At 69.0% G+C, this 112,213-nt stretch carries 101 protein-coding genes and 2 pseudogenes (2 of these 103 only partly in view); 49 read left to right on the top strand and 54 right to left on the bottom strand.

The window, feature by feature from the left end; translation table 11 throughout:
* Window positions 1-356 carry the 5' portion of a polymer-forming cytoskeletal protein gene (locus KNN16_RS01880; protein WP_303898380.1) on the bottom strand. The gene continues 115 nt to the left of window position 1, outside the view, so only the first 356 of its 471 coding nucleotides appear in the window; it begins with the start codon at window positions 354-356; the stop codon falls past the left edge of the window.
* Between the two features lie 73 nt (window positions 357-429).
* Here KNN16_RS01880 and KNN16_RS01875 point away from each other — a divergent pair, with 73 nt between their 5' ends.
* On the top strand, window positions 430-1,041 hold the full coding sequence (locus tag KNN16_RS01875; protein ID WP_303898378.1) for a molybdenum cofactor guanylyltransferase: 612 nt from the start codon (window positions 430-432) through the stop codon (window positions 1,039-1,041).
* On the opposite strand, the gene KNN16_RS01870 is transcribed toward KNN16_RS01875, so the two are convergent.
* On the bottom strand, window positions 996-1,952 hold the full coding sequence (locus KNN16_RS01870) for an ROK family protein (protein ID WP_303898376.1): 957 nt from the start codon (window positions 1,950-1,952) through the stop codon (window positions 996-998). The genes KNN16_RS01875 and KNN16_RS01870 overlap by 46 nt on opposite strands.
* 42 nt (window positions 1,953-1,994) lie before the next feature.
* Window positions 1,995-2,945: a patatin-like phospholipase family protein gene (locus KNN16_RS01865; RefSeq protein ID WP_303898374.1), complete on the bottom strand. Its 951-nt coding sequence runs from the start codon at window positions 2,943-2,945 to the stop codon at window positions 1,995-1,997.
* Between the two features lie 262 nt (window positions 2,946-3,207).
* Here KNN16_RS01865 and KNN16_RS01860 point away from each other — a divergent pair, with 262 nt between their 5' ends.
* The 3 genes from KNN16_RS01860 to KNN16_RS01850 are packed head-to-tail and all read left to right on the top strand — an operon-like array spanning window position 3,208 to window position 7,718.
* Window positions 3,208-4,566, top strand: coding sequence for a serine protease (locus KNN16_RS01860; protein WP_303898373.1), 1,359 nt, complete (start codon window positions 3,208-3,210; stop codon window positions 4,564-4,566).
* Window positions 4,563-7,355, top strand: a complete 2,793-nt coding sequence (locus KNN16_RS01855; RefSeq protein ID WP_303898371.1) for an ATP-binding protein — start codon at window positions 4,563-4,565, stop codon at window positions 7,353-7,355. The genes KNN16_RS01860 and KNN16_RS01855 overlap by 4 nt, the downstream gene beginning before the upstream one ends.
* 24 nt (window positions 7,356-7,379) lie before the next feature.
* A complete protein-coding gene (locus KNN16_RS01850) occupies window positions 7,380-7,718 on the top strand; it encodes a CU044_2847 family protein (protein WP_303898369.1) in 339 nt (112 codons plus the stop codon).
* A gap of 124 nt (window positions 7,719-7,842) precedes the next feature.
* On the opposite strand, the gene KNN16_RS01845 is transcribed toward KNN16_RS01850, so the two are convergent.
* A complete protein-coding gene (locus KNN16_RS01845; protein ID WP_303898367.1) occupies window positions 7,843-9,003 on the bottom strand; it encodes a glycosyltransferase family 1 protein in 1,161 nt (386 codons plus the stop codon).
* Between the two features lie 205 nt (window positions 9,004-9,208).
* On the opposite strand from KNN16_RS01845, the gene KNN16_RS01840 reads away from it, so the two are divergent.
* The gene (locus KNN16_RS01840; protein ID WP_303898366.1) at window positions 9,209-13,939 is read left to right on the top strand and encodes a DUF2298 domain-containing protein; all 4,731 of its coding nucleotides are present in this window, start codon (window positions 9,209-9,211) and stop codon (window positions 13,937-13,939) included.
* Between the two features lie 48 nt (window positions 13,940-13,987).
* On the opposite strand, the gene KNN16_RS01835 is transcribed toward KNN16_RS01840, so the two are convergent.
* Together KNN16_RS01835 and rsgA are read right to left on the bottom strand one after the other, a co-directional pair.
* Entirely contained in the window at window positions 13,988-14,548 is a 561-nt protein-coding gene (locus tag KNN16_RS01835) for a Uma2 family endonuclease (protein WP_299288116.1), read from the bottom strand.
* A 474-nt stretch (window positions 14,549-15,022) separates the two neighbouring features.
* Window positions 15,023-15,940, bottom strand: coding sequence for a ribosome small subunit-dependent GTPase A (gene rsgA / locus KNN16_RS01830; RefSeq protein ID WP_299286058.1), 918 nt, complete (start codon window positions 15,938-15,940; stop codon window positions 15,023-15,025).
* A gap of 349 nt (window positions 15,941-16,289) precedes the next feature.
* Here rsgA and KNN16_RS01825 point away from each other — a divergent pair, with 349 nt between their 5' ends.
* The 4 genes from KNN16_RS01825 (at window position 16,290) to KNN16_RS01810 (ending at window position 21,353) form a co-directional block, all read left to right on the top strand.
* Window positions 16,290-18,137, top strand: a complete 1,848-nt coding sequence (locus KNN16_RS01825) for a glucosyl-3-phosphoglycerate synthase (protein ID WP_303898364.1) — start codon at window positions 16,290-16,292, stop codon at window positions 18,135-18,137.
* Window positions 18,138-18,217: 80 nt separating this feature from the next.
* Window positions 18,218-18,619: a hypothetical protein gene (locus KNN16_RS01820; RefSeq protein ID WP_299286053.1), complete on the top strand. Its 402-nt coding sequence runs from the start codon at window positions 18,218-18,220 to the stop codon at window positions 18,617-18,619.
* Entirely contained in the window at window positions 18,616-19,908 is a 1,293-nt protein-coding gene (locus tag KNN16_RS01815) for a KGGVGR-motif variant AAA ATPase (protein ID WP_303898362.1), read from the top strand. The genes KNN16_RS01820 and KNN16_RS01815 overlap by 4 nt, the downstream gene beginning before the upstream one ends.
* The gene (locus KNN16_RS01810) at window positions 19,905-21,353 is read left to right on the top strand and encodes a hypothetical protein (protein WP_303898360.1); all 1,449 of its coding nucleotides are present in this window, start codon (window positions 19,905-19,907) and stop codon (window positions 21,351-21,353) included. Before KNN16_RS01815 ends, KNN16_RS01810 begins: the two co-directional genes overlap by 4 nt.
* 147 nt (window positions 21,354-21,500) lie before the next feature.
* Here KNN16_RS01810 and KNN16_RS01805 read toward each other — a convergent pair whose 3' ends face one another.
* The 3 genes from KNN16_RS01805 to KNN16_RS01795 form a co-directional block, all read right to left on the bottom strand.
* Window positions 21,501-22,409, bottom strand: a complete 909-nt coding sequence (locus KNN16_RS01805) for a thiamine pyrophosphate-dependent enzyme (RefSeq protein ID WP_299286044.1) — start codon at window positions 22,407-22,409, stop codon at window positions 21,501-21,503.
* Window positions 22,394-24,280: a 2-oxoacid:acceptor oxidoreductase subunit alpha gene (locus KNN16_RS01800; protein ID WP_303898357.1), complete on the bottom strand. Its 1,887-nt coding sequence runs from the start codon at window positions 24,278-24,280 to the stop codon at window positions 22,394-22,396. The genes KNN16_RS01805 and KNN16_RS01800 overlap by 16 nt, the downstream gene beginning before the upstream one ends.
* Window positions 24,281-24,469: 189 nt before the next feature.
* The gene (locus KNN16_RS01795) at window positions 24,470-24,988 is read right to left on the bottom strand and encodes a MaoC/PaaZ C-terminal domain-containing protein (protein ID WP_303898355.1); all 519 of its coding nucleotides are present in this window, start codon (window positions 24,986-24,988) and stop codon (window positions 24,470-24,472) included.
* 190 nt (window positions 24,989-25,178) lie between these two features.
* Between KNN16_RS01795 and KNN16_RS01790 the strand changes: the two genes are divergently transcribed.
* From KNN16_RS01790 to rsmB, 6 genes are all read left to right on the top strand, one after another.
* Entirely contained in the window at window positions 25,179-26,210 is a 1,032-nt protein-coding gene (locus KNN16_RS01790) for an SIS domain-containing protein (protein WP_303898353.1), read from the top strand.
* Between the two features lie 22 nt (window positions 26,211-26,232).
* Entirely contained in the window at window positions 26,233-27,468 is a 1,236-nt protein-coding gene (gene xseA / locus KNN16_RS01785) for an exodeoxyribonuclease VII large subunit (protein ID WP_303898351.1), read from the top strand.
* Window positions 27,465-28,367, top strand: coding sequence for a pseudouridine-5'-phosphate glycosidase (locus KNN16_RS01780; RefSeq protein ID WP_303898349.1), 903 nt, complete (start codon window positions 27,465-27,467; stop codon window positions 28,365-28,367). The genes xseA and KNN16_RS01780 overlap by 4 nt, the downstream gene beginning before the upstream one ends.
* A gap of 18 nt (window positions 28,368-28,385) precedes the next feature.
* Window positions 28,386-29,045 (top strand): class I SAM-dependent methyltransferase, encoded by a 660-nt coding sequence (locus KNN16_RS01775; RefSeq protein WP_303898347.1) that lies wholly within the window; start codon window positions 28,386-28,388, stop codon window positions 29,043-29,045.
* Window positions 29,046-29,703: 658 nt separating this feature from the next.
* Window positions 29,704-30,642: a mevalonate kinase gene (gene mvk, locus KNN16_RS01770; protein WP_303898346.1), complete on the top strand. Its 939-nt coding sequence runs from the start codon at window positions 29,704-29,706 to the stop codon at window positions 30,640-30,642.
* Window positions 30,643-30,664: 22 nt separating this feature from the next.
* Complete coding sequence (gene rsmB / locus KNN16_RS01765) at window positions 30,665-32,050, top strand: 16S rRNA (cytosine(967)-C(5))-methyltransferase RsmB (RefSeq protein WP_303898343.1); 1,386 nt, start codon at window positions 30,665-30,667, stop codon at window positions 32,048-32,050.
* Window positions 32,051-32,257: 207 nt separating this feature from the next.
* On the opposite strand, the gene KNN16_RS01760 is transcribed toward rsmB, so the two are convergent.
* Window positions 32,258-32,806, bottom strand: a complete 549-nt coding sequence (locus KNN16_RS01760; protein ID WP_303898341.1) for a hypothetical protein — start codon at window positions 32,804-32,806, stop codon at window positions 32,258-32,260.
* 713 nt (window positions 32,807-33,519) lie between these two features.
* Between KNN16_RS01760 and KNN16_RS01755 the strand changes: the two genes are divergently transcribed.
* Window positions 33,520-34,911 (top strand): aspartate kinase, encoded by a 1,392-nt coding sequence (locus tag KNN16_RS01755; protein WP_303898339.1) that lies wholly within the window; start codon window positions 33,520-33,522, stop codon window positions 34,909-34,911.
* A 52-nt stretch (window positions 34,912-34,963) separates the two neighbouring features.
* Here the strand turns inward: KNN16_RS01755 and KNN16_RS01750 are convergent, their stop codons facing one another.
* The 19 genes from KNN16_RS01750 to ablA all read right to left on the bottom strand — a co-directional run bounded on the left by KNN16_RS01750 (window position 34,964) and on the right by ablA (window position 53,135).
* The gene (locus tag KNN16_RS01750; RefSeq protein WP_303898337.1) at window positions 34,964-35,788 is read right to left on the bottom strand and encodes a hypothetical protein; all 825 of its coding nucleotides are present in this window, start codon (window positions 35,786-35,788) and stop codon (window positions 34,964-34,966) included.
* Between the two features lie 16 nt (window positions 35,789-35,804).
* Complete coding sequence (locus KNN16_RS01745; RefSeq protein WP_303898336.1) at window positions 35,805-36,431, bottom strand: GNAT family N-acetyltransferase; 627 nt, start codon at window positions 36,429-36,431, stop codon at window positions 35,805-35,807.
* A gap of 28 nt (window positions 36,432-36,459) precedes the next feature.
* A complete protein-coding gene (locus KNN16_RS01740) occupies window positions 36,460-37,347 on the bottom strand; it encodes an LLM class F420-dependent oxidoreductase (RefSeq protein ID WP_299285963.1) in 888 nt (295 codons plus the stop codon).
* 44 nt (window positions 37,348-37,391) lie between these two features.
* Entirely contained in the window at window positions 37,392-37,844 is a 453-nt protein-coding gene (locus KNN16_RS01735; RefSeq protein ID WP_366972571.1) for a secondary thiamine-phosphate synthase enzyme YjbQ, read from the bottom strand.
* 101 nt (window positions 37,845-37,945) lie between these two features.
* Window positions 37,946-38,299: a MerR family transcriptional regulator gene (locus KNN16_RS01730; RefSeq protein ID WP_299285923.1), complete on the bottom strand. Its 354-nt coding sequence runs from the start codon at window positions 38,297-38,299 to the stop codon at window positions 37,946-37,948.
* A gap of 28 nt (window positions 38,300-38,327) precedes the next feature.
* On the bottom strand, window positions 38,328-39,515 hold the full coding sequence (locus KNN16_RS01725) for a S1C family serine protease (protein WP_303898333.1): 1,188 nt from the start codon (window positions 39,513-39,515) through the stop codon (window positions 38,328-38,330).
* Window positions 39,516-39,533: 18 nt separating this feature from the next.
* Window positions 39,534-40,706, bottom strand: coding sequence for a S1C family serine protease (locus tag KNN16_RS01720; protein WP_303898331.1), 1,173 nt, complete (start codon window positions 40,704-40,706; stop codon window positions 39,534-39,536).
* Window positions 40,707-40,765: 59 nt separating this feature from the next.
* Window positions 40,766-41,677 (bottom strand): J domain-containing protein, encoded by a 912-nt coding sequence (locus KNN16_RS01715; RefSeq protein WP_303898330.1) that lies wholly within the window; start codon window positions 41,675-41,677, stop codon window positions 40,766-40,768.
* 180 nt (window positions 41,678-41,857) lie between these two features.
* On the bottom strand, window positions 41,858-42,418 hold the full coding sequence (locus tag KNN16_RS01710) for a 2-oxoacid:acceptor oxidoreductase family protein (RefSeq protein WP_299285911.1): 561 nt from the start codon (window positions 42,416-42,418) through the stop codon (window positions 41,858-41,860).
* Between the two features lie 48 nt (window positions 42,419-42,466).
* A complete protein-coding gene (locus KNN16_RS01705; RefSeq protein WP_088570846.1) occupies window positions 42,467-43,255 on the bottom strand; it encodes a thiamine pyrophosphate-dependent enzyme in 789 nt (262 codons plus the stop codon).
* A gap of 21 nt (window positions 43,256-43,276) precedes the next feature.
* Entirely contained in the window at window positions 43,277-44,437 is a 1,161-nt protein-coding gene (locus KNN16_RS01700) for a 3-methyl-2-oxobutanoate dehydrogenase subunit VorB (RefSeq protein ID WP_303898327.1), read from the bottom strand.
* A gap of 10 nt (window positions 44,438-44,447) precedes the next feature.
* A complete protein-coding gene (locus KNN16_RS01695; RefSeq protein WP_303898326.1) occupies window positions 44,448-44,702 on the bottom strand; it encodes a ferredoxin family protein in 255 nt (84 codons plus the stop codon).
* Between the two features lie 344 nt (window positions 44,703-45,046).
* Window positions 45,047-46,630: a glycosyltransferase family 39 protein gene (locus tag KNN16_RS01690; RefSeq protein ID WP_303898323.1), complete on the bottom strand. Its 1,584-nt coding sequence runs from the start codon at window positions 46,628-46,630 to the stop codon at window positions 45,047-45,049.
* A complete protein-coding gene (gene amrB / locus KNN16_RS01685) occupies window positions 46,627-47,844 on the bottom strand; it encodes an AmmeMemoRadiSam system protein B (RefSeq protein ID WP_303898321.1) in 1,218 nt (405 codons plus the stop codon). The genes KNN16_RS01690 and amrB overlap by 4 nt, the downstream gene beginning before the upstream one ends.
* A gap of 129 nt (window positions 47,845-47,973) precedes the next feature.
* Window positions 47,974-49,029: an ATP-grasp domain-containing protein gene (locus KNN16_RS01680; protein WP_303898320.1), complete on the bottom strand. Its 1,056-nt coding sequence runs from the start codon at window positions 49,027-49,029 to the stop codon at window positions 47,974-47,976.
* Window positions 49,005-49,574 carry a GNAT family N-acetyltransferase gene (locus KNN16_RS01675; RefSeq protein ID WP_303898319.1) on the bottom strand — a complete coding sequence of 190 codons (570 nt, stop codon included), beginning with the start codon at window positions 49,572-49,574 and terminating at the stop codon, window positions 49,005-49,007. Before KNN16_RS01675 ends, KNN16_RS01680 begins: the two co-directional genes overlap by 25 nt.
* Entirely contained in the window at window positions 49,543-50,640 is a 1,098-nt protein-coding gene (locus KNN16_RS01670; RefSeq protein ID WP_303898317.1) for an ATP-grasp domain-containing protein, read from the bottom strand. Before KNN16_RS01670 ends, KNN16_RS01675 begins: the two co-directional genes overlap by 32 nt.
* Window positions 50,641-50,664: 24 nt before the next feature.
* Window positions 50,665-51,768, bottom strand: coding sequence for a hypothetical protein (locus tag KNN16_RS01665; RefSeq protein WP_303898314.1), 1,104 nt, complete (start codon window positions 51,766-51,768; stop codon window positions 50,665-50,667).
* Complete coding sequence (ablA, locus tag KNN16_RS01660) at window positions 51,768-53,135, bottom strand: lysine 2,3-aminomutase (protein WP_303898311.1); 1,368 nt, start codon at window positions 53,133-53,135, stop codon at window positions 51,768-51,770. The genes KNN16_RS01665 and ablA overlap by 1 nt, the downstream gene beginning before the upstream one ends.
* 307 nt (window positions 53,136-53,442) lie before the next feature.
* On the opposite strand from ablA, the gene KNN16_RS01655 reads away from it, so the two are divergent.
* On the top strand, window positions 53,443-54,141 hold the full coding sequence (locus tag KNN16_RS01655) for a PIG-L deacetylase family protein (RefSeq protein WP_303898308.1): 699 nt from the start codon (window positions 53,443-53,445) through the stop codon (window positions 54,139-54,141).
* Between the two features lie 24 nt (window positions 54,142-54,165).
* Here KNN16_RS01655 and KNN16_RS01650 read toward each other — a convergent pair whose 3' ends face one another.
* From KNN16_RS01650 to KNN16_RS01620, 7 genes are all read right to left on the bottom strand, one after another.
* Window positions 54,166-54,792: a site-2 protease family protein gene (locus KNN16_RS01650; protein WP_299285216.1), complete on the bottom strand. Its 627-nt coding sequence runs from the start codon at window positions 54,790-54,792 to the stop codon at window positions 54,166-54,168.
* A 586-nt stretch (window positions 54,793-55,378) separates the two neighbouring features.
* Entirely contained in the window at window positions 55,379-56,605 is a 1,227-nt protein-coding gene (locus KNN16_RS01645) for a class I SAM-dependent RNA methyltransferase (protein WP_303898305.1), read from the bottom strand.
* Window positions 56,606-56,673: 68 nt separating this feature from the next.
* The gene (locus KNN16_RS01640) at window positions 56,674-58,473 is read right to left on the bottom strand and encodes an amylo-alpha-1,6-glucosidase (protein WP_303898302.1); all 1,800 of its coding nucleotides are present in this window, start codon (window positions 58,471-58,473) and stop codon (window positions 56,674-56,676) included.
* 414 nt (window positions 58,474-58,887) lie between these two features.
* Window positions 58,888-59,817 carry a type II secretion system F family protein gene (locus tag KNN16_RS01635; protein ID WP_303898300.1) on the bottom strand — a complete coding sequence of 310 codons (930 nt, stop codon included), beginning with the start codon at window positions 59,815-59,817 and terminating at the stop codon, window positions 58,888-58,890.
* A complete protein-coding gene (locus KNN16_RS01630) occupies window positions 59,814-61,082 on the bottom strand; it encodes a pilus assembly protein TadG-related protein (protein ID WP_303898297.1) in 1,269 nt (422 codons plus the stop codon). The genes KNN16_RS01635 and KNN16_RS01630 overlap by 4 nt, the downstream gene beginning before the upstream one ends.
* Before the next feature lie 120 nt (window positions 61,083-61,202).
* Entirely contained in the window at window positions 61,203-61,913 is a 711-nt protein-coding gene (locus KNN16_RS01625) for a nicotinate-nicotinamide nucleotide adenylyltransferase (RefSeq protein ID WP_303898294.1), read from the bottom strand.
* Window positions 61,914-61,941: 28 nt separating this feature from the next.
* Entirely contained in the window at window positions 61,942-63,627 is a 1,686-nt protein-coding gene (locus KNN16_RS01620; RefSeq protein WP_303898292.1) for an NAD(P)H-hydrate dehydratase, read from the bottom strand.
* Window positions 63,628-63,983: 356 nt separating this feature from the next.
* Between KNN16_RS01620 and KNN16_RS01615 the strand changes: the two genes are divergently transcribed.
* From KNN16_RS01615 to KNN16_RS01535, 18 genes and pseudogenes are all read left to right on the top strand, one after another.
* Window positions 63,984-64,370 carry an ASCH domain-containing protein gene (locus KNN16_RS01615; RefSeq protein WP_303898289.1) on the top strand — a complete coding sequence of 129 codons (387 nt, stop codon included), beginning with the start codon at window positions 63,984-63,986 and terminating at the stop codon, window positions 64,368-64,370.
* Window positions 64,371-64,583: 213 nt separating this feature from the next.
* Window positions 64,584-65,003: a cytochrome c maturation protein CcmE gene (locus KNN16_RS01610; RefSeq protein ID WP_299286351.1), complete on the top strand. Its 420-nt coding sequence runs from the start codon at window positions 64,584-64,586 to the stop codon at window positions 65,001-65,003.
* Window positions 65,004-65,013: 10 nt separating this feature from the next.
* Entirely contained in the window at window positions 65,014-65,397 is a 384-nt protein-coding gene (locus KNN16_RS01605) for a nucleotidyltransferase domain-containing protein (protein WP_303898286.1), read from the top strand.
* Window positions 65,357-65,740, top strand: a complete 384-nt coding sequence (locus KNN16_RS15070; RefSeq protein WP_369685868.1) for a HEPN domain-containing protein — start codon at window positions 65,357-65,359, stop codon at window positions 65,738-65,740. Before KNN16_RS01605 ends, KNN16_RS15070 begins: the two co-directional genes overlap by 41 nt.
* Complete coding sequence (locus KNN16_RS01600) at window positions 65,737-67,743, top strand: heme lyase CcmF/NrfE family subunit (RefSeq protein WP_303898284.1); 2,007 nt, start codon at window positions 65,737-65,739, stop codon at window positions 67,741-67,743. The genes KNN16_RS15070 and KNN16_RS01600 overlap by 4 nt, the downstream gene beginning before the upstream one ends.
* Before the next feature lie 9 nt (window positions 67,744-67,752).
* Window positions 67,753-68,259, top strand: a complete 507-nt coding sequence (locus KNN16_RS01595) for a cytochrome c-type biogenesis protein CcmH (protein ID WP_303898282.1) — start codon at window positions 67,753-67,755, stop codon at window positions 68,257-68,259.
* A gap of 9 nt (window positions 68,260-68,268) precedes the next feature.
* Window positions 68,269-68,808, top strand: coding sequence for a TlpA disulfide reductase family protein (locus KNN16_RS01590; protein WP_303898279.1), 540 nt, complete (start codon window positions 68,269-68,271; stop codon window positions 68,806-68,808).
* Window positions 68,809-68,817: 9 nt separating this feature from the next.
* Window positions 68,818-69,168 (top strand): hypothetical protein, encoded by a 351-nt coding sequence (locus KNN16_RS01585; protein ID WP_299287161.1) that lies wholly within the window; start codon window positions 68,818-68,820, stop codon window positions 69,166-69,168.
* Complete coding sequence (locus KNN16_RS01580; RefSeq protein ID WP_303898276.1) at window positions 69,165-70,883, top strand: c-type cytochrome; 1,719 nt, start codon at window positions 69,165-69,167, stop codon at window positions 70,881-70,883. Before KNN16_RS01585 ends, KNN16_RS01580 begins: the two co-directional genes overlap by 4 nt.
* Before the next feature lie 1,580 nt (window positions 70,884-72,463).
* Window positions 72,464-73,972, top strand: coding sequence for a heme ABC exporter ATP-binding protein CcmA (ccmA, locus tag KNN16_RS01575; RefSeq protein WP_303898273.1), 1,509 nt, complete (start codon window positions 72,464-72,466; stop codon window positions 73,970-73,972).
* Window positions 73,973-74,011: 39 nt separating this feature from the next.
* Window positions 74,012-74,704 (top strand): cytochrome c biogenesis protein, encoded by a 693-nt coding sequence (locus KNN16_RS01570; protein WP_299287170.1) that lies wholly within the window; start codon window positions 74,012-74,014, stop codon window positions 74,702-74,704.
* A 24-nt stretch (window positions 74,705-74,728) separates the two neighbouring features.
* Window positions 74,729-74,887 (top strand): CcmD family protein, encoded by a 159-nt coding sequence (locus KNN16_RS01565; RefSeq protein WP_299287173.1) that lies wholly within the window; start codon window positions 74,729-74,731, stop codon window positions 74,885-74,887.
* Window positions 74,874-75,425, top strand: a pseudogene (locus KNN16_RS01560) (cytochrome c biogenesis CcdA family protein); the annotation flags it as partial. The gene KNN16_RS01565 and the pseudogene KNN16_RS01560, both read left to right, overlap by 14 nt.
* 96 nt (window positions 75,426-75,521) lie before the next feature.
* Window positions 75,522-75,653: pseudogene (locus tag KNN16_RS01555) on the top strand (cytochrome c biogenesis protein CcdA); the annotation flags it as partial.
* Between the two features lie 19 nt (window positions 75,654-75,672).
* Complete coding sequence (locus KNN16_RS01550; protein WP_303898269.1) at window positions 75,673-76,218, top strand: TlpA disulfide reductase family protein; 546 nt, start codon at window positions 75,673-75,675, stop codon at window positions 76,216-76,218.
* Window positions 76,219-76,242: 24 nt separating this feature from the next.
* Window positions 76,243-76,614 (top strand): hypothetical protein, encoded by a 372-nt coding sequence (locus KNN16_RS01545; protein WP_299287179.1) that lies wholly within the window; start codon window positions 76,243-76,245, stop codon window positions 76,612-76,614.
* Between the two features lie 9 nt (window positions 76,615-76,623).
* On the top strand, window positions 76,624-77,631 hold the full coding sequence (locus tag KNN16_RS01540; RefSeq protein ID WP_303898265.1) for a response regulator: 1,008 nt from the start codon (window positions 76,624-76,626) through the stop codon (window positions 77,629-77,631).
* Entirely contained in the window at window positions 77,628-78,635 is a 1,008-nt protein-coding gene (locus KNN16_RS01535; protein ID WP_303898262.1) for a BMP family ABC transporter substrate-binding protein, read from the top strand. Before KNN16_RS01540 ends, KNN16_RS01535 begins: the two co-directional genes overlap by 4 nt.
* A 270-nt stretch (window positions 78,636-78,905) precedes the next feature.
* Here KNN16_RS01535 and KNN16_RS01530 read toward each other — a convergent pair whose 3' ends face one another.
* The 4 genes from KNN16_RS01530 to KNN16_RS01515 all read right to left on the bottom strand — a co-directional run bounded on the left by KNN16_RS01530 (window position 78,906) and on the right by KNN16_RS01515 (window position 80,636).
* Window positions 78,906-79,421, bottom strand: a complete 516-nt coding sequence (locus tag KNN16_RS01530) for a type II toxin-antitoxin system VapC family toxin (protein WP_303898260.1) — start codon at window positions 79,419-79,421, stop codon at window positions 78,906-78,908.
* Between the two features lies 1 nt (window position 79,422).
* Window positions 79,423-79,734, bottom strand: coding sequence for a hypothetical protein (locus KNN16_RS01525; protein ID WP_303898257.1), 312 nt, complete (start codon window positions 79,732-79,734; stop codon window positions 79,423-79,425).
* A 66-nt stretch (window positions 79,735-79,800) separates the two neighbouring features.
* The gene (locus tag KNN16_RS01520) at window positions 79,801-80,322 is read right to left on the bottom strand and encodes a type II toxin-antitoxin system VapC family toxin (protein ID WP_303898254.1); all 522 of its coding nucleotides are present in this window, start codon (window positions 80,320-80,322) and stop codon (window positions 79,801-79,803) included.
* 2 nt (window positions 80,323-80,324) lie between these two features.
* Window positions 80,325-80,636: a hypothetical protein gene (locus KNN16_RS01515; RefSeq protein WP_299286844.1), complete on the bottom strand. Its 312-nt coding sequence runs from the start codon at window positions 80,634-80,636 to the stop codon at window positions 80,325-80,327.
* Window positions 80,637-81,316: 680 nt separating this feature from the next.
* Between KNN16_RS01515 and KNN16_RS01510 the strand changes: the two genes are divergently transcribed.
* The 8 genes from KNN16_RS01510 (at window position 81,317) to KNN16_RS01475 (ending at window position 89,396) form a co-directional block, all read left to right on the top strand.
* Entirely contained in the window at window positions 81,317-82,093 is a 777-nt protein-coding gene (locus KNN16_RS01510) for an ABC transporter permease (protein WP_299286846.1), read from the top strand.
* Between the two features lie 51 nt (window positions 82,094-82,144).
* Window positions 82,145-83,155, top strand: a complete 1,011-nt coding sequence (locus KNN16_RS01505) for an ABC transporter substrate-binding protein (RefSeq protein WP_299286848.1) — start codon at window positions 82,145-82,147, stop codon at window positions 83,153-83,155.
* Complete coding sequence (locus KNN16_RS01500) at window positions 83,152-83,979, top strand: ABC transporter ATP-binding protein (RefSeq protein WP_303898251.1); 828 nt, start codon at window positions 83,152-83,154, stop codon at window positions 83,977-83,979. The genes KNN16_RS01505 and KNN16_RS01500 overlap by 4 nt, the downstream gene beginning before the upstream one ends.
* A gap of 452 nt (window positions 83,980-84,431) precedes the next feature.
* A complete protein-coding gene (locus KNN16_RS01495; protein ID WP_303898249.1) occupies window positions 84,432-84,995 on the top strand; it encodes a transposase in 564 nt (187 codons plus the stop codon).
* A gap of 933 nt (window positions 84,996-85,928) precedes the next feature.
* Window positions 85,929-86,762 (top strand): glutamate racemase, encoded by an 834-nt coding sequence (gene murI / locus KNN16_RS01490; protein WP_303898246.1) that lies wholly within the window; start codon window positions 85,929-85,931, stop codon window positions 86,760-86,762.
* Between the two features lie 87 nt (window positions 86,763-86,849).
* Complete coding sequence (locus KNN16_RS01485; RefSeq protein ID WP_303898244.1) at window positions 86,850-88,043, top strand: cation:proton antiporter; 1,194 nt, start codon at window positions 86,850-86,852, stop codon at window positions 88,041-88,043.
* 40 nt (window positions 88,044-88,083) lie between these two features.
* Window positions 88,084-88,440, top strand: a complete 357-nt coding sequence (locus tag KNN16_RS01480; RefSeq protein WP_299286856.1) for a hypothetical protein — start codon at window positions 88,084-88,086, stop codon at window positions 88,438-88,440.
* Entirely contained in the window at window positions 88,437-89,396 is a 960-nt protein-coding gene (locus KNN16_RS01475) for a hypothetical protein (RefSeq protein WP_299286858.1), read from the top strand. Before KNN16_RS01480 ends, KNN16_RS01475 begins: the two co-directional genes overlap by 4 nt.
* 170 nt (window positions 89,397-89,566) lie before the next feature.
* On the opposite strand, the gene cas6 is transcribed toward KNN16_RS01475, so the two are convergent.
* The 5 genes from cas6 to KNN16_RS01450 all read right to left on the bottom strand — a co-directional run bounded on the left by cas6 (window position 89,567) and on the right by KNN16_RS01450 (window position 96,802).
* Window positions 89,567-90,403: a CRISPR system precrRNA processing endoribonuclease RAMP protein Cas6 gene (cas6, locus tag KNN16_RS01470; RefSeq protein ID WP_303898241.1), complete on the bottom strand. Its 837-nt coding sequence runs from the start codon at window positions 90,401-90,403 to the stop codon at window positions 89,567-89,569.
* A gap of 76 nt (window positions 90,404-90,479) precedes the next feature.
* Window positions 90,480-91,895, bottom strand: coding sequence for a DUF512 domain-containing protein (locus tag KNN16_RS01465; RefSeq protein ID WP_303898238.1), 1,416 nt, complete (start codon window positions 91,893-91,895; stop codon window positions 90,480-90,482).
* A 25-nt stretch (window positions 91,896-91,920) separates the two neighbouring features.
* Window positions 91,921-93,042, bottom strand: coding sequence for a DUF711 family protein (locus KNN16_RS01460; protein ID WP_303898236.1), 1,122 nt, complete (start codon window positions 93,040-93,042; stop codon window positions 91,921-91,923).
* A gap of 34 nt (window positions 93,043-93,076) precedes the next feature.
* Window positions 93,077-95,257 carry a type I DNA topoisomerase gene (gene topA / locus KNN16_RS01455; RefSeq protein WP_303898235.1) on the bottom strand — a complete coding sequence of 727 codons (2,181 nt, stop codon included), beginning with the start codon at window positions 95,255-95,257 and terminating at the stop codon, window positions 93,077-93,079.
* A gap of 462 nt (window positions 95,258-95,719) precedes the next feature.
* The gene (locus tag KNN16_RS01450; RefSeq protein ID WP_303898232.1) at window positions 95,720-96,802 is read right to left on the bottom strand and encodes a mannose-1-phosphate guanylyltransferase; all 1,083 of its coding nucleotides are present in this window, start codon (window positions 96,800-96,802) and stop codon (window positions 95,720-95,722) included.
* A gap of 843 nt (window positions 96,803-97,645) precedes the next feature.
* Between KNN16_RS01450 and aroQ the strand changes: the two genes are divergently transcribed.
* From aroQ to KNN16_RS01420, 6 genes are all read left to right on the top strand, one after another.
* Window positions 97,646-98,101 (top strand): type II 3-dehydroquinate dehydratase, encoded by a 456-nt coding sequence (gene aroQ / locus KNN16_RS01445; RefSeq protein ID WP_299288869.1) that lies wholly within the window; start codon window positions 97,646-97,648, stop codon window positions 98,099-98,101.
* Window positions 98,102-98,118: 17 nt separating this feature from the next.
* Entirely contained in the window at window positions 98,119-99,159 is a 1,041-nt protein-coding gene (locus KNN16_RS01440; RefSeq protein ID WP_299288866.1) for a C45 family peptidase, read from the top strand.
* A gap of 165 nt (window positions 99,160-99,324) precedes the next feature.
* Window positions 99,325-102,465 (top strand): BTAD domain-containing putative transcriptional regulator, encoded by a 3,141-nt coding sequence (locus KNN16_RS01435; RefSeq protein ID WP_303898229.1) that lies wholly within the window; start codon window positions 99,325-99,327, stop codon window positions 102,463-102,465.
* 108 nt (window positions 102,466-102,573) lie between these two features.
* Window positions 102,574-103,419, top strand: a complete 846-nt coding sequence (locus KNN16_RS01430) for a hypothetical protein (protein ID WP_303898226.1) — start codon at window positions 102,574-102,576, stop codon at window positions 103,417-103,419.
* A gap of 154 nt (window positions 103,420-103,573) precedes the next feature.
* On the top strand, window positions 103,574-104,548 hold the full coding sequence (locus tag KNN16_RS01425) for a PrsW family glutamic-type intramembrane protease (protein ID WP_303898223.1): 975 nt from the start codon (window positions 103,574-103,576) through the stop codon (window positions 104,546-104,548).
* Window positions 104,549-104,581: 33 nt separating this feature from the next.
* The gene (locus tag KNN16_RS01420; protein ID WP_303898220.1) at window positions 104,582-105,610 is read left to right on the top strand and encodes a PrsW family intramembrane metalloprotease; all 1,029 of its coding nucleotides are present in this window, start codon (window positions 104,582-104,584) and stop codon (window positions 105,608-105,610) included.
* A gap of 126 nt (window positions 105,611-105,736) precedes the next feature.
* Here the strand turns inward: KNN16_RS01420 and KNN16_RS01415 are convergent, their stop codons facing one another.
* The 9 genes from KNN16_RS01415 to KNN16_RS01375 all read right to left on the bottom strand — a co-directional run.
* Window positions 105,737-105,964, bottom strand: a complete 228-nt coding sequence (locus tag KNN16_RS01415) for a type II toxin-antitoxin system HicA family toxin (protein WP_303898217.1) — start codon at window positions 105,962-105,964, stop codon at window positions 105,737-105,739.
* Complete coding sequence (locus KNN16_RS01410; RefSeq protein WP_303898215.1) at window positions 105,961-106,176, bottom strand: type II toxin-antitoxin system HicB family antitoxin; 216 nt, start codon at window positions 106,174-106,176, stop codon at window positions 105,961-105,963. The genes KNN16_RS01415 and KNN16_RS01410 overlap by 4 nt, the downstream gene beginning before the upstream one ends.
* A gap of 232 nt (window positions 106,177-106,408) precedes the next feature.
* The gene (locus tag KNN16_RS01405) at window positions 106,409-106,612 is read right to left on the bottom strand and encodes a hypothetical protein (RefSeq protein ID WP_303898213.1); all 204 of its coding nucleotides are present in this window, start codon (window positions 106,610-106,612) and stop codon (window positions 106,409-106,411) included.
* Window positions 106,613-106,706: 94 nt separating this feature from the next.
* Window positions 106,707-108,575 (bottom strand): hypothetical protein, encoded by a 1,869-nt coding sequence (locus KNN16_RS01400; protein ID WP_303898211.1) that lies wholly within the window; start codon window positions 108,573-108,575, stop codon window positions 106,707-106,709.
* Window positions 108,576-108,590: 15 nt separating this feature from the next.
* Entirely contained in the window at window positions 108,591-109,829 is a 1,239-nt protein-coding gene (locus tag KNN16_RS01395; RefSeq protein WP_303898209.1) for a WD40 repeat domain-containing protein, read from the bottom strand.
* A gap of 35 nt (window positions 109,830-109,864) precedes the next feature.
* Window positions 109,865-110,911 (bottom strand): hypothetical protein, encoded by a 1,047-nt coding sequence (locus KNN16_RS01390; protein WP_303898207.1) that lies wholly within the window; start codon window positions 110,909-110,911, stop codon window positions 109,865-109,867.
* 270 nt (window positions 110,912-111,181) lie between these two features.
* Window positions 111,182-111,667: a zinc ribbon domain-containing protein gene (locus KNN16_RS01385; protein ID WP_303898205.1), complete on the bottom strand. Its 486-nt coding sequence runs from the start codon at window positions 111,665-111,667 to the stop codon at window positions 111,182-111,184.
* A gap of 26 nt (window positions 111,668-111,693) precedes the next feature.
* A complete protein-coding gene (locus KNN16_RS01380; protein WP_303898203.1) occupies window positions 111,694-111,975 on the bottom strand; it encodes a hypothetical protein in 282 nt (93 codons plus the stop codon).
* Window positions 111,976-111,996: 21 nt separating this feature from the next.
* Window positions 111,997-112,213 carry the 3' portion of a zinc ribbon domain-containing protein gene (locus KNN16_RS01375; protein ID WP_303898202.1) on the bottom strand. It continues 380 nt past the right edge of the window, so the window shows 217 of its 597 coding nt (coding positions 381-597); its start codon lies off the right edge, out of view; it ends in the stop codon at window positions 111,997-111,999.

Raw genomic sequence — 112,213 nt, 5'->3', positions numbered from 1 at the left:
CCGCGGAAATATCCGCCTTCATCGATCACCAGGGAGCCCGCCTGGATCTCGCCCCACACCTTCCCGGTGGAGAGGATCTCCACCCGCCCGGTGGCGTGGATCTTGCCGATGACCATCCCGGCCACTGAGACGTTGGTCGCCCGCACCTCCGCGCGCACCCGCGCGTTCTCCCCGATGATGAGGTTCCCGCTGATCTCCATCGTGCCCTCGAAGATCCCCTCCACCCGGATGGTCCCATCCCCCTGCAGCATCCCTTTGAATACGCAGGTGGGCCCCAGCACCGTCTCCGCCGACGCGCTGGGAACCGCCGGCTTGGGAGCCGCCGGCGCCTTCTCCGGCTTGGGTCGCCCGAACATCGCGCTCCTCCTCACAAAACGGGGATATACTCTATCTTAGGGAAGGGTTTCCCGAAGTGTCAAAGGGGGCCGCATGTATAGCGTGATCCTCCTGGCCGGCGGCCGGAGCCGCCGGATGGGTCGGGACAAGGCCTTCCTGGAATGGCACGGGCGCCCCCTCATCGCCGCGCTGGTGGAGCGTCTCCGCGAGGTCTCCGACGATGTGATGGTGGTCGCGCCGCACCCCGAGCGCTTCCATGGCCTGGCGGCCCGCCTCCTCCCGGACCCCTCCCCGCCGGTCGGGCCGCTGGGCGGGCTGTGGGCCGGATTGCTGAGCGCCCGGCACGAATGGGCCTTCGCCCTCGCCTGTGACATGCCCCTGGTGGATTCCGCGGTCATTGACTGGCTGTTCGAGCGCCGCCACGGCGCGGACGCCGTCGTGCCGGTGGACGTTGAGGGTCGCCCGGAGCCGCTCCACGCCTTCTATCGCGTCTCCTGTCTGAACCCCATCGCCGCCGCCCTGGCGTGCGGGCAACGGGCGGTGGTCGCCTTCTACCCGGCGATCCGGGTGCGCTACATCCCGCCGGCCGAATGGCAGGCGGTGGACCCGGAGGGCCGGTCCTGGCGGAACATCAACACGCCGGAGGACTGGGCGCGGCTTCAGCGGGAGGAAGGGAGGATGGAGGCCAGTCGCCAGCGGGCGTAGGCGAGGGCGCCCAGCAGCCCGACGTCCTCCCCCAGGGCCGTTCGGACGATGGGCGTGACGTAGGCGGGGGTCATCGCCCGCTCCCGGGCGTGCTCCCGGATCCTCTCCAGGAACCAGTCGCCCGCCTTCATCACCCCGCCGCCCAGGATCACGAGGGTGGGGTTGAAGATGTGCCAGAAGGTGGCGATGCCCACCCCCAGGTAGAAGGCGGCCCGCTCCATGATGGCCGTGGCCACGGGGTCGCCCCGGGCCGCCGCCCCGGCGACGTCGGCGGCGGTGATGGACTCCGGATCCCGATCCGACCAGGGGACCGGCTTGCCGCGGGCGAGGGCCTCCCGGGCCATGCGGGCGATGGCCGTCCCGGAGGCCAGGGCTTCCAGGCAGCCCCGCTGCCCGCATCCGCATCGGGGCCCCTCCCGGGCCTCCACGACGATGTGGCCCAGCTCCGCCCCCAGGCCGTGGGCGCCTTCCAGCAGCACCCCATGGGTGATCACCCCGCCCCCGATGCCGGTGCTGATGGTGAGATAAACGAGGTGCTCGTGGCCGCGGCCGGCGCCGTATTGCCATTCCCCTAAGGCGGCCAGGTTGGCGTCGTTGCCTACGAAACAGGGGACGCCGAACCGCTCCTGCAGCCGCTCCGCCAGCGGGACGTTCTCCCAGCCCAGGTTGGGGGCGGTGAGCACCACCCCGGTGCGGGGGTCCAGCGGGCCCGGCGCGCCGACGCCGATCGCCTCCACCGGCTCCTCCGCCGGCCAGACGGCCCGGATCGCCCCGACGATCCGGGCGATCACCGCCTCCACCCCTTCCTCCGGCCGGGTGGGCTGTTCCGTTCGGGCCTGCACCCGGCCCGCCGCGTCGCAGCGCGCGGCCCGGATGCGGGTGCCTCCGAGATCCACCGCAATGTAGGCCATCGCGTCCCTCCGGATCGAAGCCGGCCCCGCGGGTCCTGCTTCTTACCCTTTCGGGGGTCCCATCTCCAGCAACCGCCGCCGGCGCGGCGGCGCATAGGCTCGGCCCCCGCCGGGGACCATCTGAGCCGTTCGGGCCCGGCGGGCCTCGGCCGTGATCGCGCAGATCTGATCGGGATGCGGGTCCTCCAGATAACGGCGCATCGCCTCGTAGCCCGCCTCCAGCATCTCGGAGGTCCGGGAGAAATCCAGGAAGGAGATCTCCCGGAAGGCGGGGATGCACACGTGGTGGAGCGTCACCGGCGCCTGCAACGCATCATAGAGGTCGTCCAGGGTCTGCTCGTCCAGGAGGGTCTGATACGCGGTCATGGCGATCTCCACGATGCCCCGGCGGGGCGGCAGGATCTGCGGGCTGAAGCTCAGGTCCACCACGTAGATCTCCTCGGCTCCCTTCTCCAGGGCGATGGAGATCGGGACCACCGCCACGACCCCGCCGTCCACCAGCTGCATCCCGCGGAAGCGCACCGGGGGGTGGATGACCGGGACGCTGGCGCTGGCCAGCACCGGCTCCAGCAGCGGGGTGGAGGGGTCCTCGCCGAAGAGGATGAGGCGCTGGGTGCGCAGGTCCGCCGCCGTCACGTAGCACGGCCGCCGCAGATCCCCGAACGTCCGCACCCCCGGCGGGAGATGGGCCTGCAGCACGCGCCGCAGCCCGGCGCTGTCGAAGAGGCTGTCCTGGCGGGTGAGGATGCGCCGGAGGATGGTGAAGAGGTGGCCGGGGTAGACATCGGCGCGGCGGACGCTCCGCCAGGCCTGGGCCAGGCGCTCCAGGCCCGGGAGGGTGGGGTCGGCGGCGAAGGCCACGGCGTTGATGGCCCCGGCGGAGGTGCCGACGAGGAAGTCCGGCTCGAGCCCCCGCTCCAGCAGCGCCCGCATCGCGCCCACCTGGAGCGGGCCCCGGTTGCCGCCTCCGCTCAACACCCACGCCCGTCGCATCGCATCCGCCTCGCTTCTCTTGTTATAATCGGGACTTAGGGAAAGCGCCCGCGCGCGTGGATTCCTTTCGGATCCGGGCGCGGGGGCCCGAGTTCGGGATGATCGGCCGAGGGCCGGCGACAGGCGACCTCCGCCGAGGCAAAGGATACCGCAAACGCCGGCGCGGTCAAGGGTCCACGCCCGGCTTCGGCGCTCCCATCCTCGCGCCGGCGGTCGTTCCCTTCGTCCTCGCCCGGCGAGGCCGGAGGATCTGGAGGGCAGGATGACACGCCAGGCAGACCCGGTGGATCGGATTCAGGGCGCCCAGGTCCGCATCTATGCCGTTGACGGGAAAGCCGTCATCGGCTCGGGCTTCCTGGTGGGAAGACGGGAGGTGGTTACCTGCGCCCATGTGGTGACCCACGCCCTGGGCCTGTTGGATGACGCGCCGGAACCGCCGCCTGGTCCGATCTTTCTGGATTTCCCCCTTCTGGCGCAGGACCGGTCTTTGACTGCGCGGGTCGCCCGCTGGCATCCTCAGGACGACATCGCCGTTCTGGAGCTGGAATCCGACCCGCCTGAGGGTGCCGAGCCGGCTCCGCTGGTGGAGGGCGGCGACCTCTGGGGCCATTCCATCCGAGCCTTCGGCTTCCCGGACAAGCATCCGGAGGGCGTCTGGGCGAGCGGCATCATCCGGGGCCCCATCGCCCGCGGCTGGCTTCAGATTGAGGGCACCAAGGAGATCAGCTACTGGGTGGAGCCGGGCTTCAGCGGCGCCCCGGTCTGGGACGACGACCTGGGCGGCGTGGTGGGCATGGTCGCCGCCGCCGAGAGCGATCCCTCGGTGAAGGCGGCCTTCATCATCCCCGCGTCTCTCATCGCAAGCCTTGTCCCGATGCCGGTCAAACGTCCCTTGCCTCCCAATCCCTTCACCGATATCCTGGCGATCCGAGACCCCGCCCGTTTCATCGGGCGGGAACGCCTGCTGGAACGAGTGCTCCAGCAGCTTGAGGCGGGCTCCGTCGCCCTCATCGGGGAGCGCAAGATCGGCAAGTCCTCCGTCCTCTGGCAATTGAAACGGCGATTGGATCAAGAGATTCCCACCCTCTTCTGGGATTTCTTTGAACCCATCCCGGCCCGGCAACTCCTCCGGGAGGCCATCGCCCGGCTGGGCGGGAGCGGGGACACCTGGGAAGACTTTCGGGCTGCGCTGCGGGGCCGCCGGATGGTTTTGCTGCTGGACGAGCTGGACCTGGCGCTGGAGCGGGGCTTTGACCTGGACATGCTTCGAGGATGCCGGGCCCTCTGCCAGCGGGAACCGGGCTTCCGCCTGGTCACGGCCAGCCGCGTGCCGCCATGGAACATTTTCCCCCGGCCGGAGAGGGGTTCCACACCGTGGGACTTCCTCCAGCCTCTGGAAGTGGGCCCTTTCACCGAAGGAGAGGCCCAGCGCCTGCTGGACCACCCCTGGGCGCCGGAGGCCCCCCGGTTTGACCCGGCGACCTGCCGGGAGATCATCGCCCTTTCTGGACGGCACCCCTACCGGCTGCAGCGGGCCGCCCACCACCGCTACGAGGCCCTGGCCGACCCCGATTATGACTGGCGAGCCGGGTATGAGAGGGATCTGGAGGCGCTGGAATGAGCGCAAATGTCCCCCGCCTGGATTTGGCTCCCAAGTTGAAACGCCCCCTCCAGCCCTGGAACCCGCTGGACTACCTGCGGCTCCTCTACTGGGTCTTTTTCTTCCCTCAGGCCCTCCGCTGGTATGTGGAGACCTTCGCGGACCCCAGGTATCGGAAGGCCACTGGCCCCGACCTTCTCCCCGCCCTGAGGGAGGACCCAGTTCAGAAGAATATGGCGCTGATGGGGTTGCTTTCGATCCTCCTTGCAGTTCCTTTCTTGATTACCGGATTGCAATGGGTAGGGGTCCCGGTAAATTGGGGCGGTGTAGCACTCATCGTGATGCCCAGCGTATTGGCCAGCGTGACGCTCGGTGTGGAGCTCGGTAAGGAGTTCGGCCTGAGCGGCGTGGCGCTCGGCGTGGCGCTCGGCGTAGCGTCCAGCGTAGCGTTCAGCGTGGCGTATGGCGTGGCGAACAGCGTGAGAAGCGACAAGATGCTCTTCGCACTCTGCGTGATGCTCGGCATGGCGCTCGGCGTGGTGGCCAATGTGGCGTTCGGCGTGGTGAGCGGCGTAAGGTTTGGCGTGGCGCTCGTCGTGGCGGCCGGCGTGGCAGTCGGCGTGATGGTTGGCAGGATGTTCGGCGCCCTCCTCTTAGTGATCGGCTTGGTGATCAGCGTGTGGGCCGGCGTGAGGTCCGGCATGGTGAGCGAAGTGATAACCGGCGTAGTGCTTAGCGTGGTGCTCGGCGTGCTCTCCTGGGTGATCTGGGTGGTGCTTGGCATAATGGCCAGCGTGGCCACTGGCGTGGCGATCTCTCGTTTCCCCGATTACCTTGCAGTGATGCTCCCCACCGCATGGAAATGGTCTCGGGGAGGAGGAAATCTGCACCATGTAACGCTGATTCCTCTCCCCAATGTGCAAAAGCAACTGGAAGCTTGGCTGGAGATAGATTGGGCCGCCGGGGTATACAATGTCAATCAGATTCTGGCCTACACGCTTCAATTCATCCCCGCCGTCCACGCCGTCAACCGGGTGCTGGAGCGGATGCCGGAGGAGCGGATCCTCCCGGCCGTAGCGGAACTGGCCCGGGCTCCCTACGACTGGAACCTGGTTCGCTTTAGCTCCGCCTCATTGCAAGAGGCTCTTTTCCGCGAGCCTAAGAATCCAGAGCCGCGCCTGGATACCCCGGCCCGGGCCGCCTGCGCCGGGTTCTGGTATCTCCACGAAAAGAAACTGGAGGAAGCGGTCCGGGCTTTTGAGGTCGTCCGTCATCTCCCCTATGGGAACGAGATGCTGGAGATCGCCTCCGCGCTGAAGGCCGCGATGGAGGCGGAAAGCGTCCCGGGCATTGCCGCGTGGGCCAACCGCAGCGCAATCTTCAGCTCGCATGAAAAAGGCCCCTCCCTGCGCCCCGGAACGACAGCGGCCCTCCGGCAGCTGGCGGAGGCTGCCGGGGAAATCCGGACCGCCCGGGAGGCGGTGAGCCCTGCGCTCCGCTCCGCCGCCGTCGGCCGGGCCATCGGGATCCTGACCCGCCTGATCGAGACCGCCGGGGAAACGTGCGAGCCCCCGGAGGCGGATTTGATCCGGGAGGTCGCTGTCCGATGGCGGGAGGTCCTAACCCGTTGGATCGGAGAGATCGGAGAGGAGGTCCTGCTACACCCGGTGGAGAACCCCTTCATGGAGGGGGCCAGCGGCCGCCCGGTGCGGAAGACCTTCGTCGGTCGGAGCGGGGTGCTGGAAAGACTGGAGCGCTGGTGGGCCAGCCCCCCGGATACCCCCCTCCCCGTCCTCATCCTCTACGGCCACCGGCGGATGGGCAAGTCCTCCATCCTCCTGCGGTTGCAGGAGAAGCGGCCGCCGAACATCCTGATTGCCTCCACCGATATGCAGGATCTCATCGCCGCCGACCACACCGGCCAACTTCTCCAGAAGTTCGCCGGAGCGATCCACGCGGCGGCCCGAACGGCAGGCCTGGACCCCGGCCCCCCTCCCGACCGCGCAGAATACGCCTCCTTCGGGCAGGCCACGGAGGCCCTCAACCGTCTTCTCGAACGGCTGGACCCGCAGATGGCGGGCCGGCGCTTAGTGCTGACGGTGGACGAGTATGAGCTGATCGAGGAGAAGATCGAGGTCGGGAAATTTGAGCCGGACTTCCTCCGTTACCTGCGGGCCGCGCTGGGGCGGCATCTCTGGCTGAACCTCATCCTGGCGGGGCGTCAGCGGCTGGAGGAGGAGCTGCGCCATTACCACGCCGTCTTCTACGGAAGCGCGGAGCCGGTGAAGGTGACCTTTCTGAGCCGGGACGAGGCCGTCTGGCTCATCCGCCGCCCCACGGATGACTTCGCGCTGGATATGGAGGAACCGCTGGCGGAGGAGATTTACCGCCTGACCGGTGGGCAACCCTACCTGATCCAGCGGCTCTGCTACGAACTGGTGGAGCGCTGGAACGAGCGTTTCCGGCGGGAAGGGCGGAACACCCCCCGCCGGGTGACGGTGGAGGACTTGAGGGCCATGCTCACTCCCGAATTCTTCCGGGAGTTCTTCCTGACTGCCGAATATTACTTCAGCGGCGTCTGGGAGGAGGCCGGCCCCGATGGCCAGCGCATCCTGCAGGCCTTTGCAGGGTCGGAACAGACGGTCCGTTCACGCCAGGACCTGATTCAGGCAGCCGGATTGGACCCGGAGGCCGGAGAGAAGGCCTTCCAGACCCTGATCCACCACGACCTCGTGACGGAGACGGAAGAAGGGATACGGCTTTCCGTCCCCCTGATGGCCCAGTGGCTGCGCATGGCGCTTTACAAGTAAGCAAGCCGGAATCGGAGGCGAACGATGAAGCGCCTGATTGAATTCCCCCTGGAGGACGGTGCCACCATCCTGGTGGAAGCAGAGGTGCCGGAGGAGCCGGGGATGATCCCGGCGGCGCGGGGGGAGCGGGGCGTGCTGAAGGCGCAGCAGACCTTTGAGGCCGCCCTGGACCGGATCCGCCCGGCCGCGCAGGTCCTCATCCAGAAGCTCCGCGCCCTCCACGACCCGCCCGACGAGATCCAGGTGGAGTTCGGCCTGAGCCTGAACGCCCAGGCCGGCGCGTTCATCGCCGCCGCCAGCACCGAGGCTCACTATAAGATCACCCTGACCTGGAGGCGGGAGGAGAGAAAGCCGGGAGCCTGAGGCGCTCAGGCCTGATCCCCTGCACCGTCCGCATCCTGTTCCCCGGCGGCACGACCGGAGCCGGCTTCCTCCTATGTGGGGCAACTGCGGGCAGTTGCCCTACGTATCCTGTGGTCGAAAGGGATCACCGAAGGCCCTGAGTCCCCTTCAGGAGCCGCAAGACGATCTCGTGCCACTGCCGGGCGGCCGCCTCCCAGGTGAAGCGGCGGGCCCGTTCCAGGCCCGCCTCCCGCAACGCCGCCCGCCGCTCGGGATCCTCCAGGGCCGCCCGCAGCCCCCGCGCGATGTCCGCCACGGACTCCGGGTCCACCAGCACCCCCGCCTCCCCCACCACCTCCGGCAGGGAGGAGACCCGCGAGGCCACCACCGGCGTCCCGCAGGCCATCGCCTCCAGCGCCGGCAGGCCGAAGCCCTCATACCGCGAGACCAGCGCGAAAACCGCGGCGGCGGAATACAGCGCCGGCAGATCCGCATCGTCCACAAAGCCCAGCCAGTGGATCCGCTCCGCCATCCCCGAGCGCCGGATCGCCTCAAAGGTCCCCTCCGCCTGCCACCCCTTCTCCCCCACGATGACCAGATGGCCCTCGGGGAAGATCCCTTCCCGCACCAGGGCGGCGAAGGCCTCGATCAGGCGCGGGTAATTCTTGCGCGGCTGCACCGTGCCCACCGTGAGGATGAACGGCCACGGCCCCAGCCCGTAGCGCGCCCGAACCCGCGCGTGAAGCGCCGGGTCCTGAACCGGCCGGAAGCGGGGTTCCACCCCGCTGTAGAGCACGGTGATCTTCTCCGCCGGCACGCCCCACAGCCGGATGAGATCCTGCCGCGTGGCCTCGGAGTCGGCCAGGATGTGGGTCGCCCGCCGGACGGCGCGGGGGACGTTCCGGCGCAGGTAGGCCACCAGGGGCGTGGGGAGGGTCTCGGGCATCACCTCAAAAGAAAGATCGTGGACGGTCAGCAGCGTGCGCCGCCCGGGCAGCGTGGGCGGGAGCAGGAAATCCGGGGAATAGATCAGGTCCGCAACCCCGGTGAAGAGCTCCAGGGGGACCGGGAGGGACAGGCGATGCCAGAGCCAGACCATGCCCTTCTCGGGCAGCGGGGCCGCCCGCAGGCGAAGCCCAGGGGCCTGCGCCCACGTCAGGGGGAAGCGCACCGGGCCGGCGTAGAACAGGGTGTAACGGTGCTCCGGGAACGCCTGCAGGATGGCGCGGGTCAGCTCCCGGGCATAGCGCCCGATCCCCGCGCCCTGCCGCACCGCCGCGGTGACGTCGATCACGATGCGCGCCATGTCTCCGCCGTTCGCGCCCGAAAGGATCCGCAGGGTCGCCTCATCGCCTCCGACGCGAAGGGGCCGCCGCCGGCCCCATTATACCGTGGGGCAACTGCGAGCAGTCGCCCTACATGCCGGGCGGGCTGGCCGGGAACCGAGGCCTGCGACTACAATGGGAAGGACTTGCACAATCCGGTTCAGACGCCACAGACGCATGGGCACGATGCCGCGTGACGAAAAGGGTTGGTGGATCGCTCTGCTCCCCCTCATCATGATCGTCGCCCTGGCCCTTCGCCTGACAGGGCTGAACTGGGACGAGAGCCAGCATCTGCATCCCGACGAGCGCTTCCTCACCATGGTCACGGAGGCCCTGGCCTGGCCCCGGGACCTGGGAGAATACCTGGACTCCGCCCGCTCCCCCCTGAACCCCTATAACCGGGGCTACACCTTCTTCGTCTACGGGGACCTGCCCATCATTCTCACCCGGGGGATCGGCGAGCTGGTCACGGCGATCTGTCAGGCGGAGGCCCGGCTGGAGATGGAGCGTCGGCCCCAGGCGGAGGCGCCATCTCCGGGGAAGGCCCGCATCTGTCCCTTTCCCCGCCGCACGGCCCTCGGCTACGATGAGATCACCCTGCTCGGCCGCGCCCTCTCCGCCCTCCTGGACGCCGGGACGGTCCTGCTGACCTTTTTCATCGGCCGGGCGCTGATGGGGGTCGAAGGGGGGCTGCTGGCCGCCGCCCTCATGGCCTTCAGCGTGATGAACATCCAGCAGGCCCACTTTTACACCACGGACACCTGGGCGACGTTCTTCAGCACCGCCGCGCTCCTGGGGATGATCCGGATGCTCCGCCGCCCCACGCCGGCCGCCGCGGCCCTGACCGGGACGATGGCCGGGGCGGCCCTGGCCTCCCGCATCAACCTCTGGCCGCTGCTCGCCCTGATGGCCCTCGCCGCCCTCCTGTCCCTCCGCGGCCCCGGGAAGACCCTGCGCCTCTGGATCGCCGCCGGGGTCGCCGCCGCCCTCGCCTTCCGCCTGGGGATGCCCTACGCCTTCGCCGGATGGATCCTCCCCGACCCCCGCTGGCTGGCCAATATGCGGGAGATCCAGGCGCTGATCAGCGGGGCCGCCGATTACCCGCCCGGCCATCAATGGACAGATCGGACGCCCATCCTCTTCCCCCTGAAGAACATGGTCCTGTGGGGGATGGGCCTCCCCTTCGGCGCCGCGGCATGGCTCGGATGGCTGGGGCTGGGGCTGGCCCTCCGCCGGCGCCTGCGTGAGGAGGGGATCGGGCTCGATCCCATCCCCATGGGCTGGCTGCTCCTCGCGCTGTGGACCGGCGGGTATTTCCTGTATATGGGGACGCAGTGGGTGAAATCCATGCGCTACTTCCTCCCGATCTATCCGGCCCTGGCCCTGACCGCCGCCTGGGGGCTCCTGCGCCTGCGACGGCTCCCCCAACCGGCCGGACGATGGCTGGCCCTCGCCGGGATCGGGATCGTGGTCGGCGGGACCTTCCTCTGGGCCTGGGCCTTCACCGGGATCTACCGCCAGCCGGTCTCCCGGGTCGCCGCCTCCCGCTGGCTCTACGCCCACGTCCCCACCGCGATCACCCTTTTGCGCGCGGATCCCCCCGGCGCCCGCTATCCCCTGCCGCTGGGCCAAAATCGCCTCCTGGTCCAGGAGGAACTCGTCCTGACGGTCCCGATCACCCCTGCGCAGACGATCTCAGGCCTGGAGATCCCGCATCTGCGCGCCCTCGGGGAAACGCCCGGCCTGCTCCACCTGACCCTGGAAGATCCCGCGGGCGCCGTCCGCCTGCAGCTCCGGATCCCCGCCCCCTCTGTCCCCCGCCATCCGGATGGGGATCCCGTTCGGGCGGGGGGGCCGGAGCCTCTCGTCCTGCCGGCCGGGGATTACCTCCTGCGCCTGCGGGCCGAGGGCGGGCCGCTTCTGCTGGCCTCCTCGGTGATCGCCAACGAGCACTGGGACGACGGCCTGCCCCTGCGGGTGGATGGGAAGGATGGGTTCTCGATCTACCAGGGCCTGGAGATGGCCTGGTATGACGACGATAACGAGGAGAAGCGCCAACGCGCCCTGGAGTGGCTGGAGCGGGCGGACTGGATCGTCCTCTCCAGCCAGCGCCTGGTCTGGTCGATCCCCCGTCTCCCCCTGCGCTACCCGATGACTGTCGCCTACTACCGGGCCCTCTTTGAGGGCCGGCTGGGCTTCGACCTCGTCGCCGTCTTCCACGTGAAGCCGCGCCTGGGGCCGCTGGAGATCGACGACATCGGCGGGCGCATCGGCTTCGATCTTCCCCCGCTGGGGTTCGAGGAGCCCTTGTGGGGCGCCGAGGAGGCCTTCAGCGTCTACGACCATCCGCCGGTCTGGATCTTCCGCAAGCGGCCGGATTTCTCCCTCGAACAAGCCCGCCGGGTGCTGGAATCCGTGGATCTGAGCCAGGTGGTCTGGCAGACGCCGCGCCAGTATACCCAGGCCCGCGGCCTCCTGATGCTGGATCCGGTCGTCTGGGCGCGCCAGCAGGCGGCCTCCACGTATCGGGCGATCTTCCCATCCGAGAGCCCGTTGAATCGGTGGCCGGCCCTCGGGGTGCTGGCCTGGTGGCTCTTCTTCACCCTGCTCGGATGGGGAGCGTGGCCGCTGACGGCCTGGGCCTTCCCCAGCCTGCGGGATCGCGGATACGCGCTCGCGCGCATCCTGGGGCCACTGCTTTTCGCCTTCCTCCCATGGCTGATGGCCAGCCTGGGGATCATGGATTTCAACCGGACGGCCATGGGCCTCACCCTGCTCGCCGGCCTGGTCGTCGACGTCCTCCTGTGGCCTCGAGTGAAGCCGGCCATCCGGGCTGCCCTGCGGGATCCCCTCTGGCGGGTCGAGGAGGCGGTGGCCGTGGGGGCCTTCGCCTTCTGGCTGCTGATCCGCCTGGGCCATCCGGATCTCTGGCATCCGGTGATGGGCGGGGAGAAGCCCATGGACCTCTCGTATCTGCTGGCGACGATCCGCTCGTTGCGCTTCCCGCCCTACGACCCCTGGTTCGCCGGCGGCTATATCAACTACTACTACTTCGGCTACGTGATCGTCGGAGCGCCGATCAAGTTCCTGGGCTTCGAGGTGCGCTACGCCTATAACGCCGCGATCCCCACCCTGGCGGCCCTGACCGCCCTGGGGGCTTTCGCGGCGGGCGCGCACCTTGCGGCGGCCGGATGGCCCCGGGCGCGGGGGAAGCCCATCGCCGCCGGCCTGCTCGCCGCCCTGTTCGCGGTGGGCGTGGGCAACCTGGGGGAGCTGAAGCTGCTTTCCGACCTCTTCCAGGAGGTGGGGGCTCAGGTTACGGAGGCGGAGTCCCCCTCCCTGCGGGAAACCCTCATCGGGATGCGAGAGGTGCTGACCGGCCGCGCGGCGCTGCCCGCCCGCATCGAGTGGTGGTATTGGAATCCCACCCGCCTGATCCCGGATCGCGACGTCACGCCCATCACCGAGTTCCCCTATTTCACGTTCCTGTATGCGGACCTGCACGCGCACATGATGGCGTTCCCCCTGCAGCTGGCCGCTCTGCTGATCGGGCTGGCCTGGCTGCGCCGGGCGCGCTGGGGGGAGCCGTCGGGGATCGCCGCCCTCGCCCTGGGCGCCCTGGTCGTGGGCGCGCTGCGGCCCACCAACACGTGGGATTACCCCACCCACCTCCTCCTGGGGCTGGCCGCCCTCACCCTCAACGCCTGGACCCGCGGGGATCTCCGCACGGGGTCCGGCATCGAGGGATGGCTCGTCCGGTGCGTCGCCTTCGTCGGGGTGGGGGTCCTGCTCTTCTATCCCTATCTGGCGCACTACGCCACCGCATACACGGCGGTTGAACTCTGGAAAGGGGACCGCACCCCGCTGGACATCTACCTGTTGCTCCACGGCCTCTTCCTGGGGCCGATCCTGATGTGGCTGGTGCGGGAGGCCTGGCGGCTGCGCCGCTGGGTCCTCGCGGGCTGGCGGAGCGATCCCCTGGGGACGGTGGGGTGGATCGTGGCGGGGGCGCTCGGCCTGGGCCTGTGGCTGGGAGGCAGCCGGATCGCTCCGGTGGCCGTTCTCGCGATCCCGATCATCCTGCTGAGCGTCGCCCTCGCCCTGCGCCCCTATCAGGCGCCGGAGCGCCGCTTCCTCTGGATCTGGGTCGCGAGCGCGGCGGCCCTGACCCTGGGGGTGGAGCAGGTGGTGCTGAAGGGCGATATCGGGCGGATGAACACCGTCTTCAAGTTCTACCTCCAGGTGTGGTTCCTCTGGGCCCTCGCCGCCGCCGTCGCGGTCCTGACGGTGGAGGAGGCCGCCCGCCGGTGGGCGCCGGCCGGGCGCGTCCTCTGGCGGGGCTTCCTGGGCTTTCTGCTGTTCTCCGCCCTGCTCTACCCCGTCCTGGCCACCCGGGCCCGGCTGTATGACCGCTGGGAGGTCTCCGTGGGCCCCACCCTGGATGGCTTCGTCTTCATGGAGAAAGCCATCGCCGACGAGGCGGGGGTGCGCTACCCGGTGCGGGAGGAGTTCGAGGCCCTTCGCTTCCTGTGGGATCGGGTCGAGGGAACGCCCGTGGTCATCGAGTCGGTTCGCTCGCCGGCGTATCGGGGGCTGCGCAGCCGGGTCGCGATGTTCACCGGGCTGCCGGTGGTCTTCGGGTGGGACTGGCATCAGCGGCAGCAGCGGACGGTGGTGCCGGAATCCATCATTCAACGCCGCGAGGCGGACGTCAACCGGTTTTATGAGACCACCGACCCGGATGAGGCGATGGCCATCCTGCGCCGCTACCGTGTGCGCTACGTGATGGACGGATACGCGGAGCGCCTGTATTACCCGCCTGAGGGGTTCGGGAAGTTCCCCCTCCTGATCGCGCGCGGGGATCTCCGGCTGGCCTTCGCCAACGAGGGAGTGCGGATCTACGAGGTCATCCGTTGAAGCGACGATGGATCGCGCCGGGGCATCGGGGGGAGGAAGAGCTCGCCCTCACGATCCGAAGAGCTCCGCGAGGGGGATGGCCAGGCCGGGCAGCACCTCTTCCCCCTCCAGCACCTCGTGCTCCCGCAGGAACCGCGCCGTCCCGTCCGGCCGATACACCGTCACCGTCCGCGCCTCCGGGGCCACCACCCACACCCGCCGCGCCCCCGCCTCCAGGTAGTCCCGCACTTTCTGCTGCAGATCCACCGCGTTGTCGTTCGGCGACAGCACCTCCACCGCCAGATCCGGCGCCCCCTCGATGAACCCCGCCGGGAGCTTCCCCTCCGGCAACCGCTCCGCCGCAACGAAGGCCACGTCCGGCGCCCGCACCCGCTCCGGATCCCACGGCAGCCTCAGAATAAACCCCACATCGCCCACGACTACCCATCCTCCTCCGTGGGCCTCCAGATAGCGAGAGAGGCGGGAAGTCACGCGGGCCGCTACATGACCGTGCACTCCGCCGACCGGTGACATCTCGATGACCTCCCCGTCCACAAGTTCGCGACGGACATCCCCCTCGCCCATCCGCCACAGATCCGCCGCCGTTAACCGCACCTTCACGCCCATCATCGCCCCCCACCTTTTTTGTTTGTAGGAGCGGCTTCAGCCGCGAATCCCCGTGTCATCGAAAACGCGAGGTTCAAGATTGTAAGTGCAGCCTTCGCCGCGACCCCTGCGATCTCGAAGACAAAGGTTCGGGGCTAAAGCCCCTCCTATCAGAAAGATCATCCTTCGGTAGGAGCGGCTTTAGCCGCGACCCTTGCGCCCCCAAAAACGGAAGACGCGGGATCGTGGGGGCGGCTTCATCCGTAGCCTTCGGGATCTTGAAGACAGGTTCGGGGCGAAAGCCCCTCCTACAGAAAATCGGCATCTTGGTAGGAGCGGCTTTAGCCGCGACCTTTTGCGCCACCGAAGACAGAAGATCTGGGATTGAGGGAAGCGGCTTCATCCGCGACCACCGGGCCATCGAAGGCCGAAAGTTCAGGGCGAAAGCCCCTCCTACAGAAAGCGGCCCTCCCAGGCCCATTTTACGCCTTCCCGGCCTTACGAGGCGCGGGCCGCCTGCTGCTCGATCAGGATCTGCCGGTAGCTCTCGTAGCGGCGCCGGCGGATCTTCCCGCGGGCCACCGCGCGGCGGACGGCGCAGCCGGGCTCCTCCAGATGGAGGCAATCGGAGAACTCACAGCGGCCGATGTAAGGACGCATCTCCGGGAAACACGCCGCCAGGTCCTCCGGCCGGATCCCCCACACACCGATGTCCCGCAAGCCAGGGGTGTCGGCCAGATATCCGCCTTCAAAGGGGATCAGCTCGCTGCGGGTGGTGGTATGACGCCCCATCCCGGTCCGCGGGTTGATGGACCCCACGCGCAACCCCAGGCCGGGCTGGAGGGCGTTCAGCAGGCTGGATTTGCCCACCCCGGAGGGGCCGATGAAGGCGCTGATCTTCCCCCGCACCCGCTCCCGCAGCGCTTCCAGGCCGGCCCCGGTGACCGCGCTGGTATACAGCACCGGATAGCCCAGCTCCTCATACTCCGCGAGGCGCTCCCGGAGCGCAGGGAGATCCTCCGCCAGGTCGATCTTGTTGAGGACCAGGAGAGAGGGAAGGCCGTTCGCCTCGGCCACCGCCAGATAACGGTCGATCTGGAAGAGATCGGGCTCCGGGACGGCGGCGAAGACCGCCACGATCTGATCCAGATTGGCGGCGATGACGTGGGCCTTCTCGGGATCCAGCGGCTCGCGGCGGACCAGGGCGGTGCGCCGGGGGAGGATGGCGATGATGGCCCCCTCCTTCGGGGAGACCCGCTCGAACTGCACGCGGTCCCCGATCACCGGCCGCTGGGGGCCCTCCGTCTGGCGCCGCAGACGCCCCCGCAGCACGCACCGCACCACTCCATCGGGGCCCTGCACATCATACGCCGCGCCCAGCGTCCGGATCACCAATCCCTCTTCCAGACTCCGCATCCGCGCACTCCCTCCCGAACGATGTGGGCTCCTTCGGGCTTCCACAGCGGGCGCCCCTCGGCGCGCCGGCAGGCCTCCGGGCTTTCCCGCACGCTTCCCTTATTTGACTATACACGATCCACGGTCCTCCCCCGGGAGCCCGAAGCGACGGGTGTGTTCCAAGATCGTAGGACAACTGCTCGCAGTTGTCCTACAAGGCGGCCAGGCCCGACAAAATCGGGACACACCCGAAGCGACCGGGCCCGCCTCCGCCGGCCTGCCCGTTCCTGCAATAGAATAAAGGAGGACCCACTGGCCATCGCTCGCGTCCTCCCCGGGTTCGCGTTCAGCTCCTGACGGTCAGGTGGCGATGCCCTTCGATCAGATCCTGATCCCGGTGGAAGATGTCGAGGCCGCGCGGGGGCTGCTCCCGCTGGCCTCGGCGCTGTGTCCGGCGGAGCGGGGGGAGATCACCCTGCTGGGGCTGGTCGCCCTCCCGCCGGAGCGCTCCCTCAGCCATGGGACGGCGGAGGCCCGGACGCTGCGCCAGCGGCTGATGGCGCTGGCCGCGGAGTTCCCGGAGCTGCCCCTCCGGGTCCGTCCTCGCATCCGCGTTTCCCATTGCCCGTGGGAGGAGGTCCTTCACTTCCTCCAGGCGAACCGGGTCTCGCTGATGCTCCTGCCCTGGAACGGCGATCCGGACGGTCCGGTGCTGGGAGCGCCCCTGGCCCGGGTGCTCCAGGAATCCCTCTGCGATCTCCTCCTGGTCCGCGGTCCGATCCGGGAGCCCTGGCGGCGGATCCTGCTGCCGGTGCGGGGCGGGCCGTATACCCAGCTGGCGGTGGAGGTCGCCTTAGCGCTGGCGGAGGCCTGGGATGGGCAGGTGACCTTGCTCCACGCGGCCTCGGAGGCCCGACGGGTGGCGGCCGCCTTCCGACCGCTGGCCCGGCAGTTCCCCCGCATCACCCGCCAGATGGTCCTGCACGGCGAGATCGCCCAGGCCGTGCTGGAGGAGCTGCGCCACCACGACGGGGCGGTCCTGGGTGCCCCCACCCGACCGGGCCGGGAGGAGGCTCAGGGTCTGGGGCCGCTGGCCCGTGCCCTGAGCCAGGGGACGGAGAAGCCGCTGATCCTGGCCCGGGCCGCCCGGGCCTTCCTCCCCGGCCAGCCTCGACCGCGGGGCGCGCCGGCCCAGCTTCCCATCTCCGTGCTGGTGGACAAGTGGTTTGCGGAGAACACCTTCGACGCCGAGGAGTTCTCCAACCTGGAGGAACTGGTGGCCCTCAAGCGGGCTCAGGGGGTGACCATCAGCCTGGGGCTCCCCACCCTCAACGAGGAGGCCACCATCGGCCCCATCCTGGACATCGCCCGCGAGGCCCTGATGGAGCGCTACCCGCTCCTGGATGAGATCGTGGTGATCGACAGCGCCTCCACCGATCGCACCCGGGAGATCGCGCGGGAGAAGGGCGTCCCGGTATACATCCACCCGGAGATCCTCCCGGAGGTGGGCTCTTATCGGGGCAAAGGGGAGGCGCTGTGGAAGAGCCTCTACGTCCTGCGGGGGGATCTCATCGTCTGGACCGATACGGACATCACCAACTACCATCCCCGCTTCATTTATGGGCTGATCGGCCCGTTGCTGCGCTCCCCGCGCATCGGCCTGGTGAAGGGGTTCTACCGGCGTCCCATCCGGGTGGGGGAGCGGCTGCAAGCGGGGGGCGGCGGGCGGGTGACGGAGCTGGTGGCCCGGCCCCTGATCAACCTCTTCTTCCCGGAGCTCTCCGGGCTGATCCAGCCGCTGTCGGGGGAATACGCCGGCCGCCGGGAGATCTTGGAGCAGGTCCCCTTCTTCACTGGCTACGGGGTGGAGATCGGGCTGCTCATCGACATCCTGGAGCGGTTCGGCCTGTGGTCCATCGCCCAGGTGGATCTGCAGGAGCGGATCCACCGGAACCAGGACCTGGAGGCCCTCTCCAAGATGGCCTTCGCCATCATCCAGGTGGTGATCCGGCGCCTGGAGGACCGGCACAAGATCCAGCTGCTGGAGGAAGTCAACCGCTCCATGAAGCTGATCCGCCATGAGCCGGGCCGCTATTACCTGGAGGTGGAGGAGATCGGGGACGCCGAGCGCCCGCCGATGATCACCCTCCCCGCCTACCGGGAGCGGTTTCGGAAACAAGAGCCGGCCCTCCTCGGAGTGCCTCCCGGGCGCGGTTGACGGGTCATCCGGCTCCCGACCACCATGAGGCCGATCAGGCGCGTTCCGCTCGCGAGAACCCGCCGGGGAGAAAAGAGGTGATGAACTGGCCGGAGGATTTCCTGGACGCCCATGAGAGGCACTGGGAAGACGCCGAGCTCCTTTTCGGGAATCGGCGATGGGCCAACGCGGATCACCTCTATGGCCTGGCTGCCGAATGCGGCCTGAAAGCGCTTTGGCCTTTGATAACCGGCAGACCGCCGGGCCGTCACCAGCGCGTCCACGTGGATCGTCTTTGGGATCAGGCGGCGCGGCTTGCCCAAGGAGGAAGGATCGCCCAGCTGGGCACATTGCCCAATCGGAACCCTTTTCATAACTGGTCGGTCGATCAGCGATACGCCTCCCGCCAGCACTTTACGGACCAATTCGTGGAGGAACACCGCAAAGGAGCAGAGGAGATCCGCAACCTCGTCCTGCAGGCCCGACGGGGAGGAATGATATGAACAGGGTGGTCACTTTCGGGGAGACCCGGGATCTCGTGCGAAAAGCGATTCGAGAAGCCGAACTGCCTGTGGGCTTAGAGGTATGGATCCTCCGGGATCTGATCGGCCGGGTTTCCGTGCTTCTTCCGGAGCCTGCCGCCGAACCGCCGGAGCCGATCCGCCGGCTGGTGGAGCGCCTGCATTCCACCCTGGGGGCACACGCTTATCCGCCCGAGCGGGCCATCCTCTACCTGGAGCCGGAGGATCGGGAGGAACTGCGATCGGAAGCTGTGATCTGGGAAGAGGAGGGCGTGACGATCTACTTTCTGGATCGGGAGATCAGCGGGCGACGATGGGTGACCATCGCCGAATCCGAGCTCGCCGGTCCGCCCCGATTCGTGCTCTTCGCCCTGAAGGGCGGGCTGGGACGCAGCACAACGGCCGCCGTCCTGGCCGCCCATCTGGCCCGGAAGGGACAGCGCGTCCTGGTGCTCGATTTCGATCTGGAATCCCCTACCCTATCCTCGATGTTAAGCCCGGAGGAGCATCCGGACTTCGGGCTTGTGGAATGGCTTGTGGAGGATCTCGTCGACCAGGCCGAGGTCCTTGTGCCCGACATGATCGGCCGCCCCGCGTGGAGCATGGATTTCACCGGAGAGGTCATGGTGGTGCCCGCCTACGGGAGGCGATGCCGGGAGCATCTCGCCCAGCTGGGCCGCGCGTATCTGGACAAACCTCCCCGGGAAGTTGGGGGTTCTCCCGAGAAATGGGTGGATCGGGTTCGGCGTCTGGTCCGGAGCCTGGAGGCCCATGCGAGCCCGGACTTAGTGGTCATGGACAGCCGCAGCGGCCTTCACGACATCGCGGCGGCGCTGATCGTCGGCCTGCAGGCGCAGGTTCTGCTCTTCGCCGTCGATTCGGAGCCCACATGGTCGGGATATCGGATCCTCTTCCAGCATTGGGCTCAAAATCAGGCGATTCGACAGGTTCGAGAGCGCCTCTTCCTGGCGGCCGCCCTGGTCCCCCCCACCGCCCAGGAAGAATATCTGCGGCGGTTTCGACAGCACGCGTGGGATCTCTTTCGAGAATGGCTCTACGACGAGGTGCCTCCCGGGGAGCCGGACGGGGAGTGGTTCTCCTTCGATCTGATGGAAGAGGATGCCCCCCACACCCCCCTGCCGATCTATTGGGAGCGCGGCCTGCTGGCCTGGCCGGACTTGCGCTCTCTGGAAAGCGGGCCTGTCCAAAGCGCCTACAGCGAGTTCCTGCAACGGTTTGAGCGGCAATTGCTCCCGGAGGCAGGCTTATGAAGGTCTCGGCGCATGACCTGCGCGCGCTGATCCTTCGGGCGCTCCCCGAAGAGCCCAGCGCCTATGGGGGGCGAATGGAGCCACGCCACGTTTACTTCCCCCCATCGCATATCAAGGCGCTTCGTCCGGATGCCATGGTTGTGATCGGGATCCGCGGGTCCGGGAAGAGCTTCTGGTGGTCCGCGCTCCAGGAGCCCCCCATTCGAACGATGATCGCCCAGATCGACAGGAGCATCCAGATCGAAGAGCGCACCGAGGTGCACATCGGGTTCGGGCAAGTTTCGAGGATCGAGAATTATCCAGATAAGGACACGATCCGCTCGCTGCTAAGGGCCGGGAAATCCCCCCGCATGCTCTGGAAGACGGTGGCAGTCTGGAACCTGCTGTCGGACAGACTCGATCCCATGCGGGGCTGGCAAGCGCGAATCGACTGGGTCGAGGAGCATCCGGAAGAGATCGCCCGGCATCTTGAAGAGAAGGACCGGGAATTGCAGCGAAAGGGCGCGTGGGCCCTGATCCTGTTTGATGCGATGGAGCAGGCTGCGGAGGATCGAGAAACAATGTATGACCTGATCCGCGGGCTGCTGCAGATCGCGCTGGAACTGCGGCCCACCCAGCGCATTCGCCTGAAATGTTTCCTGCGCCCGGATCAGTTCGACGAATCCCGAGTCGCTACGTTCCCGGACGCCTCCAAAGTGATCGCCTCCAGGGTCTCCCTGAACTGGACGCGCCCGGATCTTTACGGCCTCCTCTGGCAGTATCTGGGGAACGAAGAGAACGCCGATGAATTCCGGGAGTGGGCGGAGCAGAAAGCCAAGATCCGATGGGACCTGATTCGAGTGAACGGCCAGATCATCTATCAGTGGCCCCGAAAGATGCGGGAGGAGGAGGAATCCCACCGAAGCCTTTTCCACCAAATCGCTGGCCCGTGGATGGGACGCGACCCAAAGCGGGGTTTCCCTTACACCTGGCTGCCCGGCCACCTCGCCGACGCCCACGGGCGGACCAGTCCTCGCTCGTTCCTGATCGCCCTGCGCGCTGCCGCCGAGGACACAGAAAAACGCTACCCCGATCACCGGTTCGCCTTACATTACGAAAGCATCAAACGGGGGGTTCAGCGAGCCTCCCAGATCCGGGTGGATGAGCTGCGGGAAGACTACCCCTGGCTTGAGGATCTGATGCGCCCCCTTCGCGGCCTGGTGGTGCCCTGCGACTTTCAAGAGATCAAGAGGCGCTGGCGGGAGCAAAACGTCGTGGAAGCCCTAAAACAGAAGAAGATGCTTCCCCCGAGCATCGAAGAAGGAGAAGAAGGGCTTCGGAAGGACCTGGAAGCGATGGGGATCTTCCTCCGCATGGAAGACGGGCGGGTGAACATCCCCGATGTTTTCCGGATCGGATATGGTCTGGGACGGCGAGGGGGCGTGAAGCCGATTCGGGAGGCCTGATCTGAGCCGGAGGAAAACGCGGGCGGGGCGTCTTCGGACGCCCCGCCCCCTTTTGCGCGGGTGTGTCCCAAAATCGTAGGACAACTGCTCGCAGTTGTCCTACGAAGCGGCCAGGCCCGACAAAATCGGGACACACCCCTTTGCGCCTCAGCTCAGCTCGTCCAGCAGCGGGGTGAGATCCCGCCGGTAGATCGGCTCCAGGTCCGCCAGGGCCTTCCCCCAGTGGGGCAGACGGGTGGCCAGCTCGTCCTCCAGGGTCGGCCGCTCCACCCGATAAAAGATCCCGATGGGGATCCGATCCCCGTTCTCATAGGCCTTCAACAGCGCCTGAGCCTTCTTCTCCACGATCTCCTTCTCATCCGCCGGATTATGCACCACCGGGTCGTAGCCCGTTTCCTCCAGTTTGTAGACGCGGGCGTTGTAATACTCCCGCGTGTAGATGTTGTTGTAGGTCGGGCAGGGCTGGAGGACGTCGATGAGGGCGGTGCCCCGGTGCTGGATGGCGGCCACGATCAGGTCCCGCAGATGCCGCACATCGTAGGCGTAGCCGCGGGCGATGAAGGTGTAACCCGCCCCCAGGGCCACGGCGATGGGGTTGAGGGCCTCCATCAGGTTGGGCTCAGGCAGGGACTTGGTCTGCACGCCCTTGGGCAAGGTCGGAGAAGCCTGGCCCTTGGTCAACCCGTAAACCCCGTTGTTGTAGACAATGTAAGTCAGGTCCACGTTGCGCCGCCCGGCGGCCAGGAAATACCCGGCCCCGATCCCATAGCCGTCGCCGTCGCCCCCCACGGCGATCACCGTCATCTCCGGGTTGGCCAGCTTGAAGCCGGTGGCCACCGGCAGCACCCGCCCGTGGAGCGTGTGCACCCCATAGGTCCCGATGTAGTGCGGCGTCTTGCCCGAGCAGCCGATCCCGGAGAAGACCGCCACCCGATGCGGGGGCAGCTGCAGGGCCGCCAGGGCCTGGTGGATGGCGTTCAGGATCCCGAAGTCCCCGCACCCGGGGCACCAGTCCACCCAGACCTCGGTCTTGTAGTCCTTCACCGCGTAGGCCATGGGATCACCTCCCGGGCTTCGCTGGAGATCATCACGATCCGCTCCTCGTTGTCCTGCAGCGCCCGGCGCACCCCCTCGATGATCTCGTTCACCGTGAAGGGGCGGCCGTCATACTTCAGGACCCGATGGGGGATCCGGAAGCCGGTCATCTCCCGGATCAGGTTCCCCAGCTGACCGGAGTAATTGTTCTCGATGAGGATCACCCGACGGGCCCGCCGCAGGATGGCTCCCACCGGCTCCGCCGGGAAGGGCCGCATCATCCGGATCTGAAGGAAGTTGAAGGTCAGCCCGTTGAAGGCCGACAGCTCCTCCAGGGCGTCCAGGATCGCCCCCTTGGTCGTCCCCCACCCCACCAGCGTGACCTGGGCGTCCTCCGGCCCGTGCAGGGTGAACTTCTTGCTGTCGGGGATCTCCCGGGCCGCCAGCTCCAGCTTGCGCATGCGCTTGTCCATCTGCTCCACCCGGTGGAGCACCCCCTCGGAGATGTGCCCCTTCGGGTTGTGTTCATCGCTGGTCGTCCAGAACACCACCCCCTCCGTCCCCGGGACCACCCATGGGGAGATCCCGCTCTCGGTCACCGCGTGGCGCAGGTAGCCGTCCCGCTGGCCATCGGGCCGATAGCGGACCCCGCGGTCGATGACCAGGTTCCGGGTGTTAAAGCGGGGGACGGTGACGTAGCTGCTGGCGAGGTATTTGTCCACCAGCACGATCACCGGCATCTGGTAGCGGTCCGCCCAGTTGAAGGCCTCGAAGCTGTCGTAGAAGGCCTCCACCACGTCCCCCGGGGCGATGACGATGTGAGGGAACTCCCCGTGGGCCGGGTGCAGGGCGAACCCCAGGTCCGCCTGCTCCGTGCGCGTGGGCAGCCCGGTGCTGGGGCCGCCGCGCTGGTAGAGGAACACCACCAGGCCCGGCGCCTCGGTGATGGCGGCGAACCCGATGCCTTCCGGCATCAGGGCGAACCCGGGCCCGGCGGTGGAGGTGGAGGCCCGGGCGCCCGCGTGGGCCGCCCCGACCGCCATGTTGATCGCCGAGATCTCGTCCTCCGTCTGGATCACCACCACGTTGTAGCGGCTCTGGACCGCCTCCAGATACGTGCTCTCGTCGGTGGCCGGGCTGATGGGATAGTAGGTCTGCACCCCCAGCCCCGCCTGGAGCTTGCCCAGGGCCACCGCCTGCACCCCGCGGATCAGGATCTGATCCGGCCGCCGCTCCCGCCGGCGCACCTTCCAGGGGAAGTCGTTCCCGAAGTGCTCATGCACGTAGTCATACGTGACCCGCAGGGCCTGGATGTTGAGATCCGCCAGCCGGGCCCGGCGCCCCTTGAACTGCTCGCGGATGACCTCCGCGACCAGATCGAAATCGTAATCCAGGACGGCCAGGGTCGCCCCCAGGGCCACCGTGTTCCGCATGATGTCATACTGCCGGTATTCCGCTGCCTTGCCGAAGGGCTCCAGCGCCCGGCGGATCATCTCGAAATACGGCACCGGATACAGACGCAGGTCATCCCGCCCCAGCCGCTCCCGGATGTCCCCCAGGTCCGCGTCGTAAATGATCCCCCCGCCCGGGACCACCTCGTGGACATGGCCGTGGTGGGTGGGGAACTCGGGGTTGTGGTGATGATCGCCGAAGAGGGTCTCTTCATCGAGGGCCGCCAGCAGGTGGACCTCATCCACCGGGGCGTGGACGGGCTCCTCCGAGACGCGGACCCGATAGTAGCTATGTTTGCCCATGATGTTGGAGTGGTATTCGATGTTGGCGAAAACGTGAAGGCCTCCTCGGCTGAAGGCCTTGGCCAGGGTCTCCGCCGCCACGTTGATCCCGCTGCCCTGAGGCCCCCCGATCATCCAGGAGACAAACCGTTTGGGCATGGCACACGCCTCCCCCGATCAGATGGGCGGAACGCCAGCCTTCCAGGCCGGCGATGTCTTTTCCTAAGTATATCCTTCAAGGCCCTGCTTGTAAAATTTGTAACAGAATGCGGCCGCTGAGGCGTTTGTTTCCCCCAAACGGGTGAGACGCTCCCCCAAATAGGGGATCCGGCGGTCCGGCGCCTCGCTTCATCCTTCCGAAGGACGCTCCGAGGAAGCCGCCGGAGAGGCCTGAGGCGCCCCGGCGCCCCGGGCGCGCACCAGAAGGGTCCACTGGCCCCGCTGAACCACCTCGCCCCGCTGGTTGCGGACCTGGACGTTGAAGACCACGAAGCCCGCGCGGCCGTCGGGCGTGGGGCGTTTCTGGGCCACCTCGATCTCGGCGTAGATGGTGTCGCCGATGCGGATGGGAGCGCGGAACTTCCACTCCAGGCCGGTGAAGGCCTCCACCGTCTCCTCCAGGAAGCCGAGGCGGGTCGCCAGGCCGGAGGCGATGGCCAGCCCCAGCAGCCCGTGGGCGATCCGTTCCCCAAACATGGTGCCGCGGGCGTATTCCGCGTCGGTGTGCAGCGGCGTGTAATCCCCGGAGAGACCGGCGAACTCCACGATGTCCGCCTCGGTGACCGTGCGGCCGGGCGTGCGGACTTTCCACCCGACCTCCAGGTCCTCAAAGAACAACCCACGCGGTCCTGCACTCCACGTTGTCATCGGTCTCCCTCCTCCGAGCAAGGTGGAACTCAGGATCAAAGGAGAGCCATGCCTTTCCCGCGAAACCTTGAGGATGGCTGAAGTATAATCGGCTCGGGGGAAAGATCCAAAGAGGTGGAAGCCCCTCGCTGTGTCGGACGGCGAGGCCTTTTATGAGTTTCGCGAGATTCCCCAGGAGGTTCGCCAGCGAATGTGGGTGGAAGAGGAGATCCGCCAGCAACCGGAAGTGGCCGACCGCCTGCTCCGGGAAGGATGGCCGGAGGCGGAGCGGATCGCGGCGGAGGCGCGGCGCTTTCAACCGGCCCTCGTGATGCTGGCCGCCCGGGGCAGCTCCGATAACGCCGCCCGCTACGGCCAGTATCTGCTCGGAGCGTTCGCCGGGCTGCCCGCAGCCCTGGCCACCCCCTCCCTGTTCACCTTTTACCGGCGTCCGCCCCGGCTGGACCACGCGTGGGTGATCGGCATCTCCCAATCCGGCCGCTCCCCGGACATCGTAGAGGTGATCCGGGAGGCCCGCCGCCAGGGCGGCCTCACCCTCGCCATCACCAACGACCCAGGTTCCCCGCTGGCGGCCGAGGCCCACGCGGTGCTGCCCCTGCGCGCAGGGGCAGAGCGGGCGGTGGCCGCCACCAAAACCTACACGGCCCAGCTCGTCGCCCTGGCCATGCTGGCCGCCGCCTGGACGGGGGATCGAACGATGCAGGAGGAGCTGCGCCGGCTGCCTGAGGCCATGGCCCGGGCCCTGGAGAGCGAGGGGCCCGCCCGCGAAGCCGCCGCCTCCTGGTGGCGGGCCTCCCACGGCGTGGTGATCGGCCGGGGCTTCAACTACGCCACCGCCTTCGAGATCGCCCTCAAGCTCAAGGAGCTCACCTACATTGTGGCGGAGCCGTATTCCTCGGCAGACTTCCTCCACGGGCCCATCGCCCTCGTGGAGCCGGGCTTCCCGGTCTTCTTGATCGCGCCAGGGCCCACCTTCCACGCGGAGATGCAGGACCTGGCCCGTCTGTTGCGGGAACGGGCGGCCCATCTCACCCTCTGCAGCGAGGATCCCGAGCGGCTCCGCCATGCGGACGTCGGCATCCCGTTGCCTCCCGTCCCGGAGTGGCTCTCCCCGGCGGTGGCGGTGATCCCCGGCCAGTGGTTCGCCGTCTCCCTCGCCCGGCTCCGAGGGCTGGACCCGGATCGACCGCGGGGGTTGCAGAAGGTCACCGAAACCCGGTAGCCTCTGGACCGGGGGGATCGCCATGAACGAGAATTGGGAGGAATTCGAGCTCGCCCCCATCACGGTGCTCACGGTCTCCCAGCTGGCCGCCCATCTGAAAGAGGCCGTGGAGAGCCGGTTCGCATGGGGGGACCTGTGGGTGGAGGGGGAAGTGGGGGATCTGCGCCCGACGGCCCCCGGCCACATCTTTTTCTCCCTGAAAGAAGGACGGGCGCAGATCACCTGCGTGGTGTGGAAGACCCACGCGGCCCGCATGGCGCAACTCCCGGCCAACGGACAGGCGGTTCTGGTGCGGGGGCGCATCGGCTACTATGAAGACCGCGGCGATTGCCGCCTGTATGTGGACCGCTGGCTCCCCCTCGGGCTGGGACAGCGGTTCCTGGCCCTGGAGGCCCTGAAACGGCGTCTGGAGGCGGAAGGGCTGTTCGAGCCTGCCCGCAAACGTCCCCTCCCGCCTTACCCACAACGCATCGGCGTGGTGACCTCCCCGGCGGGGGCCGCCCTGCGGGACATCATCAACGTCCTCCGCCGGCGCTGGCCCCTCGCGGAGCTCATCCTCTCCCCCACCGTGGTCCAGGGAGAGGAGGCCCCGGCGGCCATCGTCGCCGCGCTGGAGGCCCTGCAGGCCCTCCCGGATCTGGACCTCATCATCATCGCCCGGGGAGGGGGTTCCCACGAGGAGCTGTGGGCCTTCAACGACGAGCGGGTGGTGCGCGCGGTGGCGGCCTCCATCCACCCGGTGATCTCCGGCGTGGGCCATGCCATCGACCTCACCCTCACCGACGCCGCGGCGGACGTGCACGCGCCCACCCCCTCCGCCGCCGCCGAGATCGCCACGCCCGATCGAGAGGCGGTGGCCTCGACCCTCGCCGCCTGGCGGGATCGCCTGCGCCAGGCGATGGAGAGCCGGCTGCAGGCGATGACCCAGGCCCTGCAGGCCCTGGAGGCGCGGCTGCGGGTTCACGCCCCGGAACGGGCGCTCCAGGCCCGAGCGGAACGCCTCCACCTGTTGCAGGCCCGGCTGCGGAGCGCCATCCATCAGCAGCTGCTCCGGGCAGGCGCCCGCCTGGCCGATCCTCAGGCCCGGCTGAACGCCCTCAACCCCCTGGCGGTCCTGGCCCGGGGCTACGCCCTGGTGCGCCGGGAGAACGGCCGCCTGGTCACCCGCGCCGACCAGGTTCGGGCCGGCGAGCGCCTGATCCTCCACTGGGCAGATGGCCACGTGACCGTTCGGGTGGAAGGAGAAGCCCCCTCATGAACACCGAGTATTTCCGTCTCGGACCCCACGTGGAAGCCGCCCGAGCGGGCGGCCAGCCCCTGGTGGCCCTGGAGACGGTGGTGGTGTCCTTCGGCCTTCCCTGTCCCATCAACCTCCAGGTGGCCCACGAGATGGAAGACGCCGTCCGGGCCGAGGGCGCCGTCCCGGCCACCATCGGGCTGCTGGAAGGCCGGGTCGTGATCGGGCTGACGCCCGCCGAGCTGGCCGAATTCGCCAGGGGAGAGAACCTCCGCAAGGTCAGCCGACGGGATATCCCGGTGGCCCTGGCCCGAAAGGAGAAAGGGGCGACCACCGTGGCCGCCACCGTCTGGGCCGCCGCCCGCGCGGGGATCCGCGTGGTGGCCACGGGTGGGATCGGCGGGGTGCACCGGGGCGCCCCCTTCGATGTCTCCAATGACCTGCCCACCCTGGCCACCGAGCCGGTGCTGGTGGTCTGCGCCGGCCCCAAGGCCATCCTGGATCTGCGGGCGACGCGGGAGTGGCTGGAAACGCATGGGATCCCGGTCCTGGGGTGGGGGATCGAAACCATGCCCGCTTTCTACAGCGCCTCCAGCGGGCTGCCGGTGGACGCCCGGGTGGATACGGCGGAGGAAGCCGCCGCCATCGCCCGGGTCCACTGGACCCTGGGGGGCAAGGGGATCCTGGTGACGGTCCCGCCCCCGGCGGACTTCGCCCTCCCGATGGAGCGCCTGGAGGCCATCCTGGAGGAGGCGATGGCCGAGGCGGAGCGGGCGGGCGTGCAGGGATGGGCCCTCACGCCTTTCCTGCTGGCCCGGGTGGCCGAACGGACGGGCGGGGAGAGCGTGGCCCTGAACCGGGCGTTGCTGATCGAGAACGCCCGCATCGCCGCCCGCATCGCCCGGGCTCTGGAGGCATAGCGAACGGAGGGCTTCGCGTTGGCGCGCGCTTCGGTGTTCGAACGCTACGCGGCTCGCTACGATGCCTGGTATGAAGGACCGGTGGGGCGGGGAGCCTTTCGGTCCGAAGTCCGGGCGCTGGCGCCATTGCTGGCCCAGTGCCCGCCGCCTTACCTGGAGGTCGGCGTTGGATCGGGACGCTTCGCCCAGGCCCTCGGCATCGGCTTCGGGATCGACCCGGCGTGGGAACCGCTTCGGCTGGCCGCCGCCCGAGGGATCCAGGTGGCCCAGGCAGTGGGAGAACGGCTTCCGTTCCGGAATGAAGCCTTCGGGGGGATCCTCCTGGTGGTCACCCTGTGTTTCGTGGACGACCCTTTATGGGTGCTACGGGAGGCCCGTCGGGTGCTGCGCCCGGACGGAGGGCTGGTGCTGGGGATGATCCTGGCGGAGAGCCCGTGGGCCGCACACTATCGGGAGAAAGGCCGCCAGGGCCATCCCTTTTATTCCATCGCGCGCTTTTACCCCCGAGCCGAGCTGGAGGGCTGGCTGGCGCAAGCGGGCTTCCGGGTCGTGGCCTACCGCTCCACTCTCTTCCAGGACCCCGGGGCTTCGGAGATCCGGGAGGAGGAAGGCCGTCCGGGCTTTTACCCGGAGGCCGGCTTCACCGGAATCCTGGCGCAACCGCATCCATCATTGTAGGAGCGGCTTTCGCCGCGACCAGTCGTGGCGAGAGCGGGAGGGCCGTCCACGAATAGCCGCACGAATCCACGAATGGGGGATCCATTCTGTAGGAGCGGCTTTCGCCGCGACCTTTTGCGCCACCGAAGACGGAAGGCCTGGGATTGGGGGAAGCGGCTTCATCCGCGACCTTTTGCGCCATCGAAGGCCGAAAGTTCGGGGCTGAAGCCCCTCCTACAGAAAGATCGGCATTTGGTAGGAGCGGCTTCAGCCGCGACCCTTGCGCCACTGAAGACGGAAGGCCTGGGATTGGGGGAAGCGGCTTCATCCGCAACCCTTTGCGCCATCGAAGGCAGAAAGTTCCGGGCTGAAGCCCCTTCTACAGAAAGATCGGCATTTGGTAGGAGCGGCTTCATCCGCAACCCTTTGCGCCATCGAAGGCAGAAAGTTCCGGGCTGAAGCCCCTTCTACAGAAAGATCGGCATTTGGTAGGAGCGGCTTCATCCGCGACCCTTGCGCCACCGAAGACGGAAGGCTCAGGATTGTGGGGGGCGGCTTCAGCCGTGGTCCTTGGGATCTTGAAGGCAGGGGTTCGGGGCCAAAGCCCCTCCTACAAAGACCAATGCGTGTGGCCGTGACCCTTTGCGTCCTTGAATCCCGTCGGAGGAAAACAGCGGAGATGCATCTTCCCGTAGAGGCTTCCGCCTGCGGCAAAGTGATCCTGCTGGGGGAGCATGCGGTGGTCTACGGCCGCCCGGCCCTCGCAGCGCCGGTGTGCGGGCGACGGGCCCGGGCGCGGGCGGAGCCCCTTCCACCTGGGACCGGCTGCTGGATCGAAGCGCCGGACACCGGGGAAAGGCTCCGGCTCTCCGAGGCGCCGGATCACCCCCTGGCCCGGACGGTTCGTCTGGCTCTGGAGCATCTCGGACTCCCGGAGCCGGACCTCCGGCTTGTTCTGCGCTCCGAGCTCCCCATCGCCGGAGGGCTCGGCAGCAGCGCGGCGGCCTCCGCCGCGCTGGTGCGGGCCCTTTTCCGCTGGGCCGACCGGACGCCGGAGCCGGAGATCGTGTCCGCCCTGGTCTACGAGATCGAGAAGCTGCACCACGGCACCCCCAGCGGGATCGACAACACGGTGATCGCCTATGAGCGCCCCATCCGCTTCGTTCGAGGCCGGCCTCCCGTGCTCCTGCGGATCGCCCGCCCGTTCACCCTGGTGATCGCCGATTCCGGGGTCCCCAGCCCCACCCGGGAGACCGTGGCCGCGGTCCGCGCGGGCTGGGAGCGGGAACCGGCCCGCTACGAGGCCCTGTTCGACGCCATCGCGGGTTTGGTTCAGGAGGCGGAGGCATGCCTGCAGGCCGGGGCCATCGAAACCCTGGGGCCTCTCCTGGACGCCAACCATCGGATCCTGCAGGAGCTGGGCGTCTCCTCGCCCCTTCTGGATCATCTGGTCGAAGCCGCCCGGATGGCAGGGGCGCTGGGGGCAAAGCTCACCGGCGGGGGACGAGGTGGGAACGTGATCGCCCTGGTGCGTCCGGAAGATGTGGAGGTTGTCGCCCGCGCCCTCCGCGCCGCCGGCGCGCGAGGGGCCTTTGCGACCGAAGTGCGGGCGGATTAACCCGGATCCCGGAGGTCGAGGGGTGCCCTCGAAAACGCCCATCCCATCGCCGGCTCGGTATCACGCCCTGCGGGCCCTCCATCGCATCGAGACGCGGGCCGCCTACGCCGATTACGTGCTCCAGGCGCTCCGCCGGGAGGTGGCGCTCTCCCCCCGGGATCAGGATCTCCTCACCACCCTGGTGGACGGCGTGACGATCTGGCGGAAGACCCTCGACTGGGTGCTGGCCCGCTATGTGCGAGGCGGCCTGGAGCGGCTGGACCCCTGGACGCGGAACGCCCTGCGGATGGGCCTGTATCAGCTGATGTTCCTGGATCGCATCCCGCGCTGGGCGGCGGTCCACGAGACGGTGGAGGTGACCCGGGCCCTGGCCGGGGAAGGGGCCGCCGCCCTGGTGAACGCCGTGCTGCGTCGCATCTCCGCGCGGCTGGAGCAGGGACGGCCTCCCGCTCCCTTCCCTTCCCTGGCGGAGGATCCGGTGGCTCACCTAACGGTGCGCTACTCGTATCCGGAATGGCTGGTGCGCCGGTGGATCGCCCGCTACGGGGTGGAGGGCGCGCGCGCCCTCTGTCGCTTCCACAACACCCCGCGGCCGTTGAGCCTGCGGGTCAACCGCCTGCGGGCCACCCGCGAGGAGATCCTCGCCGACCTGGAGGCGCGGGGCCTCCGGGCCCGGCCGGGAGCCTATCACCCCTACATCGTTCTGGTGGAAGGAGGGCTCGATCTCACGACGTGGCCGCCTTATCAGGAGGGCAAGGTCATCGCCCAGGATGAGTCGGCGGCCATGGTGCCCTACCTGATGGACCTGCGGCCCGGCCTGCGGGTCCTGGACCTCTGCGCGGCCCCTGGGGGGAAAACCACGGCCATCGCGGAAGGCATGGGGGATCACGGCTGGCTGATCGCGGCGGACGCCCACTTCGGCCGTCTGCGGCGGCTGCGGGAGCACGCCCTCCGGATGGGGTTCACCATCATCCGGGTGGTCCAGGCGGACGGGCGGAGGCCCTTCCTCCCGGAATGGGCGGACCGCATCCTGATCGACGCCCCGTGTCTGGGGACCGGCGTGCTGGCCCGGCGCAGCGACGCGCGATGGCACAAACAGGAGTCGGACCTCATCGGCCTGGTGGCGGTGCAGCGGGCCCTGCTGGAGTCGGCCGCCCGGATGCTCCGCCCCGGCGGGCGCATCGTCTACAGCACCTGCTCCCTGGAGCCGGAGGAGAACGAAGAACAAATCCGCGCCTTCCTGCGGGATCATCCGGAGTTCCGCCTCCTCTCCGCCCAGGGGAAGGTCCCCAGCCCCTTCGTGGACGCCGAGGGCTTCTACCGGGTCCTCCCCCATGTCCATCACATGGACGGGGCTTTCGGGGCCATCCTCGAGAAACTCCCCACCCCACCGGCCGGATTCGGATGATCCCCCTCATAGAAAAATTGTGACATTTGTCACTACTTTGGGAAAGGAAGATCGAGGATGATGAAGGCGCAAGCAGCGCCATCGCCGCCCACTCCACTGGCGTTCGCTTGCCCTGGCCCCTCCTTTCCTGCTGCGGCCCGGCTCGGACCCCAGACCGAGACCGGGCCGCATGCATTTGGGGGAGAAGCGGGAGAAACCGACCTGCGCTTATGGCGCAGATCCGTGCGATGCTCCCGGGCGTCGGGCGGCGCGCGCCACGATAAGCCCCATGGTCAAGCCGTAAGCGATATGGGCCAAAGCAAAGGAAGGCCAGTCCACGTAGCGGGCCATGACCGGGTTGAAGATGGGAAGGATCGCGAAGGTAGCCGCCAGCCAGAGGAGAGGCCCGACGATCACCGCCCAGGCCAGAGGGGATCCGGGCAGCGTGGGCAGGATGAGCCCATAGAGCGCTCCCAGCAACGCGGAGAGCAGCCCGTGGATGAGCAGCCCGGCCAGGAGCGCCGGGAGATGAAAGCGGGCCAGGACCTCCGGCGGTGCCCCCTGCAGCTCCCGGATGAGAACCGCGCCGATCAGGTTGACCGGGAACCAGATCCCACGGCCGGAGAGCAGCCCGTAAGCCAGAGCGATCCCCACCATCACGCCGCCCCCCGCCAGCCCGCCCCGGATCCCCGCCCGATAGGGAACGATCTCCGCCGGCCAGGCCGTTCCCACCTCCTCCATCGCTAACGATTGAACCCACCGCATCCACCGACGCATCGCGCCCCCTCCCCTCACCGGGTTCCTCCATCCTCTGATACGCACATCCCACCGGGACGGATGGCGAGCGGAGCGCCCACCGGTTCGCCGGGAATCGCATCCGCGCCCAGCAGGTGAAGCAAAGGCGGGTTTTTCTCGCAGGGAGAAGGCTCTCCCTCAAAGTCACAACCCGTCTTGACGTCCAAGATGAGCTCCGAAAACGCATCGCGAGGGACATCGAAGCCACCCGTGCGCAAGCCACCGCCAGGGGCATCGCGGTCGATGAGCCTGTGGAGCCCACCGGCGAACGAGAGGGTCTCTCCGCATCCGAGCCGTTCCGGATTGGAACCCCTGATCCTGCGCTCACTGTAGAACGGCGGGTTCTGCGCGCAACCGCATGGCGGATACGGGAGGGAGCCACGCCGGGCTCTCGTTCCCGTCCGGGTTGACAGATCGAGCGAGGCGCATACAATAAAAGACAACCCCGCAGGATCGCGGGAGGAGCGACGCGATGTCGAAGCGGACGGGCATCCCCTCGATGGCGATGACCGTGACCGGGATGATGACCACCGGTCTTCCGGGCGGCCGGGGGAATGTCCGGGCTTTCGCAGGATGAACGGCTGACCTCAACTCCGACGCACATCCCAACCCCCCGGCCCGAAGGCAGGCCGGGGGGTTGCTTTTTCCCGGGGCGCAACGGAAGCGGCGCCCTACCCTTCACCGAGGAGGCGACCATGCGGGTGATGAAGTTCGGCGGGACTTCGGTGGGCGATGCGGCGCGCCTGCGCCACGTGGCCGACCTGATCGCGCACCAGCGGGCCGCTCACCCCCAGCTGGTCGTGGTGGTCTCCGCCATGGCCGGGGTGACCGACGCCCTCATCCGGATGAGCCAGCAGGCTCGGGAAGGGAACCCGGAGTGGAGGCAGACCCTGGCGGACCTCCGGGAGCGCCATCGGGAGGCTGTGGATGAGCTGGGGTTGCCGGAGGAGGAAGCCCGGGCCCTCCGCGAGGAGCTGGAACAGGGGTTCGCCCGGGCGGAGCAGCTGGCGCAGGCGGTGGCGGCCCTCCGGGAGCTTTCCCCCTCTATCGCCGATTTGCTGGCGGGGATGGGGGAGCGCTGGAGCGCCCGCATGCTGGCGGCGGTCCTGCGGGCCCAGGGCATCCCCGCCCGCGCGGTGGACGCGGATGCCTTCCTGATCACCGACGATCATTTCGGGGAAGCCTCCCCCGACCTGGAAGAGACGCGAACCCGTGCGCGGGCGGCTCTCCTCCCCCTGGTGGAGGCCGGGGTCGTCCCGGTGGTGACCGGCTTCATCGGCGCCACCCGGGAGGGCCGCCCCACCACCCTGGGCCGCGGCGGCTCCGACTTCTCCGCCACCATCCTGGGCTATGCCCTGGATGCGGAATCCGTGTGGATCTGGACGGATGTGAATGGGGTGATGAGCGCGGACCCCAAGATCGTCCCTGAGGCCCGCACCATCCCGGAGCTTTCCTACATCGAAGCGGCCGAGATGGCCTATTTCGGCGCAAAGGTCCTCCACCCGCGCACCCTTCTCCCCTGCATCGACCGTCGCATCCCGGTGCGGATCCTGAACACCTTCCATCCCCAACACCCCGGCACCTGGATCGTCCCGGAGCCCCGGGGCAACGGCCAGGTGAAGGCGGTCACTTTGATCAAGAACATGAGCCTGATCACGGTGGAAGGGCGAGGGATGCTGGGCGTGCCGGGGGTGGCCGCCCGGGCCTTCGCGGCCGTGGCCGAGCTGGGGGTCAGCATCCTGATGATCTCTCAATCTTCCTCGGAGCAGAACATCTGCTTCGTGATCCCCTCCCCGGCCGCCGCCCGGGTGGTGAGGGCGCTGCGGGCAGCCTTCGAGCGGGAGATGGCCCGGCGGGACATCGAGGACATTTGGGCGATGGATCGGGTGGCCATCATCGCTGTGGTGGGCGCCGGCCTGCGGGCGACGCCGGGGATCGCCGCGCGGGTCTTCAACGCCCTGGGGAACGGCCGCATCAACGTCCTCTCCATCGCCCAGGGTTCTTCGGAATACAATCTCTCCCTGGTGGTCGCGGAGAGCGACGCGGAGGAGGCCGTCCGCCGCATCCATGCCGCGTTCTATACGTAAGCGAGGCCACGCCTCGCCCGGAGGGCCTCCCGCCGGCCGCGGCCCGGAACGGTCATCCGGCCAGCCAGCGGGCCAGCAGGGCCACCAGAAGGCCCAGGCTGCCGAACTCCACGGCCACCCGCGGCGAGAGGGTCCGTCCTTGCAGATGCCAGAGGCTCATCTCGACCAGCTCGTAGAGCATGATCAGCCACCAGAGCCCCAGGGTGACCGGGGAGAGCGTCCAGTAACGAAAGGCCGCGGCCACCGCCGCCATGCTCCACCCGATCAGGGCAACATAGAGCCACCGCCGGCGCTCCGGGACTTCGGCCTCCACCAGACGGGTGGCCGCGAGGCCGGCGGCGATGAGCCCTCCCAGGATCATATGGGAGAGGGTCCGCCATCCACTCTGGAAGACCCCCACGATGGCCGCCAGGGCGATCAGATAGCCCAGGGCCTGGACCAGCAGGGGGGTCGCCAGGGCGGGGATCCCATGGGTTTCCAGCCGGTAGCGTTCCCCGAGCATGGCGGCCGCGAGGGCCATTCCCCCGAGCCCCAGCCCGACCCACCAGATTGGGCTGACCGGGAACCCCAGGGTGAAGAGCATCCCGCCCAGCGCCACCCCCGCCGGCGTGATCAAGCGGCTGAGCTGGCGCCCCGGGCTCTCCTCCTGAAAGCGGGGATGGGACCTCAGGAAGGACTCCGTCCCGGCCGCCGCCAGGGCGGCGCTGAACAACCCGATCCCCAGGGCCGGGGTCCACCGCAACCCCAGCGGAGAGCCCAGGATCCGCACCGCGATCTCCGGCCCCTCGGGAGGGGTCATCCGGGCGATCACCCATCCCAGGACCACCAGGCTCACGGTGATGGGGATCGGAAGCCACGACGGCGCTCGCGTTTCCATGCTCGCCCCTGCCTCGTCATATGAGGAATTCGGGGGAAGCGTCCGGCCTTCCCTCCCCCCTTCGGAAGAACGGTGCGCTCACCTGTTCGCGGACGGCCTGCCACTCGCGATCCAGGATCGCGTAGATCAGGAGATCCCCCCATCCTCCCCCATAGCGGGCGACCTCGCGAAGTCGGCCCTCCATCCGGAAGCCCAGGCGCTCCGGAATCGCGCGGCTACGATGGTTCTCCGGGGCCACCCGGATCTCTACGCGGTGCAACCGGCGGGTGAGGAACAGATCGTCCAGCACCGCCGCCACCGCCCGGGTCATGATCCCCCGGCCCTGATGGCCGGCGTCCAGCCAGTAGCCGATGGAGGTGTCCGCCGTGAAATCGGTGGGGGAACGGATGCGATGCACGCCCACCACGCCGACCAGCTCCTCCCCCTCCCAGATCCCCAGCTCATACCCGGTTCCCCGGGCGAACTGTCCCAGGGCGTCCTCGATGAAAGCCAGGCTGTCCGCAGCCGACCGCACTCCGTCCACCCAGGGCAGCCAGGGCCGCAGATGGTCCCGGTTGCGATCGGTCAGGGCGAACAGAGTTTCCGCGTGGTGGCGCTCCAGCAGACGCAGCCGGAGCCCTCCCCCCAGTTCGGTTCCCCACATTTTTGACCTCCATGGCCTCCGCAGCGTCTCAGCCCAGGTGCGGGCGGAGGGCTGCGATGCGCCCCATTTGTTCGATCTGGGCTTCGGCGGTGGGGGCCTCGAAGGTGAGGATCACCCCCTCGGCTCCGGCCGCCCGGAGGGCCTGCAACCCTTCCAGGATCTGCTCGGGGGATCCGGTGAGCCGCATCCGCCGCTCCCCGGTGGGGGAGGTGTAGATGGGCGGAAGAGTGGAATCCAGGGCCACATACATGCGGCAGATCACCGGGATGGGGCGCCCGCCGGCCCATTCCCGCAGCCGGGCGATCCGCTCCCGCAGGGTCTCCGGGTCCAGGCCCACGGGGTGCCATGCGTCCCCCAGCCGGGCGGCCCGTCGCACCGCGGCCTCGGTGTTGCCGCCGATCCAGATGGGCGGCCCGCCGGGCTGGAGGGGCAGCGGCTCGAAGACGGCGTCTTCAATGTGGAAGAAGCGGCCGTGGAAGCGGGGGCGCGGGCTGGCCCACAGGGCCCGCATCAGCGCGATGCCCTCCTCCAGGAAGCGGATGCGGCGTCGGAAGGAGACGCCCAGGTTCTCGAACTCCCGGGCCAGCCAGCCCGCCCCGATGCCCAGGATCAGTCGGCCGCCGGAGAGCTGATCCAGCGTGGCCGCCTGCTTGGCTACCAGCACCGGATTCCGCAGCCCCAGCAGCAGGATGGAGGTCCCCAGCCGGACGCGCTGGGTCTGCCCGGCGAGGTAGGCCAGGGTCGTCCAGGTCTCGAAGATGCGGCCGTAGGGCTCATAATGGGCCTCCGGGACCAGAATGTGGTCCGTAGTCCAGATCGAATCGAAGCCCAGGTCCTCGGCGGCCCGAGCGACCTCCTGAATCGCCTGAGGTGTGGCGGACCGGCCGTAGTTCGGTAGACAGATGCCGATATGCATGTCCCTCTCCTGAATGGCGCAGGGCATCCATCTGTTTCATCGGGCTAAGCCACCCCCACCACCTTCACCAGGACCCGTTTGCGGCGCTGGCCGTCGAACTCCGCGTAGAAGATCTCCTGCCAGGGCCCCAGGTCCAGGTCTCCATCGGTGATGGGGACGATCACCTCATGATGCAGGAGCAGGCTCTTGAGATGGGCGTCGGCGTTGTCCTCGCCGGTGCGGTGATGCCGGTAGTCGGGCCGGAAGGGAGCCAGGCGGTCCAGGAGTTCCATCATGTCCTGCATGATGCCCTCTTCGTGATCGTTGACATACACCGCGGCGGTGATGTGCATGGCGCTGACCAGGGCGAAGCCCTCCCGAACCCCACTTTCCCGCACGGCCCGGCGGACGACGTCGGTCAGGCGGAGGATGGCCCGCCGCTCCCGCGTCTGGAACCAGAGATAACGGGTCAGGGATCGATACGGCCCGTTCTCGTAGCGACGCGTCTCCTCCTTCACCAGGTTCTCCGAAAGCGGCGCGTCCAGCTCCACCGGCCGGTTGTCGCTAAGGATGCGCACGGCGCTCCCTCCTCACGGTTCAGGATGCCAGCGGACAGGTTTCAGGGTCCCGCATGCTCTTCCGGATCCCCAGGAACGGAGGCGGCGAGCATGGCGCGGAGACGCTCCACCTCCGCCTGCAGGGCCTCGATCTGCTCCTGCAGGCGCAGGATGATCTCCACCCCGGCCAGGTTCACCCCCAGACGGGTCAGCTCCACGATGCGGCGCAGCCGGGCCACATCCCGCTCGGAATACATGCGGGTCCGACCGCGGGGCCGACGCGGAGTGATCAGCCCGATGGACTCGTAATACCGGATGGTCTGGGGATGCAGCTGCACCATCGCCGCCACCGCCCCGATCCGGTAGCGCGGCTCATCCTCGTCGACCACCTCCACCGCGTAGGCCCGGATCTCCATGGTCGCCTCCACCTCCTTCCGGAACCGCTCACTCCGTGGGACGCTCCCCCAGGGTCACGGTGAGGGTCAGGGGCCGTCCGTCCCGCAGGATGGAGAGGGTCACCGTCTCCCCCACCCGCTTATAGTTCTCCAGGTAGATCACCAGATCGTCCACCCTCCGCAACGGACGGCCGTCGATGGCCGTGACCAGATCCCCGCCCAGGAACACATCCCCCATCCGGGTGGGCACCCGCCGGGTCGCCCCCCGCAACCCCGCCCGAGCCGCCGGCCCGTCCGGCACCACCTGGACGGTGAGCAGACCGTGATCCGCCGGGAGGTTGAAGGCTTGAGCGAAGGCCGGCGTCACCTCGAAGAACGAGGCCCCCAGCCAGGGATGCGGGTAACGGCCCCGGGCGATCAGCTCGGGGACCACCCGCTTGATGGTGTTCACGGGGACGGCGAAGCCGATGCCGATGGAGCCCCCGCTGGGGGAACGGATGGCCGTGTTGATCCCGATCACCCGCCCGTCCAGGTCCAGCAGCGGTCCGCCGGAGTTGCCCGGGTTGATGGCCGCGTCCGTCTGGATCACCTCGCCCAGGGGGCGATCGGAGAGCTCCAGGGTGCGCCCCAGGGCGCTGATCACCCCCACGGTCATCGTGCGATCCAGCCCGAAGGGGTTGCCGATGGCGATCACCCACTGCCCCACCCGCAGGGAGGCGGAATCCCCCAGGGTCACCGGGACCAGCTTCTCCGGCGGCACCTGAACCCGTAAGACGGCCAGGTCGTTGTAGGCGTCGGCGCCCACCCGAGCGGCCGGGACGGTGGTGCCGTCGGCGAAGATCACCTCAATTTGCTCCGCCCCCTCCACCACATGGTTGTTCGTCACGATATGCCCCTCCCGGTCCCACACGAACCCCGAACCGGTGCCCTCCTGATAGATCGGCCCCCGGAACAGATCGAAAGCGGTGGCCCGGGTGGTGATGTGCACCACGGAGGGGCTGACCCGCTCGTAAACGGCGATGAAGGCCGCCTCCAGCGCCCGGGCCTCGGAGAGGACGCCAGGCGGAAGCGGCGTGGGGGTCGCCCCCGAGGGGACCGGAAGGGTGGCCGGCGCGGCGGGACGGCCCGTCGGGCGGATCCTCGCCTGTGCCCAGGAGACCACCCAGACGGTCGCCGCCGCACAAACCCCGATCACCAGAATCGCTCCCACCACCGGCAGCCAGCGTGATGTGCGCATCGCTTCCCCCAAATGAGATCACGGGGACGGCCGCTCCCCCAGGGTGACCTGAACCTGCTGCTCCTGGCCGTCGCGCAGGATGGTCAGGGTGACCGTCTGGCCGACCTCCGTGTGGTTCACGAGATACGAGACCAGCTCATCAAAGGAAGCGATGGGGTGCCCATCGATAGCCGTGATGATATCCCCCCCGAGCCGGACGGAGGCCCCGCGGACCCGCACCTCGCGGGTGCCGCCCCGCAGGCCCGCCCGGGCCGCCGGGCCGTCGGGCTGGACCTCCTGGATCAGGACGCCGCGGACGTCCGGGACGTCATACCCGCGCGCCCGCAGTTCGGCCAGGGAAATGCCCCCCGTGGCGCTGATCCCCAGATACGGGTAACGGACCCGCCCCTCGCGGATCAGCTGGGGCACCACCCGCTTAACAGCGTTCACCGGGATGGCGAACCCGATCCCGATGTTGGCCGGGATGCCCGTCGCACTGGAATCCGTGCGGATGGCCGAGTTCACGCCGATCACCCGCCCTTCCAGATCCACCAGGGGCCCGCCGGAGTTGCCGGGGTTGATGGCCGCGTCCGTCTGGATCACGTCCGGGATCTGGAAGCGGGTGGGCGTCTCCAGGGCCCGGCCCAGGGCGCTGATGATCCCCAGGGTCATCGTTCCCCGCAGGCCGAAGGGGTTGCCGATGGCCACCACCTTCTGACCCACCCGCAGCGTCTCCGAATCCCCCAGCTCCGCCGGCCGGAGCAGCTCCGGCGGCACGTCCACCCGGATCACGGCCAGGTCGCTGTAGACGTCGCGGCCCACCACCCGCGCCCGGGCCACCGTGCCGTCGTAGAACGTCACCCAGATCTCCTCCGCCTGCTCCACCACGTGGTTGTTGGTGACGATGTGGCCCTGAGTGTCGTAAACGAAGCCGGACCCGCTCCCGAACACAGAGGTCTCCACACCCTCTACGTCAATGTTGACGACGGAGGGGAGGACCTTCTGGTAGATGGCGATCAGGCGCTGCTCCTCCTCCTCGAGGCCGGCGGGCAACGGGGGGAGCGTCGGCGTCGGCCCGGCCGGCCGCGCCGCCGCGCCTCCGGGGCGCGGGGTGGGAGTGACGAAGATCAGCTCCCGCAACGGGAGCGAGCGACATCCGCTGAGCAGCACGCCGAGGCCCAGCAACAGCCAGAAGCCGTTTTTCCAGCGCATCGGTTCTCACCCCCTGCAGGCTTCAGGATGGGCGAGGCCGTCGCGCGGCCTCTCGCCTTTCAACGCCCCCGACGCATGCGGGCCAGCTCCGCGAAGAGCTCCCGCTCCCGGGGGGTCAGGTTTCGCGGGATCTCCACCGTGACCCGCAGATACAGATCGCCCCGCTCCCCCGGCCGGTTCGGGGAAGGCATGCCCTCCCCGCGCAGGCGGATCAGCGCGCCGTTCTGGGTCTCCGGCGGGATCCGCACCATCAGGGTTCGTCCATCCAGATGGCGGAAGGGGACCTCGCCGCCCAGGACCGCCGTGTAGAGGTCGACGGTCAGGGGGGCGTAGAGGTCCTGATCCCGACGCTCAAACAGGGGATGGGGCGCGACCTCGATCACCAGGTAGAGATCCCCTGGCGGGCCGCCGTAGCCGGGCTCCCCCGCCCCCGGGACCCGCACCCGAGATCCGGTGCGCACCCCGGGCGGGATGCGGACCTCCAGCCGCCGCCCGTCCCGCGTCCGGACGATGCAGGTGGTCCCCTGGAAGGCCTCCTCCAGGGTAAGGGTGATGGGCTGCTCCACATCCCGCCCCCGAAGCCGCGTGGCCGTCCACCCTCGGGTCCGCCGGGGCATCCCGCCGAACAGCATTTCGAAGAAGTCGGAGAAAAGATCCTCCAGGTCCCCGACCTCCACCCGCACCCCGCCGGGCTGGACCCAGGGGGACCAGTCGAACTGGCCGGGATCGTAGCCGGCCCGGCGCCAGGCTTCATACTGGCGGCGGAGCTCATCGTATTTGCGCCGCTTCTCGGGGTCCGAGAGCACCTCGTAGGCCTCGTTGATCTCCTTGAATTTCTCCTCCGCCGCCTTATCCCCCGGGTTCACGTCGGGGTGGTATTGGCGGGCCAGCTTGCGATAGGCCCGCTTGATCTCCTCTTCGCTGGCATCCGGGCTCACGCCGAGGATGGCATAGTAGTCCTTGAACTCCATCGCGCCGCTCCGGTCTCCCACACGCCCGATTCGCTCTGGGATCCGCGCAGGAATGCGCTGCGCTCAATCCGGGATTTTAATCCATTTGCCGGAGGGGAGATCAACAACGGGGAAACCATCCCGGCACGGGGAGGCCCTTCCGGGGCCTCCCCGTCCCCGATGCGTAAAGGGGGGATCCGCTTAACGCGGGAGGACGATGAGGGTTTCCTGAGCGGCGCGGGCCCCTTCCCGCAGGGCCCGGATGTTCTGCTCGATGAGATGCCGATGGCGGCCCGGCATATGCTCCCGCAACGCCTGCTCCACCTGGTCCAGCGTCAGCACCGGGAGCCGGGCGAGCAGAGCCCCCACCAGCACCATGTTGGCCAGCCGCCGATCCCCCAGGGCTTCCGCCATCTCGCTGGCCGGAAGGGCCACCACCTCCAGATCCGTCCGCTCCACCGCCCGCCCGGCCATCGAGGCGTTGACAATTAGAAGCCCTCCCGGCCGGACCAGCGGCTCGTATTTGTCCAGGGAGGGTCGGTTCATCACGATGGCAGCGCGGGGATGCTGCACCAGGGGCGATCCGATCTCCTCATCCGAGATGATCACTGTGCAGTTGGCGGTCCCCCCGCGCATCTCCGGCCCGTAGGAGGGGAACCAGGTCACCTCCTTGCCGGCGTCCATGGCCGCGTAAGCCAGCACCTGCCCGGCGAACAGGATGCCCTGGCCGCCGAACCCGGCGATGACGATCTCGACCTGCATCCGCACCTCCCGGATCTCTCAGGATCGATTGGAGCTCCTGCGCCACCCTCAGACTCGCAGGGCCTTCAGCTCGGGGGCCACCTTGAAATCCCCCAGGGGGAAGACCGGGATCATCATCTCCTCCACCCAGTGCATCGCCTCGATGGGCGAGAGCCCCCAGTTGGTCGGGCAGGTGGAGAGCAGCTCCACGAAGGAGAAGCCGAGGCCGCGCCGCTGGGCTTCGAAGGCCAGCCGGATCGCCTTCTTCGCCAGGCGGATGTTCTTCGGATCGTGGAGGCTGCGGCGCACCACGTAGCTGGGCCCCTCCAGGCCAGCCAGCAGCTCCGCCATGCGGATGGGATAGCCCGAGCGGCGCACGTCCCGGCCTTGAGGCGTGGTGGTCGTCCGCTGGCCGGGGACGGTGGTCGGGGCCATCTGCCCGCCGGTCATCCCGTAGTTGGCGTTGTTGATGAAGATGACCGTGATGTTCTCCCCGCGGGCCGCCGTGTGGATGATCTCCCCCATCCCGATGGAGGCCAGGTCCCCGTCCCCCTGGTAGGTGAAGACGATGCGGTCCGGCAGCATCCGCTTGATGCCGGTGGCCATCGCCGGCGCCCGGCCGTGGGGAGCTTCCACGAAATCCACATCGAAGTAGTTATAGGCGAAGACGGAGCAGCCCACGGAGGCCACCCCGATGGTGATCTCCCGCAGGCCCATCTCCTCCAGGACCTCCGCGATCAGGCGATGGGCCACGCCGTGGGTGCACCCCGGGCAGTAATGCGTGTGCACCTCAAGGAGGACGCGCGGCCGCTCGTAGACTTTCTCGTAAGTCCGCTCCAGCGGGATCGTCGCCACCATGTCGGATCTCCCTCCTGTCCCTCAGGGGTTCGCCGCTTCCCGCATGCCGGATGGGCCGCTTCCGTTGCCTGCCCCCCGCATCCCCATGCGGCGGAACCAGGCCTCACGGGGAGCCGCCTCCAGAGGCGGCGGCTCCCGGACCAGGCGGCGGATCTCCTCCAGGATCTCCTCGGGGAACGGCACCACGCCGCCCATCCGCCCGTAGAAGGCCACCGGGGCGCGCCGGGCCACCGCCAGCATGACGTCGTCCAGCATCTGGCCGGAGTTCATCTCCACCACGAGGAAGGCCTCCGCCTGACGGCTCAGGGCCTCGATGGCGGCATAGGGGAAGGGGCTGAGGGTGAGCGGACGGAGCAGCCCCACCCGGATGCCCTCGGCCCGGGCGGCCCGCACCGCCGAGAGGGCCACCCGCCCCGCGATGCCGAAGCTCACCACCACCAGCTCGGCGTCATCCAGGTAATACTCCCGATAGCGCACCTCCCGGGCCTGGATCTGCTGCCAGCGCTCCAGCAGACGCCGGTTGGTCTTCTCCTCCTCATAGGGGTCGAGGTAGATCGAAGTCAGGACACGCCGGGGGCGGCCCTGGGCGCCGGTCACCGCCCAGTCCGGACGGATCCGCGGGGGCTCGCGCATCGGCGGCAGCTCGGCGGGCTCCATCATCTGGCCGATGCTCCCATCCGTCAGCACCACGGCGATGGTGCGGTAGCGCTCGGCCAGGTCGAAGGCCAGGACCGTGAGGTCGATGGCCTCCTGCACCGTCGCCGGGGCCAGGGTGATCACCCGGTAATCTCCGTGGCCGCCGCCGCGCACGATCTGGTTGTAATCCCCCTGGGAGGGCGCGATGTTCCCCAGGCCGGGGCCGCCGCGCATCACGTCGATGATCACACAGGGCACCTCCGTGCCCGCGATGTAGGAAAGGCCCTCCATCATCAAGCTGATGCCCGGTCCGGAGGAGGAGGTCATCACCCGGGCGCCGGTGCAGGCCGCGCCGTAGACCATGTTGATGGCCGCGATCTCGCTCTCCGCCTGCACGAACACCCGCCCCAGCTCCGGCATGCGTCGGGCCATATACTCCAGCAGCTCGGTCTGTGGGGTGATGGGATACCCGAAATACGCCTCGACGCCGGCCCGGATGGCCGCCTCCGCCATCGCCTCGTTGCCCTTCAGCAGCTCCCGCGCCATGCTTTCCTCCTCATCCTTGCATCACCATTTCGGGCACCCGCGGGCGGACCTGACGATAAACCGTGATCGCTCCCTCCGGGCACACCACCGCGCACACCTCGCATCCGGTGCACCGCTCCGGATCGAGGAGCTGCGCCGGGTGATAGCCCTTGGGCGTCAGGCGATCCGATGCCAGCCCCAGGACCTGCTGCGGGCAGAAATGCACGCACAGCTCACAGCCCTTGCAGAACCGCTCGTCCACCTGGATCCAGCCTTTGACCGCCATGGGGAGCCTCCCGGAAGGATCTGGGATTCTTGCAGGGAGAGGAAGAAGGAGAGGATCCGAAAACGGGAGGAGGAGGGGGGACTTCACCGGCGCGGGATATAAAAGGAGGCCCTCGCTCGATCGCCCGCCGCCCTTCCCCCAGCGCCCCGGGCGGCGGAGGATCCAGCCCCCACGGTGAATCCTGGGCTCATCCCTGCGCCGCACGCCGCTCATGGGAGATCGAGGAGATGAATACCTCCTTCACCTCTCATTATAAACCGAATCGCCGGGATGTCGAGCCTGTCTGATCGAAAATCGGACCTTTTCGATCATGTTATTGATCCAAAATCTGAGCGCCCGACAGGCTATGGGAGATGGAACCCTTCGTAGCGGCGCACTTCCACCAGGGCGAAGCTCCAGCGTTCTCGAAGCTGACCGTGGGTGTCCAGCCAGCGCCGGACCAGATCCCGGTCGTCCCACATGGCGGCTTCGGAGTAGATCAGCCAGACGACCTCGTGGCCCCGGATCAGCGCGCGCATCCGGGCGTCGACCTCCGCCTCTCCCATCGCATACGTTCCCTCGGGGGTCCGGTAGATCGTGGCCGGCGCCCAGGCGCCTTCGTAGGGCCGGCGGAAGTAGTAATCGAAGACATGCTGGACATACCCGATGTGGAAGAGGATGAGATCTCCGGGGCGATAGCCCTCGGCCACCACCCGGGCGGCTGACCGGAAGTCCGATTTCAGCGGGAGCGCCGTCTGGGCCCAGAGGCCGACGGCCATCGGGGTCAGGACGCAGGCCAGGGCCAGGGCGCGCGGGAGCCGTCCCGGGATCCGGGCCCAGCCCGCCGCGGCGAGGGCGATCCAGGCCGGCGCCGCCGCGATCAGATAGCGCTCGACGAAGAGCGGGCGGCACAGCGAAATGAGAGAAAGAAACGCCCACGGGCTCAGGGCCCAGATCCCCAGCGCGGCGCGGAACCGCCCGCCCGCGCGCCCGGCCATCAGACCCAGGGCGGCCAGGGCGGAGAACGGAACCAACCCCCAATCCGGGAAGCCTCCCCACACCCCTACGCTGAACCCCCAGGCCAGCATCCCCAGGCCCTGCAACGGCGGGACGCGGGGGAAGCCGGTTTCGCCGCAGGCCGCGCGGATCCCCCCGCTCCATCGGACGAGCTGGGGGATCTGCCAGGCCAGAAGGGGAAGATCGACGAGGAGCACCAGGCCGAGGACCAGGACGAGGAGGCGCAGGGACCTTCGATCCGCCCGATGGATCCCTAAGGCGAGCAGCGCCGGCACGAAGAGCGCGAAGAGGATGTGGCTGTAGAGGCCCAGGGCGATCCAGAGGACGGCCTCCAGCCATCCGCCGGGATCCCGGCGGGCGGCCTCCATCGCCCCCCACGCGGCCAGGAAGAGGGTCACCAGCAGCGCATACATCTTCGCTTCCTGGCCATACCAGACCAGGAAGGGAGAGAAGGCCAGCCCGAGGGCGGCCATCCGGGCGGCCGGCCGCGTCAGATGCCGGCGGAACAGGGCGAAGCCCAGGGCGACGCTCAGGACCCCCAGGGCGGCGGAGGGGAAGCGGAGGGCGAACTCGGAATCGCCCGCCAGGCGGACCCACTGGAACAGCCCCAGGAAATAGAGCGGCCCGTTGAACCCGGGGCGGGCGAGGAGCTCCGCCAGCCGCGTCCATCCGGCCCCTGCCCCGACCCGGAAGGCCGCCGCGACCTCGGCGGTGAGATCGCGGCCGAAGCGCAGGGCGTCGACCTCATCCCGCCAGAGGGACTGGGCGGTGAGCCCGCCGACGCGGAGGGCGAAGGCCGCCAGCAGCAGGAGCAGGATCCGCGGATCCGGGCGCCGGGGGCGCCATCGCCGGAGCGCCGCGAGGGCCCGGCCGAGGCCGAAGCTCAGGCTCCATCCGACGAAGAAGGCGAGGAGCGCGCCCGTCCCGCTCATCGCCAGAGGATTCCACAGATCGAGACCACGGAGGTCCCCGCCTCATCGGCGGGGCAGAGATCGTAATCCACCGGCTCCCCGACGGTCGGCTCCAGGAGGCGGAGGGCCAGGTAGATGGGGGAGACCCCGCAGACGTTGTTCCGATCGCGGGTCTCCCGGATCCGGGCGAAGAAGCCGGCGGCGTCCCCGGCGACCATGTGGGCGATGAGGGATTCGTCCTCCGCCTTCAGGCGCGCCCGCCCGCGCAGATCCAGCGGACGCCCTCCGAAGGCCGGGCCCACGTGGGAGAGATCCCCCGCGGCGACGACCACGGCCCGTCGCCCGGCGACGGCCGCCCGCAGGGTCTCCAGGAAGCGTGCGATGCGGAGATCGGCCATCGGATCGAGATCCCCCTCGATGAAGGAGGCGAAGGGGCCGCACAGGATGGGCACCAGCTCCACCGGTTTCTCCTCGCGGATCGCGTGGAGCCACACGGCGGCCAGTTCGATGGAGTGCTCACCGCGATGGCGGAGCTCGCCGGCGAAGGCGGCCTCCTCGCCCAGGACCTGGGCCAGGGCGTCCACGATGGGCCGGGCGGTGGGCAACACCCCGAAGGGCGTGGCGTAATGCTGGCGGGTCAGGGTGATGGCGCCATCCTCCCCGTAATGATCCGTCCCCAGGAGGATCACCAGGTCCGCCTCCCGGACGAAGGGGGCGGCCCGGGCCCAGACCCGGGCGTAGGTTCGGCCGCCCCGGGCGTAATCGATGTGGGGGCTGAGCAGCCCGCGCCCTTCGGGGACGGGGTCGTCCGGCGCGGCCGCTTCGTGGAAGCGGCGGATCATCCGGCGCAGATCCTCCGGGTCGGCGGGGTAGACTTCCCCGGCGAGCATCGGCGGGCGGAAGGGGGCGCGGCGGTAGTCCTCCAGGGCGCGGGCCTGGGCCTCCGCGAAGCGGGAGTTGTCCAGGAGATACAGCTCGTCCAGCGTGGCGATCAGGGCGCGCAGCGTCTCCTCGTCGATCCGGACGCCGTAGCGCACCATCAGGGCGGCCCGGATGGCCCGCAGATCCCGGGTGCCATCGCACAGGGTGAGGACGGGGGCCAGGGGCTGGGGGATGAGAACCATCTGGTCCGAGAGACGAAGGGGATCCCGGACCAGGATGTAGGAGCGGCCGTTCCGGTTCATCGGCCGCAGATCCACCGGCCGCAGCTTCGGATACCGCCCCGCCTCGCCCACCTTGCGCCCCCTCCAGCCGATCTCACCGGAAGGCTATTTTAACAAAGAAACGAGGGACCGGAGATCCCTCCGGTCCCTCCAGGAACGAGACGTGAAGCTCCACCTTACAGCGGCCCGGGTTTCGTCTCCTCACCCCGCCCCCAGGCGGGCGAAGGGGGAGACGGGAGCCGGGACCCGCCGGCGGCGCCGGGCCAGGGCGATGCGCAGGATATGCACCGCCATCCGCCCATAGTCATACCCCGCCGCCGCCGCTGACCGCACGAACCCCGCATCCGGCGACAGGTCCGGATTCGGGTTCACATCGATCACATAGGGCGTCCCATCCGGCGCCAGCCGGATGTCCACCCGCCCGTAATCCCGCACCCGCAGCGCCCGATACGCCAGGGCCGCGACATGCACCACCTCCGCCTCCGTCCGCTCATCCAGCGGCGCCGGCACCACCGGAACCGTCCGCCGATACCGCTCGCTCCCCCGATCCCACTTGGCGAACTGATCGACGATCCGCTCCTCCTCGGACAGGCCGTCGAAATGGATCTCCGAGATCGGCAGCGGCTCCGGATCCCCGTTCCCCCACAGGCTGACGTTCAGCTCCCGACCCGGGATGAAGGCTTCCACCAGGGCCGGTTGCCGGAGGACCTCCAGCACATACTCCACCCGCTCCCGCAGCGCCCGGGGAGATGGGGCCACCGCCTCCGGGGTGATCCCGATGCTGCCGTGCTCCCGCGCCGGCTTGACGATGGCCGGAAAGACCTCCCACCCCTCCAGGTCCGCCAGCCGATGACACACCCGCCAGGCCGGCGTGGGGATCCCGTTCAACGTGAGGAAAGCCTTCATCAGGGCTTTGTGGCCTGCCACGGTCAGCGCCCACGGGCCGGACCCCGTATACAGGAAGCCCAGGGCCTCCAGGGCGCGGGCCACCCGGGGCTCCCCATAGGGATCCCCCTCCAGGGCCTCGCACCAGTTGAACACCACCCACTCCTCGGGATCAAAGCCCTGCAACGCGCCCCGCACATCCCGACGGACCTCGACGGGACGAACGGTGAGCCCATGGGCTTCCATCCCTCCCTGCAGTCTGCAGACGCACTCCCGGGCATACGCCTGATCTTCCGGAGGCCATGCGCCATCCATGTTGTAAAGCAGGATCACCTGACGCACGGTCCTCAGGCTCCATGGACGCCGGGACATCCTCCCTCCTCCGGAGACCGGGTCCTCGCCTCCGCCGCCGGCGCGCTCGCCTCCGACGAAGGCCCCAGACCCTTCAGATACAGGGCCAGCCCCTCGCCGGCCTCGTAGAAATCCTCCACCACCGCGAGGAGCCGGAACCCATGCCGCTCATAGAAACAACGGGCCGGCGCGTAGGCCGGGGTGGTCGCCGTCTCCACCAGGATCCACCGCCCGCCCTCCCGCCCCACGTGCGCCTCCATCGCGCGCAGCAGGGCGGTCCCGATGCCCCGCCGCTGGGCCGAAGGATCCACCAGCAGCCAGTAGAGATCCCACGACCAGCGGGTGAGGGGCCGCCGCCCGTAACAGATCAGCCCCCGGATCTCCCCATCCCGCTCCTCCGCCCACACCCGGAAGTGATAGCCGCTCTCCTCGAAGCCTCTGCGACAGGCCTCCCGGAAGATCTCGATCAGCGTCTCGATTTCCTCCGGCCGGAACACTCCACACCGCTCGGCCAGCGCCCGGATGGCCGCCTCCTCATCCGCTCGGGGCCAGCGAATAGGCGACATCGACATCCCCCGTCGGGACAGGTTGAAGCCGCGGCGCCTCCCGCCGTCGATACCGCCGCTCCCACGCCAGGCGGATCAGCCGCTCGGCCAGCATGCCGTAGGAATAGCCCGCCGCCCGCGCGGCGTTCACGAAGCCGCTGTTCGGCGCCAGGCTGGGGTTCGGGTTGACCTCCAGCACATACGGCGTCTCCCCCTGCAACCGGATGTCCACCCGGGCGTAATCCCGACAGCGGACCGCCCGGAAGGCCCGCAGGGCCACCTCCCGCACCCGCTCCGCCCGTTCCTCCTCCAGCTCCGCCGGGCAGCGCACGGGGGTCAGCTCGTATTCCTCCGAGCCCGGCAGCCACTTGGCCGCGTAGGTGCACACCCGCCACAGGGGGTTGGGGATGCGGGAGTAATCCACCTCCGCCAGGGGAAGGACCTCCGGGTTCCGCCCGCCCCAGAGGGCCACGTTGAACTCCCGCCCATCGATGAAGGTTTCCACCAGAGCGGGCTGGCGGTAGACCCCCAGGACGTAAGCCACCCGCGCCCGCAAGGTCCTCTCCTCCGTCACCACCGCCTCCCGATCGATCCCGTGGCTGGCGTCCTCCATCAAGGGCTTCACGATGGCCGGGAGGGGGATCCGGAGGGGCTCGTCGGGGTTGTGGAACACCTGAGCCGGGGGCGTTGGCAGGCCGGCCTCCCGCAGGCGGGCCTTCGCCCGCGCCTTGTCCAGACAGAGGGACAGGGTCGCGCCGGAAGAGCCGGTGTAAACGAAACCCCGGGCCTCCAGGGCCACCGGCACCACCGCCTCCCCCTGGGGGCGGCCCTCCAGAGTCTCGCAAAGATTGATCACCAGGGTTTCCCGGGGATCGAAGGAATCCAGCGCCCGGTGGAGAGACTCCAGGTCCCGGATCCCCCGCGCCTCCACGGGCCATCCGCGCTCGGCAAGGGCCTCCGCCATCGCCTGCGCCGTCCAGAGCACCTCCTCGTCCGCGATCCCATCGCGGGGCTCCCCCCGCGGGAGCCGCTCCACCACGCTATACAGGATCAGCACGCGACCCGGCATCGCCGAACGACGGCGCATCGGTCGCTCCCTCAACAGGCGGATTCACTCCGCGCCCGCCGCCACGGCCGCGGGGACCACCGGCTCCGGGGACAGGCCGTAGCGACGGCAGGCCGCCTCCAGGATCCGAAGGATCAGGAGCTCGTAAGACATCCCATCGGCGCGGGCGTTGAGCACCATGTCGCTGTAATGCGGATTCAGCCCGGGCAGCGTGTTGATCTCCAGCAAATAGATCCGCCCCGTGGCCGCATCGATCCGCATATCCACCCGGCTCACGTCGCAGGCCCCGATGGCCCGGAAGGCCTCGAAGGCCAGCCGCTGGGCCTCCCGCAACAACGCCCGGTCCAGCGGCGCCGGGCAGAGATAGCGGGGGCCCAGGGGCATCTCCGACTTGATGAACGAGGTGTAAAGCCCCCGCTGATCCGGAGGGCATACGCTGAGATCCACCATCATCGGCGGGAAGACGTGAACGCCCCCCAGGTCCAGTCCCTCCTCGGTGGCCCATCCGCCCGGAGGCCGGAGCCACGCCGCATCCCCCTCCACGTTCCCGATGAGGCCCACGGTGAGCTCCGGGCCGTCGATGAACGCCTCCACCAGGGCCTCCTGCCGGTAGGTCCGCAGGATATAGGCCACCTGCTCCCGCAACTCCGCCTCGTTCGTCACCACCGACTTCGCCGAGATCCCCATCCCGCTTCCCTCCCGGTTCGGCTTAACGAAGAGGGGGAAGGAGAGGCGGGGATCCAGGGGCTCATCGGGACGACGGAAAACCTGGAAGGGCGGCGTGGGCAGGCCCTCCGCGACCCACACCCGCTTGGTCATCGCCTTGTCCAGGGAGATGGCCAGGGCCAGGACCCGGGAGCCCGTGTAGGGGATGCGCATCATCTCCAGCATGGCCGGGACATGGGCCTCCCGGGAGTCCCCCCAGTAGCCCTCGCAGATGTTGAAGCAGATGTCCGGCCGGAACCGGCGGAGGGCCTCCGGAAGCTCCAGGTTGCCCTCGAAGATGGCCGTGGTGTGGCCCGCGGCCTCCAGAGCCCGGGCGATCCCCTCCACCGTCTCCTCCGAGTCCAGCTCCGCCCAGGCGTCCGGCGGATCGTCCGGCCCCTTCGGGGCGTTCCGCTTGAGGTTGGCCAGAACCGCCACGCGCATCACAGCACCTCCCCGTTGACGACCGGGAGGGGCTCCCCGATGATCAGGGGCATGGTTTCGGTGCCCCCCGTCTGGAGCCGCCGGTGCACGGCCTGGAAGCCCTCCGGGGCGATGGTCATGGCGTCGCCCTGGAGCAGCCCGAAGATCCCGCGCTGGCCGGGCTCGGGGCGCTGGTTCCGGCAGTATTCGCACCGGCTCGAGTCGTGGGGCGTGTAATCAGTGGGCTGCTCGTAGGTGCTGATGAAGCCCTCGAAGTTGCGCAGCACCACCCGGCGCTCGTTCATGGCCAGCAGGTAGTTGGGCATCACCGGCACCTTGCCGCCCCCGCCCGGCAGGTCGATCACATACGTGGGGATGGCGTAGCCGCTGGTGTGGCCCCGCAGGGCCTCCATGATCTCCAGCCCCTTCGAGACCGGCGTGCGGAAGTGCCCGGCCCCCTCCACCAGATCGCATTGATAGAGGTAATAGGGCCGGACCCGGCGTTTGACCAGCTCGTGGACCAGGGCGCGGATGATGTGGGGGCAGTCGTTGACCCCGGCCAGGAGCACAGTCTGGCTGCCCAGCGGGATGCCCGCGTCGGCCAGCTTCGCCAGGGCCTCGGTGACCTCGGGGGTGAGCTCCTTGGGATGGTTGACGTGGATGTTCATCCAGAGCGGATGATACTTGCGCAGCATGGCCACCAGGTCCTCGGTGATCCGCTGCGGCAGGAAGATGGGCACCCGCGTCCCGATGCGGATGATCTCCACATGGGGGATCTCCCGCAGCCGGCGCAACAGGTCCTCCAGGATCGGCTGGGGGAGGATCAGCGGGTCGCCCCCGGAGAGCAGCACGTCCCGGATTTGAGGCGTGCGGGCGATGTATTCGATCTGCCGGTCGTAATCCCGCCGCCCGAAGTTGGCATGGGGATCGCCCACGATGCGGCTGCGGGTGCAGAACCGGCAGTAGCTGGCGCACTGGGTGGTCACCAGCATCAGCACCCGGTCCGGATAACGATGAACCAGCCCGGGGACCGGGGAGTGCTGGTCCTCGGCGAGGGAATCCTCCATCAGGCCCGGCGTCGGCTCCAGCTCCCTCGCCGTGGGGATCACCTGACGCCGGATGGGGCAGTTCGGATCATCCGGGTCGATCAGAGAGGCGAAATAAGGGGTGATGTCCATGCGGAACCGGTGGGTCGCCGCCGCACCGGCCTCCTCCTCAGGGGTGAGACGGATGATCTGCTTGAGCTGTTCCACCGAGTTCAAGCGATGGGTGAGCTGCCAGCGCCAATCATCCCAGAGCGCATCGGGCACATCCCGCCAGATCGGCGCCCGCGGGCTGCGCCGCTTCCCACCAGGGGGCTCCTCCTCCAGGCGCTTCCGCTCCTCCATCTCCTCCCGCCTCCGGATACAGGATGCTCCGGGAAGGGCCATGCTTCCCCTCCCACGAGCGGGATTTTACTCCATGCGCGCCTTCCCATGCGTTAAGAAAACGTGTAGGTTCCGTGAGATTTCGGTGAATATCATTCATCTACGAATTTCGATAAATCGATAATCATCGATGAATGATCCTGGGTAGATCGAGGGAGCTTGCCGGAGGGGGGGCTTTCGCCGGGTGGAGGAGCGGGGTATAGTCGGGCTCTTGAAGGGAGCGGGCGTTTTCAGGCTCGCTCGAACCCGTGGTCCTCAGGAGGGATCCATGGAGGAGCCGGCGACGCCGGAGCGCGCTCTGGTGGTGGCGGCGCATCCCGATGACGTGGAGTTCACCTGCGCGGGCACGCTGGCCAAGTGGGCCCGTCGGGGATCCCGGATCGCCCTGGTGCTGTGCACCAGCGGCGACGCCGGGACGGAGGAGGCGGGCCGCTCCCGGGAGGAGGTGGCGCGCATCCGGGAGGAGGAACAACGAGCAGCGGCCCGCGTCCTGGGCCTGGAGGAGGTGATCTTCCTTCGTCACCCGGACGGCCTGCTGCAGCCGACGCTGGAGCTGCGGCGGGAGCTGGTGCGGGAGATCCGCCGCTTCCGCCCCCAGGTTCTGGTCTGCGGAGATCCTTCGGTTTATTTCTACGGAGAGGACTACATCAACCATCCGGATCACCGCGCTGCGGCGCAGGCGGCCCTGGAAGCGGTCTTCCCGGCCGCCGGGATGCCGCTGGTCTTCCCCGAGCTGGGCCTGCCGCCCCATCGGGTGCAGGAGGTCTACATCTACGGGGCCGCCCAGCCCAACCTGTGGATCGACATCGAGGAGACCCTCGCGCTCAAGATCGAGGCCCTGCGCTGTCACCGCTCCCAGATCGGGGATTGGGATCCCGGTCCCATGCTGCGGGCCTGGGCGGCCGAGGAGGGGCGCGCCGTCGGCCTGCGTTACGCGGAGGCCTTCCGGCGCATGCGCCTGGGGTAGGAGCGGCCGTCGCAGAGGCTTGTTTCAGAAACGCATCAACAGAGAGACCAGACGATACACCGGCTGGAGGATGGAGGAAAGGAGCCCCAGCTGGCGATCCAGGATCAGGAACAAGAGAAGGGGGAGCGGACCGTAGGCTTCCAGCCGGGCGTAGGCGTAGGCCATGTCCGGCGGCAACAATCCCTGCAGCACACGGAAGCCGTCCAGGGGCGGCAGCGGCAGCATGTTGAACACCGCCAGCCCGACGTTGATGAAGATCCAGGCCCGTAAGAAGGCGAAGGCCAGAGGGGTCGCCAGCAGGAGCTCCGGAGCCGCCCGATAGACCAGGATCCCCAGCCCGGCCAGGAGGAGGTTGGCCGCCGGTCCCGCCCCGCCCACCAGGGCCATGCCCACCCGCGGCCCATACCGGAGATAGAGGGGGTTCACCGGCACCGGACGGGCCCACCCGAACCCGGCCAGCACCAGCATCAGGGCGCCGATGGGATCCAGATGGGCCATGGGATTAAGGGTGACCCGCCCGGCGCGCCGGGGGGTGGGATCCCCCAGGCGCTCCGCCACCCAGGCGTGGGCGAGCTCGTGGAACGGCAGGGCGAACAGGAAGATCACCGCCAGGGCCAGCAGGTAACCCGCATCCAGTCGCAGGAACGGCATAGGGCCTCCTCGTCGCTTTCCCGCCGATTGAAATCGGCCTCCCCAGGCGCTCCGCGCCAAGCGTCGGCCTCCGCCGACGCAGAAGACCCCTTCCCGGTCGGCGCAGGCCGACCGTCGGCCGAAGGCCCTCCCGCCGATTGAAATCGGCCTCTCCAGGCGCTCCACGCCAAGCGTCGGCCTCCGCCGACGCAAAGGATATCCTTTTCGGTCGGCGCAGGCCGACCGTCGGCCGAAGGCCTTCGAAGGCCGAATTCATTCGGCGCACAGGCCGACCGTCGGCCGAAGGCTTTCCCGCCGATTGAAATCGGCCTCTCCAGGCGCTCCACGCCAAGCGTCGGCCTCCGCCGACGCAAAGGATATCCTTTTCGGTCGGCGCAGGCCGACCGTCGGCCGAAGGCCTTCGAAGGCCGAATTCATTCGGCGCGCAGGCCGACCGTCGGCCGAAGGCTCTCACGCCGATTGAAATCGGCCTCTCCAGGCGCTCCGCGCCAAGCGTCGGCCTCCACCGACGCAGAAGACACCCTCCCGGTCGGCGCAGGCCGACCATCGGCCGAAGGCCTCTGGAGGCCGAATTCATTCGGCGTCGCTACGCCCGCACGAACAGCGAGACCGTCTCGATGTGATAGGTCTGCGGGAACATGTCGAACGGCTGGACTTCCACCAGGCGATACCCGGCATCGATCAGGCGTCGGGCGTCCCGGGCCAGGGTGGCCGGGTCGCAGGAGACGTAGATCCAGCGGGAGGGGCGCAGGGCTTGCAGCGCCTCCAGGGCCTCCGGCGAACACCCGGTCCGCGGCGGGTCCACCACGACCACATCGAAAGGGCCCTCCAGCCCCGGCGCCACCTCCTCCACCGTTCCCATCCGGATCTCCACGTGGGGGAACTCGGAGAGATTGAAGCGGGCGTCGGCGGCGGCCGCGGGGTGCGCCTCGATCAGCACCACCCGCCGGGCGAAGGGCGCGAGATGGGCTGCGAACAGCCCGACCCCGCCATACGCATCCAGGACGGCCTCCGTCCCGCGCAGGTCCGCCCATTCCCGAACCCGGCGAACGAGGGCTTCCGCCACCGCGGTGTTCGTCTGGAAGAAGCTGGGCGCGGAGATGCGGAAACGGAACCCGTCCACCTCCTCCGTAAGGTAATCCAGGCCGATGAGCGGGACGGCCTTCTCCTCCTGCGTGAGCAGGACCAGGGAGACCCGCAGATCGGTCTCCAGGAGAGGGGGTTCGTCCCCTTCCGTCTCGAAGATCACCATGCGGTCCCCGGTGCGGACGCCGCAACGAAGGGTGAGGCGGCGCAGGGGCAGCCCTTCGATCTCCAGGGCCTCGTAGAGCTCCTGGAGCATGGGATGGGCGATCCAGCATCGGGTGATCGGGATCACCCGGTGGGAGCGCATGGCCTGGAAGCCCAGGCGCCCGTCGGCGGAGACGGAGAACTGGACCTGGTTCCGGTAGCCGAAGGGGTCGGGGCTGGGGATCATCGGACGCACCGGCGGGTCCTCGATCTTTCCGATGCGGCGCAAGGCATCCCGGACGACGGCCTCTTTGAGGCGCAGCTGGGCCTCATAGGCGATGTGCTGGAAATGACACCCCCCGCAGGTCCCGAAATGGGGGCACGGCGGATCGACCCGCTCCGGCGCCGGGCGGAGCACCCGGAGGATCCGTCCCCGGGCATACGAGCGGTGGTCCTCCACCACCTCGATCTCCACCTGCTCCCCGGGGATCCCGAAGGGGACGAAGATCACCTTGCCCTCATGGCGGCCGATGGCCTCGCCGCCGTGGGCGATCTGTTCCAGGGTCAACCGGATCCGCGTCATCCCCAGGTTCCCTGCCGCAGGTGCGATCCCTCCGCCCCCGCATGGCGCTGTTCCCGAAATCGCGGGGATCAGAGATCCAGGTCGGGCTCCCGGCTGGCCTCGATGGCCAGCTCGATGAACACCGCTGAGGTCCAGCCGAAGATGGGAGCGGCGCGGGGCGGCCGTCCGCCGGTCTCCGGATGGTAATACTCGTAGAGATCGCGATGGCCCATGGCCAGCCGGAGGGTGCGCCGCCGCAGCTCTCGGGCCAGCTCCGGGTATCCGCACCGGAACAGCCCCTCGATGAAGAGGCGGTTGATGTTCAGCCAGGTGGGGCCGCGCCACATCTGCTCCGGATTATAGTGCGGATCGTCCAGGGCCACGGTGGGGATGGGATAGCGCGGCCAGAAGGCGTGCGGATCCTGCAGATGGGCCACCAGCCGCTCCACGATGGGCCGGGGGAGGCGTCCGGTGAGCAGCGGGTAGAGGCTGAGGGGGGTCTTGATGCGCACCGGCTGCTCCCGCCGCAACGGCCAGAACAGGCCGGCCTCCTCATCCCACATCGCCGCGATCATGCGCTGGGTGAGGGCCTCCGCCTCGGCCCGCCAGCGCGCCGCGTCCTCCGTCTCTCCGATCACCTCAGCGATGCGGGCGAGATGCTCCATCTGGATCACCAGGTAGGTGTTGAGGTCCGGCGACTCCACCGGCATCCCCCCATCCCACACCGGGGAATCGTCCCAGCCGGAGGAATAAGGGTGGTTATACTGGCACAGGCCATCCCGGTCGTCGTCGTTCCGTTCGAACCACCACCGGTTCCAGCGCACCAGAGGCTCGTAGATCTCATCCAGGAAATCCCGATCGCCCCCCATCTCGTAGATCTTCCAGGCCGCCCAGGCGGTGATCGGCGGCTTGGTCACGTCCGCGTCCACCGGCAGCGGAAGATGGGTGACCCGGCCTTCATCGTGCACCGCATCGGGGATCATCCCGTCCTCCCGCTGGTGATCCAGGACCAGGCGGATCTGATCCTCCGCCAGCTTGAGGTCCACGTAGCGATAAGCCAGGGCGTGGAAGCAGGCGTCCCACTGCCAGACGCCCACGTAGTGGATCTTGCTGGGGGTCATCCCCTCGCGGGTCATGTAGAAGCGGGGGGAGATCAGCCCGGCCCGCATCACCCACCAAGCGTAGTAATACTGAGGGGCCAGGGCTTCGTGGACCGGCGGGGCGGCGGCGAACCACTCGTGCCAGCGGGCCTCGGCCTCCTGAAAAACGGGAAGGGCCGGCCGCAGGCTGCGGTTGAATCCGAGGCGAGGGGTGATGTTCAGCAGGACGGCGGCGTCCGGGGTGGGCTCGACCAGGAACGTGATCCGGAAGAGGCCGGGGCCGGCGGACTCGATTTGATTGAGGCGCAGGCGGGCGTTCGTCGTATAGGCGAGGTTGCGCACCCCTCGCAGGATCCCGCCCCGGCGATCGGCGCGGGCGGTCTCCGCCTGGGCGACGAACTGGAAGCCGATGGACTCCGGAGGAAGGGAGAAGTAGAGGGCCTCCGGATCGTTGAAGGTCATCCCGATGGTCCCGCGGGGGGTATGGAAGAACACCGCATGGGGGTAAGCGGTGAAGGAGACGGGCAACGGCTCGCCATCGGGGCCGATGAAGACCATGCGCTCCACGATGGGACGGCGCTGGCGGTAATCGCCGAACTTCTCCTGCTGCTTCTCCCAGCGCTCGGCCAGCCTGATGAACAACCCGGGCACCCCCGGGCGCAGGTCCTCGGCGAACACCATCATGCGCGAGGACCGTTCGCTGAAGGGCACGTGGTAGAGATCGATCCGATCCTTCAGCAGCCGGCAGAACGGACTCCTGGGTTCCTCCCAGCCCATCGAGAACGCCATCGCCGATCGCACCTCCCTTCCCCAGGTTTCGCAGGGCCCTCCGGCCTCCCTTCCCCGGATTATAGGGAGGCCCGGACGGCGGGCAACATTTCGCAGGACAGTAGGAGCGGCCTCCGCCGCCACCCCGCGGGATCGAGAAGACGGAGGTTTAGGGTGACAGGGGGCGATCTCCACCGGGATCTTTTACCTCATCGAAGATAGGAGTTCGGGGCTGAAGCCCCTCCTACCAAAAAGAACGATGTCTTTTGGTAGGAGCGGCTTTAGCCGCGACCCTTGCGTCATCGAAGGCGGAGGGTTCAGGGCTGCAGGGGGCGCCTTCATCCGTGGCCTTTGGGGTCTCGAAGACGGAAAGTTCGGGGCGAAAGCCCCTCCTACAGAAAAATCCTTCCTTTCGCCGTCGATCGCCCTGACGCCTTACACGGAGAGCCGGGTCATACGGCGGATGACCAGAAAGCCCAGGAGGACCAGCATCAGCATCAGGCCCAGCAGGGCGTAGCCGGCGACCCCGCTGGTGAAGAAACGCATCATATACCGGCGGTTGAGCGGGAAGAGGATCAGCCAGAGGGCCAGCGGGAGCGCCGCGAGGATCTGGGCGCTGAGACGATAGGCCGCGGTGAGGGTCCGGATCTCGTTCTGGAGATAAACCCGCTCGTGGATGCGCATCGCCACCCGCTCCAGGAACTCCGCGAGGTTCCCGCCCACCTGCTGGTTGATCTGGATGGCGGTGAGGGCCAGGGCGAGCTCCTCGCTGGGCACCCGCGTCCGCATGTGCTCCAGGGCCTCGGCGAGGGAGAAACCCAGCTGGACTTCAATCAGGACCCGGCGGAACTCGTCGGCGAGGGGCGGAGGGAGCCTCCCGGCTGCCTCCTCCAGGGCCCGATACAGGCTCCCCCCGGTCCGCAGGACCCCCGCGATGAGGAACAGGGCGTCCGCCAGCTGCCCTTCCAGGCGACGGCGCCGGGCCTCCCGGCGGTGGCGGAGGAACAGGAACGGGAGGGCCGCTCCCGCGGCCGCGCCGAGAAGAACCAGCCCGGGCAACCGGTAGACGGCCAGGCCGATCCACGTCCCGAGGGCTGTCGCCCCCAGGACCAGCCCGATGAACTCGACCGGGCGCCAGGGGAGATCCGCCTCGGCCAGGCGCCGGCGGAGGGCCCGCTCCCCCCGGCGATGCCATTCTTTCGCCCTCGCCCACCGCTCCGACAGCCAGCGGGCGAGCCGCTCCCGCTCCGACGGTCGCTCCGGATCCTCCGCCTCCCACTCTTCCTCATCCTCCATCCGGAAAAGAGCAAGCAGCGCGCCGAGGAGGAGCAGGAGGAGGACGCCGAGGAGGATCGCCCCGCTCATCGCCGCAACTCCACCCGGGTCACCCCCGCGGGGCACACCGTCGGATCCGAGACCAGGCGGAAGGTCCCCCAGCCCAGGGAGAGGTCCTTCCCATAGATCGCCCCGCGGTCGGACTCCGCTTGCGGGGCTTGAAGGGTCACCGGGCCCCCGGCGGCGTAGATCAACCCGGTCCAGGTGAAAGAGGAGTTCCCCGTCGTGATCGTGATGGCCCGACCGGCGACCAACAGGGGCGCCCCGCGCTGGGGATCGTTCAACGCATTGCCCAGCTCATAGCGATTGTTCGGATCGTCCAGCAAGAGGGATCCGGTGGCCGCCAGGGTGACCGTGGCCTTGATCGACCCCATCGCCTGGCTTCGCGCAACCCGCGCGTCCCCCTCCAGGTAATACAGCCCGTCCTGCAGGCGGACCCGCTGGGCCGTGATGCATTGATTGGGATCCGGAGCCACGGCCCCCGCCGGGTGCGCGTCGAGGAGGATCGGCTGACCCGGGTTCTGGGGGCGGATACAGTAACGGCTCCCCGGGTAGGCGCTCCACAGCGGGCCGCCGGGGGCGAAGTCCGAGGGAGCGTAAAGGGCTGGAAGAGGCTGGAAGGAGACCTGGACCCGTCCGCCCTGGCATTGCACCCAGAAACCGATGTCCGCGGTGGTTCCATACTCACACACCCCGCGGATCGTGCCGACCCACCGGAGGGTGAGGTCCCTCCCTGCATGGACACTGCCGGTGACGTCCAGGGAGGCGAACTCGGCGCGGAGATCGTTTTCGGCGAAGAGGGCATGGGCGCAGGCAGGGCTCGGGCGATAGAGGGCCACGGCCAGGGCCCGCACTTCCAAAGGATCGAAGCCGAAGACCCCGGCGAAGAAGGCGTCGAACCGATTGATGACCGTGACCTGAACCCCCCGGGCGTCCGCCGGGATGGCCCCCGATGGCAGGGGCGCCAGGAGGTTGCTGTTCTCATCTACATAGTAAGCTTCGAAGACATTGGGGGCGCCGTCCACGTTGAAGACGCCGTGGGCGTCGATGGCCTCCCGCAGGGCGGCCAGGAGATCCGCCTCGCTCCCGCCCTGGCGTCGGATCTCCCACAGGCGTCGGGCGCCGGAGAGGGCGGCGGCGTCGGCGGCGTTCTGAGCCCGCCGCCGCTGGACGAAGGCATTGCCGCCGTCGATGGCCAGCGCCACCAGCGCCAGAAACCCCGCGAAGGCCAGCCCGAGCAACACCAGGGCCTGCCCGCGCCTCCCGCGCGCCGCGATCCTCCGCCGCATGTCCATCCGAGGCCCTCCCCGCCCCCGCCGTAGGGATCCCGAAACTCCGCGTTTCTCCATTTTCAAACCGATTTTACAAAAGTGTATGAAACGCCGAGGAGGGACAAAGGTCCGGGGGGGAGCGTGCTATCGGATGCCGGCGAGATCGGGCAGGATCTCCGGGGGCACCTGATCGTCGACGGGCTCCCCGCGGGCCAGGCGCTGGCGGACCTCCGTAGAGGAGATCCCGGCGAGATCGGAGGGAAGAGCGAGGAAAGCGATGCGCTCCCGATAGGGGGCGCGGGCGGGATCGTTTCGGAAGGCCTCCAGGGCGGGGAGATCCCATGGGGGGCGGGGCGCGACGACCAGGCGGGCGGTGGCGAACAGGGCCTCCAGGGCCGCTTCCATCGCCATATCCGGATAGTAGCGGGGATCGAACAGGCGGACCAGGGTGTCGCCGCCCATCAGGAAGAAGAGCTCGGGTCCCTCCCCTACTGCCTCCCGGAGGGCCTGCGCCATCTCGAAGAAGCGGGGACGGTTGCAGAGGGCGACGCTGCAGGCCGGCCGCGCCCGGGCGATGGCGAGGAGCATGCGCAGCCGCTCCCGCATCCCGAACCCGACCAGCGGCTTCTCCACGTGGAGGAGGGTCAACAGGAACACGCCCTCCTCCAGCGCGAAGGCCGCCCGGGCAGCCTCCACCAGGGCCACGTGGGCGCGGGTGGGAGGATTGAAGGAGGCGGGGAGAACGCCGATGCGCCGGGCCCCGGGCGTTGCCCGATGCACCCAGCGCCATTGAGGCGGCCCCTGAGGGTCCAGCTCCCTCAAAAGCGCGTTCAGGTCCTCCCGTTCAGGACCCATGGAGGAACTCCCGGGGAGGACGGTCCGCTTATCCGCCCAGGGCCCGGAGGGCCATCGGGAGGCGGAGGAGGAGGTCCCCGGCGGTCACGCCGGCCTCCCCGATCTCCGCGCGGGCCCGCTCGCCGGCCAGGCCGTGCAGATAGGCCCCCAGGGCCGCCGCCTCGAAGGGGCCCAGGCCCTGGGCTCGCAGACCCGCGATGGCTCCTGCCAGCACATCCCCGGTCCCGGCGGTGGCCATCGCCGGGTTGGCGAAGGGCATCACCAGGGCCCGGCCATCCGGGGCGGCCACCACCGTGAAGGCGCCCTTCAGCACCACCACGTGGCCCCAGGCCTGGGCGAACTGCCGGGCGATCCTCAGGCGATCCGCCTCGATGGCCGCTTTCTCCAGCCCGGTCAACCGGGCCATCTCGCCGGGATGAGGGGTGAGGATCGCGGGGCCGGGAAGGCGGGCCGCCCAGTCCCTGGCCTGGGCGATGGCGTTCAGGCCGTCGGCGTCCACGATCAGAGGCGGCCAGGAGAAGGCCGGCGGAGGGGCCTCCGCGGTCTCCGGCTCCAGCTGGAAGCCCAGGCGTCCGCGTTTGAGGGCCCGCTCCATCCCGAACATCCGGTGGACGAAGGCCATCGCTTCCTTCTCCTGGGTGAGCCCCGGCCCGAGGACCATGGCGGCGTAGCCCTCGACGGCCTTCGCCAGCACTTCCACGGCATCGGGGATCAGGACGCCCAGCTCATCCGGCAGCAGGATGTAGGTGATCTCCGCCGTCCGCGCCGCCAGGACCGGGTAGATCGTTCGAGGGATCGCCAGGGTGACCCATCCGGCGCCGACGCGCGCCGCCGCGTGGGCGGCCAGCCCGGGCGCGCCCGGGTAGTTCGTGGATCCCGCCACCACCACGACCTTCCCGAACGTGTTCTTGTGAGCGTCCGCCGGGCGTGGGGGACGCCAGGCCCGCGCCATCGCCGCGTCCATCACCTCGAAGGCGCCCTCCGGGACCCACTTCGGATCGATCCCGATGTCCGCCACCACCAGCTCCCCCACGGCGTGCGCGGCCGGGAACCGGAAGTGACCGACCTTCGGATGCGCGAAGGTCACGGTGAGATCGGCGTGGAAGGCGTTGGGGTCCAGCTCCCCGGTGTCGTAGTTCATCCCGGTGGGCCCATCCACGGCCACCAGCCAGGGCTCGGGGGGCACCCGGGAGCTCCAGGCTGTGGGAGCCAGGGGGGCGCCCGGGGCGAAGAAGGAGGCCGGCCACGGCCGCCGATCGCTCACCTCGGCGCGCACGATCTGGAGCATCCGCAACAGGTCCCCCTCCAGCGGGCGCGTGGTCCCGGTCCCCAGCAGGGCGTCGACAACGACCGCGGCGCTGCGGACCCAGAGGCGGAGCACCCGCCACGTGCGGTCGTCGCCGGCCTGGGCGATGAAGCAGCCGGCCGCCTTCGCCGCCTGGAAGACGGGATCGGTCTCCTCTCGGGGTTTGAGGAGGTAACAGGCCACCTCCGCCCCGGCCTCCTTCAGCAGGCGGGCCGCCGTCAGGCCGTCTCCCCCGTTGTTGCCGGGGCCGACCAGCACCAGGATCCGCCGCCCCTGGACGGGCATCCGTCGCATGATCTCGGCGGCCACCGCCTGGCCGGCCCGTTCCATCATCCGCGCGTAGGTGTGGCCAGCGGCGTCCGCCGCGGCCTCCGCCTGGCGCATCTGCGCGACGGTGAGCGCTTTCATCCGTGAGGCTCCCAGGAGAACAGAATCCGCCCGGGCCTCCGGGCCATCGGTTGCCTACCAGTAAAATATATAGCGAACGGGGAGGGAAAGCGATGGACCTGATCAAGCCGCTCTCGTTGTTGGACAAAGTGCGTTGAATCGAGCCGATCGCTTCGGACATCCAGCGCGAGTTCATGTCGATGAGGCCTGCCCCGCGGAAATCGTTGTGGGGCCTGTGCGCGGATCTGGGGCCAGCGCCGTCGGCTGAAGAGATCGACCAGGCACGTCGGGAAGGGTGATCTCTTTCTGATGGAGCATGTTCGATTGCTTCAAGATCAGGGGTCGCGCCGTTATATCGCAAGCCAGGAGGGAAAGCGATGCGCCCGGAGCTGGGGTTGATCGTGCAGGAGCCTTACGCCACATACATCGTGTTGGGGAAGAAGACCTGGGAGATCCGCCGGTATCCGACGCATATCCGGGGGCGCATCGGGATCGTCAGCCCGCGGGGGTGGATCGGGACGGCGGTGCTGGCGGAAGTGCGGGGCCCGGTCTCGGTGGAGGCCCTGCGGCATCAGCGCTCCCGGCACCGGGCGGATCCCGAGTTCCTGGAGGCTTACGCCCAGGGGCGTCCGCTTTACATCTGGGTGTTCACCGACCCTCAGGCCTTCCCTGAGCCGATCCCCATCTCCCGCCCCCGGGGGCCGGTGGTCTGGATCCGGCTGGAGGAGCCCCCATCTCGAAGAGCCCGTAGGGCCCGTCCCTGAACGCCACCAGCGCCTGGACCCTTGCGGGCCCGCCTCGCGCCTTCCCCCGGACGCCTCCCTGGTCGGTGAAGGCAGGCGTTCCCTCTCTTGCCACCTCGCAAGGCTTCGTCCTCGCGGATTGTGGAGCGCCGGCTCTCGATTCCCCAACGAGAGATAGAAAAAACATCCTGGATATGTTAGACTCAGAGCAGAGCACGTGGCGGGAGGCCTCAGATGCGCGCTCGCTTTTGGGTGGGAGGCGGTTTGCTCATCGCTGCCATCGGAATGCTGATCGTCAACGGGTTGCGCAGCGCGTCCCAGTATTACCTCACCGTCTCCGAGCTGAAGGCGCGGGCGGCGAGCCTGCAGGGCCGCCCCATCCGCCTCTCAGGGATCGTCGACGGCGGGACGATCCGCTACGACCCGGAGACGCTCTATATCGAGTTCGGCCTGGTGGACCGCGTGGCCGACATCGGTAAGGTCCCGCCGCTCAAGGTGGTCTACCAGGGGGTGAAGCCGGACCTCCTCCAGAACGAGGCCCAGGCGATCGTGGAGGGCACCCTGGGGCCGGATGGGGTGTTCTACGCCCGGACCCTCCTCCTCAAATGCCCGACGCGTTATGAAGAGGAGGCCGCCACGGGATCCTCCCGATAGGAGGGCTTGGATGGTCCGGGAGGTCTCTCCCCCGGAGGAGCTCCAGCGGCGGCGGGCCGCCCTGGAGGCCGAGCTGGCCCGCTTCCTGGACTTCCTGCGAACCCATTATGTCCCTCAACGGGTGATCCTGTTCGGCTCCCTGGCGGAGGGCCGGCTCCATCCGGACTCAGATCTGGATCTGGTCGTGGTGATGCCCTCCTCGCGCCCGTTCCTGGAGCGCATCGGAGAGCTCCTGGAGCGCTTCCGTCCCCGCGTGGGCGTGGATCTCCTGGTCTACACCCCTGAGGAGTTCGAGGAGATCCGGAACCGTCCCTTCTTCCGCGAGGAAGTGCTGGCGAAGGGAGTGGTGCTCTATGAATCCCCTTCCGGAACATTGGCTCCGCTTCGCCCGTGAGGACTTGCGAATGGCGGAGCTGGCTTTTGAGGACGAAATCTACAATCAGACTTGCTTTCACGCGCACCAAGCTATCGAAAAGGCCCTTAAAGCCTGCTTGGAGGCCGAGGGCAAGCTGCCTCCCAGAACCCATAAGATTGCGGATCTCATCGCTCGAGTTCGCGGTTTATCTCTATCTGACCTGGAGGGAAAGTCGCTACGCATGGATCGTTTCGACATTCCGCCCCGATATCCTGACGCGCTACCCGGGATGCTACCTGAAGGATGGCCGGGCCGTGCGGAGGCCTTGGAGGCCCTGGATCGAGCCCGAGAAGCCCTTCGACGAGTGGAGGCACTGCGATGAGTCTGCTGGGGGAGCTGGTGCTGGATCTGGCGTGGGGGCTGGGCCTGGCGGGGACGGCCCTGGCCTTTTATGCGGGGTGGCGCCGGGAGGCGCGATGGGAGGAGGTGGCCCGGCGCATCGGCCTGGTGATGGCGCCGCTGCTCACCCTGGCCGTGCTCCTGCTGGAGTCCGCCCTCCTCGCGGATGACTTCCGCCTGATCTACGTCGCCCAGGTCTCCCGGCAGACTCAGCCGCTCTTCCTCAAGATCACCGCCCTGTGGGGCGGCCAGAACGGCTCCCTGCTCTTCTGGTCCTGGCTGATGAGCCTCTTCCTCTTCGCGGCCATGGCCCGCGCCGATCGCTTCCCCCGCGATCTGCGGCCGTTCATCGCCGGCGTCCTGCTGCTGACCCAAACGTTCTTCCTGCTGCTCAACCGGTTCTTCGCCAACCCCTTCGAGACCTTCCCGGTCCCCCCGGCGGATGGACGGGGGTTGAATCCCCTGCTGCGCCATCCGGGGATGATCGCCCATCCCCCCCTGCTCTACCTCGGCTTCGTCGGCTTCACCGTCCCCTACGCCATCGTCATCGCCGCCCTGCTGGCCGGCCGGCGGGATGATGAATGGATCCCGCTGCTGCGGCGGTGGACCCTGGTGGCCTGGCTGTTCCTGAGCCTGGGCCTGCTGGTGGGGGCCCGCTGGGCCTACGACGTGCTGGGCTGGGGCGGCTACTGGGGATGGGATCCGGTGGAGAACGCGGCCCTGCTCCCCTGGCTGACGGGGACCGCTTTCCTGCACTCGGTGATGGTGCAGGAGCGCCGGGGCATGCTGAAGGTGTGGACGGCGCTGCTGATCATCCTCACCTACGCCCTGGTGATCCTGGGGACGTTCATCACGCGCACCGGGGTGATCGCCTCCGTGCACGCCTTCGCCCGCTCGGCCATCGGGGTGCCCTTCCTGATCTACATGGGGCTGGTGCTGGTGGGCTCCCTGGCCCTGCTGACCGTGCGCTGGGAGCTCCTGCGGGCGGAGAACCGCATCGAGTCCTGGCTCTCCCGGGAGACATTCTTCCTGCTCAACAACTGGCTCTTCCTGGGGATCGCCTTCGCCGTCTTCTGGGGCACGTTCTATCCGATGTTCTCCGAGCTGCTGTTCAACGAGAAGCTCACGGTGGGCCCCCCATATTACAACCGGGTGACCGGGCCGCTGTTCGCGGGCCTCTATCTGCTGATGGGGGTGATCCCCTTCCTCCGCTGGCGGCGGACGCCGGGGGCTTCCCTGAGGCTGGCGGTGGGCTCCTCGGCCATGGCCGGGCTGGGGGCGATGGCCCTCGCCCGCGCCCTGGGGGTGTCCCTACCGTGGGCCCTGGTGGGATTCGGCCTTTGCGCCTTCGCCGGGTGGGGGACCCTGCTGGATTATGCGCTGGGGGTGCGGGCGCGGCGCCGCGCCACGGGGGAGCCCTGGCCGACCGCCCTGGCCCGGCTGCTGGCCCGCAGCCCCCGCCGTTACGGGGGTTACCTTGTCCACCTCGGCGTGGTCCTGATTGGGATCGGGGTGATCGGCTCCCAGGCTTACCCGCAGGAAACCCAGCGCACCCTCCAGCTGGGAGAGGCGCTCTCCTTCGGCGGCTACCGGCTGGTGTATCAGGGGATCCGGCAATACACCCCGGCGACGGAGCCGGACGTGGTGGTCACTCAGGCCTGGGTGCGGGCTTTCGACGCCCGGGGGAATCTCCTCGCCGATCTTTACCCCTACGTGCTGCAATACGACAGCGGAGAGAGCCTGACGCCCCCGGCCCTGCGGGCCACGCTCAAGGAGGATCTTTATATTCTGCTGAGCGGATGGGTGGAGGGTGGGAACCGGGCGACCTTCAAGATCTTCATCAACCCGCTGGTCTCCTGGATCTGGATCGGAGGGATCGTCCTGATCCTGGGGACGCTGGTGGCCGTGTGGCCTCGGCCCGCGCCGGCCCCAGTCCCACAGATGATCCGTCCCCGGCTTCAGGAAGAGCCGTCGATGATCTCGTGAGGGAAAGCCATGCGGAAGTCCGCATACCTTCAAGGACCCCGCCCTCTCGGCTTTGCGCTGGGCGCTATCTTCCTGGTTTGGGCCCTGGCGGTAGCCCGGCCCGCCGGGGCCCAGACCCCGGTCCCCCCGGTGCCCGACGACGAGGTCAACCGGGTGGCCCGACAGCTGTATTGCCCGGTTTGCGAGAACGTGCCGCTGGACGTCTGCGACACGCCCACGTGCATCCAGTGGAAGGAGGAGATCCGCTCCATGCTCGCGGCCGGCCGGAGCGAGACGGAGATCGTGGATTTCTTCGTCTCCCGCTATGGGATGCGCGTGCTGGCCGTCCCGCCCCCCCGGGGGATCGGTCTGGGAGTGTGGCTGATCCCGGCCCTCGGGCTGCCCGCCGCCGGGCTGTGGCTGGCCTCCCGCCTCGCCCGCTGGCGCCGCCCGGCGCCCGCGCCGGAGGTGCCCCCGGAGGCCGGCTCCGATGAAGCCGCCCGCGCCCTGGATCGGTGGGTGCGGGAGAACTGGTAGGAGGACCGCATGGCCCGGATGGGACGATGGGGTTGGGGAGCGGCCCTCGCCCTCGCCCTGATCTTCCTCGCCCTGCTCGGCTGGGCCTTCATCGAACGAGGGCGGACCGCGCCGACCGCCGGGCCGGCGCCGGATTTCACCCTCTCGCTTTATGAGGGCTACGACGGCGGGCTGGGGATCCGGGAGTTCCGGCTGCGAGAATGGCGCGGACGTCCCGTGGTGATCAACTTCTGGGCCTCCTGGTGCAAGCCATGCGAGGAGGAAGCTCCGTTGCTCGAAGCCCTGTGGCGGAAATACCGGGAGCGCGGCGTGATCTTCGTGGGCGTGGATTACCTGGACGTCCCCTCCGCTGCCCTGGATTACCTGCGGCGGTTCGAGATCACCTACCCCAACGGCCCCGATTTGGGCACGCGGATCTCCCGTCTGTATCGCATCACCGGCGTCCCCGAGACCTTCGTGGTGGACCCGGAGGGCCGGGTGGTTTTCTATAAGGCGGCGCCGATCCGGCCCGGGGAGCTGGAGGCCGTTCTCGATCCGCTGGTCAAATAGGAGCGCGGGATGGGAGAGACCCTCGTGACCCTGCTGATCGGCTTTGGGATCACCCTGCTCACCCTGCTCTACGTCCTGAGCCCGCTCCGGGGGAAAGAACCGCTCCATCCGCCGCAAGATCGGGAGGCCCTCCGGGCGCAGTATGAGCGGATCCTGAGGGCCCTGTGGGATCTGGAGACGGATTGGCGGATGGGGAAGATCCCGGAGGAGGATTATCAGGCCCTGCGGCAGCGTTACCTGCAGGAGGGCGTTGCGGTGGGACAGGCCTTGCAAGGAGAAGGCGAGATCCCGGATCTTGAGGCCCGGATCGAGGCGGCGGTCCGGGCTCGCCGAGCCCAGCTCCGGAGGAAGCCGCGATGAGCCCACGCCTTCCCCACACCCTCCTCCCGCTTCTGCTCGCCGGGATCCTCCTCACCGGCTGCTCCCTGACCCTGGCCGCCCCTCCGCCCGCCGGCGATGTTCCCTTCCGGACCCAGCCGATGCCCACCCCCACGCCGGCGCTTCCCCCGGCCTCCCTCTCCCTCAAGACCGGCCAGACGATCTTCCGGGAGCGCTGCGCCGCGTGCCACGGCGCGCTGGGGCGCGGCGACGGCCCTCAGGCGACCGCCCTCCGCGCCCGCTTCCCGGACGCCCGCCTGGACCTGACGCAGGACTTCGCGGCCCGCACCGCTTCCCTGTGGGACTGGTTCCGAGTGGTCAGTGAGGGGCGACCGGAGCGGGGCATGCCGCCCTGGGCGAACGCCCTCAGCGAGGCGGAGCGCTGGGCCGTCGTTTTCTACGCATGGTCTCTGGCCGTGCCGCCCGAAGCCCGGGCCAGCGCCCCACAGCGCTACCGGGAGGCGTGCGCGGCATGCCACGGCGCGGATGGACGCGAGGGGGCGGCTTCCCTCGCGGATCCGGAGCGGCTGCTCCGGGCAGCCCCCGCCGCATGGATCGAAGCGCTGCGGCCGGAACGGGTCCCCGCCCACGCCGGGCTGCCCGAGCTCGCCCCGGAGATCCGGCAGGCCCTCGTCGCTTATCTCCCGGATCTGGCCTTCACCGTCGCGGATCGAGAGGTTCGGGATCCACCCCGCCCGACCGGGAGCGCCGAGGTGAGCGGCCAGGTCCTCCACGGAGCGACCGAGGCGCCCGCGGCCGGCGTCACCGTCACCCTCTACGCCCTGATCGGGTCCTCCCCGATCTTCTCGCAGACGACCCGCACGGCGGCCGATGGGAGCTTCCGCTTCCCTGAGGTGCCGGTGTATGCGGAGGCCGATTACCTCCCGATGGCGGAGTGGCAGGAGATCGCTTACCCGGCGGCCCATCCGCTCACCCTGACCGCCGGGCATGCGCTCACAGTGACGCTGATGGTCTTCGACCGGACAGCGGACCCCGGAGGGATCCACATCGATCAGGCCCACTGGATCCTACAGCCGCTGGCGGATCGCCTGCTGGTGACCGAGATCTGGATCTACTCAAACCGGGGATCGGCCGCCTATGGAGGCGCCGGGAACCCCGGGATGATCTTCTTCCTTCCTCCGGGCGCGTCCAACCTTCAGATCGCCGAGGGCGAGCTGGGCGCCCGTTACCGACAGGAAGGAGAACGCTTGATCGACACCGCGGCCATCCCGCCCGGGATGGGCTATCAGGCGGCGTTCGGGTATGAGCTCCCCCTGGCCCGGGCGCGGACGCTGACCCTGCGCTCCCTGTATCCGGTCGCCCAGTGGAACCTCCTGATCGCAGGCGACGCGATGGAAGCGACCGGCCCCGGGATCCGGGATCTGGGACTGCGCACCCTGGGATCAACGGTGTATCGTCTCTATGAGATCCGGCCTCCGGATCCGGGGCAGGCGATCACCCTTGCCCTGCGGCCCCGCTCGGCGGCTCCCGGCTGGCTGGTCCCGGTCCTGCTGATCCTCGGCGCAGGGCTGGCGGCCGGGATGGTATGGTTCAGGTGGGGCCGACAGGTGGATCCCATCGAGGAGCTCGCCCGACTGGACGAGGCCTACGCGGCGGGGGAGGTGGACGAGGCGACCTACCGCCGGCGGCGGGCCGCCCTGAAGGCCCGCGCCATGCGCCGGATGGGCGTCGAATGAATTCGACCTGGAGGGCCTTCGGCCATCGGTCGGCCTGTGCGCCGAATGAATTCGGCCTCCAGGGGCCTTTGGCCGGTGGTCGGCCTACGCCGACCTGGAAAAGCACCTTTTGCGTCGGCGGAGGCCGATTTCAATCGGCGCCAAGGCCTTCGGCCGACGGCCGGCCTGTGCGCCGAATGAATTCGGCCTTTGAAGGCCTTCGGCCAACGGTCGGCCTGCGCCGACCGAGAAGGTGTCTTCTGCGTCGGCGGAGGCCGACGCTTGGCGCGGAGCGCCCGGAGAGGCCGATTTCAATCGGCGGGAAAGCCTTCGGCCGTCGGCCGGCCTGTGCGCCGAATGAATTCGGCCTCGGAAGGCCTTCGGCCAACGGTCGGCCTGCGCCGACCGGGAAGGTGTCTTCTGCGTCGGCGAAGGCCGACGCCCGGCGCGCAGCGCCCGGAGAGGCCGATTTCAATCGGCGGGAAAGCCTTCGGCCATCGGTCGGCCTGTGCGCCGAATGAATTCGACCTCGGAAGGCCTTCGGCCATCGGTCGGCCTGTGCCGACCGGGAAGGTGTCTTCTGCGTCGGCGAAGGCCGACGCCCGGCGCAAAAGCGCCTGAGAAGGCCGATTTCAATCGGCGGGAAAGCCTTCGGCCGACGGCCGGCCTGTGCGCCGAATGAATTCGGCCTCGGAAGGCCTTCAGCCAACGGTCGGCCTGCGCCGACCGAGAAGGTGTCTTCTGCGTCGGCGGAGGCCGACGCCCGGCGCGGAGCGCCCGGAGAGGCCGATTTCAATCGGCGGGAAAGCCTTCGGCCATCGGTCGGCCTGTGCGCCGAATGAATTCGACCTCGGAAGGCCTTCGGCCAACGGTCGGCCTGCGCCGACCGGGAAGGTGTCTTCTGCGTCGGCGAAGGCCGACGCCCGGCGCGCAGCGCCCGGAGAGGCCGATTTCAATCGGCGGGAAGGCCTCCGGCCATCGGCCGGCCTGCGCCGACCGGGAAGGTATCTTCTGCGTCGGTGGAGGCCGACGCTTGGCGCGCAGCGCCCGGAGAGGCCGATTTCAATCGGCGGGAAGGCCTCCGGCCATCGGCCGGCCTGCGCCGACCGGGAGATCTCATTTGCGTCGGCGGAGGCCGACGCCCGGCGCAAAAGCGCCTGAGAAGGCCGATTTCAATCGGCGGGAAAGCCTCCGGCCGTCGGCCGGCCTGTGCGCCGAATGAATTCGGCCTCGGAAGGCCTTCAGCCAACCGGTCGACCTGTGCCGACCGAAAAGCGTTCCCTGCGTCGGCGAAGGCCGACGCCCGGCGCGGAGCGCCCGGAGAGGCCGATTTCAATCGGCGGGAAAGCCTTCGGCCATCGGTCGGCCTGTGCGCCGAATGAATTCGACCTCGGAAGGCCTTCGGCCAACGGTCGGCCTGCGCCGACCGGGAAGGTGTCTTCTGCGTCGGCGAAGGCCGACGCCCGGCGCGCAGCGCCCGGAGAGGCCGATTTCAATCGGCGGGAAAGCCTCCGGCCGTCGGCCGGAGTCGACCGAAATCGGATTCCATAAGGAGATCGGCACCGCTCGTGGATGTCCGGACCCAGGCTCGCGGAGAGGAAATGGGAACCGCGTGGGGCGCGCCCCCGATCCTGCGCGCGGATGGGGTGGCGAAGGCCTTCGGTCCCCGGTGGGCGCTGCGCGGGGTCTCCCTGAGCGTGCGCCCCGGAGAGATCGTGGCCCTGATGGGGCCGAACGGCGCCGGCAAAAGCACCCTGCTCCGGGTGCTGGCCACCCTCCTCCGCCCCACGGCCGGCGTCGTCTATGTAGGGGACCGGCGCTGGCCGCCGGACGGCCCCGGGGTGCGGGCGCAGGTCACCTTGCTGGGCCATCAGCCCTGGCTCTACCCGGACCTCACCGCTGAGGAGAACCTGCGTTTCGCCCAGCGCCTCTACGGCTGGCCGGAGGATCCCGAGGCGCTGCGCGCGGCCCTGGAGCGGATGGGCCTGGCGGACCGCGCCGGGGATCCGGTTCGGACGTTCTCCCGAGGGATGCTGCAACGGCTCGCCCTGGCCCGGGTGCTGCTCTCCCCGGCCCCGGTGCTGCTCCTGGACGAACCCTTCACCGGACTGGACGTGGTGGGGATGGACCGGGCACAGGAGGCCCTCCGGATGCTGGCCGATCAGGGGCGTGCCCTATTGATCGCCCTGCATGAGCCGGCGGCCGCCTCCCTGGCCCATCGGGTGGTGGTGTTGGCCGGCGGGCGCGATGTCGCGGAAGGCACTCCGCAGGATCTCCCCGCGGAGGCACTGCGGGAGATCTATGCGTTCGCTCTCCGGCCAGCCGGGGACCGACAGGCCCTTCGTCCGCCCCTGAGGCAGGAGCCGGCGCCCAGCCGGATGCAACCGGAGGGAAGCGCCAGGACCCCCCGGCGCGCCTCACCGGGGGCTCCAACCGGCGGGCGCGGGGAGCTGCGCGTGCTCCGGGCGTTGCTCGGGAAGGACCTGCGCGTGGAGGGGCGGGCCCGGGAGGCCCTGATGCCGACCCTCACCCTGGCCGGGCTGAGCCTGTTCCTGTTCGGGGCGGCCTTCGAGCTGCGCCCGGACTTGGCCCGCGCCGTGGTCCCGGCCTTCCTCTGGATGCTGCTTCTTTTCGCCAGCAGTCTGGGGGTGGGACGGATGATGGCGGCGGAGATGGACCGAGGGACGTGGGAGGGGTTGCTCATGGCCCCGGCGGATCGCAGCGCCTTGTTCGCCGGCAAGGCCCTCGTCCACGGGCTCCTGCTCGCGCTGGTGATCGGTCTCTCCCTGCTGGCCGCCGCGGTCTTCTTCAACCTTTCCCTCTGGGAGCCCCGGATCCTGCTGCTGCTGGGCCTGGGGACAGCCGGGCTGGCGGGGGTGACCACCCTCCTATCTGCGATGGCCATGGCAACCCGCACCCGGGAGCTGCTGCTGCCCATCTTACTGTTCCCGGTCGCCGCCCCGCTGCTCATCGCCGGGATCCAGGGCACCCGGGCGGCCCTGGAGGGGGACCCCGAGGGATGGGGGACATGGATGCAGATGATGCTGGCGTATGATATCATCCTCCTGACCGTGGGCGGACTGATCTTCGAAGAGGCGGCGGGCGCCTGAGCTCGCCGGTTCGCGCTTCCGATTCCGGAGTATGACGCGATGAAAACCACCGAGCGGATCTGGATCGGCATCACGGCCGCCATGATGGTCCTGGCCACCCTGGCGGTCTTCGTCTACGCGCCCCGCGAAGCGAAGATGGGCGACGTGCAGCGGATCTTTTACTTCCACGTGAGCACGGCGTGGTCCGGCTTTCTGGCTTTCGCCGTGGCCCTGGCCGGCGCCGTCGCCTACCTGCGGACCCGGGCGGCGCGCTGGGACGCGCTGAGCCACGCCGCGGTGGAGGTCGGCCTGGTGCTGTTGACCATGGCCATCGTCACGGGCTCCCTCTGGGCCCGGCCGGTCTGGAACACCTGGTGGACCTGGGACCCGCGGCTGACCACGACGACGATCACCTGGGTGGTGTATCTGGCCTATCTGCTGCTGCGGGGGGCGGTGGAGAACCCGGAGACCCGGGCGCGGTTCGCCGCGGTCTACGCCATCGTGGCCTTCATCACCGTGCCCATCACCTATCTCTCCGCCCGCCTGCTCCGCACCATCCACCCCATCGTGTTGGGCCCCAGTGTCTCCGCGGAGGCCCAGGGCCAGTTCGGCCTCACCCCGCGGATGGTGCACACGATGCTCATCAGCCTGGCCGCCTGGACGCTGCTGTTCAGCGTCCTGCTGATGCTGCGCTACCGGATCCAGCGTGCCCAGGAAACCCTGGAGGCGCTGGAAGCATCTATAGAAGAGTGAGAAACATCCCCCGGGGGTCGGAGGATGAGCTATCTGATCGCGGCGTATCTGGTGTTCTGGGGTGTGACGTTTCTTTACGTGCTTTCCCTGCTGCGCCGGCAGCGCGCCCTGGAGGAACGGCTGGCCCGCCTGCGGGCGCGGTTGAACCCGGAGCGCGAGGAGGAGCCCCATGCAGGCCGGTGAGGCGACTTCCCTCTCCCTCCGGTGGCGTGTCTTCTCCCACGCCCTCGCCTTCGTCCTGGGGTTCTCCGTAGTGTTCGTCTTCGCCTGGGGTGGGGCCGCCACCCTGCTGGGCCAGCTCTTCTTCGGCGGGCGCGATCTCCTGGCCGCGCTCGGCGGAACCCTGGTGATCCTGATGGGGCTGGCCATCCTGGGGGTCCCCATCCCCGGGATCTCCGCCCTGATCCTCTCCGAGTGGCGGCCCCACGTCGAGCTGCGGCCCATGGGCTATCTCACCTCCGCCCTGATGGGCATCTTCTTCGCCGCCGGATGGACCCCCTGCGTCGGCCCCACCCTGGGGGCGATCCTCACCCTCACTTTCCAGCAGGAGACCGCCGGCCAGGCTCTGGGGCTGCTGGCCGCTTACGCCGCCGGCCTCGGGATCCCCTTCCTGGTCATCGCCCTCCTGCTGGATCGAGCCCTGGCTGGCATGCGCCGGATGCGCCGGTTCCTGCCGACCCTCCAGGCCATCAGCGGCGTTTTCCTGATCCTCGTCGGCGCAATGGTGCTGCTGGACGCGCTGCGGTTCTTCTTCCCGGGCTTCGAGGTCCCTCCGTGGATCCCAACCTTCACCCACCTGCGGGTATGGACCTTCCGGATGGGCCTGTTCCTGGATGTGGGGCCCGGGGTGGGGCTGGGCTATCCGGTCGCCTTCCTGGCAGGGCTCCTTTCCTTCTTCTCGCCATGCGTGTTCCCGCTGGTCCCCGCCTATCTGGGCTATCTCAGCGGACGCGCCCTGGGAGGAGCCCATGCGTAAAGCCGGGATGGTCCTCGCCCTGGGGGCGCTGCTCCTGATGGCCTGTCAGCGGGGCGCCGCCAGCCCGCCCACGCCGGCCCCCGCCACCCCCGTCCCCATGGGACTGACCACCGGGATCCCGGCGCCTGATCTCGAGCTGGAGCGCCTGGACGGGGGGACGGTGCGCCTGCGGGATCTACGGGGGAAGGTGGTCCTGCTCAACTTCTGGGCCAGCTGGTGCGTCCCATGCCGGGAGGAGATGCCCCTGCTGGCCGCGATCTACCGGGATTATCACGCGCAGGGCCTGGAGATCCTGGGAGTCAACCTGACCTCCCAGGACGACTTCGGCGAGGTGCGGAAGTTCGTGGAAGAATTCGACCTGCCCTTCCCCATCCTTCTGGATCCCAACGGGCGGGCGGAGCGGGACTACCGCATCTTCGGAGTGCCCACCACCGTGTTCATCACCCGCGAGGGGATCGTCCACCGCGTGAAGGTGGGCATCCTGAAAGGTCGGGAAGACGTGGAGCAGACCATCCGTCCCCTTCTGGGGCTGCGCTGACGACCTCTTCGCCGGAGCGAAGGGATGGGGACCCTGATCCTGCTGCACGACCGGCTCAGCCAGACCATCCTCTTCTTCGTCCTGATCTGCGCCCTCTGGGGGTTCTGGCGGTATTTCCGTGGGGAAGGGGTGCGCGGGGACTTCTGGGGGGCGCTCCTGATCCTGGAAGGCGTGATCCTCGTCCAGGGGCTGCTGGGGCTGGGGATGGTCCTGATGCGCCTGTGGCCGGCCCGGGGCGGCATACACTTCCTGTATGGCGTGGTCATGGCCCTGGCCCTTCCTCTGGTGTATGCTTACACCCGCGGCCGCGACGGGCGACGGGAACAGCTGATTTACAGCGTGGTGCTGGCCATCATGGTCGGCCTGACGCTACGGGCCATCACCACCGGAAGGTGAGGCCGGGCGATGCGGGCACCCTGCGTGCTGGTGGTGGATGATTCGATCGATGCCCTTCAGACCCTGAGCGACATCCTGGCGGTGGCCGGCTACACCGTGCGCACCGCCCCCAGCGCCGAGCGCGCCCTGCAGATCCTGGAGGGCACGGAGGTGGATCTGGTGATCACCGACCTCCGGATGGGGGGGATGGGCGGGATGGCCCTGATCCGCCGTCTCCGGGAATCCTTCCCTGAGATCCCGGTGATCGCCTTAAGCGGCTTCGCCGACGTGGGGACGGTCATCCAGGCCTTCCGGGAGGGGATCGCGGATTTCATCGCCAAGCCCTTTACCGCCGCCGAGGTCACAGAAGCGGCCGCCCGGGCCCTTGCCCGCCGGAAGGCCGGGCCGGGTCGTCCTCTGACGGAGAGCGCCCCGCCCTCGGCGGTCCTCCCACCGGACCAGCGCGCCCGCGCCACCGAGACCCTGCGGGACTTACAGGCCCGCCTCGGGGCGGAGCTCGCCGTGCTGATCGGCCCGGGGGGATCTTTGCTGGCCGCCCACGGCCGGCTCCCGGAGGACGCCGCTCAGGAGATGGCCCGCGCGGTGGGGCAGATCGAAGAAGCCATGAATCGTCTGATCCCCTTCCTGGGGGAGCCGGGATGGACCGGTCAGGCCTGGGAGGGAGAGCGTTGGGCCCTTTACGGCAGCCGCCTGGCTCCCGGCTTTCACCTCCTCGTCCTGGTCCCCCGGTCCATCAAGCCCGGCCTGGTCGCCCTGGAGCTCCGGGAAGCCCGGGCCCGGCTGCAGGGACTCAGCATGGAAGCCCCCGAACCCTCCGCCGAGCCTCCCGCCCCGCCCGCTTCGGAAACCGGTCCCGGGGAAGCATCCCCGGTCCCCACGCCCGAGGCCTTCCCGCTCCCGCCGGAGGAAGCGTGGGAGATGGAGGAGGCCGGAACGGGAGAGCTCCTGACCTATGAGGAAGCCCGCGCTCGCGGCCTGATCCCGGATCTCGGTGAGGAGCCGGAAGAGACAGGATGAGGACGTGGATCCGGATCGCCGCCCTCGGGCTGATCCTGATGGGGAGCTGCCTCTCCCGCCCTGCAACCCCGCGGCCCTCGCTGACCTCCGTGATCGTCCTGATGGAAGGAGTGGGAGGAGATCGCGGACCCTTCGACTTCGCCGCCGCCGGCGTGGGCGCCTTTCAGCGCAGCGAGGGTGTGAGCGTCCCCCTGATCGCCATGGGATACGATCCCCTTTCCTGGGAACGGATGATCCGTGAGGCCGTGCGGGATCCGAACCATCGTCTGTTCCTCATCGGCATGGAGGGGCCTGCCCGCCTGGGCCTGGAGATGGCGCGGATCTTCCCGGGGAAGCGGTTCGTCCTCCTCGGCCTGCCGCCAGAGCAAGCCATCCCGCCCAACGTCCTCGCGATTTCCTTCGATGAATGGGAGATGGGCTGGGTGGCCGGCTACATCGCCGGTCGGTGGGCGGATCCGGCGCGGACGCGCCAGCCCATCGGCGCGCTGATCGGCCCGGGGGCGGAGGCGCTGTGGGAGGGCTACGCGTGCGGCGCGCGGGCGGCCGGGACGCCGCCGGAGGCCCTGCGGGTCGAGACCGTGGCCTCGGATCGGGACCCTATCGCCGGATTCGAGGCGGCCCTGCGCCTGTATGCGCAGGGGGTCCCCATCGCGGCGGGGCTGGCGGGGGGGAGCAGCGCCGGCCTCTTCGAGGCGGCGGGCGCCCTGCGGCGATACGCCATCGGCGTCGGCGCGGACTGGTATGACCGGTATGCGGCCATGCGCTCCTCGGCGATGGAGGCCCTGCTCGGCTCCGTCACCCCGGCGGTCGATGAGGTCGTGCGGCGGACGCTGCGTCAGAGCCGGCGCGGGGAGCTCCCCTTCGGGATCCATCGGACCCTGGGGTGGCAGGCGGGCGGGATCGCCTGGCGAGGGAGCCCGGCCTTCTTCCATCGAGCCCCCCGGGAGCTCCAGCAGGCCCTGCGGGAGCGCGCCCTGCAGCCAACCCCGTGCCCGACGCCCTAAAAAGGTCGCGGCGAAAGCCGTGCCGACACGATGAATTTCTTGCAGGAGAGGCTTTCGCCCCGAACCTCTGCCTTCAAGATCCTGAGGGCCACGGATGGAGCCCTCCCTCACAATCCCAAACCTTTCGTCTTCGATGGCGCAAGGGTCGCGGCTGAAGCCGCTCCTACAGTGAAGGCTTTCGTCCCAACCCCTGTCCCGATTTCCCGATTAGGCATCCCCGCGCTCGATCCATCTCATCGGACCAAAGGCAAAACCCCAACCGAATGCGGGTCATCCTGGGCTTCCGGAAGGGTCCGGGGTGTCCTCCGGGGCGACGTGGTCGAAGGGGTTGTCGGTGGGAAGGCCTTCCGCCCGAGCGGCGGCCAGAAGCGCCGCGTCCCCGCTGACGAAAATCAGGGGAAGCCCGAAAGCCGCCAGAATGCGGGCGTATCGCAAGGCGACAGCCAGCTGAACGGCATCGTAGGCTTTAAGAGGGTATTGCTGGGTCAAATCCGCAGCATATTCCAGATCAGCGGTGACCAGCGGTATAACCGCATATCGGGAGACAAACTGGCTCACAAAACGCCGATACTCTCGATCCCGCTGGGCTCTCCGAATCCGTCCGATGCGTTCGATCACCGCCAGCCCTGCCGCAACTTCCACACGGGTGATTTCGGCAACGAAAATGGTGTGAACCCATTCGGTCTCGGAATCTCGATCTTCCACAAGGTGACGAACCCACGTGCTTCCCGGTTCTGTCACATAGTATTTGACGAGCGCGCTGGCATCAAAATAGTAAAAGGCCATATCACCGGCGGCTCTCCATGATGATCCGGCTGAGAGGTGGGTCCAGGATCAGACGATGCATCAGGCGGATATGGGCTTCCTTCTCTTCTTCCGGCAGCGCCTCCCATTCGGCGGCCAGCTGCCGCTCCTCCGGCGTCGGCTCCCGAATCAGCCCCTGGGACCGCAGCCAGGCGATCAGATGCCGGGAATCAGGCAGCACACCAGGCGTCGGTGGAGGAACCTCCGGCTCCTCCCCCGCCAGCTGCCGCACCCGCCGCTCCAACCGCTCCAATCGAACCCTCAGCTCCAACAGCTCCCGCTCCACTTCCCGCATCGAACACCTCCCGCTTCCCATCATACCCCCAGCCCGACCAAAGACCAAATCCCAACCGAATGCAGATCACGCCAGATATCCGGAAGGGTCCGGGGTGTCCTCCGGGGCGACGTGGTCGAAGGGGTTGTCGGTGGGAAGGCCCTCCGCCCGAGCGGCGGCCAGAAGCGCCGCGTCCCCGCTGACGAAAATCAGGGGAAGCCCGAAAGCCGCCAGAATGCGGGCGTATCGCAAGGCGACAGCCAGCTGAACGGCATCGTAAGCCTTCAAGGGGTGGCGCTGGGTGAGGTGGGCGGCGAACTGAAAGTCCGAAGTCCGCACCGGAAGGGGATAGAAAACCTCGCTGGCGATATCCCGCATAAAAGCCCGAAAAGCCCCATCGCGCGCCTTAAGAGAAATCCGCCCTCTCCGGTGAAGGACAGCGAAGGCTGCCGCGCATTCCACGATGCTGGCTTCGGAGATCCAAATCGGATGGGCGGGCACACCGCTGTCAGGCAACCGGGCGTTTATCAGGCCCCTCACCCAGGCGCTGCCGGGCTCTCGGATGTAGTATTTCACCAGCGCGCTGGCATCCAGGTAATAAAGGGCCATTCTCAGCGACGGTTTTCGATGATGATGTCACTGGCCATCGGCCCCGGAGGCAAGTGGTCCAGCTCCCGACGGATCGCCTCCTTCTCTTCTTCCGGCAGCGCCTCCCATTCGGCGGCCAGCTGCCGCTCCTCCGGCGTCGGCTCCCGAATCAGCCCCTGGGACCGCAGCCAGGCGATCAGATGCCGGGGATCAGGCAGCACACCAGGCGTCGGCGGAGGAACCTCCGGCTCCTCCCCCGCCAGCTGCCGCACCCGCCGCTCCAACCGCTCCAACCGAACCCTCAGCTCCAACAGCTCCCGCTCCACTTCCCGCATCGAACACCTCCCGCCTCCCATCATACCCCCAGCCCGACCAAAGACCAAATCCCAACCGAATGCAGATCACGCCAGATATCCGAAAGAGGCCCGGGCCTTCGCTGACCCGCTGCCGGCAGGTTCGAGCGGCGACGGGCAGATCGGCAGGAGGGAGAGTTTGACGGCATAGGGGCTTCCGTCTATACTGTCCACAGATCCAACCGAATAGGCACGACCTGCGGGGCAGGGTGAGGCCGCCCTCGGGCGGCCAATTCCCGACCGGCGGTGATGGAGGGAGCATCCGCTCACCTCCTCAGCCCGCGAGCCGAGGCCCTCCGGCCGAGGCAGGACACCGGTGAAAGTCCGGGGCCGACCGTATAGTCGGGATGGGAGCAGGTGGCGTTCCCATGGCGCGCTGCGCATGCGCGTGGCCTGCCCCGAAGGCATTCCTCCCACGCCTTCGGGGTTTCTGTTCTACGCCCATGCGCGGCGAAGGCGTTGCCCTGCCCCCGAAGGTCCACCGCCTTCGGGGGTTTTTGTTCCGCCGTGGGGAACAACCCGACCCGGGGATGCCGGAGATCCCCGGGCGGGCCTCCATCGCCTTGCCCCGAAGGTCCACCGCCTTCGGGGCGTTTTGTTTTCCATCGCCTGGGATCGGACCCACGGTCCGAGGGCGATCTTCGATCCGGGGAGGACTGGGGATGAGCCGGAAAGAGATCGGGGTTCGTCTCCGCATGCGGGGTTCCATCTGGCTGCCCCGGGCGGGCGCCGCCGCCCTTTTCCTGATCCTGTGGAGCCTCATCGTCCGCTGGGGGGATTATCCGCCTTTCATCCTCCCCGGGCCGGAGCGGGTGGCCGCCCGGCTGTGGGCGCTGGCCGTTGAGGGGACCCTCTGGCGGCACTGGGTGGCCACCGCCGTCGAGGTCGGCCTGGGTCTGGGCCTGGGGGTGACCGTCGGCCTCCTCCTGGCTTATCCCCTGGCCCACTGGCGCCCCTTTGAGCGGCTGGTGGCGCCGTATCTGGTAGCCTCCCAGGCTGTCCCCATCGTCGCCGTGGCGCCGTTGCTCATCATCTGGTTCGGGCCGGGGTTGCTGGCCCGGGTCCTGGTCAGCGCCCTCATCGCCTTCTTCCCGGTGCTGATCTCCGCCATCGCCGGCTTCCGCCAGGTCCCGCCGGAGTGGCGGGAGCTGTTCCGGAGCCTGCAGGCCACCCGCTGGCAGACCTTCCGGAAGCTGGAGTGGCCGGCGGCCCTGCCGGTGATCTTCGGCGGGCTGAAGATCGGGGCCACCCTCTCGGTCATCGGCGCCTTCGTGGGGGAGCTGATCAGCGCCGACCGGGGGATCGGCTTCCTGATCAAGCAGGGCCAGGGGCTCTACGACACCCCCCTGGTGTTCGGAGGGATCCTGCTCCTGGCCTCCCAGGCGCTGTTGCTCTACGGCCTGCTCACCGGGCTGGAGCATCGCTGTCTGCGCCGATAACCCGCCCGCGGGGCGGATCGCCTGTCATCCTATCCCGACGGAGGTATCCCGATGCGCCGACGACTTCTCTTCCTCGTCAGCGGCATCCTGGCCCTGACCGCGTGTCAGGCCCTGGCGGGCCCGCCCGGCCCGGCCACGCCCACCCCCATCCGGTTGCCCATGGGCTACATCGCCAACGTCCAGTTCGCTCCCTTCTACGTGGCGGTGGAGAAGGGCTACTTCGCCCAGGAGGGGATCCAGCTCTCCTTCGATTACAGCTTCGAGACCAACGGGGTGCAGCTGGTGGGGGCCGGGCAGCTCCCCTTCGCTCTGGTGAGCGGCGAGCAGGTGCCCCTGGCCCGGGCCCAGGGGTTGCCCGTGGTGATGATCGCCCAGTGGTATCAGCGCTACCCCATCGCCATCTTCGCCCGGGCGGAGAAAGGCATCCGCTCTCCCCAGGACCTGCGGGGGAAGACCGTCGGGCTGCCCGGGTTCTTCGGAGCCTCGTATGTCGGCTTCAAGGCCCTCCTCTACGCCACGGGGATCCCCGAGGAGGAGGTGCGGGCGGTGGACCTGGGCGGTTTCACCCAGGTGGCGGCGGTCCGGGAGGGGAAGGTGGATGCGGCGGTGGGTTACATCAACAACGAGCCTCTCATGCTGCGGCGGGCCGGCCTGGATGTGACCGTCATCGACGTGGCGGATTACGCCGCCCTGGTGGGCAACGGCATCCTGACCAACGAGCGGACGATCCGGGACCAGCCGGACCTGGTGCGGCGGTTCCTGCGGGCGTTCCTGCGCGGGCTGCGGGACACGCTGCGAAACCCGAAGGAGGCCTTTGAGATCAGCAAGAAGTATGTGGAAGGGCTGAGCGGGGAGAACGAGGCGGCCCAGTGGGAGGTGCTGCAGGCCACGCTGCCGCTGTGGGAGGCGGAGGTGCCCGGCCGCTCCGATCCCCGGGCCTGGGAGGAGATGACCCGAGTCCTGGTGCGGATGGGCCAGCTCAAAGAGCCCGGGGACATCCACGCCGCTTACACCAACGCCTTCGTGGAGGAGCTCTGGCCTCTGGTGGAGCGCGGGCGATGACCGATCGGCCGATCCTGGTGGCGCGCGGGATCGCTCACTGCTATCCGACCGCCCGGGGGGAGGTATGGGCCCTGCGGAAGGTCTCCCTCGCGCTGCGGCCCGGGGAGTTCGTCTGCCTCGTGGGGCCCTCGGGGTGCGGGAAGACCACCCTGCTGCGTATCCTGGCGGGCCTGCTGCGCCCGACGCAGGGGGAAGTCCGGTTGATGGATCAGCCCCTCCGGGGGCCGGACCGGCGGATTGGGATCGTGTTTCAGAAGGACTCGCTGCTGCCGTGGCGGACGGCCCTGGAGAACGTGCGCCTGCCGCTGGAGCTGAACGGGCTGAGGGGGCCCGAGGCGGACCGGCGGGCGCGGGCGTGGCTCCGGCAGGTGGGGCTGGAGGGCTTCGAGGACGCTTACCCCCGGGAGCTCTCCGGCGGGATGCAGCATCGGGTGGCCCTGGCCCGCGCCCTGGCCGCCGACCCGGAGATCCTCCTCCTCGATGAGCCCTTCGCCACCCTGGACGCTCTGACCCGGGAGCGCTTAAACGAGCTCCTCCTCTCCCTCTGGGAGCGGCAGCGCAAAACCGTGTTGATGGTCACCCACGACGTGCATGAGGCCGCCCGGCTGGCGGACCGGGTGCTGGTGATGCGGCCGCGCCCCGGGGCGATCGTGGCGGAGATCCCCATCTCCCTCCCGCGGCCCCGGGGCGCCGACCGCTGGTCCCACGCCGCTTTCCTGGAGGCCGTCTGGGCCATCCGCCAGGCTCTGGGGAACGGCGCGCTGGAGGAAGAAAGCAAGGGGGAAGGCCCATTGAGGGGCCTTCCCCGGACTCCCATCGCCTGAATGCCCTCAACCTTCCACGCGGGTGTGTCCCAAAATCGTAGACAACTGCTCGCAGTTGTCCTACAAAGCGACCAGCCCGACAAAATTGGGACACACCCTCCGCGCCTGCCGGATCGGCTCCTCAACGATCCGAAACGTCCGATGGTCCGCTTCGTCGCGAAGATTCTCTCCCCCATGGACCCAAGCCCCGGGGCGTTATAATAAAATCGTTCGACCGCTTCTTGACGGGAGTTCGAGGCTGAAGCCCCTCCTGCAAAAAGAACGATATCGTTTTGGTAGGAGCGGCTTCAGCCGCGACCCTTGCGCCACCGATGACGGAAGGTTCGGGATTGTGGGGGGCGGCTTCATCCGTGGCCTTGGGGATCTTGAAGGCAGGTTCGGGGCTGAAGCTCCTTCTGCCAGGAGACTCGGTCCGTGGATAGACGGATTCTTCCCTAAGCGAGGCCGCATTGATGCCGTCTGATGAGGTTCCTCGTCTACGTTATGGACAAGAGACGCCCGGGCATCGCGCCCTTCGAAAAGGACGCTTTTCCGAAACGGGCCGAGTTTACTTCGTCACCTTCACCGTTGATCAACGCCGTCCGCTGCTGATCGGCGTGGTGGCACAACATTTCATCGAACACCTGTTACAGTGGCAGCGGGAGAGCGGATTCGCTTTGCTGTCATTCGTCGTAATGCCGGATCACGTTCATCTCCTGGGCATACTGACCGGGCAGAGCAGGCTCAGCGACGTGGTGCGGAGATTGAAGGGCTGCACGGGGAGGGCGCTGAACAGACTTCTGGGACGGTCAGGTCCTTTCTGGCAATCTGCCTTCTATGATCACGCGCTTCGTGCGGAAGAAAGCGTGGAGAAGATTGCACGCTATATTGAGGAAAACCCGGTTCGGCGAGGGCTGGTGGGGGATCCTTGCGAATATCCTTATAGCAGCGCGAATTTGGTTTACGCGGAGCAGATGTTGGGATGGCGATGGTGGATGAGGGATGATGTTCTCCAATCGAAACATCTTCAGCCATGACCTTGTGTTATCGAAGACGGAAGGTTCGGGATTGTGGGGGCGGCTTCATCCGTGGCCTTGGGGATCTTGAAGGCAGGTTCGGGGCTAAAGCCCCTCCTACCAAAAGATTGATGTCGTTTTGGTAGGAGCGGCTTTAGCCGCGACCCTTGCGCCGCCAAAGACGGAAGGTTCGGGATTGTGGGGGCGGCTTCATCCGTGGCCCTTGGGATCTTGAAGGCAGGGGTTCGGGGCTGAAGCCCCTCCTACCAAAAGATTGATGTCGTTTTGGTAGGAGCGGCTTTAGCCGTGACCCTTGCGCCACCGATGACGGAAGGTTCGGGATTGTGGGGGGCGGCCTTCATCCGTGGCCTTTGGGATCTTGAAGGCAGGAGTTCGGGGCGAAAGCCCCTCCTACCAAAAAGAACGATGTGTTTGGGTAGGAGCGGCTTTAGCCGCGACCCTTGCGCCATCGAAGACGGAAGGTTCGGGATTGTGGAGGGCGGCCTTCATCCGTGGCCTTTGGGATCTTGAAGGCAGGAGTTCGGGGCGAAAGCCCCTCCTACCAAAAAGAACGATGTGTTTGGGTAGGAGCGGCTTTAGCCGCGACCCTTGCGCCATCGAAGACGGAAGGTTCGGGATTGTGGAGGGCGGCCTTCATCCGTGGCCTTTGGGATCTTGGAGATAGGTTTGGGGCTAAAGCCCCTCCTACCAAAAGATTGATATCGTTTTGGTAAGAGCGGCTTCAGCCGCGACCCTTGCGCCACCGATGACGGAAGGCTCGGGATTGGGGGAGGTGGCTTCATCCGTGGCCTTTGGGATCTTGAAGGCAGGAGTCGGGGCGAGAGCCCCTCCTACAGAAAAACCAATGCGGTTGGGGCGGCTTCCGGCGTGACCCTTCCCGATCTCGAAGACGGAGAGCTGGGGGTGAAAGCCCCTTTGCGCAGGAGGGGAACCGTGAAAGACCCTGTGCCGGCGGTGGGGATCTTCGATTCGGGGGTCGGAGGGCTCTCGGTGTGGCGGGAGCTCGTCCGGCTGGCCCCGCAGGTCCCCACCCTTTATGTGGCCGACCAGGCCCACGTCCCCTACGGCCCGCGGTCGCCGGAGGAGATCCGGCGGTTCGCCGAGGCCATCACGCGCTTCCTCCGGGAACAGGGCGCGCGGGTCATCGTCCTGGCCAGCCACACCACCTCGGCGGCCGCCCTCTGGCCGCTGCGGGAAACCTTCCCCGAGATCCCCTTCGTCGGCATCGAGCCGGCGGTGAAGCCGGCCGCCGCCCGCACCCGAAGCGGGGTGATCGGGGTGCTGGGGACCTTCGGCACGCTCAATGGCCCGCTGATGGCTCGGGTGGTGGAGCGGTTCGCCCGGGACGTCCGGGTGATCCCCCGGGTCTGCACCGGATGGGTGGAGCAGGTGGAGGCCGGGCTGCTGGAGGGCCCGGAGGCGGAGGCCAGTGTCCGCGCTCATCTGGATCCGGTCCTCCAGGCAGGCGCCGACGTCCTGGTGCTGGCCTGCACCCACTACGCCTTCCTCGCCCCGCTGATCCAGCGCCTGAGCGGCCCGGAGGTCCTCCTGATCGACCCCGCGCCGGCGGTGGCCCGCCGGGTCCTGGAGGTATGGCGCGCGCAGGCGGGCGGGCCGTCTCCATCCTCCGAGCCGACGGCCCGCTTCTTCACCACCGGGGATCCGCTCCGCTTTCAGGAGCAGCTGCGCCGGCTGATCGGCCGGGATGGGCCCATCGAACGCCTCCGCTGGGATCCCCCGGAGCGTTCCCTCACGCCGGAAGGATGAGGGGACGAGAGGGATCGACCCGCTCCTTCGGAGCGAGGAGAGGCGCGATCGCCCGGCTTCGAGTCCTCAGAGGTCATGGAGGGTGGCATGGAGACCCATATCCCGGCCCTTGTGTTGTTGCTGGCTCTTCTGATCCTGGCTGCCAAGGCGGGGGCGTGGATCAGCCTGCGGCTGCGCCAGCCGGCCATCCTGGGGGAGCTGATCGCCGGCCTCCTCCTGGGCCCCAGCCTGCTGAACATCTTCAACTGGCCGGTCTTCCATCATCAGGAGTTCCCGGGGATGGTGTTCGCCCTCGGAGAGCTGGGGGTGATCCTCCTGATGGGCATGGCGGGGCTGGAGATCGAATTGGAGGAGTTCCTGCATGCGCGCCGGGTGGCGCTCCTCACGGGGACGGCAGGGGTGCTGATGCCGTTGCTGCTGGGGACCCTGGTCGCCTATCCCTTCCACAGGGATCTGCCCTCTTCGATCTATGTGGGGCTGGTGCTGAGCGCCACCAGCGTGAGCATCTCCGCCCAGACGCTGCTGGAGCTGGGACGGCTGCGCTCGCCGGAGGGGATCGCCCTGCTGGGGGCGGCGGTGGTGGATGACGTGCTGGCGTTGCTGGCCCTGGCCGCCTTCACCAGCGTGGTGACCCCGGAGGGCGGCTCGGGGGCCGGGGGCCTCGGGCTGCTGATCGCCCTGGCCCGCATGGCCCTCTTCCTGGTCCTGGCCTTCCTGCTCGCCCGCTTCGCGCTGCCCCGCCTCGCCACCTGGGTGGAGCGCCAGCCGGTGAGCGAGGGCCTCATCGCCCTCTCCTTCGTGGCCATCCTGGCCCTGGCCGGGACGGCGGAGGAGCTGGGCGGGCTGGCGGCCATCACCGGTGCCTTCCTGGCGGGGCTGGGCCTGGGGGCCCATCCGGCGCGCCATGCCATCTCGGAGCGCCTGCGGCCGGCGGCGTATGGGTTCTTCGTCCCCCTCTTCCTGGTGGGGGTGGGGCTGCGGGCGGACCTGCGGACGATGTCGCTGGAGGGGTTGTGGTTCACCCTGGCCCTGATCGCCGTCGCGGTGATCTCCAAGGTCGTCGGCTGCGGCCTGGGGGCGTGGCTGGGCGGGTTCCGCCCGCTGGCGGCGTGGCGGGTGGGGCTGGGGATGATCTCGCGGGGGGAGGTGGGCCTGATCCTGGCCTCCCTGGGCCTCTCCACCGGCTTCCTCCAGCCTTTCGAGTTCGTGGCGGTGGTGGCGATGGTCCTGGCCACCACCCTCATCACCCCGATCCTGCTCCGCTGGTCTTTCGGCCGGTGAAGGGTCGGGGAAACGCGAACCCTGCTCCCGGAGGTTGCGGATGCCGAAATGCGTGGTGGCGGTGATCCCGAACTTAGAGAAGGTGCACGAGGTGCTGCGGGTCTGGAGCGCCTTAGGCGTCCCGGGGGTGACGATGATCGACACCATCGGGATGGCCTCCCTGCGGCAATGGGTGGGCCGGGACGACGTGCCGCTGGTTCCCTCCCTGCGCGCCCTGATCGAGAGCGCGGAGGCGGCCTTCCATCACCGGACGCTGTTCTCGGTGGTCCCGGATGATTTCGATCTGGAGCGGCTGATTCGGGAGACGGAGCGGGTGGTCGGCCGCTTCGAGGATCCGGAGACCGGATTCCTTTTTGTGCTCCCCGTCCTGGAGGCGCGAGGCCTGCGCCGGCCATGAGCGTCCTGCGGGTGGAGGAAAGGGAGGAAGAGGGGTTCCGGGCGCTGTGGGTGACGAACGGGCCCCTGGCGCTGACCCTGGTGCCGGAGCTGGGGGGCAAGATCGCCGCGTGGGAGGATCGGCGGCGGGGGGTCTCCTGGCTGTGGCGCAACCCGTATTTGCCGTGGCGCCGGCCGGAACCCGGGGCCTCGTATGTGGCGGCCTTCGACCTGGGAGGGTGGGACGAGTGCTTCCCCTCGGTGGCGCCGGGGGTTTATCCGGCGGAGCCGTGGGCGGGGATGCCGCTCCCCGATCACGGGGAGCTGTGGTCCCAGCCCTGGGCGGTGGAGGCCTGGATCGAAGGGGAGCGGCTCTTCGTCCGCGGACGCGTTGAGGGGCGCCTCCTGCCGTATCGCTTCGAACGCCTTCTGACGATGGAGGCGGGCCGTCCCTCGGCGCATTTGCGCTACCGGGTGGAGAACCGGTCCGAGCACACCCTGTATTTCCTGTGGGCGGCGCATCCTTTGTTCCCGCTGGAGCGGGGGACGCGGCTGCTGGTGCCGGGGCCGGCGGCGGGGCGGGTGGCGGGGGCGGTGGGCCTTTCGCCGGCGGCGACGACGTTTGAGTGGCCGCGGTTGCCGGTGGCGGGGGGCGAGGTGGACCTGCGGGAGCCGGACCCGGCGGGGGGCTGGGCGGTGAAGGTGTTCCTGCGGCCGGCGGCGTCGTGGGCGCGCCTGGTGCGGCCGGAGGGGACGTGGTGGGAGGTGCGCTGGCGAGGTCCGGTGACCGATTTGGGGCTGTGGATCAACGCGGGGGGCTGGTCGGGGGCGGGGACGCCGCCGTATCGCAATCTGGCGTTCGAGCCGGGGATCGGGGCGCCGGACGACCTGACGGCGGCGATGCGGGAATGGGGAACCTTCGGCCTGCTCCCCCCGCTGCAGGAGGCGGAGTGGTCGCTGACGGTGACAGTGGGATAGTTTCAATCCCACCCCAGCGTTCCGGCTTCCTCAGACGGCAACCCCCATGGTGACCCCACCTCTGAGTTTCAAGGTCATAGCTTTCAATGCCACCACGGCGTTCCTGCTTCCCCATGGGGGTCCGCGGACGATTTTTGAGCGGGGTGGACGCACGTGCGAGGGGCGGGGGTTCAGGCCTCGGCCTCCGGCTCCGGGCGCTCCTCCTCCCGGAGGGCCCGCGCCTGGCCCATCCCCATCCCGGTCAGGATCCCCACCCCCGCATACCGGGCGAACTCCGCCAGCAGGTGCACCATCGCCTGCAGATACCGATCCTCCCCCAGCACCCGATATCTCACCTGCCCCACGCACCCGATGCGCACCCCCTCCTTCACCCGCACCGCCCGGCTCGACAGATCGAACCGCGCCACCCCCACCCGCGCCGCCACCATCTCCCGCAAGGCCTCCGGCAGCACCGCCGGCGCAAACCGGTTCCACTTCTCCATCAAATGCCCAAACACCGCCTCCGGAACCGGTAGCGGGTTCCACCGCTCCCCGTCCCGAAAGGCCGTCGGCGAGGTGAACTGCAAGGCCACCTCCCGGGGCCACGCCCGCGGCGTCCGCCCATACCGCGCGATCAGCCCCTCATACGTCGTCCACCCCGCCCACGGATCCCCCTCCCGGATCACCCGCTCCACCCGGAAGGGGACGCCCTCCAGCTCGATCCGCTCCCCCTCCCCCCACAGGGCGCCCCCCTCCGGATCGATGAGCGGGGCCAGCTCCGGCCGATAGGCCGTCACCCGCAGGCGATACACCCGCCCCGGATCCACCGCCTCCCCCTCCCGAGGCCCCATCAGGGTGGAGCAGGTGAGGCCCGACGGCCCCTCCGCCTCATGCACCTCCCCGGCCCGCGCCGCATCCCGTTCCGCCAGCCGCCGCAGCACCGCCCCATACACCGCGTAGCCCAGCCAGCGGGGCAACGAGGCGGCCCGCTCCGGCCGCACCTCCCACACGACGCTGATCAGATCCATCGCGCTCCTCTCCTGCCGCTGGATGCCTCCGTCCCGACCGCCGCCGACGCCCGCGGGCGCCCGCTCGGGGATTCCCTCATCCGCCGTTGAAGAGTCCCTCGGCATCCGGATCGAAGCGCTCCCGGCCGCGCCCGTGGAGCAGCCCCAGGACCTCCCGCATGGTGCGGGCCAGGGCCACCGGCCGGCCCAGGGCCTTCGCGATGTCCCACGGGGTGCGATCGTCGAGGGAGATCCCATCCGGGTGGTCGAACATGATCCGGGGGAGCACCACCAGCTCCCCCAACGGGCGCGGCCTCAGCTGGGCGATCACGTCCTCCGCCATCAACAGCCCCGCCACGGTGATGGTCTCCCCCAGACGGGTGTTGACCACCGGGACCACCTCCAGGGCCGTCCCGGCGCGCCGGTTGAAATCCCGAACGACCCGCTCCAGGACCGGCGCGAAGAGGGTGGCGGTGACCAGCGTCGCCCGCCGCCCGGCCAGATCGCGAGGCCGCCGCCGGTCCAGCAGCCGCTTCACCCGCCGGTAATCCTCCAGGAAGTCCCGGACCATCCCCAGCCCGTTCTCCTGCAGCTGCAGCCCGTCGTAGGCCCGTTTGGAGGGGACCGGACGTCCGAGGGAGAGATACCACTCGTCGGTGGCGTAGACGAACCCCACCCCGAGCTGCCGGCGGAAGGCCCGCTGCCAGGCGTGGACCGCCCGCAGCACTCGCCGGGCCTCCTCCCGGGTGTTCGGGCGCACCCCGTAGCGCTGGAAGCGGGTCACGCCCACCGGCACCACGCTCACGGAGCGGATGTGGGGCCACAGGGTGGCCAGGTCGAACACGCTGCGCTCCAGGATCTCCCCGTCGTTCAGCCCGGGCGTCACCACAATCTGGGTGTGCATCTCGATGCCGTGCTCCGCCAGCCAGCGCAGCTGGGCCATGATGTCCGGAGCCTGAGGGTTGCGCAGCGCCCGTCGACGGACCTCCGGGTCGGTGGCGTGGACGGAGATGTAAAGCGGGGAAAGGCGCTGCTCGACGATGCGCCGCCAGTCGCGCTCGGCCAGGTTGGTCAGGGTAACGAAGTGCCCATACAGGAAGGAGTAACGGTAATCGTCGTCCTTGATGTAAAGCGTGCGGCGCATGCCCTTCGGGGTCTGGAGGACGAAACAGAAGGGGCACAGGTTGTTGCAGCGGCGGATGTCGATGTCGAAGGTCGGATGGGCGAAGGTCAGCCCCAGGGGCTCCCCCTCCTCCCGCGGCCCGCCCAGCCGCAACAGCTGCCCGTCCCGCCACACCTCCATCACGACGTGATCCTCCGCGGCGTAGAACTGAACGTCGATGATGTCCTCCACCGGATGCCCGTTGACCCGCAGCAGCAGATCCCCCGGCCGGATCCCCACTCGCGCGCCCCAGCTGTCCGGGTCGACCGACCGGATGAGCCCCGCGGTCTCCTGCGGGCGGGGCCGCTCGGGGACGCAGAACTCCGGCGGGACACGAATGGGACGGGACATGGAAGCCTCCGGGAAAGGATCCCCTTCAACGCATGTCCAGATCCGGGACCGTCAGGACGGCGGAGGGGGCCAGGTAGGCGAAATCGAAGCGGACGGGATCCCCGGGCTCCCGGCCGGGGATGGGCATCAGGCGGGCGGTGAGGGGCTTGCGGAGCCGCTCGCTCAGCGCCCGCAGGTCCTCCAGGATCCGGATCAGGGCGCCCTCCGGCGTCGAGCCGGGGAGCGGGACGGTGTCCAGCCCGGTCCCGCAGACCGCGGAGTAGAGCAACAGATGGGGAAGGCCGAAGGCGCCCTCGGCGGCCCGCCGGGCGAGGATAGCGTCCTCCAGCACCGGGAGCATCACCCCGCAGAAGCCGGTTCGGGGGAAGTCCGCGGCGTGGAGGGCGGCCGCCAGCCCGGCGATGACGGCCAGGGTGCCGGACGCCCCGAAGGGAACCCCACTGAGGGCTTCGATGGCCGTCCCGATGCTGCGCTCAGGCTCGGGGAAGGGCGCCAGGGAGAAGTCGACGCCGGCGAAGCGGGCGCCGAAGGCGGCGGCGATCGGCCGGAGCAGGGCGCCGAGCTGCCGTCCGATGGCCTCCACCTGGGCCTGGATCATGGCGCAGGCCGCCGGAGGGTCCTGGGCGGCCCGGGCGGCCTCGACGGCGAGATCGGCGGCCTCGGTGGCCAGGGCGAGGGCCATGGGGCCGCCGTCGTGGTAGGCGGCCGGGAAGAAGGGGCACAGCGGGGGCACGCCGGCCAGGGCGGCGAACCGGAGGTTGGCGAAGCCGTCCGGGGCCACGGCTGCGTTCTCCCGGATGACCCGCGCGGCCGCTCGGGCGTCCGCCTCCCGGCTCAGGGCGAGGGCAGCGAAGACGCTTCGGGTCTCCGCGAGGAGGCGGGGGATATGCGGGGCCAGCGGCCCCACAGGGCCCACGCTGAGGTAATCGAAGCCGGCCTCCTGCGCCAGGGCCTCCTGCGCGCGGGCGCGGGCGAGGAAGGCCTCCGGCGCCTCCGAAGGCTCAGGCGGGGGCAAGGCCAGCCGGAGGGTCTGGACCTCGTAGCCGGCCGCCGCGAGGGCTTCCCGCGCCGCCCGGGCCAGGGCCCCGGCCCGGCGGATCTCTTCCTCTACAGGCGCGCCGAACACCGTCACCGCACGGATCCGCATCGTCCTCCTTTCCCGCCGGCGCCGGAGGCGTTCCTTACGCCTCCTCCCCGGCCTCCTCCGGCTCCAGCTCGGCCAGCGGCACGACGGCCTCGCATTTGAGGCAGCGGGCGTTCTCCCGATCCTCCTGCACCAGGAGGCCGCCGCAATGCGGGCAGCGGACGGTCAGGGGGCGCTTCCAGGTGGTGAAGTTGCAGGTCGGCCAGTTGCTGCAGCCGTAGAAGGTGCGCCCCCGCTTGCTCTTCTTCTCCAGCAGCTCCCCGCCGCACTGCGGGCACGGCACCCCCAGCTTGTTGAAGAAAGGCCGGGTGTAGCGGCACTCCGGGAAGCGGGTGCATCCGACGAACTTCCCGAACCGCCCGTAGCGGATTTGCAGCGGGGCGCCGCACTCCGGGCATTGCTCGTCCAGCACCTCATGGTCCAGGGAGACCTTCTGGATCCTGGCCAGGGCCTCCTGGAGCCGCTGCTCGAAGGGCCCGTAGAAGCGCCGCAGCACCTCCACCCAATCCTCCTCCCCGGCGGCGATGCGGTCCAGGTCCTCCTCCATCCGGGCCGTGAAGTTCACGTCCATGATGTCGGGGAAGTGCTGGACCAGCAGGTCGGTGACGGTGATCCCCAGGGGGGTGGGGACCAGGCGCTTGTCCACCCGCTCGACGTAGCCTCGCTGGAAGAGGGTGGAGAGGATGGGGGCGTAGGTGCTGGGCCGGCCGATGCCCAGCTCCTCCAGGGTCTTGATCAGGGAGGCTTCGGTGTAGCGGGGCGGCGGCTGGGTGAAATGCTGCTCCGGGAGCACCCGCCACAGCCGCAGCCGCTCGTTGGGCTCCAGGGGCGGCAACAGCCCGCCCCCCTCTTCCTCCTCCTCCGGCTTGACGTCCTCCTCCCGGGCCTCCTCGTAGACCACCAGGAAGCCGGGGAAGCGGATGGCGGAGCCGGTGGCGCGGAAGAGGTAGCGGGGATTCTCCAGGGCCTCCAGGGGGATCTCCCCGTCGGCGATCAGGGCGCGGGGCACGGCCACGATCTCTACGGTCATCGTGTCCAGGATGGCGGGGGCCATCTGGCTGGCGATGAAGCGCTTCCAGATCAGCTCGTAGAGGCGATACTGATCGCGGTCCAGATAGGGCTTCACCGATTCCGGCGTCCGGAACACGGAGGTGGGGCGGATGGCCTCGTGGGCCTCCTGGGCGATGCGGGCCCGGGTCTTGTAGACCGGAGGCTCCGGCGGCAGCAGGTGCTCCCCGTAGGCCTGGGCGATGAAGCGCCGCGCCTCCTCCTGGGCCAGAGGGGAGACGTTCGTGGAGTCCGTGCGCATATAGGTGATGAGGCCCACGGAGCCTTCCTCGCCCAGGGGCAGGCCCTCGTAGAGCTGCTGGGCGACGGCCATGGTGCGGCGGGCGGTGAAGCCCAGGCGGCGGGAGGCCTCCTGCTGCATCGTGCTGGTGGTGAAAGGCGCCGCCGGCCGCCGCCGCCGCTCCCCTTTCTTGACGTTGACCACGACGTAAAGGGCGTCCTCCAGCTCCGCCACCAGCGGGCGCACCTGCTCCTCGTTCTTGAGGTCCGGCTCGAGGCCCAGATAGCGGACCAGCCGGGCGCGGAAGGCGCGCTCGTCGTCCAGTTTGGAGAGCTCCACGGCGATGGTCCAGTATTCCTCGGGGACGAAGGCCTGGATCTCCCGCTCCCGCTCCACGATCAGCCGCAGGGCGACGGATTGGACCCGGCCGGCGGAGAGGCGGCCGCGGACCTTCTCCCAGAGCAGGGGGCTCAGCTTGTAGCCCACCAGCCGGTCCAGGATGCGCCGGGCCTGCTGGGCGTGGACCAGCTGCATGTCGATGCCGCGGGGGTGGGCGAAGGCCTCCCGGATCGCCGGCTCGGTGATCTCGTGGAAGACGACGCGACGGAGCTTGGAGGGCGGGATGTCCGCCACCTCGGTCAGGTGCCAGGCGATGGCCTCCCCTTCCCGGTCCGGATCGGTGGCCAGGTAGACCTCCTCAGCCTCTTTGACCGCCTGTCGCAGCTCCCGCACCACCGCCTGTTTCTCTTTGGGCACCCGGTAGGTGGGCTTGAAGTTGTTCTCGACGTCCACCGCCAGCTGGGATTTAAGGAGATCCCGCACGTGCCCGATGGAAGCTTTCACGGTGAAGCCCCGGCCCAGGATGCGGCCCACGGTGCGGGCCTTAGCCGGGGATTCCACGATGACCAGCCGCGTCCCCTTCTCCGCCATCCTGACTCCCTCCCGTCGAATGAATTCGACCTCAAAGAGCCTTCGGCCGACGGTCGGCCTGGCAGGCCGAATGAATTCGGCCCGAGAAGGCCTCCGGCCACCGGTCGGCCTGCGCCGACCGGAAAGACATTCTTCGCGTCGGCGAAGGCCGACGCTTGGCGCGGGGCACGCCGGATGAATCCGGCCTCGAAGGGCCTTCGGCCAACGGTCGGCCTGCGCCGACCGGAAGTCATTCTTCGCGTCGGCGAAGGCCGACGCCCGGCGCGGGGCGCGCCGGATGAATCCGGCCTCGAAGGGCCTTCGGCCAACGGTCGGCCTGCGCCGACCGAAAAGACATCCCTTGCGTCGGCGAAGGCCGACGCTTGGCGCGCAAGCGCCTCAGGAGGCCGATTTCAATCGGCATGAAAGCCGACGCCCGGCGCGAAGCGCCTCAGAAGGCCGATTTCCATCGGCCCGAAACCGTTACAGATACTCCTGTCGCCCCTCGCGCTTCAGCGCCTCCACCAGGAGACGCACGTCCTGGGCGCGCTCGCGGTGGCAGACCAGGAGGACATCATCGGTGTCGACGATGATCAGATCCCGGACGCCCAGGGTGGCCACCAGACGGCCGTTGCCGAAGATCAGCGAGCCCGAGGTGTCCAGCCCCAGGTGCTCCGCGCCCAGGACCACGTTGCTCTGATCGTCGCCGGCCAGGATATCGAGCAGGGCGGCCCAGCTGCCGATGTCGTTCCAGCCGAACTCGGCGGGGATGACGGCGACCTCCTGGGCCTTCTCCATCACTCCGTAATCGATGCTCGTGTTGGGCATCCCGGGCCAGATGCGGCGCAGGACCTCCCCCTCCTCCGGGGTCCCCAGGGCGCCCTCCAGCTCCCGCAGCCCGGCGGCCAGCTCCGGCATATGGCGCGCGATCTCCTCCAGGATGCGGTCCACGCGCCAGATGAACATCCCGCTGTTCCAGGAGTGGCGCCCATCGGCGACGAAGCGCTCCGCCGTGGCCAGGTCGGGCTTCTCCCGGAAGGCCCGCACCCGGTAGGCCAGGAAGCCCCCGAACCGCCCCAGGAGCTCCCCGCGTTCGATGTAACCGAACCCCGTGGCCGGATAGGTGGGGCGGATGCCCAGGGTGACCAGGAACCCTCTCTCGGCGACCTGGAAGGCCGCCCGGAGGACGGCGCGGAAGCGGGCCTCGTCCCGGATGTAGTGATCCGCGGGCAACACCGCCATGCAGGCCCGGGGATCCCGGCGGCGCAGATGCAGGGCCGCCAGCCCGATGGCCGGGGCGGTGTTGCGGCCCACCGGCTCCACCAGGAAGTTCTCCCGGGGGATCTCCGGGGCCTGCTGCATGAGCTCCTCGGCGTGCTCCCGGCCGGTCACCACGAGGATCTGCTCCGGCTTGAACATGGGGAGCAGGCGATCGACCGTCAGCTGGAACATCGTCCGCTCCCCCAGGAGCCGGAGCATCTGCTTGGGGCGGCTCTGCCGGCTCAGCGGCCACAGCCGGGTGCCGCTGCCCCCCGCCAGGATCACCGCGAACATCTCCCCCGCCATCCGCCACCTCCCCTCGCATTTCGCCGATTCGCAGATTCCGGCTGAGAATAGAGCCTGCCGGCCGACTCCGGCTGTCCGCCCGGATCCTTCATCGGCGCGAGAGCCTGTGCGTCGAATGAATTCGACCTTCAAGGGCCTTCGGCCGACGGTCGGCCTGGCGGGCCGAATGAATTCGGCCCGAGAAGGCCTTCGGCCATCGGTCGGCCTGCGCCGACCGAAAAGACACTCTTCACGTCGGCGAAGGCCGACGCTTGGCGCGGGGCACGCCGGATGAATCCGGCCTCGAAGGGCCTTCGGTCAACGATCGGCCTGGCGGGCCGAATGAATTCGGCCCGAGAAGGCCTCGGCCATCGGTCGGCCTGCGCCGACCGAAAAAACATCCCTTGCGTCGGCGAAGGCCGACGCTTGGCGCGCAAGCGCCTTAGAAGGCCGATTTCAATCGGCGCCAAGGCCTTCGGCCAACGGTCGGCCTGCGCCGACCGAAAAAACATCCCTTGCGTCGGCGAAGGCCGACGCTTGGCACACAAGCGCCTCAGGAGGCCGATTTCAATCGGCGCCAAGGCCCTCGGCCAACGGTCGGCCTGCGCCGACCGAAAAGACATCCCTTGCGTCGGCGAAGGCCGACGCCCGGCGCGAAGCGCCCGAGAAGGCCGATTTCAATCGGCATGAAAGCCGACGCCCGGCGCGCAAGCGCCGCAAGAAGGCCGATGTCCATCGGCGCGAAAGCCCGCCGCCGGGCAGGCAGTCGCCGGAAAATAACGATAACGCAGAGCGAACGGGTTCTGCAACTTCGACCGTCCGGAGCGGTCCGGCCATCCTTCGATCCGCAGGAGGCTTTCGTCCATGAACGTGCTGGTGCTGCATGGGCCCAACCTCAACCTGCTGGGGACGCGGGAGCCCCACATTTACGGGACGATGACCCTGGAGGAGATCAACGCCCGGCTGGAGGAGTGGGCGGCCGCCCACGGCGTCACCCTGCGCATCATCCAGTCCAACCACGAGGGCGTCCTCATCGACGCCATCCACCAGGCCCGGGGCTGGGCGGACGCCATCCTGATCAACCCGGGCGCCCTCCATATCTACGGCTACGCCCTGCGGGACGCCCTGGCCGCCGTGAACCTGCCCGCCGTGGAGGTCCATCTCTCCAACCTTTACGCCCGGGAGGAATGGCGCCGGGTCTCGGTGATCGCTCCGGTCTGTAAGGGGGTGATCCAGGGCTTCGGCTGGCGCAGCTACCTGCTGGGCCTGGAAGCGCTATACGCCCTCCATCAGGAGCGCGCCGCGCAGGGCCGGGCGTAAGCCAAGCGAGGAGCGCGATGCCCGAACGGTTCCCCCCGGCGCCTTACCGGGTGCGGATGCTGGCCGGGACCCCGCGGGAGATCGGCGCGCAGCTGGGCCGCCTGGATCCGCCTTTCCATCGCCCGCCCTGGTGGCCGCCGCCTCCGGATCCCGAGCTGGCCGAGGCCTGCCGCCGGCTGGTGGCCCGCTGGCATCCCCCCTTGATCGAGGAATACGAAGGCTACGCCGCCGCCCAGGGGATGGATCCCCGGCTCCTCTGGCAGCAGGTCTGTCGCACCTCCATGCGCGCCCGCCTGTTCGCCTGCTCCGCGGGGGCCGTGTGGGGGCCTGCGGGCGCGTGGGTAGGGCGCAATTACGATTTCCGCCCGATCCAGCGCCGGCGGGATCTGGTGGGGCTGCGCCCGGAGGGGTGCCTGGCCTCCCTGGGGATGATGGGCAGCGTCCCCGGCGGCCGTTACGATGGGGTCAACGAGGCCGGCCTCTTCGTCTCCCTGCACGCCGTGATGGCCGACGAGCCGCCTCCCCGTCCCGGGATCCCCTTCCATCTGATCCCCCGCATCCTGCTCGAGCGCTGCCGCTCGGCCGGGGAGGCCGTGGAGCTCCTGCTGCGGATGCCGCATATGCTCCCCCTGAACCTCCTGGTCGCCGATCCCCAGGAGGGGTTCGCCGTGGAGATCCATCCGCTCTGCGCGGCGGTGCGCCTCCCGGAGGACGGGATCCTGACGGTGACGAACCACTACGAGCATCCGGCGATGCAGCCTTATGGAGGCCGCCGGGATCTGCGGTTCTCCATGCGGCGGAAGGAACGGCTAACGGAGCACATTGCAACCGGGGAGGGCCCGCCCCGGGAGCGCCTCCGCAGGGCTTTAAGCGATCACGAGGCGCCGGTCTGCGGGCACCGCCCCGGGTTCTCCACCCTCTGGTCCGTGATCGCGGACCTGAGGGGGCGCGCCATCGAATACGCCTTCGGCCCCCCCTGTCAGACCCCCTTCCATCCCTTCCCATGGCCCTCCGCCTCTGAATGGGATCATCCAGGCGCGCCCGATTCGGGAAACTGAAATGCGCGGGCGCGTTTCCTCCGGCGGCCCTGGGGCGGTGGTATAATTCGGATAACCAAGTAATCATGGACGGGTTCGCAGCGGAAACCCAGAGGTCGCGGTCCCTAAGCAAAAGTCGCGGCGGAAGCCGCTCCGACAATGCATTGACCCTGGAGGGGCCCAGGGATGGAAGCGAGCAGAGCTCCCGCGATCTTCCGGATCCGCCCGCATCTCGTTCAGCGGGTTCACGAGGGGCTGCAACAGGGGACGGTGTGGATCGCCGCGCCGCCCGGCTACGGCAAGAGCACGCTCCTGCGCTCCCTGGAGCTCCATCTCCCCGGCAGCCGCTATCTGGGCCTCATGCCATCCGCCATCGACCCGGATTGCCTCCGGGAAGTCCTCGCGTCCCTTCAGGGAGCCCGCATCCGACTCCTGGACGACGTCCATCTCCTCGCCGATGGCCCGGAGGCGCTGGGCGTGTTGCAAGAGGCCATCGCCCGGACCCCGGAACGCTGGGTGGTTGCCGGGCGGTGGATCCCGGAGCCGCTGGGCGGAGGCCCGTTTCCGCAAACATGGCTGACGGAGGCGGAGCTGGCCTTCTCCGTCGACGAGGTGGCGGCGGCCCTCGGGGTGGACCCCGGGACGGCCGTCCAGGTGCATCGGCGGACCCGGGGCTGGCCCATGGCCATCGCCCTGCTCGCCCAGCCTGACGCCGACCGCCCTCTCCCGGAGCGGTGGCCGGAGGCTCGGGATCGGCTTTTCGAGGAGCTGGCCCGCTCGTTGATCCGAACCCTCCCCGAGCCGCTGCGCGCCTTCCTGTTCCGCACCGCGATCCCGCTGTGGTTCAACGGAGCCCTGGCCGCCGCCCTCCTGGAGGACCGTTCGGATCTCCTGCCCCAGCTGCCCGGCCTGTTGCAGGAGGTCCAGCGGCGCCGGCTGTTCCTGGAGTCCGCCGGATCCCCGGATCGCTGGCGCTACCACGAGCTGTTCCGGGAGTTCCTGCTCCGGCACATCCCGGAGCCGCTCCCGCCCCTTTTCACCCGCGCCGTCGCCTGGTTCGAGAAACAGGGCGACCTGGAGATGGCCATCGAGCACGCCCTGGCCGGCGGGCTGGACGCCGAAGCAGTCCGGCTGCTGCGGGCCCTGCCGGACGCCTTCATCTGGGATCGGGGGCGGCGGCGGACGTTCCGACGCTGGGTGATGGCCCTCCCGGAGCCCGCGCGTCGGGAGGCGCCGGATCTGATGCTCCGCCTGGGCAAGGAGCTCCATCGGGGCGGCTACTGGGAGGAAGGCCGCGCGCTCCTCCGGGAAGTGCTGGCCTGGGCGGAGCAACGGGGCGATCCGGCGTTGCGGGATCAGGCCTCGCTGATGCTGGCCTCCGTGCTCTACATCGAGGGCCGCTTTGGGGAAAGCCTGGCCTGGAGCATGCAGGGGCTGGGGCAGGCGCGCTCCCCGGCCCTGCGCATGCGGCTGCTCAAAACCGCCGCGGACGCCTGCACCGGCCTGGGCCGTCTGAGCGAAGCCCGGCGCCTCTATCAGGAGGCGATGGCCCTGGCGGAGGCGCTGGGAGATCCCCACTACCCGGCGTTCCTCCGCCACAATCAGGCGGTGGGCGTGGAGATCCCTGCCGGGCGCTTTGAGGCGGCGCGGGCACTGCTTTCCGCCAACGCTCCCTATTACACGGAGCGGCCCGCCCAGCGGATCACCCATCAGATGGGCTGGGCGCTGCTCGCGGTGGAGACCGGAGCCTGGGCCGAGCTGGAAGGAATCCTTCGGGAGATCGAGGCCCTGGCCCACGAGGTGGAGGAAGGACAGGCCAGCAACGATTTCTGGTTCTGGTGGTGCCGGGCGATGGGCGCCATCGGCCAGAAACGATGGGACGCCGCCGCTCAGGCCCTCGCCCGGGCCGGGGATCTGGCCCATGGGCATCCCGAGCGGATGGGAGCCCTCGCCCAGGCCCAGGCCTGGCAGGCCCGCCGGCAGGGCCGCCCGGAGGAAGCCCTCCGGATCGCGGAGCAGGCCCTGCCGCGCCTGGAAGGGGCCCCCCTCGTCCGAGGCCTGGTGGCCCTGGAGCGGGATCTGGCCGCCTGGGCGCTGGGGCAGGCGGAATCCCACCCGGCCGTGGGAGCTTTGATCGCCGCCCGGGCCGGCGCCGCTTTCCCCCGGTTGCGGGCCCTGCGGGCTCTCCAGGCTTACGCCGCCGGGGATCCCCGCTGGCGCCGCCACCTCCACGCCGCCCTTCGTCAGATCCGACGGGAGGACTGGCTCTCCGCCCGGGACCCGGAGCTGGGGACCGCCCTCTGGCTGCTCTGCCTGCAGGAGGGGATCCACGAGGCGGAGGCCATCCGAGCGCTGGGACGCCTGCGGCCTCTCTCCGAGCTCGGGGCCTTGCTCCGGCATCCCCGCGAGGGGGTTCGTCACGCTGCGGCCCAGGCCCTGGCCGCCGCCGGAGAGGAAGCCGCCATGCCGCTCCTGCAGGATGCCCTCCGCCGGGAGCGCCACGCCCAGGTCCGTCAGGCTATAGCCGCCGCCCTGGAGGCCCTGGAATCCCTCCCCCCGCCTCCCCTGGAGATCCGGCTTCTGGGCCGCTTCGAGGTCCGGCGCGGCGGGCAGCTCCTCCCGGACTCCGCCTGGCCCCGGCCGGCTGTCGCCCGCCTCCTGCAATACTTCGCCCTCCATCGACGTCAGTGGCTCACCCGGGAGCGCATCCTGGAGGACCTGTGGCCCAAGCGGGATCCCGAGGAGGCGGAGGAGATCTTCCGTCGGCTCTTCTCCTGGCTGCATCAGGTCCTGGAGCCGGCGGTGCGCCCCAAGGGCCCCTTCCGCTACTTCGCCAGCGCAGGGGAGAGCCTGCGTTTCGATCCGCAGGATGTGGTGAAAGTGGATGTGGAGCAGATGGAAACGGAGATCCGCCGGGCGCTGGCGGCGCGCCCGATGAATCGGGGGACCTGGGCGGCGCTGGCGGCGCGCCTGGAGGAATGGCCCCTGTTGCTGCCCGGGGTGCCGTATGACGCCTGGCTGATCCCCCACCAGGAACGCTGGCGATCGCTGCGCACCGAAGCCGCCCAGGCCCTGGCGGAGGACGCACTGGTCCTCCAGGAGCCCGTGGAGGCCATCCGCTGGGCGGAGCGCGCCATCGAGGAGGCCCCCTGGCTGGAGGAAGGCTACCAGGTCCTGATGCGGGCCTGGTCCCGCCTGGGGCAACGGGCCCGCGCCCTGCGCGTTTACGAGGAGGCGGTGGAAACCCTCCGTCGGGAGCTCCAGGTCCCTCCCGCCCCCCTCACCCGCTGGCTGGCCGAACGCCTCCGTCGGGGCGAGCCGATTTAAGCCCCGGTCCGCCTTCCCGGCTCCCTGTTCACAGGTTGTTCACAACCCCCGCCTACTCTTTGCTTCGAGCAAGAAGGGACCCCACCGACTTTCCGAGAGGAGGGTGCGATGTCGAACATGGGATCATCCGGAAGCCGGCTTCCGTTGGTGGTGGGCGGGGGATGCGCCGGGCTGCTGCTGCTCGGGCTGGCCCTCGTCGGCCTGGGCGTGTGCGCGCTGGGCGTCGTCGCGCTGAGCCGCGGACAGGGCCCGCAACCCGTTCGGCCAGCCACCCCGGCCGTCCGACCGACCGGCGTGCCCGGCGGTCAGACGGCGCCCCAGCCTGGCGGGACCACCGGGATGCCTTCAGAAGGCGGACCCGCCGGAGGCGGCCCAGCCGGCGCGCCCGGCGGTCAGACCATGCCCCAGCCTGGCGGGACCACCGGGATGCCTTCGGGAGGCGGACCCACCGGAGGCGGCCCAGCCGGAGGAGCAGGAGGAGGCGGCTTCACGCTGGTCCAGACCGGCGGCTATACCTGTGATGTGAACGCCAACCAGTGCCGACCCCTCACCTCCGGAACGGGGTCTGCGATCCAGGTGCAAGCGCTGGGGGATGGGAGCATCCAGGTGCAGTTCCCCTTCGGCGGCCTGCGGGTCAACCGGGATTGCTCTCTGGTGGACCAGCCGGGCTATACCCTTTTCCCGTGTCCTTTCTTCCCCAACGTGCAGGGGTTCCAGGGGCTTCTGGTCACTCCCCAGGGCGCCCAGCCGATCAACACGCCGTTCCAGTATGCGCTGATCGACACGGATTTCGATCAGGACGGCATCGTGAACGAGCCCGGCTACTACAGCCACAGCAGCGGCAGCCTGGCCTTTGAGGCGTATCGGGAGGACGGCACCCTCAAGTTCGCGGGCTACATCGTCGACACCGGGAACTACACCTACCTGTATGTGTTCACCTACCAAGCGCGCTGAGATCGGTGGAGCCCGGCCCTCTTCGGACCGGGGCCTTCCAGATCTCCTGGGCAGGTGAGTGCCTTCCGGCTACAGGACATGTAGGGCAACTGCGAGCAGTTGCCCCACATGCGGGCCGGGCTCCTTCCCCAAACAGATGACCGGGAGGTGAAACATGACGGCATCCGCGATTGCGGCGCTGGGGATCGCCATGGTCGGGGCGTTGATCCCCACCCTCCTGTTCGCAGGGCTGCTATGGTGGTTCGACCGCTACGAGAAGGAGCCGCTGACCCTGATGGGGGCCGCCACCCTCTGGGGCAGCCTGGCGCAGATGGCGGTGACCCTGCTGCGGCCCCTGGTCCTCGCCGGGGGCGCGGCCCTGTTCGATCCGCTATGGGCGGGGACCTGGGGGAACGCCTTCCTGTTGCCGGCTCTGGAGGAGGTGATCAAGGCCCTCTTCCTGGCCGGCTTCTTCGTCCTGTATGCCCGGGAGATCGACAGCCTCTACGACGGCTTCCTCTACGGAGCCCTGACCGGCTTCGCCTTCGCTGCTGCGGACACCATCGTGGGGGCGCCGGCCCGGGGCTGGAGCCTGGAGGGGGCTTTCGGGCGGACGCTGGCGCTGGGCCTGGCCCACGCGTTCTTCACGGGGTGGATCGGCCTGGGGCTGGCGGCGGGCCGGCTGAGCCGGAGCCCGGCGCGGCCGGCGTGGCCCCTCCTGGGCGTCCTGGCTGCCTTCCTCTTCCACAGCCTGCGGGAGCTGGCCATCGTGCCCACCCTCTGGAACCCGGGGCTGGCTGGCATACGGGCCCTGATCAACGCCCTGGGCGTCCTGCTGCTGATCGGCATCGTGATCTATGGGATGGGCCGGGAGCGGGCCTGGATCGCCCGTTACCTGGGGGAGGAGGTCTCCGCCGGCGTCCTCCCGGCGGCCCTGTATGAAGTCCTCCGCTCGCCGGGAGGCTGGCTGACCTACCGCTGGGGGCCGCTGCTGCGGGGCGACGCCACGACGTGGCGGCGGCGTGGGCAACAGCTCCAGGTCGCCGCTGAGCTCGCCTTCCGCAAGCATCAGCAGGCGGCCCTGGGGGAGGCCCGATGGGAGGAGGAGATCCGGCGCCTGCGCGAGCTCCTGCGCCGCCTGGCGGAGTAAGCGACGGCTTCATCCCCGACCGGAGGGACAACCATGGAGAGCCAGGGAGGATTCCCCCTCATCGCCCTGTGTCTGGCGCCCGTGCTGGCCTTCGGGCCGATGGTCCTCTACGCGGTCTTCGCCTGGTGGTTCGACCGCTTCGAGAAGGAGCCCCTCTGGCTGATCGCCGCCGCCTTCCTGTGGGGCAGCGTCCCCACCGTCCTGCTTTCCCTGTGCGCCCAGATCCCGACCTTCGCCGTCTTCCAGGCCGCGCTGGGGCAGAGCGCAGGGAGCGCCCTGGGTTCCATCCTCGTCGCGCCCTTCACGGAGGAGCTCTTCAAAGGGCTTTTCGTCTTTTTGCTCTTTCTGCTCTACCGGCGGGAGATCGACAGCCTCTACGACGGCTTCCTCTACGGCTCCCTGGTGGGCTTCGGCTTCGCCGCCACCGAGAACGTCCTCTATTTCCTAAGCGCGGCCTCTGCGGGCGGGTTGGGGGGGATGTTCGAAAACTTCATCGCCCGGGCCATCGTCTTCGGCCTCAACCACGCGGCCTTCACATCCCTCACCGGCCTGGGGTTCGCCGCCGCCCGGCTGTCGACCTCGGCCCTGGTCCGCCTGACCACTCCCATCCTGGGCCTGGGCGGGGCGATGGCCTTCCACGCCCTGCACAACACCGTGGCCACCCTGACCAAAGCCGCTCAGTCCCCGCTGGTCTGCCTGTTCTGGGTTCCCTTCGATTGGATAGGGGCGCTGCTGATCTTCGCCATCGCCCTCTACGGGCTCACCCGGGAGCAGCGCTGGCTGCGGCAGTATCTCCGCGAGGAGGTGGAGGCAGGCGTGCTGCCGGAGGCCCTCTATCGGCAAGCCACATCGATCCTGGGTCGCATCGGCGCGCGATGGGGGGCGCTGCTGCGCGGGGATGTGACCACCTTCCGGCGGCTGGGATGGATCTACGCCCTGGCGACGGAGCTGGCCTTCCGCAAACATCAGCGGGCCGCCCTGGGGGAGACCCGCTGGGAGCCGGAGATCCAGCGCCTGCGGGAAGCGCTGCGCCAAGCCGTCGGCCCCGCCGGCGCCGGATGAGGAGAGGCCATCTCCTTCTGTTGCCCCCATAAACACCGAGGGCGGCCTTCCCTGCCAGCCGACCGTTCGCTCGCTGAAACGGAAGGTCGCCCTTACCAACCAAAGTCCTATTAAAAGCCTCTTTCTTTATCCAATCAATTTTAGAAGATCTTCTACAGACATTCTTGCATCGCGCAAAATCTTTTTCAAAAGCCCTCTTCCAATTGTCTGACCTGCATGAACAGGGACCGTGACAACCCGTCCATCGGGGTGTCTCAGTCTGACATGACTTCCACGCTGCCGGATCACTTGGAAACCAGCCTTTTCCAGGGCGCGGATCAACTCTTTGGCAGTTAAAGCCGGCAGACGATTCATTCGATGATCACCTTCTGCAAACCGATGAATTCGGCGCTCGGCTCCTCACCTTCCTCCAGACACATCTGGATAACTTCTCGAATATTTTCCAGCAGCTCCTCCAGCGTTCGCCCCTGGCTATAGCAGGCTCGCAGTTGGGGAACCTCCCCCACATAATATCCGTCTTCATCCCGTTCGATCACCACGTAAAATTCTCGCGCTTGCTTGCCCATCCGTTATACCTCCTCCATGGCATGCGGCCCATCATCTGCTGACATTATATTATGGTCACATATGCTCGTCAAAGCGGGAGTCTTTCCAGAGGCAGTTCTTGAGGGCTCACGGCCCTGAACGCATCCGGAGCCATCGTCTGGAGGCGCTTGCGGCGCGCCGTCCATCGAGCTGCCCGGACGATGGCCCCCTTCCGACCGGCGAGCTCCCTTCCGCGGCGGAGCCACTACTGGATCACTTCCCCGGAGGCGCTTCCGAGGGGCCCTCCACGGCTTGCCCCAGGATCCGCGGCAGATCCGCGAGGTTGCGGAAAACCCACTGGCGCATGGTGGCCGGCTCCGTCACCCGGCCGTAGACCGCCCCATCCGGGTCCTGGAAGACCTGGACCACGTAGACGCGCACGAGCCGCCGATGCGACACCGGTTCGATCCCAGCCATCGAAGCCTCCCGGCGTGAGATCCGGATCTCCCAGCCCCTCGCACCTGATCTTCCCCCGCCCCTGGGAACAGGCTGTGAACCGGAGGATGCGGCCTCAGGGCATGCCGGCGGACCAGAGCCCCCACAGCAGCGCGCCGAGGAGCCCGCCGATCCGCCCGCGCCATCCGAAGCCCGTTCGGATCGCCAGGGGAAGGGCCGCGAGCAGCGCTCCCGCCGCCCGGATGAAATAGACCGCGCTCAGGAACTCCAGGGGGGTCCGGCGGTAGAGGCGCTCCAGCCACTCCCCCGCCAGCGGAAGGACCGGCAGGGGCAGGATCCAGGGCGCCACCTGAAAGGCCACCGCCCCCAACCCGATCCACGCCCCGTGCATCCATCGATCGGTCCGCGAGCCCTCCGGCGGCGGGAGCAGCAGGCTCCCCAGCAAGAAGGCCAGCGGCGGCAGAAAGCGGTCCTCCAGGGGGAGCAGCGAGGCCAGCGGGAGCATCAGGCCATAGCCCAACAGGAAGGGGCGGACCGGGGAGACCGTCCCTTCCCCTTCCACGCCCCGGGCGGCCTGCAGGGCGGTGAACAGCAGGTAGGGGAAGCCCCAGGCCATGGCACCCAGCAACGGCCACAGGGCGGTGTTCCGAACCAGCCCCTCCGGATCCTCGAGCTGCCGGGCCATGACGGCAGTGAGCAACAACAGCCCGGCCGCGATGATCCACTCCAGCAGATCCTCCGCTTCCTCCCGCAGCTCCTGCAGACCCTTCAACGGCTCCCACGTCCAGGCCACCATCATCAGAAGCAGCGGCCACCACTGCTGGGGCAGCTCCAGGTCCACGATCTCGAAGAACGCCTGGTAGAAGGCGAACAGGAAGGCCACCGTGCCGATGAGGAGGGCGACATACCGCTGGGCGAAGGCCCCCGCCGCCATCCGCCGCCGCATCCCGAGGCCGGCCACCCCCAGGACGAACAGGACCCCGACGGCCGTCCGGCCCGCCAGATAGGCGTCCGGAGGCCAGCCCCGAAGGGCATGCCAGATCCCTTGATACAGCGCGAAGGGAGCCCACAGTCCCGGGCGCGCCAACCCCTGCATCCCCAGCTCGGGCCAGAAGGCCGGCAGGGCCAGCGCGCCCAGCGCCAGGGTCAGGAAGGGGAGCGCCCCGAAGAGATGGGGGCGGGCGCGCAGGAGCTCCATCCGGCGGCTCCAGAAGTGGCCCAGGCGTCCCCCCTCCTCCACCAGATTGGCCCCCAGCCAGAGCCAGACCGGGACGCTCAGGCCCCACGCCCCGGCGAGCATCTGCCGGATCCCCTCGCCGAGGGCCGCCGGCCCGCTCCCCCAGGCGACCAGATAGGGGATCGTCAGGCCCAGGGCCAGCAGGCCCCCCCGCGCCATCCGGGAGATCCGCACCGAGGGCCAGAAGGGAAGGCTCATCAGCCCGATCCCCAGCAGCGCCTTGAGCCCCAGGCTGAGCAAGAAGGGATGGATCGGATGGGGCGGGAACTGGGCCAGGGCCAGCGCCCACAGGATCCGCCCGGGCCAGCCCGCGAGGGCGGAGCGGGGATGGGTCCGCTCGAACAGGAGAAGGGCCAGCGTCGGCGCCAGCACCAGCGGCGAGGCCCCGGCCAACAGCGGCAGGCCGAAGTAGAACAGGCCATAGACCGCGACCGGCAGCCGGAAGGCCGCCGGCAGATCCCCCGCCGTCGCCGTCAGCAGAGTCCAGAGAAAGGCGATCCACAGCGTGAGCAGCCCGATCCCCGCCGGATGGGCGAGCCCGTCCCGGACCTGCGGGCCCACCCCCGGGAGAGTGAAAACGAAGGCCGTCCCCAGGGTGGCGAACAGCAACAGAAGCCAGGCCCACCCTCGCGGCCCCATGCGGAGGAGATCCGTTAGCAGGCCGACGCCGCTCCGCTGGGGGGCCAGGATGAACGTGTGGAGAGCGTCCGCCGCCGTCCGGCGCAGCTCCATCCACGCGGACCGCATCTCGCCTCCCTCGCATCAACGTCCCGGGATCTCGTAGATGCGAACCTCGACGCCCGTCATATAGCCGATGAGGACGGCCACCGACCGCCCCTCCTCCATTAAGGCCATCCGCAAGGGGCGCGGCGGGAGGACCGCCCGTCCGATCATCCGCCCGCTCGCGGCGTCCCAGACGTAGAGCCGGCCGTTCATGTTCCCTTCCCCCACCCAGTCCGCCAGCCCGACGATCCGCCGGCCATCGGGGGTGAACTGCAGCGCCTTCAAGGGCAACGGGAACTTCCCCTCCATCTCCGGCTGCAGCTCCAGCTCCTCCTGCAGGTCCAGACGCACCTCTCGCCGGTCCGGATCGATGGAGACCCGCCACAGGGCGACGCGGGTCGGGAAGGGACCTTCATAGCCCTCGCCCTCAATGGGCCGCATCTCGTTCTCCGCCGCCGTTAGGAGGCGCCCGTCGGGGGAGAGGGCGATGGCCGTGAGGGGCTCGAACTCGATGGAGTCCCACCACTCCCCGGTGTAAGCGTCCCACACCTCGAGATCAGAGGCCCGATCGGTCATCTGGAAGATCAGCCGCTCGTCGGGCGTCATGACGAACTGATCCGCAGGCCCGTAGAGATCAAAGGCGAAAGCCCGCCGTCCCGTCTCCACGTAATAACCGCTCAGGGTGCGCTCGCCTCCGACCAGCAACAAGCTTCCCTGGGGGGAGAAGGCGATGCGGCGCACCTCTTCCTGGATCGGCAACGTGAAACGGGTTCGCGCCCCCGGCACATCCCACACGCGGATCTCCGACCCGGTCCGCAGGGCGAAGGCCCGGCCGTCCGGGGAGAAGACCAGCTCTTCCACCCTCGACGGGGTGGGGAGCCCCTCCGCGATCTCCCCGGTCCGGGGATCCAGAAGCCCGGTCTGGCCGTTCGCCGTGAACAGCGATAGGCGTCCATCGGGGGCCGGGGCGATGGCGACGACCCCCTCTACCGGGATGGCCATCCGGAGCGGCAGGGCGGGGGCCTCCCCGGCCGTCGGGGAGAGGGTTGGGCCCGGCGTCGGCGGGGAGGGCGGCGCGGCCGTGGCCGTTGGCCTCGGAAGGGAAGTGGGGGAGACCGGCGGGCGCGCCGTGGGCGTCCGGATCTCCGAAGCGGGAGTAGGCGAGAGCAGGCGCGGCAGGAACCGGTAAGCCAGGAATCCGCCGCCCAGGACGGCGCAAGCGCACAGCGCGACGAAGGCCAGCGCCAGGCCGCCGATGAGAACCGTTCGCGAGCGCATCCGGTTCGCCTCCTTGCTTAAGGGTTCTTTGCGGCTCACCCCTGAGGGACCACCCGCGCGGCCACCTCGGCTGGAAGATCCCGGGCGAGGGGACGATCCGCGATCCCCCGGACGAACCAGCGGATGTCATAGAGGTCGCCGGAGCGGGTGATCGGGCCATCGGAAGGGATCTCAAAGGCGAACGCTTCCTCCTGGCCGGGCTCGAGCTCATAAACGGCGCGGCCGATGAGGGTCGTCCAGGTCCGCCCCTCGGCGAGGATCCGGTAGCCGGCCTCCACCCGCACCCGCTGCCGCGCCTCGCCCTCCCAGCGGACCCATCCCCGCAGGGCGGAGCCCACCGGGAAAGACCATGCGGCCAGAGCGACCCGCAGAGGGTCGGAGGACGGGAGGTCCGAAACAGGCTCCGCCGCCGGGGCCTCCAGAGCCGGCGATACCCGAACGGGCCGGACGGAGAGCGGGATCTTCTCATACGCGTCGGGCCACCCCTGCAGCCCGACCTCCAGCTCCACCCACCATTCGAAGGCGTGGACGTCGGCGCCGAGGCGGCCTCGCTCCTCCCGCCGGAACGAGGCCATCCCATCGATCGGGACAACGAGGGCGGCCATGTAGCGCTGGGGGAGCCCGGGGAGGAGCTCGACGCGGTCGGCGATCTGGATCTCCTGGACCACGCGCGTCTGCTCCCGCTCCTCCTTCCGCCGGCGGGTTTTACGGAACCAGTCCCACACCCAGAAGGTCATGAACTCCTTCGTCATCAGCCGGAGGCGGATGGGGCCGGCGATCAGGGGGCGATGGGCCTCCACGGCGATCCGAACCGCGAGGGTCTCCCCCAGGCGGGCCGCGCGGGGCTCGACGTCGACATGCACCGTGGCGGCCATGCGGGTGAGCCCCTCCGATGCGAACCCGGCCCCCAGGAACAGCAGGGAGAGGGCCGTCAGCCCTCCTCCGCACCCCCAGATGAGCGCCATCTCCGGATCCCCCGCCCGCCCGGCGCGAACGGCGAGCCATCCCCCCAGGCCGACGGCCCCCAGACTGAGGAGGATCAGCACGGATCCGATCGCGATCCAAGGGGCTCCCCGTCGCATCGCCGACCTCTTACCGGCGCAGGAGGGGCTTTCGCCCCGAACCTTCCGCCTTCAAGATCCCAAAGACCAGGGATGAAGCCGCCCCCACAATCCCGAATCCTCCGCCTTGGAGATCGCAATGGGTCGCGGCTGAAGCCGCTCCTACAGAGAAGGATGCCGAAATGAATTTCGGCTTGCTTTCGCCCCGAACCGGTCTTCACCCGGCGCAGGGGGCTCCTACCCCCGAGGCGCGGCCCCTGGGCCCGAAATCCGGCGATCGGATGCCGCGGATCATCGCCCCTCATAGGCGGCGGGGAGGGCGGCCCCGCAGGCGGGGCAGCGCCGCCATTCGGGATCCACCTCCCGGGCGCAATAAGGACACCGGAACCGGGCGGGCTGGCCGCAGCCCGCGCATCGGGCGTCCCCTCGCGCCAGCCGCCGGCCGCAGGTCGGGCACCGGAAGGCCACCGGGGCCTCCGGGGAAAGGGTGGGGGGCGGCCCCTCCAGGGCCCGGACGAGGGCCCGAGCCGTTTCCCCCACCCGCTCCTCGATGGTCGTCCCCAGGCCCGGCGGCGGGACGGGCCGGGGCAGCCGCGGCCGCCATCCCCCCAGGGTCCGCCGCAGGGCCCACGGCAAGAGCCACAGGTTCAGCGCCAGGGAGAGGGCCAGCAGCCCCAGGAGGCCCAGGGCGCCCTTCCCCCCTCCGGGGAGGACGAGGAAGAGCGCGAGGGCCCCCAGCCCGACGATCAGCAACCCTCCCCGAACCGCCCGGAGCATCGTCCCCTCCTCGCTTTCCCCTCCCCTCACGCTTGAGGGGGGAAGGGGAAAAACGGCGAGAGGATGGGGCCGAAGGTCTCGGTCAGGCGGGCGAAGAACGAGCGGATGGCCTCGGCGACCGCCCCGCCCACGACATCGGGGTGGCTGCGGAGATAGGCGGCCACCGCGCCCAGCAGGGCCAGGATGACAACGGCCAGGGCCACCCACTCCAGGGTCTGCAGCCCTTGGACATCCGAGAACAGCCAGGCCCCAAGGGCGCGCTCCTTCCAAACCATGGCTTCCGACCATCGAAGGCGTCCGGCTCGCACTGGATCCCTCCTTTCCGGTGTCTATGCGCCCAGCTTGGCGCCGCAGGCGGGGCAGAAGCGGGCGCCGGCCGGGAGCTCCGCTCCGCACTGGGGGCAGAAGCGATACGCCCCGCCGGGCGCGGCCTCCCCGCCGGAGGCGGCCGGGGCCGTCGTGGCCTGGACAGCGCTCACATACCGCTGGGCCTCCTGATAGCGGCCGGCCACCCAGGCCGCCGTGTCCACCGGCAGGGCCGCCCCC

Origin of the sequence: Thermoflexus hugenholtzii (assembly GCF_018771565.1) — a bacterium.
GTDB lineage: Bacteria > Chloroflexota > Anaerolineae > Thermoflexales > Thermoflexaceae > Thermoflexus > Thermoflexus hugenholtzii_A.
The sequence above is the reverse complement of the archived record's forward strand: the minus strand, read 5'-3'. Positions and strand labels throughout refer to the sequence as shown.

What these genes read in the sequence shown, in the direction of transcription:
- KNN16_RS01585 (WP_299287161.1), top strand. Translation starts at nt 68,818, where the DNA reads ATGGGAGAGACCCTCGTGACCCTGCTGATCGGCTTTGGGATCACCCTG.
- KNN16_RS01700 (WP_303898327.1), bottom strand. Translation starts at nt 44,437, where the DNA reads ATGGCGCGGGAGCTGCTGAAGGGCAACGAGGCGATGGCGGAGGCGGCC.
- KNN16_RS01780 (WP_303898349.1), top strand. Translation starts at nt 27,465, where the DNA reads ATGAACACCGAGTATTTCCGTCTCGGACCCCACGTGGAAGCCGCCCGA.
- KNN16_RS01805 (WP_299286044.1), bottom strand. Translation starts at nt 22,409, where the DNA reads ATGGCCTACGCGGTGAAGGACTACAAGACCGAGGTCTGGGTGGACTGG.
- KNN16_RS01465 (WP_303898238.1), bottom strand. Translation starts at nt 91,895, where the DNA reads ATGTCCCGTCCCATTCGTGTCCCGCCGGAGTTCTGCGTCCCCGAGCGG.
- KNN16_RS01570 (WP_299287170.1), top strand. Translation starts at nt 74,012, where the DNA reads ATGAAAACCACCGAGCGGATCTGGATCGGCATCACGGCCGCCATGATG.
- topA (WP_303898235.1), bottom strand. Translation starts at nt 95,257, where the DNA reads ATGGCGGAGAAGGGGACGCGGCTGGTCATCGTGGAATCCCCGGCTAAG.
- KNN16_RS01450 (WP_303898232.1), bottom strand. Translation starts at nt 96,802, where the DNA reads ATGGCGGGGGAGATGTTCGCGGTGATCCTGGCGGGGGGCAGCGGCACC.
- KNN16_RS01645 (WP_303898305.1), bottom strand. Translation starts at nt 56,605, where the DNA reads ATGACGCGGATCCGGTTGACCCTGGAACAGATCGCCCACGGCGGCGAG.
- KNN16_RS01475 (WP_299286858.1), top strand. Translation starts at nt 88,437, where the DNA reads ATGAGCGTCCTGCGGGTGGAGGAAAGGGAGGAAGAGGGGTTCCGGGCG.
- KNN16_RS01425 (WP_303898223.1), top strand. Translation starts at nt 103,574, where the DNA reads ATGACGGCATCCGCGATTGCGGCGCTGGGGATCGCCATGGTCGGGGCG.
- KNN16_RS01875 (WP_303898378.1), top strand. Translation starts at nt 430, where the DNA reads ATGTATAGCGTGATCCTCCTGGCCGGCGGCCGGAGCCGCCGGATGGGT.
- KNN16_RS01835 (WP_299288116.1), bottom strand. Translation starts at nt 14,548, where the DNA reads ATGATGGGCGTGAAGGTGCGGTTAACGGCGGCGGATCTGTGGCGGATG.
- KNN16_RS01655 (WP_303898308.1), top strand. Translation starts at nt 53,443, where the DNA reads ATGGAGGAGCCGGCGACGCCGGAGCGCGCTCTGGTGGTGGCGGCGCAT.
- KNN16_RS01405 (WP_303898213.1), bottom strand. Translation starts at nt 106,612, where the DNA reads ATGGCTGGGATCGAACCGGTGTCGCATCGGCGGCTCGTGCGCGTCTAC.
- aroQ (WP_299288869.1), top strand. Translation starts at nt 97,646, where the DNA reads ATGAACGTGCTGGTGCTGCATGGGCCCAACCTCAACCTGCTGGGGACG.
- KNN16_RS01715 (WP_303898330.1), bottom strand. Translation starts at nt 41,677, where the DNA reads ATGGAGTTCAAGGACTACTATGCCATCCTCGGCGTGAGCCCGGATGCC.
- KNN16_RS01590 (WP_303898279.1), top strand. Translation starts at nt 68,269, where the DNA reads ATGGCCCGGATGGGACGATGGGGTTGGGGAGCGGCCCTCGCCCTCGCC.
- KNN16_RS01675 (WP_303898319.1), bottom strand. Translation starts at nt 49,574, where the DNA reads ATGTCGCCTATTCGCTGGCCCCGAGCGGATGAGGAGGCGGCCATCCGG.
- KNN16_RS01535 (WP_303898262.1), top strand. Translation starts at nt 77,628, where the DNA reads ATGAGGACGTGGATCCGGATCGCCGCCCTCGGGCTGATCCTGATGGGG.
- KNN16_RS01825 (WP_303898364.1), top strand. Translation starts at nt 16,290, where the DNA reads ATGCCCTTCGATCAGATCCTGATCCCGGTGGAAGATGTCGAGGCCGCG.
- KNN16_RS01760 (WP_303898341.1), bottom strand. Translation starts at nt 32,806, where the DNA reads ATGCGTCGGTGGATGCGGTGGGTTCAATCGTTAGCGATGGAGGAGGTG.
- KNN16_RS01755 (WP_303898339.1), top strand. Translation starts at nt 33,520, where the DNA reads ATGCGGGTGATGAAGTTCGGCGGGACTTCGGTGGGCGATGCGGCGCGC.
- KNN16_RS01640 (WP_303898302.1), bottom strand. Translation starts at nt 58,473, where the DNA reads ATGGCGTTCTCGATGGGCTGGGAGGAACCCAGGAGTCCGTTCTGCCGG.
- KNN16_RS01710 (WP_299285911.1), bottom strand. Translation starts at nt 42,418, where the DNA reads ATGCAGGTCGAGATCGTCATCGCCGGGTTCGGCGGCCAGGGCATCCTG.
- KNN16_RS01800 (WP_303898357.1), bottom strand. Translation starts at nt 24,280, where the DNA reads ATGCCCAAACGGTTTGTCTCCTGGATGATCGGGGGGCCTCAGGGCAGC.
- KNN16_RS01545 (WP_299287179.1), top strand. Translation starts at nt 76,243, where the DNA reads ATGGGGACCCTGATCCTGCTGCACGACCGGCTCAGCCAGACCATCCTC.
- KNN16_RS01540 (WP_303898265.1), top strand. Translation starts at nt 76,624, where the DNA reads ATGCGGGCACCCTGCGTGCTGGTGGTGGATGATTCGATCGATGCCCTT.
- xseA (WP_303898351.1), top strand. Translation starts at nt 26,233, where the DNA reads ATGAACGAGAATTGGGAGGAATTCGAGCTCGCCCCCATCACGGTGCTC.
- KNN16_RS01795 (WP_303898355.1), bottom strand. Translation starts at nt 24,988, where the DNA reads ATGACAACGTGGAGTGCAGGACCGCGTGGGTTGTTCTTTGAGGACCTG.
- KNN16_RS01860 (WP_303898373.1), top strand. Translation starts at nt 3,208, where the DNA reads ATGACACGCCAGGCAGACCCGGTGGATCGGATTCAGGGCGCCCAGGTC.
- KNN16_RS01620 (WP_303898292.1), bottom strand. Translation starts at nt 63,627, where the DNA reads ATGAAAGCGCTCACCGTCGCGCAGATGCGCCAGGCGGAGGCCGCGGCG.
- KNN16_RS01480 (WP_299286856.1), top strand. Translation starts at nt 88,084, where the DNA reads ATGCCGAAATGCGTGGTGGCGGTGATCCCGAACTTAGAGAAGGTGCAC.
- KNN16_RS01870 (WP_303898376.1), bottom strand. Translation starts at nt 1,952, where the DNA reads ATGGCCTACATTGCGGTGGATCTCGGAGGCACCCGCATCCGGGCCGCG.
- KNN16_RS01680 (WP_303898320.1), bottom strand. Translation starts at nt 49,029, where the DNA reads ATGTCCCGGCGTCCATGGAGCCTGAGGACCGTGCGTCAGGTGATCCTG.
- KNN16_RS01515 (WP_299286844.1), bottom strand. Translation starts at nt 80,636, where the DNA reads ATGCGGGAAGTGGAGCGGGAGCTGTTGGAGCTGAGGGTTCGGTTGGAG.
- KNN16_RS01790 (WP_303898353.1), top strand. Translation starts at nt 25,179, where the DNA reads ATGTGGGTGGAAGAGGAGATCCGCCAGCAACCGGAAGTGGCCGACCGC.
- KNN16_RS01750 (WP_303898337.1), bottom strand. Translation starts at nt 35,788, where the DNA reads ATGGAAACGCGAGCGCCGTCGTGGCTTCCGATCCCCATCACCGTGAGC.
- KNN16_RS01520 (WP_303898254.1), bottom strand. Translation starts at nt 80,322, where the DNA reads ATGGCCCTTTATTACCTGGATGCCAGCGCGCTGGTGAAATACTACATC.
- KNN16_RS01725 (WP_303898333.1), bottom strand. Translation starts at nt 39,515, where the DNA reads ATGCGCACATCACGCTGGCTGCCGGTGGTGGGAGCGATTCTGGTGATC.
- KNN16_RS01485 (WP_303898244.1), top strand. Translation starts at nt 86,850, where the DNA reads ATGGAGACCCATATCCCGGCCCTTGTGTTGTTGCTGGCTCTTCTGATC.
- KNN16_RS01395 (WP_303898209.1), bottom strand. Translation starts at nt 109,829, where the DNA reads ATGCGCTCGCGAACGGTTCTCATCGGCGGCCTGGCGCTGGCCTTCGTC.
- KNN16_RS01530 (WP_303898260.1), bottom strand. Translation starts at nt 79,421, where the DNA reads ATGGCCTTTTACTATTTTGATGCCAGCGCGCTCGTCAAATACTATGTG.
- KNN16_RS01550 (WP_303898269.1), top strand. Translation starts at nt 75,673, where the DNA reads ATGCGTAAAGCCGGGATGGTCCTCGCCCTGGGGGCGCTGCTCCTGATG.
- KNN16_RS01720 (WP_303898331.1), bottom strand. Translation starts at nt 40,706, where the DNA reads ATGCGCTGGAAAAACGGCTTCTGGCTGTTGCTGGGCCTCGGCGTGCTG.
- KNN16_RS01600 (WP_303898284.1), top strand. Translation starts at nt 65,737, where the DNA reads ATGAGTCTGCTGGGGGAGCTGGTGCTGGATCTGGCGTGGGGGCTGGGC.
- KNN16_RS01820 (WP_299286053.1), top strand. Translation starts at nt 18,218, where the DNA reads ATGAACTGGCCGGAGGATTTCCTGGACGCCCATGAGAGGCACTGGGAA.
- KNN16_RS01610 (WP_299286351.1), top strand. Translation starts at nt 64,584, where the DNA reads ATGCGCGCTCGCTTTTGGGTGGGAGGCGGTTTGCTCATCGCTGCCATC.
- KNN16_RS01400 (WP_303898211.1), bottom strand. Translation starts at nt 108,575, where the DNA reads ATGCGGTCCGCGTGGATGGAGCTGCGCCGGACGGCGGCGGACGCTCTC.
- KNN16_RS01460 (WP_303898236.1), bottom strand. Translation starts at nt 93,042, where the DNA reads ATGCGGATCCGTGCGGTGACGGTGTTCGGCGCGCCTGTAGAGGAAGAG.
- KNN16_RS01670 (WP_303898317.1), bottom strand. Translation starts at nt 50,640, where the DNA reads ATGCGCCGTCGTTCGGCGATGCCGGGTCGCGTGCTGATCCTGTATAGC.
- KNN16_RS01440 (WP_299288866.1), top strand. Translation starts at nt 98,119, where the DNA reads ATGCCCGAACGGTTCCCCCCGGCGCCTTACCGGGTGCGGATGCTGGCC.
- KNN16_RS01410 (WP_303898215.1), bottom strand. Translation starts at nt 106,176, where the DNA reads ATGGGCAAGCAAGCGCGAGAATTTTACGTGGTGATCGAACGGGATGAA.
- KNN16_RS01630 (WP_303898297.1), bottom strand. Translation starts at nt 61,082, where the DNA reads ATGGACATGCGGCGGAGGATCGCGGCGCGCGGGAGGCGCGGGCAGGCC.
- KNN16_RS01840 (WP_303898366.1), top strand. Translation starts at nt 9,209, where the DNA reads ATGCCGCGTGACGAAAAGGGTTGGTGGATCGCTCTGCTCCCCCTCATC.
- KNN16_RS01505 (WP_299286848.1), top strand. Translation starts at nt 82,145, where the DNA reads ATGCGCCGACGACTTCTCTTCCTCGTCAGCGGCATCCTGGCCCTGACC.
- KNN16_RS01430 (WP_303898226.1), top strand. Translation starts at nt 102,574, where the DNA reads ATGTCGAACATGGGATCATCCGGAAGCCGGCTTCCGTTGGTGGTGGGC.
- KNN16_RS15070 (WP_369685868.1), top strand. Translation starts at nt 65,357, where the DNA reads ATGAATCCCCTTCCGGAACATTGGCTCCGCTTCGCCCGTGAGGACTTG.
- KNN16_RS01580 (WP_303898276.1), top strand. Translation starts at nt 69,165, where the DNA reads ATGAGCCCACGCCTTCCCCACACCCTCCTCCCGCTTCTGCTCGCCGGG.
- cas6 (WP_303898241.1), bottom strand. Translation starts at nt 90,403, where the DNA reads ATGGATCTGATCAGCGTCGTGTGGGAGGTGCGGCCGGAGCGGGCCGCC.
- KNN16_RS01565 (WP_299287173.1), top strand. Translation starts at nt 74,729, where the DNA reads ATGAGCTATCTGATCGCGGCGTATCTGGTGTTCTGGGGTGTGACGTTT.
- mvk (WP_303898346.1), top strand. Translation starts at nt 29,704, where the DNA reads ATGCATCTTCCCGTAGAGGCTTCCGCCTGCGGCAAAGTGATCCTGCTG.
- KNN16_RS01745 (WP_303898336.1), bottom strand. Translation starts at nt 36,431, where the DNA reads ATGTGGGGAACCGAACTGGGGGGAGGGCTCCGGCTGCGTCTGCTGGAG.
- KNN16_RS01810 (WP_303898360.1), top strand. Translation starts at nt 19,905, where the DNA reads ATGAAGGTCTCGGCGCATGACCTGCGCGCGCTGATCCTTCGGGCGCTC.
- KNN16_RS01625 (WP_303898294.1), bottom strand. Translation starts at nt 61,913, where the DNA reads ATGGGTCCTGAACGGGAGGACCTGAACGCGCTTTTGAGGGAGCTGGAC.
- KNN16_RS01865 (WP_303898374.1), bottom strand. Translation starts at nt 2,945, where the DNA reads ATGCGACGGGCGTGGGTGTTGAGCGGAGGCGGCAACCGGGGCCCGCTC.
- KNN16_RS01650 (WP_299285216.1), bottom strand. Translation starts at nt 54,792, where the DNA reads ATGCCGTTCCTGCGACTGGATGCGGGTTACCTGCTGGCCCTGGCGGTG.
- KNN16_RS01740 (WP_299285963.1), bottom strand. Translation starts at nt 37,347, where the DNA reads ATGCATATCGGCATCTGTCTACCGAACTACGGCCGGTCCGCCACACCT.
- KNN16_RS01665 (WP_303898314.1), bottom strand. Translation starts at nt 51,768, where the DNA reads ATGCGCGTGGCGGTTCTGGCCAACCTCAAGCGGAACGCCCCGAAGGGG.
- KNN16_RS01595 (WP_303898282.1), top strand. Translation starts at nt 67,753, where the DNA reads ATGCGGAAGTCCGCATACCTTCAAGGACCCCGCCCTCTCGGCTTTGCG.
- KNN16_RS01730 (WP_299285923.1), bottom strand. Translation starts at nt 38,299, where the DNA reads ATGGAGATCCGGGCCTACGCGGTGGAGGTGGTCGACGAGGATGAGCCG.
- KNN16_RS01815 (WP_303898362.1), top strand. Translation starts at nt 18,616, where the DNA reads ATGAACAGGGTGGTCACTTTCGGGGAGACCCGGGATCTCGTGCGAAAA.
- KNN16_RS01435 (WP_303898229.1), top strand. Translation starts at nt 99,325, where the DNA reads ATGGAAGCGAGCAGAGCTCCCGCGATCTTCCGGATCCGCCCGCATCTC.
- KNN16_RS01385 (WP_303898205.1), bottom strand. Translation starts at nt 111,667, where the DNA reads ATGCTCCGGGCGGTTCGGGGAGGGTTGCTGATCGTCGGGCTGGGGGCC.
- KNN16_RS01615 (WP_303898289.1), top strand. Translation starts at nt 63,984, where the DNA reads ATGCGCCCGGAGCTGGGGTTGATCGTGCAGGAGCCTTACGCCACATAC.
- KNN16_RS01525 (WP_303898257.1), bottom strand. Translation starts at nt 79,734, where the DNA reads ATGCGGGAAGTGGAGCGGGAGCTGTTGGAGCTGAGGGTTCGATTGGAG.
- ccmA (WP_303898273.1), top strand. Translation starts at nt 72,464, where the DNA reads ATGGGAACCGCGTGGGGCGCGCCCCCGATCCTGCGCGCGGATGGGGTG.
- ablA (WP_303898311.1), bottom strand. Translation starts at nt 53,135, where the DNA reads ATGGAGGAGCGGAAGCGCCTGGAGGAGGAGCCCCCTGGTGGGAAGCGG.
- KNN16_RS01850 (WP_303898369.1), top strand. Translation starts at nt 7,380, where the DNA reads ATGAAGCGCCTGATTGAATTCCCCCTGGAGGACGGTGCCACCATCCTG.
- KNN16_RS01500 (WP_303898251.1), top strand. Translation starts at nt 83,152, where the DNA reads ATGACCGATCGGCCGATCCTGGTGGCGCGCGGGATCGCTCACTGCTAT.
- KNN16_RS01605 (WP_303898286.1), top strand. Translation starts at nt 65,014, where the DNA reads ATGGTCCGGGAGGTCTCTCCCCCGGAGGAGCTCCAGCGGCGGCGGGCC.
- KNN16_RS01415 (WP_303898217.1), bottom strand. Translation starts at nt 105,964, where the DNA reads ATGAATCGTCTGCCGGCTTTAACTGCCAAAGAGTTGATCCGCGCCCTG.
- rsgA (WP_299286058.1), bottom strand. Translation starts at nt 15,940, where the DNA reads ATGCGGAGTCTGGAAGAGGGATTGGTGATCCGGACGCTGGGCGCGGCG.
- KNN16_RS01495 (WP_303898249.1), top strand. Translation starts at nt 84,432, where the DNA reads ATGCCGTCTGATGAGGTTCCTCGTCTACGTTATGGACAAGAGACGCCC.
- KNN16_RS01510 (WP_299286846.1), top strand. Translation starts at nt 81,317, where the DNA reads ATGAGCCGGAAAGAGATCGGGGTTCGTCTCCGCATGCGGGGTTCCATC.
- KNN16_RS01390 (WP_303898207.1), bottom strand. Translation starts at nt 110,911, where the DNA reads ATGCGACGGGGAGCCCCTTGGATCGCGATCGGATCCGTGCTGATCCTC.
- KNN16_RS01695 (WP_303898326.1), bottom strand. Translation starts at nt 44,702, where the DNA reads ATGGCGGTCAAAGGCTGGATCCAGGTGGACGAGCGGTTCTGCAAGGGC.
- KNN16_RS01855 (WP_303898371.1), top strand. Translation starts at nt 4,563, where the DNA reads ATGAGCGCAAATGTCCCCCGCCTGGATTTGGCTCCCAAGTTGAAACGC.
- KNN16_RS01690 (WP_303898323.1), bottom strand. Translation starts at nt 46,630, where the DNA reads ATGAGCGGGACGGGCGCGCTCCTCGCCTTCTTCGTCGGATGGAGCCTG.
- KNN16_RS01635 (WP_303898300.1), bottom strand. Translation starts at nt 59,817, where the DNA reads ATGAGCGGGGCGATCCTCCTCGGCGTCCTCCTCCTGCTCCTCCTCGGC.
- KNN16_RS01420 (WP_303898220.1), top strand. Translation starts at nt 104,582, where the DNA reads ATGGAGAGCCAGGGAGGATTCCCCCTCATCGCCCTGTGTCTGGCGCCC.
- KNN16_RS01845 (WP_303898367.1), bottom strand. Translation starts at nt 9,003, where the DNA reads ATGGCGCGCATCGTGATCGACGTCACCGCGGCGGTGCGGCAGGGCGCG.
- KNN16_RS01705 (WP_088570846.1), bottom strand. Translation starts at nt 43,255, where the DNA reads ATGGTGGCGACGATCCCGCTGGAGCGGACTTACGAGAAAGTCTACGAG.